General features: G+C 67.4%; 81 protein-coding genes and 4 tRNA genes. 40 read left to right on the top strand and 45 right to left on the bottom strand.

The window, feature by feature from the left end:
- Window positions 1–167 precede the first annotated feature (167 nt).
- From EPN29_01940 to EPN29_01895, 10 genes are all read left to right on the top strand, one after another.
- Window positions 168–500, top strand: coding sequence for a hypothetical protein (locus EPN29_01940; protein ID TAN34821.1), 333 nt, complete (start codon window positions 168–170; stop codon window positions 498–500).
- Window positions 501–688: 188 nt separating this feature from the next.
- Window positions 689–940, top strand: a complete 252-nt coding sequence (locus EPN29_01935) for a hypothetical protein (GenBank protein TAN34820.1) — start codon at window positions 689–691, stop codon at window positions 938–940.
- 555 nt (window positions 941–1,495) lie between these two features.
- Window positions 1,496–2,365: a hypothetical protein gene (locus tag EPN29_01930; GenBank protein TAN34819.1), complete on the top strand. Its 870-nt coding sequence runs from the start codon at window positions 1,496–1,498 to the stop codon at window positions 2,363–2,365.
- Between the two features lie 180 nt (window positions 2,366–2,545).
- Window positions 2,546–3,217 (top strand): recombinase family protein, encoded by a 672-nt coding sequence (locus EPN29_01925; GenBank protein ID TAN34818.1) that lies wholly within the window; start codon window positions 2,546–2,548, stop codon window positions 3,215–3,217.
- 338 nt (window positions 3,218–3,555) lie between these two features.
- Window positions 3,556–3,984, top strand: coding sequence for a hypothetical protein (locus EPN29_01920; GenBank protein ID TAN34817.1), 429 nt, complete (start codon window positions 3,556–3,558; stop codon window positions 3,982–3,984).
- Window positions 3,984–5,387 (top strand): hypothetical protein, encoded by a 1,404-nt coding sequence (locus tag EPN29_01915; GenBank protein TAN34816.1) that lies wholly within the window; start codon window positions 3,984–3,986, stop codon window positions 5,385–5,387. Before EPN29_01920 ends, EPN29_01915 begins: the two co-directional genes overlap by 1 nt.
- 531 nt (window positions 5,388–5,918) lie before the next feature.
- Window positions 5,919–6,560, top strand: a complete 642-nt coding sequence (locus EPN29_01910; protein TAN34815.1) for a hypothetical protein — start codon at window positions 5,919–5,921, stop codon at window positions 6,558–6,560.
- 7 nt (window positions 6,561–6,567) lie between these two features.
- The gene (locus tag EPN29_01905; protein TAN34814.1) at window positions 6,568–6,807 is read left to right on the top strand and encodes a hypothetical protein; all 240 of its coding nucleotides are present in this window, start codon (window positions 6,568–6,570) and stop codon (window positions 6,805–6,807) included.
- On the top strand, window positions 6,804–7,028 hold the full coding sequence (locus EPN29_01900; GenBank protein ID TAN34813.1) for a hypothetical protein: 225 nt from the start codon (window positions 6,804–6,806) through the stop codon (window positions 7,026–7,028). Before EPN29_01905 ends, EPN29_01900 begins: the two co-directional genes overlap by 4 nt.
- Before the next feature lie 2 nt (window positions 7,029–7,030).
- Window positions 7,031–9,787, top strand: coding sequence for a phage tail tape measure protein (locus tag EPN29_01895; GenBank protein ID TAN34812.1), 2,757 nt, complete (start codon window positions 7,031–7,033; stop codon window positions 9,785–9,787).
- A gap of 446 nt (window positions 9,788–10,233) precedes the next feature.
- On the opposite strand, the gene EPN29_01890 is transcribed toward EPN29_01895, so the two are convergent.
- Window positions 10,234–10,425, bottom strand: coding sequence for a DNA-binding protein (locus EPN29_01890; GenBank protein TAN34811.1), 192 nt, complete (start codon window positions 10,423–10,425; stop codon window positions 10,234–10,236).
- 220 nt (window positions 10,426–10,645) lie between these two features.
- Between EPN29_01890 and EPN29_01885 the strand changes: the two genes are divergently transcribed.
- On the top strand, window positions 10,646–10,870 hold the full coding sequence (locus tag EPN29_01885) for a DNA-binding protein (GenBank protein TAN34810.1): 225 nt from the start codon (window positions 10,646–10,648) through the stop codon (window positions 10,868–10,870).
- Complete coding sequence (locus EPN29_01880; GenBank protein ID TAN34809.1) at window positions 10,867–12,354, top strand: recombinase family protein; 1,488 nt, start codon at window positions 10,867–10,869, stop codon at window positions 12,352–12,354. Before EPN29_01885 ends, EPN29_01880 begins: the two co-directional genes overlap by 4 nt.
- Here the strand turns inward: EPN29_01880 and EPN29_01875 are convergent.
- From EPN29_01875 to EPN29_01790, 18 genes are all read right to left on the bottom strand, one after another.
- Window positions 12,336–12,424: transfer RNA gene (locus EPN29_01875), tRNA-Ser, on the bottom strand. The genes EPN29_01880 and EPN29_01875 overlap by 19 nt on opposite strands.
- Window positions 12,410–13,108 carry a ribose-5-phosphate isomerase RpiA gene (gene rpiA / locus EPN29_01870; protein TAN34808.1) on the bottom strand — a complete coding sequence of 233 codons (699 nt, stop codon included), beginning with the start codon at window positions 13,106–13,108 and terminating at the stop codon, window positions 12,410–12,412. The genes EPN29_01875 and rpiA overlap by 15 nt, the downstream gene beginning before the upstream one ends.
- Entirely contained in the window at window positions 13,101–13,751 is a 651-nt protein-coding gene (rpe, locus tag EPN29_01865; GenBank protein ID TAN34807.1) for a ribulose-phosphate 3-epimerase, read from the bottom strand. Before rpe ends, rpiA begins: the two co-directional genes overlap by 8 nt.
- A gap of 88 nt (window positions 13,752–13,839) precedes the next feature.
- Window positions 13,840–14,484: a 6-phosphogluconolactonase gene (gene pgl, locus EPN29_01860; protein TAN34806.1), complete on the bottom strand. Its 645-nt coding sequence runs from the start codon at window positions 14,482–14,484 to the stop codon at window positions 13,840–13,842.
- Window positions 14,485–15,873 (bottom strand): hypothetical protein, encoded by a 1,389-nt coding sequence (locus tag EPN29_01855; protein TAN34805.1) that lies wholly within the window; start codon window positions 15,871–15,873, stop codon window positions 14,485–14,487.
- A complete protein-coding gene (gene zwf / locus EPN29_01850; GenBank protein ID TAN34804.1) occupies window positions 15,870–17,396 on the bottom strand; it encodes a glucose-6-phosphate dehydrogenase in 1,527 nt (508 codons plus the stop codon). The genes EPN29_01855 and zwf overlap by 4 nt, the downstream gene beginning before the upstream one ends.
- 90 nt (window positions 17,397–17,486) lie before the next feature.
- A complete protein-coding gene (gene gnd, locus EPN29_01845) occupies window positions 17,487–18,410 on the bottom strand; it encodes a decarboxylating 6-phosphogluconate dehydrogenase (protein TAN34803.1) in 924 nt (307 codons plus the stop codon).
- Between the two features lie 71 nt (window positions 18,411–18,481).
- Window positions 18,482–21,283: a bifunctional transaldolase/phosoglucose isomerase gene (locus tag EPN29_01840; GenBank protein ID TAN34802.1), complete on the bottom strand. Its 2,802-nt coding sequence runs from the start codon at window positions 21,281–21,283 to the stop codon at window positions 18,482–18,484.
- Window positions 21,284–21,287: 4 nt separating this feature from the next.
- Window positions 21,288–23,156: a transketolase gene (locus EPN29_01835; GenBank protein TAN34801.1), complete on the bottom strand. Its 1,869-nt coding sequence runs from the start codon at window positions 23,154–23,156 to the stop codon at window positions 21,288–21,290.
- Between the two features lie 305 nt (window positions 23,157–23,461).
- Window positions 23,462–25,258 carry an oligoendopeptidase F gene (locus EPN29_01830; protein TAN34800.1) on the bottom strand — a complete coding sequence of 599 codons (1,797 nt, stop codon included), beginning with the start codon at window positions 25,256–25,258 and terminating at the stop codon, window positions 23,462–23,464.
- Between the two features lie 93 nt (window positions 25,259–25,351).
- The gene (locus tag EPN29_01825; protein TAN34799.1) at window positions 25,352–26,383 is read right to left on the bottom strand and encodes a magnesium chelatase ATPase subunit I; all 1,032 of its coding nucleotides are present in this window, start codon (window positions 26,381–26,383) and stop codon (window positions 25,352–25,354) included.
- Window positions 26,384–26,395: 12 nt separating this feature from the next.
- Entirely contained in the window at window positions 26,396–28,423 is a 2,028-nt protein-coding gene (locus EPN29_01820; GenBank protein ID TAN34825.1) for a VWA domain-containing protein, read from the bottom strand.
- Between the two features lie 109 nt (window positions 28,424–28,532).
- A complete protein-coding gene (locus tag EPN29_01815; GenBank protein TAN34798.1) occupies window positions 28,533–28,937 on the bottom strand; it encodes an endonuclease domain-containing protein in 405 nt (134 codons plus the stop codon).
- A 79-nt stretch (window positions 28,938–29,016) separates the two neighbouring features.
- Window positions 29,017–30,039 (bottom strand): malate dehydrogenase, encoded by a 1,023-nt coding sequence (locus tag EPN29_01810; GenBank protein TAN34797.1) that lies wholly within the window; start codon window positions 30,037–30,039, stop codon window positions 29,017–29,019.
- 151 nt (window positions 30,040–30,190) lie between these two features.
- The gene (locus EPN29_01805) at window positions 30,191–31,063 is read right to left on the bottom strand and encodes a tRNA (adenine-N1)-methyltransferase (GenBank protein ID TAN34796.1); all 873 of its coding nucleotides are present in this window, start codon (window positions 31,061–31,063) and stop codon (window positions 30,191–30,193) included.
- Entirely contained in the window at window positions 31,056–31,784 is a 729-nt protein-coding gene (locus tag EPN29_01800) for a methyltransferase domain-containing protein (protein ID TAN34824.1), read from the bottom strand. The genes EPN29_01805 and EPN29_01800 overlap by 8 nt, the downstream gene beginning before the upstream one ends.
- A 42-nt stretch (window positions 31,785–31,826) precedes the next feature.
- Entirely contained in the window at window positions 31,827–32,588 is a 762-nt protein-coding gene (locus EPN29_01795; protein ID TAN34795.1) for a DedA family protein, read from the bottom strand.
- Window positions 32,585–32,863 (bottom strand): hypothetical protein, encoded by a 279-nt coding sequence (locus tag EPN29_01790; protein TAN34794.1) that lies wholly within the window; start codon window positions 32,861–32,863, stop codon window positions 32,585–32,587. The genes EPN29_01795 and EPN29_01790 overlap by 4 nt, the downstream gene beginning before the upstream one ends.
- 138 nt (window positions 32,864–33,001) lie before the next feature.
- Between EPN29_01790 and EPN29_01785 the strand changes: the two genes are divergently transcribed.
- From EPN29_01785 to EPN29_01715, 15 genes are all read left to right on the top strand, one after another.
- Window positions 33,002–33,484 carry an OsmC family peroxiredoxin gene (locus EPN29_01785; protein ID TAN34793.1) on the top strand — a complete coding sequence of 161 codons (483 nt, stop codon included), beginning with the start codon at window positions 33,002–33,004 and terminating at the stop codon, window positions 33,482–33,484.
- Window positions 33,485–33,563: 79 nt separating this feature from the next.
- Window positions 33,564–33,920 carry an NADH-quinone oxidoreductase subunit A gene (locus EPN29_01780; GenBank protein ID TAN34792.1) on the top strand — a complete coding sequence of 119 codons (357 nt, stop codon included), beginning with the start codon at window positions 33,564–33,566 and terminating at the stop codon, window positions 33,918–33,920.
- The gene (locus EPN29_01775; protein ID TAN34791.1) at window positions 33,827–34,399 is read left to right on the top strand and encodes an NADH-quinone oxidoreductase subunit B; all 573 of its coding nucleotides are present in this window, start codon (window positions 33,827–33,829) and stop codon (window positions 34,397–34,399) included. The genes EPN29_01780 and EPN29_01775 overlap by 94 nt, the downstream gene beginning before the upstream one ends.
- A gap of 29 nt (window positions 34,400–34,428) precedes the next feature.
- Window positions 34,429–34,914, top strand: a complete 486-nt coding sequence (locus tag EPN29_01770) for an NADH-quinone oxidoreductase subunit C (GenBank protein TAN34790.1) — start codon at window positions 34,429–34,431, stop codon at window positions 34,912–34,914.
- The gene (locus EPN29_01765) at window positions 34,911–36,131 is read left to right on the top strand and encodes an NADH-quinone oxidoreductase subunit D (protein TAN34789.1); all 1,221 of its coding nucleotides are present in this window, start codon (window positions 34,911–34,913) and stop codon (window positions 36,129–36,131) included. Before EPN29_01770 ends, EPN29_01765 begins: the two co-directional genes overlap by 4 nt.
- Window positions 36,128–36,685, top strand: coding sequence for an NAD(P)H-dependent oxidoreductase subunit E (locus EPN29_01760; protein ID TAN34788.1), 558 nt, complete (start codon window positions 36,128–36,130; stop codon window positions 36,683–36,685). Before EPN29_01765 ends, EPN29_01760 begins: the two co-directional genes overlap by 4 nt.
- The gene (gene nuoF, locus EPN29_01755; GenBank protein TAN34787.1) at window positions 36,678–37,985 is read left to right on the top strand and encodes an NADH-quinone oxidoreductase subunit NuoF; all 1,308 of its coding nucleotides are present in this window, start codon (window positions 36,678–36,680) and stop codon (window positions 37,983–37,985) included. The genes EPN29_01760 and nuoF overlap by 8 nt, the downstream gene beginning before the upstream one ends.
- Window positions 37,876–39,873: a 2Fe-2S iron-sulfur cluster binding domain-containing protein gene (locus tag EPN29_01750; protein ID TAN34786.1), complete on the top strand. Its 1,998-nt coding sequence runs from the start codon at window positions 37,876–37,878 to the stop codon at window positions 39,871–39,873. The genes nuoF and EPN29_01750 overlap by 110 nt, the downstream gene beginning before the upstream one ends.
- Window positions 39,870–40,883 (top strand): NADH-quinone oxidoreductase subunit NuoH, encoded by a 1,014-nt coding sequence (nuoH, locus tag EPN29_01745; GenBank protein ID TAN34785.1) that lies wholly within the window; start codon window positions 39,870–39,872, stop codon window positions 40,881–40,883. The genes EPN29_01750 and nuoH overlap by 4 nt, the downstream gene beginning before the upstream one ends.
- Before the next feature lie 2 nt (window positions 40,884–40,885).
- Window positions 40,886–41,506, top strand: a complete 621-nt coding sequence (gene nuoI / locus EPN29_01740; protein TAN34784.1) for an NADH-quinone oxidoreductase subunit NuoI — start codon at window positions 40,886–40,888, stop codon at window positions 41,504–41,506.
- Window positions 41,314–42,021 (top strand): NADH-quinone oxidoreductase subunit J, encoded by a 708-nt coding sequence (locus tag EPN29_01735; GenBank protein TAN34783.1) that lies wholly within the window; start codon window positions 41,314–41,316, stop codon window positions 42,019–42,021. The genes nuoI and EPN29_01735 overlap by 193 nt, the downstream gene beginning before the upstream one ends.
- A complete protein-coding gene (nuoK, locus tag EPN29_01730; protein TAN34782.1) occupies window positions 42,018–42,347 on the top strand; it encodes an NADH-quinone oxidoreductase subunit NuoK in 330 nt (109 codons plus the stop codon). Before EPN29_01735 ends, nuoK begins: the two co-directional genes overlap by 4 nt.
- The gene (locus tag EPN29_01725; protein ID TAN34781.1) at window positions 42,344–44,266 is read left to right on the top strand and encodes an NADH-quinone oxidoreductase subunit L; all 1,923 of its coding nucleotides are present in this window, start codon (window positions 42,344–42,346) and stop codon (window positions 44,264–44,266) included. Before nuoK ends, EPN29_01725 begins: the two co-directional genes overlap by 4 nt.
- Complete coding sequence (locus EPN29_01720; GenBank protein ID TAN34780.1) at window positions 44,263–45,705, top strand: NADH-quinone oxidoreductase subunit M; 1,443 nt, start codon at window positions 44,263–44,265, stop codon at window positions 45,703–45,705. The genes EPN29_01725 and EPN29_01720 overlap by 4 nt, the downstream gene beginning before the upstream one ends.
- Window positions 45,705–47,210, top strand: a complete 1,506-nt coding sequence (locus EPN29_01715; protein TAN34779.1) for an NADH-quinone oxidoreductase subunit N — start codon at window positions 45,705–45,707, stop codon at window positions 47,208–47,210. The genes EPN29_01720 and EPN29_01715 overlap by 1 nt, the downstream gene beginning before the upstream one ends.
- A 49-nt stretch (window positions 47,211–47,259) precedes the next feature.
- On the opposite strand, the gene EPN29_01710 is transcribed toward EPN29_01715, so the two are convergent.
- Window positions 47,260–48,015 (bottom strand): SDR family oxidoreductase, encoded by a 756-nt coding sequence (locus EPN29_01710; GenBank protein ID TAN34778.1) that lies wholly within the window; start codon window positions 48,013–48,015, stop codon window positions 47,260–47,262.
- A 51-nt stretch (window positions 48,016–48,066) separates the two neighbouring features.
- On the opposite strand from EPN29_01710, the gene EPN29_01705 reads away from it, so the two are divergent.
- On the top strand, window positions 48,067–48,753 hold the full coding sequence (locus tag EPN29_01705) for an NUDIX domain-containing protein (GenBank protein ID TAN34777.1): 687 nt from the start codon (window positions 48,067–48,069) through the stop codon (window positions 48,751–48,753).
- Window positions 48,754–48,757: 4 nt separating this feature from the next.
- Here EPN29_01705 and EPN29_01700 read toward each other — a convergent pair whose 3' ends face one another.
- Window positions 48,758–49,225 (bottom strand): CMP deaminase, encoded by a 468-nt coding sequence (locus tag EPN29_01700; GenBank protein ID TAN34776.1) that lies wholly within the window; start codon window positions 49,223–49,225, stop codon window positions 48,758–48,760.
- Between the two features lie 43 nt (window positions 49,226–49,268).
- On the opposite strand from EPN29_01700, the gene rmuC reads away from it, so the two are divergent.
- Both rmuC and EPN29_01690 read left to right on the top strand, forming a co-directional pair.
- Window positions 49,269–50,291: a DNA recombination protein RmuC gene (rmuC, locus tag EPN29_01695; GenBank protein TAN34775.1), complete on the top strand. Its 1,023-nt coding sequence runs from the start codon at window positions 49,269–49,271 to the stop codon at window positions 50,289–50,291.
- 320 nt (window positions 50,292–50,611) lie between these two features.
- Window positions 50,612–53,425 carry a vitamin B12-dependent ribonucleotide reductase gene (locus EPN29_01690; GenBank protein ID TAN34774.1) on the top strand — a complete coding sequence of 938 codons (2,814 nt, stop codon included), beginning with the start codon at window positions 50,612–50,614 and terminating at the stop codon, window positions 53,423–53,425.
- A 1-nt stretch (window position 53,426) separates the two neighbouring features.
- Here the strand turns inward: EPN29_01690 and EPN29_01685 are convergent, their stop codons facing one another.
- Window positions 53,427–54,125, bottom strand: coding sequence for an N-acetyltransferase (locus tag EPN29_01685; GenBank protein TAN34773.1), 699 nt, complete (start codon window positions 54,123–54,125; stop codon window positions 53,427–53,429).
- A gap of 66 nt (window positions 54,126–54,191) precedes the next feature.
- Here EPN29_01685 and EPN29_01680 point away from each other — a divergent pair, with 66 nt between their 5' ends.
- Window positions 54,192–55,352, top strand: coding sequence for a potassium transporter Kef (locus EPN29_01680; GenBank protein ID TAN34772.1), 1,161 nt, complete (start codon window positions 54,192–54,194; stop codon window positions 55,350–55,352).
- A gap of 36 nt (window positions 55,353–55,388) precedes the next feature.
- On the opposite strand, the gene EPN29_01675 is transcribed toward EPN29_01680, so the two are convergent.
- From EPN29_01675 to EPN29_01650, 6 genes are all read right to left on the bottom strand, one after another.
- Window positions 55,389–56,465: a HoxN/HupN/NixA family nickel/cobalt transporter gene (locus tag EPN29_01675; GenBank protein TAN34771.1), complete on the bottom strand. Its 1,077-nt coding sequence runs from the start codon at window positions 56,463–56,465 to the stop codon at window positions 55,389–55,391.
- A 150-nt stretch (window positions 56,466–56,615) separates the two neighbouring features.
- A complete protein-coding gene (locus tag EPN29_01670; protein TAN34770.1) occupies window positions 56,616–57,668 on the bottom strand; it encodes an ATP-dependent DNA ligase in 1,053 nt (350 codons plus the stop codon).
- A 143-nt stretch (window positions 57,669–57,811) separates the two neighbouring features.
- Window positions 57,812–59,743, bottom strand: a complete 1,932-nt coding sequence (locus tag EPN29_01665; GenBank protein ID TAN34769.1) for a flotillin family protein — start codon at window positions 59,741–59,743, stop codon at window positions 57,812–57,814.
- Entirely contained in the window at window positions 59,631–60,182 is a 552-nt protein-coding gene (locus EPN29_01660) for a hypothetical protein (protein ID TAN34768.1), read from the bottom strand. The genes EPN29_01665 and EPN29_01660 overlap by 113 nt, the downstream gene beginning before the upstream one ends.
- Window positions 60,183–60,290: 108 nt before the next feature.
- Window positions 60,291–60,743 carry a hypothetical protein gene (locus tag EPN29_01655; protein ID TAN34767.1) on the bottom strand — a complete coding sequence of 151 codons (453 nt, stop codon included), beginning with the start codon at window positions 60,741–60,743 and terminating at the stop codon, window positions 60,291–60,293.
- The gene (locus EPN29_01650; GenBank protein ID TAN34766.1) at window positions 60,719–62,902 is read right to left on the bottom strand and encodes a hypothetical protein; all 2,184 of its coding nucleotides are present in this window, start codon (window positions 62,900–62,902) and stop codon (window positions 60,719–60,721) included. The genes EPN29_01655 and EPN29_01650 overlap by 25 nt, the downstream gene beginning before the upstream one ends.
- 37 nt (window positions 62,903–62,939) lie before the next feature.
- Here EPN29_01650 and EPN29_01645 point away from each other — a divergent pair, with 37 nt between their 5' ends.
- Window positions 62,940–64,136, top strand: coding sequence for a hypothetical protein (locus tag EPN29_01645; GenBank protein ID TAN34765.1), 1,197 nt, complete (start codon window positions 62,940–62,942; stop codon window positions 64,134–64,136).
- A gap of 573 nt (window positions 64,137–64,709) precedes the next feature.
- Here the strand turns inward: EPN29_01645 and EPN29_01640 are convergent.
- From EPN29_01640 to EPN29_01565, 16 genes are all read right to left on the bottom strand, one after another.
- A complete protein-coding gene (locus tag EPN29_01640; protein TAN34764.1) occupies window positions 64,710–65,495 on the bottom strand; it encodes a hypothetical protein in 786 nt (261 codons plus the stop codon).
- Between the two features lie 378 nt (window positions 65,496–65,873).
- Window positions 65,874–66,101 carry an XRE family transcriptional regulator gene (locus EPN29_01635; protein TAN34763.1) on the bottom strand — a complete coding sequence of 76 codons (228 nt, stop codon included), beginning with the start codon at window positions 66,099–66,101 and terminating at the stop codon, window positions 65,874–65,876.
- A 1,535-nt stretch (window positions 66,102–67,636) separates the two neighbouring features.
- Window positions 67,637–68,659 (bottom strand): hypothetical protein, encoded by a 1,023-nt coding sequence (locus tag EPN29_01630; GenBank protein TAN34762.1) that lies wholly within the window; start codon window positions 68,657–68,659, stop codon window positions 67,637–67,639.
- A 155-nt stretch (window positions 68,660–68,814) separates the two neighbouring features.
- Window positions 68,815–68,891 (bottom strand) — tRNA-Pro (locus EPN29_01625).
- The gene (gene rdgB, locus EPN29_01620; GenBank protein TAN34761.1) at window positions 68,882–69,484 is read right to left on the bottom strand and encodes an RdgB/HAM1 family non-canonical purine NTP pyrophosphatase; all 603 of its coding nucleotides are present in this window, start codon (window positions 69,482–69,484) and stop codon (window positions 68,882–68,884) included. The genes EPN29_01625 and rdgB overlap by 10 nt, the downstream gene beginning before the upstream one ends.
- A 33-nt stretch (window positions 69,485–69,517) precedes the next feature.
- Window positions 69,518–70,249, bottom strand: coding sequence for a ribonuclease PH (locus tag EPN29_01615; GenBank protein ID TAN34760.1), 732 nt, complete (start codon window positions 70,247–70,249; stop codon window positions 69,518–69,520).
- The gene (tatC, locus tag EPN29_01610; GenBank protein ID TAN34759.1) at window positions 70,246–70,995 is read right to left on the bottom strand and encodes a twin-arginine translocase subunit TatC; all 750 of its coding nucleotides are present in this window, start codon (window positions 70,993–70,995) and stop codon (window positions 70,246–70,248) included. The genes EPN29_01615 and tatC overlap by 4 nt, the downstream gene beginning before the upstream one ends.
- 10 nt (window positions 70,996–71,005) lie before the next feature.
- Window positions 71,006–71,263, bottom strand: coding sequence for a twin-arginine translocase TatA/TatE family subunit (locus EPN29_01605; GenBank protein TAN34758.1), 258 nt, complete (start codon window positions 71,261–71,263; stop codon window positions 71,006–71,008).
- 44 nt (window positions 71,264–71,307) lie between these two features.
- On the bottom strand, window positions 71,308–72,147 hold the full coding sequence (locus EPN29_01600; protein TAN34757.1) for a peptidylprolyl isomerase: 840 nt from the start codon (window positions 72,145–72,147) through the stop codon (window positions 71,308–71,310).
- Entirely contained in the window at window positions 72,011–73,441 is a 1,431-nt protein-coding gene (locus EPN29_01595; GenBank protein TAN34756.1) for a hypothetical protein, read from the bottom strand. Before EPN29_01595 ends, EPN29_01600 begins: the two co-directional genes overlap by 137 nt.
- A 32-nt stretch (window positions 73,442–73,473) precedes the next feature.
- Window positions 73,474–74,340, bottom strand: coding sequence for a polyprenyl synthetase family protein (locus EPN29_01590; GenBank protein ID TAN34755.1), 867 nt, complete (start codon window positions 74,338–74,340; stop codon window positions 73,474–73,476).
- A 92-nt stretch (window positions 74,341–74,432) separates the two neighbouring features.
- Window positions 74,433–75,260, bottom strand: a complete 828-nt coding sequence (locus EPN29_01585; protein ID TAN34754.1) for a glutamate racemase — start codon at window positions 75,258–75,260, stop codon at window positions 74,433–74,435.
- Window positions 75,257–75,913 carry a response regulator transcription factor gene (locus EPN29_01580; protein ID TAN34753.1) on the bottom strand — a complete coding sequence of 219 codons (657 nt, stop codon included), beginning with the start codon at window positions 75,911–75,913 and terminating at the stop codon, window positions 75,257–75,259. The genes EPN29_01585 and EPN29_01580 overlap by 4 nt, the downstream gene beginning before the upstream one ends.
- 62 nt (window positions 75,914–75,975) lie before the next feature.
- Window positions 75,976–76,164, bottom strand: a complete 189-nt coding sequence (locus EPN29_01575; GenBank protein TAN34823.1) for a hypothetical protein — start codon at window positions 76,162–76,164, stop codon at window positions 75,976–75,978.
- A 182-nt stretch (window positions 76,165–76,346) separates the two neighbouring features.
- Window positions 76,347–76,419: transfer RNA gene (locus EPN29_01570), tRNA-Leu, on the bottom strand.
- Window positions 76,420–76,445: 26 nt separating this feature from the next.
- Window positions 76,446–77,318 (bottom strand): 3-hydroxyacyl-CoA dehydrogenase family protein, encoded by an 873-nt coding sequence (locus tag EPN29_01565; GenBank protein ID TAN34752.1) that lies wholly within the window; start codon window positions 77,316–77,318, stop codon window positions 76,446–76,448.
- Between EPN29_01565 and EPN29_01560 the strand changes: the two genes are divergently transcribed.
- On the top strand, window positions 77,263–77,619 hold the full coding sequence (locus tag EPN29_01560; GenBank protein TAN34751.1) for a metallopeptidase family protein: 357 nt from the start codon (window positions 77,263–77,265) through the stop codon (window positions 77,617–77,619). The genes EPN29_01565 and EPN29_01560 overlap by 56 nt on opposite strands.
- On the opposite strand, the gene EPN29_01555 is transcribed toward EPN29_01560, so the two are convergent.
- On the bottom strand, window positions 77,616–78,197 hold the full coding sequence (locus EPN29_01555; protein TAN34822.1) for a flavin reductase: 582 nt from the start codon (window positions 78,195–78,197) through the stop codon (window positions 77,616–77,618). The genes EPN29_01560 and EPN29_01555 overlap by 4 nt on opposite strands.
- On the opposite strand from EPN29_01555, the gene EPN29_01550 reads away from it, so the two are divergent.
- The 7 genes from EPN29_01550 (at window position 78,153) to EPN29_01520 (ending at window position 82,545) form a co-directional block, all read left to right on the top strand.
- Window positions 78,153–78,226, top strand: a tRNA-Cys gene (locus EPN29_01550). The genes EPN29_01555 and EPN29_01550 overlap by 45 nt on opposite strands.
- A 27-nt stretch (window positions 78,227–78,253) precedes the next feature.
- Window positions 78,254–79,534: a 2-oxo acid dehydrogenase subunit E2 gene (locus EPN29_01545; GenBank protein ID TAN34750.1), complete on the top strand. Its 1,281-nt coding sequence runs from the start codon at window positions 78,254–78,256 to the stop codon at window positions 79,532–79,534.
- Complete coding sequence (gene lipA, locus EPN29_01540) at window positions 79,531–80,424, top strand: lipoyl synthase (protein ID TAN34749.1); 894 nt, start codon at window positions 79,531–79,533, stop codon at window positions 80,422–80,424. The genes EPN29_01545 and lipA overlap by 4 nt, the downstream gene beginning before the upstream one ends.
- Complete coding sequence (lipB, locus tag EPN29_01535; GenBank protein ID TAN34748.1) at window positions 80,378–81,076, top strand: lipoyl(octanoyl) transferase LipB; 699 nt, start codon at window positions 80,378–80,380, stop codon at window positions 81,074–81,076. Before lipA ends, lipB begins: the two co-directional genes overlap by 47 nt.
- 64 nt (window positions 81,077–81,140) lie before the next feature.
- Window positions 81,141–81,845 (top strand): DedA family protein, encoded by a 705-nt coding sequence (locus EPN29_01530; GenBank protein ID TAN34747.1) that lies wholly within the window; start codon window positions 81,141–81,143, stop codon window positions 81,843–81,845.
- Window positions 81,796–82,128 (top strand): hypothetical protein, encoded by a 333-nt coding sequence (locus EPN29_01525; protein ID TAN34746.1) that lies wholly within the window; start codon window positions 81,796–81,798, stop codon window positions 82,126–82,128. The genes EPN29_01530 and EPN29_01525 overlap by 50 nt, the downstream gene beginning before the upstream one ends.
- Window positions 82,129–82,242: 114 nt before the next feature.
- The gene (locus EPN29_01520; protein ID TAN34745.1) at window positions 82,243–82,545 is read left to right on the top strand and encodes a hypothetical protein; all 303 of its coding nucleotides are present in this window, start codon (window positions 82,243–82,245) and stop codon (window positions 82,543–82,545) included.
- The last annotated feature ends 243 nt before the right edge of the window (window positions 82,546–82,788 follow it).

Here is an 82,788-nt window from a genome sequence, read left to right as displayed (position 1 = left end):
CCTCACCCTCGAGCCAAACCGAAGCTACTACGGTCTTGCAGGCCGCTGGCCTGTGCACAATGTCCTGCAACAGGTGTCCTCGATGTCTTGAGACAGGACAATGGCGGAGCGGGAGGGATCTTAGTCCGCACTCGGCAGCGATATGTCGCGACTAAAGGCTGACCGCCATGACGCCAGAACAAGCCCGACGCCGCGACCGCCAACAGGTTCTCGACTTCGAGCGCCAGCGCAAAGTCGAAGGGCTCTTAGCCTGGCTCCGACAGCTCGGGATCATGCGCTACGGGCCGGCCACGCCGTCGCCCGACGAAGATCTCGTCTCCATCAAGAGGCTGGCCGCCTTTCGCAAGTACAAGGTGCTGAGCTGGGACGCAATCCAGCACCGCAAGGACCGCGAAGAACCGCTCGAGGGCAGCGGCGACCAAGATGAGGACGGCCAGTTTCACACCCCAGCTATTGACCGCTACGTTCACAGTCAGTGGCTGACGAGGACCTTTGAGTGATCCAGTCGGTGCGGTGAATCGGGTGCGGGGCGGTCGCTAGGACGCTGAGCGCGAAAAACCTGCTGCTGCCACCATCTGAGATTGGCGCCGCGCTACGAGTTCCTGGATTAGGTAGGTGCAAATGCGCTGCGGGGTGCGCAGTTGGCCCCCTCGCCTCCCAACCACCCCTTTTTAGGAGGTAACTACCAATGACTGGCGCCGCGTTGAAAGACCTCGTCGCTGCCTCTGGCATCACCTTGGCCGAGTTGAGCCGGGAACTGACCATCACTCCCAAGGCCGTCGCCGACACGCTACAAGCCAAGCGCCTGCGCGTGGCTACGGAAGAGCGTTATTTGACTGTGGTCGCCCGCCTGATCCGAGAAAAAGCCGCCCTGCGCGAGCGGCTACGGGTCGAAGCGGCACTGGGCGAAATCCCTTCACTCGAAGCGCTCTGCGCATGACACCGCAGCAGCCCAGCGCGTTGTGGCTGGAAGTCGCGGAACTTGTGCAGGAAATCGAAGCAAGGCTCAACGCTGAGGCCAACCGTGCCGACGCTGCGGAAACGACCGCCATGCCTGAGCGCGCCTCCGACGAGGCCGCGTAACCCGGGCAGCATCCCGCCGTCCTTCCGGCTGAAGTCGGACGGATGGCGGGTCGTGTGTCTCCTGGCGAGCGCTGGGCCGATCCCCCAGCGCCACCGCCAAAACTCCGAGCACACGCAGAGGAGACCCGATGCCTTCCACCGCCCCGTCCAGTCATTGCCGCTGGTCCGATTCCGAAGTCGAGGAACGAGCGCGTCTCATCGCCCGCCAATGGGCCAAGATCACAGGCCGACAGGTCAGCGTCGATCATGCCCGAAGGGTCGCCCACCTTTCGATGCCCACAGAACAACTGTTGGCTGTTCTGGCCAAAGCCGCACGACCGCCCATTGGCACGGCCTGGCGAGCACTGCGCTCTGCGGAGGCAAGCTTCCTACAAGGCGAGGCCGCGAAACAGCCGACCGCCGTGGAGGCCGCGTGAGCATCTCCACATCGACCAGTCCATCCAAGCAATCGGCGGGCCGGAAGCCTAAGAGGCGCAAAGCGCACAGCAACGGTCCCGCGAGCTTCTGCAAGATTCCGCAGGACCACCTTCAAGAACTGGCCCGCTGTGAGGCGCTGCCGGCCCGCACGCGGGTGCTGATGGCGTTCGAGCTGCTGCTATACCAGTTCGGCGAGCAGCAAGGCGCTCGGCGCGTCAGCCTGGCCGACCTGCAACAGGTGACGGGGCTGTGGGCCGACCGTGGCGCGGTGGCTGAGGCTCGCGCCCGCCTCCTGAAAGACGGTCTCATCGCCCTCGACCAAGCTAGCGGCCGGTGGATGTTCACGCCTTCAAGTGGTCCGAGAAAAGTGGACCAGAATCCGCCCGTTACCTTTGCTCCTGTTATAGCGTCAAGTGGTCGGGAAATCTCCGACCCCCAAGTAGTCGGGAAACTCCCGACCAGTTCATCGCCGCAAGTGGTCGGGAAAATTCCGACCACCAATGGTCGGGAAATCTCCGACCACTTGCGAGCCTGTATAAGAACCTCTCAAGAAAAGAACGAATCAAGAACTAGGCAAGAAGTGGCCGTCGCCGCCCTCCCAGAAAACACTCCCAACATGGCAGTAAGCCAAAATGGCGATATCGACTCCAAGCAACTCCAAGGCCCAAAACGCGAACTTCAGGAGCCTGGCTGGCTGCTCGCTGACGAACCTGCGCCGTTCGTCGTGGCTGATCCGGTTCTGCTGGCCTCATGGCGGCAACGTCACCCTGCGGAGTCAACGGAAAGGTTCCAGCGTGGAACCTGGCCGGAGCCCATCCCCGCAGCCCAAAGTTCAGTTTCCGTCAAACGGCTGGACGCGCCATGATGTGCCCGCTGAGCGCCTGCTGGTTGGTACCGGGATGCCACCAGCGGTTTGTTCCTACTCACTCGACAGCGGCGACTATGGAGCTGTTGTGCGCTGAGCGCGGCATGAACGTCGGCTGCGCTCATACCAGCCTCGCCTAAGTTTTAATGCAAAAGGACCCTTTTGTATTAGCATGAGGATGTGACTAGAGACCAAATGAAGCGCGTTCTTGGCTACGTTCGGGTGTCCACGACCGAGCAGGGCGACAGTGGCGCAGGCCTGGAGGCCCAGCGCCGAGCGATCCAGCAGCGCGCCGCTGAGCGTGGCTGGCAGATCGTCGCGATCCGTCAGGACATAGGATCGGGCCGAACCCTCAACGGCCGCCACGCGCTGAAGCAAGCACTGTCGGAGCTTAAGGCCCACGGGGCCGATGGGCTGGTGGTGGCCAAGCTGGACCGCCTTTCACGGTCAATCCACGACTTCAGCGGGTTGCTGGAGATGTCTCGGAAGCAAGGCTGGGCGCTGGTCGCGCTTGACTTTGACCTAGACACATCGACTCCAGCCGGTGAGCTGGTCGCCAACGTGATGGCGTCGGTGGCTCAGTGGGAGCGCCGGATCATCGGCCAGCGCACGAAAGAGGGTCTGGCCGTCAAGCGCGCTCAGGGTGTCCGTCTAGGACGACCGCGTACGGTGCCGCCGGAGCTTGAGCACCGGATCATTCAACGGCGCCGCGCCGGGAGTAGTTTCGCGGCCATCGCCGCCGAGCTGACAACAGACGGGATCCCCACGCCAATGGGTGGTTCGGCGTGGTCGTGGGCGACGGTTCAGCGGGTTGTTCGTCGCCACCTCAGCGAAACCGTACGGCGCCGATAAACACCTCCAGGCCACAACTAGGACGCTGAGCGCGAAAAACTCATACGTCCCTTCGTCTGCCCCCGTCCCAATTCGCGCAGGTCGTTCGAGATCCCGAATGACATAGGAAACGTCTGCGCTCGGCATAGTTGGCTCTCTCGCCTACCAACCACCCCCCACGCGCCTCAAAGGCAGAGGCCCGATGCAGATGAACACCCCACTGCGACCGGCACTGGCGGGTTCTCGACGAGCAAGGGCAATGCCCGCGCTGCGAGGCAAGGCCCAATGGCGCATACGTCGAACTGGACGCACTCCAATGCCGGCTATCTCGCCGGATTCGGTTGATTTAGAGGCCGGAAATGACCAGTAAGCGACTCTCGGCAGCCGAGCAACGGCAACGCGAGCAAGCGGCTCTCAAGCACGGTCTCCGCGCCAAGTCGAGTAACGCGCTGCGGGTCCGCAACTACCGCACGACACGCCTGCTTACCCGCCTCCAGGAGATCATGGCCGACCTTGGCCGTCCGATCCAGGAGGCTGAACTACCCGCGTCACGCGCCTGGGCACAGCAGGAGGTGCTCGCCACCGATCTATTCGCCGCGTTGCAGGCAGGCAGGGGCGGAGAGAAGGCGCTGGAGCAATACCTGGCCGTCCGTCGCCTCCAGCTCACCTACGCCAACGCATTGGGCCTCACCCCAGCCGCCAGAGCAGCTCTCGCCGCCACTGTCACGGGTGCCGTTGGCCTGGCCGCTCAGCTCGCCCAACGTCGCGCCGCTCTGGAGGCGAAGTAGTGGACCTAGACCGCTATCTCTCTGACCCGACCGCACTCATCGCGGATCATTTCGTGCTGGAGACCGGCGAGACCTACGGCGCCTGCATCCAGAAATGGCAGCGGGAGTTTTTCGAGGCGATCTTCGCCATCGAGACTGACGGCCGGCCGGTCTATCGCTTGCTCTACGACGAGCGCCGACGCGGAGAGAGTAAGACTGAGGATATGGCGGCCGCTGCGGTCGCTGACTTGCTGACCGGGCCGCCGCGCCACCGCTCCTACGCGGTCGCCGGTGACGCCGAGCAGGCCGCGTTGATCCTCGACTCAATCCAAGGCTTCAAGGCGCGCTCTGCCGTGCTGAGCGGGCTACAAGTCGGCAGGTCTCTCGTCCTCAACCCCGCGACGGACAGTCAGCTCATCGTGATGAGCAGTGACGACCGCACAGCCTTCGGAGTTCGTCCGCGCAAGGTCTATTTCGATGAGCTGTCCCTCCAGGTCGATGATCGGCTGTGGGTCGCGTTCTGGTCAGCGATCGGCAAGCGACCGGCTGCGCAAATGATCGCCGTGAGCATGGCCGGTTTCGACTTCAGCTCCATCGGCTGGCAAGTGCGCGAGCAGGCGGCCAAGTCCGACCGCTTTTACTTTCACTCTCGCGAAGGTTCGGAACTGGCGCCGTGGCTGCGCGCTGAGGATATGGAAGAGCAGCGCGCCACGCTGCACCCCGCGGACTACGCTCGGTTCTGGGAGTGCCGCTGGACGCAGGCGGCCGGCACCTGGATCAGCAAGGAGATGTACGACGCGGCTGAAGTGGGCGCTGAGCCAAGAGGCGGAGAGCAGCAATTCACCTACTACGGGGCCGTCGACGTTGGACTCGTCCACGACGCGACTGCGGTTGCGGTCTGCCACCTCGACGGTGATCGGGTGGTCCTGGATCACCTGGCCACACTCCAGGGTTCGCGGTCGAATCCGGTGGAACTCGGCGTCGTCGAGGAGCTGGTCCTCGAGCTGAGTCAGCGGTTTCAGGTGTCCAAGTGGATTTTCGAGAGCCCGCAGGCTGTCGGATCGGTCCAGCGCCTCCAGCAGCGCCTCGGGGTTCAGCAGGTCGTGTCGCGGTGGCCGACTTCCGGGACACAGGCCGCACTTTTTGGCAACCTCTATCGTCTCTTCGCGAATCACCGCCTCGTTCTCTTTCCTCATGAGCAGCTCCGCCGCGAGGTATTGAACTTGGTCACCCGCGTCGTGGGCGGCCGGATGAAGGTTGTGGACTCCAGCGCGGTCCATCAAGATCACGTCGTTGCGCTGGGCATCGCGGCCGAGCAGTGCGTGAACCGAAAGTCGGCAACCGTCGTCCCGCCAGTGCTGATGTTCAGACCGTCCGTCGCCTCTCTGACGAGTGACGACGGGACGCGCTCGGCGAGCTGGTAGTCCCGCGGCGGCGGTCTCGCCAATGCGCCGTCTGTGTCTCGGCGACGTAGGTCTCGAACTTCTCTTCAGGGATGGAGGCTATGGCTTGCCAGCGAGAGGACTGGTAGCGCTGAATGCCGTAAGAATCAAGTGACAGCGTGTCACTTGATTTCCGGTCTCCCCCGCGTCCCAGTTGCGGTTCGGCAGCCGGCAGCTCCCCAGCTCGTCGCCTTGCGCGGAGTGCGACTTCAGCCGCCTGGTTTTGAACCTCCTGTGAGGCACCAGCCTTTTCTGCGAGGTACTTGATGGCGTCGGCGCGCTTGGTGAGCTGCGCCGCCTCGCGTGGAAGTCCGCGGCGCTGCTCCGATCCTCCGAAAGACTCTGCTTGAGGCGGCTTCTCCTCCGCCTCGCAGAGTCCTTCGGGGTAGGCGGTTTCTCCCTTCCCGCCGAGTGTCGGGGTCGTGGGCAGGCATTCCCGCGGTCCCGGCATCCCGACCCCTGTCATCCCAGGCCCAGTTCCCCAGAATCATCGTCCCTTGGAGGACAACACCAATGACCACTACCCATGTAGACCTCGACGACGCCGCAATCGACGAAGCAGCGTTCGTCGCCGCCATCACCGACCCCAAGCACCTTGCGGCCGATCACGGAACAAGCATCGGCGGTGTGGCTGCCCCGCCGGACCCGCTGGCGGCGATCCCCGCGCAGCACCGCGGCAAGTACCGCGAGCTGGCCTATCGCGTCAGCCAGGGCGACTCGAAGGCAGAGGCCGAGCTTTCGAAGCTTGAAGGCCAGATCGCCGACGCGGAGCGCCTGGAGCGCCGCCAGCTGGCGGCGCAGGCCGAAGAGCATCGGCGCGCCGAAGAAGCAGCAGAGAAGCGCGCCGCGGCCGTGCGCAAGGCCAAGGAGCGCCACCACGCGCAGCTCGTCGCGAAGCGCGAGGAGTCGTTCGCCGAGATCGAGGCTGCGACCGAGACACTGGCAGGCGCGGTGCGCTCAGCCCTGGCGGTCGATCAGGAAATCTGGAGCCTCGCACTGCGGCTCGGCTGGAGCCCAGAGCGCCGGACGTCGAACCGCATCACGAACTACGTGGGCACCCAGCTCGGGCGCCTGGGCGGCGGTCTTGGTGACATGCCGACGCCTACGCACTCGTCCCTGCGCGGACCGCTGACAACCAAGACGAGCAAGGAGTAACCCCCAATTGAAGCGTTCGAACGCACCCATAGTTCCGACCCTGCGCGCCCTCGCGCTTGACCACGTCGCCGGCATCGCGAAGGCACTGCGCAAGAATGATCCCACCCTGACCGAACCGCAGTCCATCGCCCGAGCGTGGCTGACGCCTGAGGGTCGCGAGGCGCACCGGATTTACAACGATCCCAGATCCCGCCTCGCATGGCCACAGGCACTCGCGGACATCGCGAAGGCGGCGAAGCCCAAGTGAAAATCAGCATCGACCATCTCCGCTTTGCGACCAAGCGCGCCTACCGACGCGAAATCGTCAAACGCCTTGCCGCGGAGCGCGGCAGTGAGCTAGTCCTCGACCTCACGCACGACGCCGACCGCCGTTGCTGTTCCATCCAGTCCGAGCGCCGCGTGGGTGCGTGGTTGTATGTCGCGCTACTGGGCCGCGGGGTCCGCGTGGTCGCAGAGGTGACTCGGTAAAAATGTCAACGCTCGCCACGCTGAAGATGCTCCTCGTCGCCGACGTCAGCGGCGTAACCGCGGGCCTAGGCAAGGCGGAGGGGGCTATCAAAGCCTTTGTCGCGAACCCTGGTTTCGGCGCGGCTCGAATGGGCATCGTCGGCCTGGGACTGGCCGCGGTCGCAGCAGGCGGCTTGGCGGTCAAGATGGCGGGCGACTACCAACAGGCTGCCATCCAACTGGTCACCGGTGCGGGCGAGTCCAGGTCGAACCTGAAGATGGTCACGGACGGCATCCTTCAGATGTCGACCCAGGTCGGATTCTCGGCTCAAGACCTCATCCGTTCGATGTACGTGGTCGAGTCCTCTGGCCATCACGGCGCCGACGGGCTGCTCGTGCAGAAGGCGGCGGCGGAGGCAGCCAAGGCAGGTAACGCCGACCTCGGTTCGGTGACCAACGCCCTGACTTCGATCATGGCCTCGTACCACCTCGAAGGCCAGGACGGCATCAGGATCGCCAATGAGCTGATCGCCACTGAGCAATCAGGCAAGCTCCGCATGGACGACTTGGCCAACTCACTGTCGGCGGTCGTCCCGCTGGCCTCGTCCGTACACATCGGCTTTGATCAGGTCGGCGGTGCCATCGCCACCATGACCAACCACGGCGAGAGCGCGCAGAACGCCTCCCAGAACCTGGCCAACGGCATCCGCTCCTTGATTAACCCCAATTCCGTCGCGGTCAAGAGCATGGCTCAAATGGGCGTCAGCGCGGTCGACGTCAGCCAGAACATCGGCAAGCGCGGACTGACCGGCACCATCGGGATGCTTGAGCAGGCCGTGATGCAGCACATGGGTCCGGCTGGTCTCGTGATCCAGAGCTCCTTCAACCAGTCCAAAGCGGCTGCACAGGACGCCCAGATCATGCTCTCTAAGCTGCCACCGAGCCTGCAAACACTCGGTCGCGAGTACCTGAACAACCAGATCACCCAAAAGGAGTGGATGAAGGCCCTCAAGGGCTCGGACTCCATGACCTACAACCTCGGCCGACAGTTCTCGGTGACGGCCAAAAATGCCAATGGCTTCAACAGCTTCTTGAAGTCCGGGTCGCCAGACGCGATGACCTACACGGCGATCCTCGCCAAGATGATGGGCGGCGCCACCGGCCTCAATGTGGCCCTGATGCTGGGCGGCGGGTCGATGCCGCAGTTCCAGCAGAACGTCCGCAACATCGGCGACGCCGCCAAGCGCACCGGCAAGGACGTTCACGAATGGGACCTAGTTCAGTCCGGACTCAACTTCAAGATGGCGAACGCCAAAGACGCTCTGGGGGTGGCGGCCATCCAGATCGGTACGAAGCTCTTGCCTGCGGTCTCGGCGTTCCTGGACAAGGCGACGCCGTTGGTCCCGGTTGTCGTCGGCCTCGGGCTTGCCTTCGCTGACAAGATCGTGCCGGCGGTTACCACTCTGGCGCCGTTCATAGGCGCGGTGGCCGGAGCGTGGGCGCTGTGGAACGCCGGCCTGCTGATTACTAAGGGCATCGGCATCGTGTCGATGATCCTGGAATTCGTGAGCGGAATGAGCCTGGCCGGAATCGCCTCCAACGCCATGGCTGTCGCGCAGTGGGCTCTGAACGTCGCTATGTACGAAAACCCAATTGGCGTGGTCCTCATCGGGCTCGCCGCGCTCGCCATTGGGTTCATCTGGGCCTACAAGCACATCGCCGTGTTCCGCGACGGAGTGAACTACGTGTGGGACGCCCTCAAGCGCTTCGGCGGATTCGTCAGCGGCACCATCTGGCCGCTTTTGCAGCACATCCCTCTGATCGGGATCTACGTTGGCCTGTTCAAGCTCGTCACGCACTGGAAAGTGGTTTGGATCTGGATTCAGGGCGAGCTGCTCATGCTCCAGCTCAAGTTCCACCAGTTCGTGGCCAAGATCGTCGGTTTCTTCAAGTGGCTGTACGACCACAACTACTACTTCAAGGATCTCGTTGACGGCATTCGCAACCTATGGCAGACCGCGCAGAAAGACGCTCAGACGGTCTGGAACGCGATCACCGGATTTCTTGGTGGCGTCTGGAATGCCATCTCAGGCACAACTCAGACGGTCTGGAACGCCATCACCGGCTTCCTGAGCGGCGTCTGGCAGGCTGCCCTCGCGTTGGCAAGCCGCGTCTGGGGCGCGATCAGCGGCGCCATCGGCGGCAAGCTCCACGAGGCCTGGGATGCCGTGACCAAGATCGCCGGTCAGATCGGCGATGTGCTTGGCGGCCTGGGCGACGCAGCCCTGAAATGGGGTGAGAACCTCATTACACAGCTCATCCAGGGCATCACGAACAAGGTCGGTGACGTTGGAAATGCGGCCGGAAAGATCGCAGGTCAAATCTCCAAGTTCCTCGGCTTCCACTCACCGACTGAGGCGGGGCCGGGTGCGGACGCCGACAAGTGGATGCCGAACCTGGTCACCATGATGGCCGGCGGCCTGAGCGCCCACCGTGGTCGCCTCGGGCTGGCCGCCAGCGGCCTGGCCGGTGAGTTGTCTGGGGCATTCGCCGGTCCCCGGAGCTTGGCTCTCGGAGCCACGATGACACCTGGCGGAAGCGGTGACATGCGCGACGTCCAGGCCACCCTGGACAGAATCCTGCAGGCCCACCTGGAGCTCCTCCAGGCAATCAAGCACGGTGCCGACATCACAGGCATCGAGGCCAAGTTGGTCTCACTCATCGACAAGGCCCAGCGCGGCAACCGAAAGGGTGTCCGCCTCGGCTACGGAGCTGCCTAATGCCTGGAAGTGCATTCCCCAAAGCTGAAGTGGCCGCGTGGCGCTATGGGGGGAGCTATCTGAGTTGCAGCTTCCAGTGCCATGACCCGGCGGGAACGGTGATTACCGCAGTGCCAGATCCGACCGACGAAATAGACAATCTTGGAGTCGGCGTCACATGGAGCGTTGTCTCAACCGGAGGGCTTGTTCATTTCGACTTCATCTGCTACACCAACGGTCACTGGACGTCGCGGCGCGCCTCCGACGACACATCACAATAACCCGGGAAGGCCGGGGGTTCTCCCCCCGGCCTTCTTTTTGTACGGGGCGACCCTACGCGGCCCGCAGCACCGCTTTGGGGTCGAGATCGAGCGCGGTCAGGATGCGCCGCAGGGTCGCCAGATTGACCCGCTGACCGTCCACGACAAAGCTGCCGCCGTGATAGGTGACAGCCACTGTTGCCGCGCTCACCGGCTCACCTGCGCCAAGATCTCGCTGACCCGGAAGTAGGTGGGCGGCGGGCAGGCTGGGATGTCGAGGAAGGCGTCGAAGTCCAGCACGCTGGACCAAGCCTCGGCATTGAGGGTGTGGCCGTGAATCTGACCCTTGTGCGCCCAGCGCCTCAGGGTGCTCGGTGCGATCTGAAGCATCTGCGCCACCGAGTTAAGGGATCGTAGGCGGTCGAGGTTCGCCTGGTGGGTCTCCGAGTTGTGGGCGATCTGTAGTCGGTCGAGGTTTGACATTGTCGAAACTCCCTTCGTGAAAACGTGGACGTGGAAGGGGGTCCTCCTCCTACGCGAAACGTGCCGGCAGTCCTCGGGCCAAGGACTTGTGTGAGACGCCGACCTGCTGGAAACCGTAGCACAGGTGTAGAGTGACGTGGGATACGATGAGGAGACGTTGATGCCTTCGAAGTGGATGACCGTAAAAGAGGCAAGCCAGTACCTCCGTATTGACAGGACCACCCTGTATCTCTACTGCCGCCGCGGTCTGCTGCGCTGGTACGACCTGAGATCTGGCCGTGGCCGCCGCTTCAAACAGGAGGATCTCGACGCATTGCTGATCCCGTCACAACCCACAGACGAGGGCGCCTCGACCGAATGACCACTGCGCTCATCTACGTCAGGCAGAGCCGCCACAAAGACACGGAGCGCACCGTCAGCCCGGAAGTCCAAGAGAACGCCTGCCGCAGCCTCCCTGCGGTGGCCGTGTGTGACTCCATCGAGGTCTACAGCGACCTGGATGTCAGCGGCGGCAAACTGAAGGGTCGGGCTCGGTTCCTTGCCCTCCTGGAGCGCATCCAGGGCAGCAGCGTGGCTGTAGTCGCCTGCTATGACCAGTCCCGGGCCTTCCGCAACACACAGGATGCGCTCACGTTCTACGCGCTGATGGAGAAGCGCCCCGACATCAAAGTCGCCTTCGTCCATGGACGTTTCGATCGCACGCCGGCCGGAGAGTTCACATACACCGCAATGGCCGCAGCACACTCGATGGAGCGGCGGATGACCGGCGAGAAAATCAGGGCCGCCTACGCCTACCGCAACGCACAAGGCGCGGCCACTGGTCCAGCACCGTACGGCTACCGGCGGACGACTCGTGGCACTTTGGAAGTCGTGGAGCCGGCGGCATCGGTCGTGCGGCGTGTCTTTCAGGACTACGCAACAGGCATGTGGAGTGCTCGCTCATTGGCGGCCCGGTTGAATGACGAGGGCATCGTCAAGGGCTCGCGCCACGGTCTGGGCTGGCTCCCTGACACCCTGGTCGACATCCTCAGGAACCCCGCCTACGTTGGCAAGACGTACAGCGTCAGCCGCCGGCGACGCGAAGGCGAGCTGATCCGCGCCGAGTGGCCGGCCATCGTGGACGAGGGCTTGTTTGTCCGGGTGCAAGCCACTTTGAAGACCAACGCGCCTGGACCTGGTGGTGCTCCGCGCCACGACTATGTGTTCTCCCGCCTTCTTGTCTGCGCTAGCTGTGGCCGGCTGATGCGAGCCATGACCGACCACAACCGCGTGTACTACCTCTGCCGGCGTGACCTGGTGACGAGGTGCGGGCGCCAAGCTGTGCGCGAGGAAGCGCTGTTGCCGTGGGCCTCCTTCCTGTTTGAGCGGCTGGACTCACGTGAGGGCTACGAGGCAGCTAGGGCCGCGACAGGTCGAGTGCGAACCCTGCCGGGTACCCTGGAGCGCATCGAGGACAGCCTGAAGCGTCTCAAGAGCCTCTACGTGCGCGGGTTGATGCCACAGGATGAGTTTGAGCGCGAACTGGCTCACTTCGAGAGATTGCGCGCCGAGCTGGCGGCACGGGCCACCCCTCCCGCCCCGACCATCAAACTGGAAGGTCTCTCAGCCGCCTGGAAGCGCGGCAACTCGGTGGAGCGCCGAAAGCTGCTGCTGAAGTTCTTCGCCCGCTTCTACGTCCGCGACGGCAGGATCGACCATTACGTCCCCAGAGCTGACCGGGTTGATGAGGTCGAAGGTCTAGTCAGCCTTGCGACTGGCGGCCAGCCAGAGGTTGAAGTGTTGGCACCCATTCCCCAGACTGGCCGATCCGATTTTATTGCCAAGAGCGGAGCGGGAGGGATTTGAACCCTCGAGGCCCTTGCGGGCCTACGGCATTTCCAGTGCCGCGCCCTCGACCGAGCTAGGCGACCGCTCCGCCCGAAAGTCTACCTACGACCTTGGCGCCACCTGGGCCGCCGACGATGCATGTGTCGGTCATGCCCACGAACAAACCGTGCTCGACGACGCCGGCGGTCCTCTTCAACACCTCGGCGAAACCCGCCGGATCCTTGATCCCGCCCTCCACCATCAGGTCCAGGATCAGGTTCCCGTTGTCGGTGACGTAGGGCGCCTCCTCCCCACCTCTCAGAGTCAGGCTCGCCCCCAATGACGTCAGGCGTTCCGCGGTGGTGCGCCACAGGAATGGCAGCACCTCGACCGGCAGCACGCCGGCACCGAGCTCTTTGACCACCTTCGACGCGTCGACGACGACGATGAAGCGCTTGGAGGCGGCGGCGACCAGCTTCTCGCGGAACAGCGCCCCTCCCCGGCCCTTGATCAGGTTCAGGGCGCTATCGACCTCGTCCGCTCCGTCGACCGCAATGTCGATCTGGCCGACCAGCTCCTGGACGATCGGGATTCCATTCTCGGCCGCGAGCTCGGCGGTGGCTCGCGAGGTCGGCACACCCCGAATCTTCATCCCGCCCTCGACCAGGCGCCCCACGCCCTCGGTGAAGTACCGCACCGTGGAACCGCTGCCCAGGCCCAGCAGCATGCCGTCCTGGACCAGCTCCAGCGCCCTCTCGGCCGCGGCCCTCTTGAACTCCTCCTGCTCAGTCAAGGGCGGCACGGATGGCCCGCAGGCCCGCGGCGACGCCCTGCTTGTGCCCGAACACCGCGCTGCCCGCCACCAGCACCGTGGCGCCGGCTTGGACCACCAGGGGGGCGGTTCGCGCGTCGATGCCCCCGTCGACTTCGATCTCCACCTCCGCGGACAGAGCGCGCAGGCGGCGGATCTTCTCCGGGCTATGGGTGATGAACCTCTGGCCGCCGAATCCCGGCTCGACGGTCATCACGTTGACCAGGTCGATGTAGGGCAGGATCTCTCGCAGGGCCTCGACCGGGGTGGCGGGATTGATAGCCACGCCGGCCTTGGCGCCGAGGTCTTTGATCGCCTCGACCGTCCGGTACAGCGACGTCGTCGCCTCGACCTGCACCTCGATGAGGCTCGCGCCAGCCCTGGCGAACATCTCGACGAACAGCTCCGGCCGCTCGACCATCAGGTGCGCCTCGATCGGCAGCTCGGTGACGCGGCGCACCGCCTCGACCACCAGCGGGCCGAACGTCAGGTTGGGGACGAAGTGGCCGTCCATGACGTCGACCTGGATCCGGTCGGCGCCAGCCGCCTCCGCCTCTTTCACCTGCTCGGCCAGCCGGCCGGCGTCCGCGGACAGGATCGACGCGACGATCTCGATTCGGCGCATACCGCCCCTCACCCCAACCCTCTCCCCAAAGGGGAGAGGGAGAACCGACCCCGCGCCGATGGGGGGAGGGAGAAGACGAGCAGCCTTCTCACTGACCCGCTGCGGCTCGGTCCAGTAGCCATCGTGCGCTCGCAATCATCCCGGATGGCACCTCCTGGCGTTTGGCTCGCGCGACCGCGTCCGCCTTCCCCGAGCCCGTGGCCAGGATGATCACCCGGCGCGCCGCCTGCAGCGCCGTCAGCGTCAGCGTGACCCGCTGCGGCGGCGGCTTGGGCGCGTCGTGGATCCCGACGGCCAGCCCTGGCGCCCTCAGCGCCACATGGCCCGGGAACAGCGACGCGGTGTGCCCATCCTCCCCCACTCCCAGCAGCACCACGTCCAAAGGCGCAACCGCCTCGATCACGCGGGCGTACGCCCTCGCCGCTGCGTCCGGCCCCAGCTCTCCCGGCATGCGGTACACCGTCGCAGGCGCGACGCGGTCGAGCAGCGACTCGCGCGCCATGCGGTAGTTGCTGTCCGGGTGGTCCGGGGGCACGCACCTCTCGTCGCCGAACAGGACCGCGACCCGGCCCCACGCGACCTCCAGGCGCGAGAGCAGCTCGTAGCATTGCCGCGGCGTCGTCCCGCCCGCCAGGACGAGCGTGCGCGCGCCCTCGCGCAGCGCCGCCGCGATGTCCGCCGCGGCTGCCGCCGCCACGTCCTCAGGCGTCTCGAGGACTCTGAACTCGGCCATCTATAGGGCGCGCATCAGCTCCGCCGCCGCCGACAGAGAGCGCGCCTGCACGCGGTCGTGGGCACCCGCGGACAGAAGGCCGAGCAGCAGCGCCGCGTCGTCCTCCGGCTCGACCCGCTGGACGTGGCGCAGCGTCTTGGTCCCGCCGATGTCGATCAGCGTCAGCAGCACCTGCGCTGTGTCCTGGCGCCGCCGCTCACGCACGAGGACGGTGGGGCGCGCCGGAAGGCTCTCGCCCGGCGGCTCCCCCGTGGCCGTGTGATGCAGCGCCTGGCGGTTCTCGTCCAGGACCCCCCGGTGCCGGGCCGCGTTGCGCTGCGCGATCTCGAGCCCGGCATCGTCCTCGCCGCCGGCGGGGTGGAGTGATCGGAACCCGGCCGGCCCGGCGTCCGGCGCCATGCGGCGCGGCCGGTCCGGGTCGCGCTGCACCGACAGCTGGAACGTCCTTCCCCCCGACGAACCACCGATGCGGACCGCGCTCACCTCCCCGGGCGCGAGGTGGGCCTTGGTCACCGACCTGAACGCCACCTCCAGCCGCCGCCCGGCCCCGGTGGCGAAGTGGGCCACGACCACGCCTCCGGCGCCACCAGCGGCTCGCTGCAGCTTCCAGCCGAGCGCCGACGCGAACCAGCCGATGAGCAGCGCCGCCGCCACCCGGTTGCCCCGACCCTCGCCCGCGTAATCGATCCCCAACCCGGAGAGGCCGCTCAAGAACGCCCGCCGGTCCGCCGGCCCGAAGAACTGGGCGATGCTCTCGCGCCAGGGCGTCAGCCGCGCCCACTGGAAGTCGGCGACGCCCAGGCCCCGGTGCGAGCTCGCCGCCAGCCGCGACAGGCCGAGAAACGAGTGGTACGGAGCGTCGAACCGCGACGAGTCGACGACCAGCGCGTCGCAGATCCGCAGCGCGTCCTCGAGCTCCCTGGCGCCGAACGGCGGCGTGCCGAGCCACCACAGGTAGGTGGGGATGCCGCTCAGCAGCATCGGGTCGACCAGCGCGGCCAGGTGCTCGCCCGCGGCTCCGCGAACGCGCAGCGTGACCAGCTCGAACTGCACCGCGCCCGCGGACGCGGGCTGGTGGGTGCCGGTGGTGATCGCCGCTTCGATCCTGCCCATCGGCATGTCCGGCTGATCGCGGATGACGATCGCCAGAGACGGATGGTGGATCGCGATCGCCCGGCTCGCGCGCTGAGCGCGTCGCTCGTCCGACTCGGTCGCGGTGACGCCGACCAGGGTCATCACGCAGCTCCGCGGGTGGGGCTGCTCCTCGTCGCCCAGCGCCGCCGCCGCGAACTTTTTGCGAATGCCGTTCAGCGCATTCAGAACGTCGCCGATCGTCACAGCTTCGCCCTGCCAATCGAGGCCGGGCGCCGGCCTGACGGTCGCACTCACGGCCGGTGCCACTCGCGCCCGTCCGCCTGCAGCAGCTTGGCCGCCGGCGCCGGTCCCCACGTGCCCGCGGCATACATCGACAGCGATGGGCGGTCGTCACGCCACGCGGCCTCGATGGGGTCGATGAGCTTCCAGGCCGCCTCCACCTCGTCCGCTCGGGTGAACAGCGTGGGATCGCCGATCATGCAGTCGAGCAGGAGGCGCTCGTACGCCTCCGGCGTCTCGGCCAGAAAGGAGGTCACGTACTCGAAGTCCATGGCCACGTTGCGCAGGCGCAGGCCCGCGCTCGGCACCTTGGCGCCGAATCGGAGCGAGATCCCCTCCTCCGGCTGGATGCGCAGCGTGATCGCGTTCGGATCCAGCTCCCGCATCGCCTCGCTGCCGAACGTCATGTGCGGCGGCCGCTTGAACCGGATCCATATCTCCGTGACGCGCTTGGGCAGCCGTTTGCCCGCCCGGATGTAGAACGGGACGTTCGCCCACCGCCAGTTGTCGACGAAGAGCCGCAGGGCGGTGAAGGTCTCGGTCAGCGAGTCCGGGGCGACCGCGTGCTCCTCCCGATAGCCCTCGACGTGCTCGCCGAGCACCCAGCCCTTCGTGTACTGCCCGCGCACCGTGGAGTGAGCGACGTCCCCGTCGAGGACCGGCCGGATGGCGCGCAGCACCTTCACCTTCTCGTCCCGCACCGCGCCGGCCTCGAACGCCAGCGGCGGTTCCATCGCCACCAGCGCCAGCAGCTGCAGCGCGTGGTTCTGGACGATGTCGCGCAGCGTGCCCGCCTTGTCGTAGTACCCACCGCGCATCTCGACCCCGATCTCCTCTGCCGCCGTGATCTGCACCGAGTCGATGAGGTTGGAGTTCCACACCGGCTCGAAGATCGAGTTGGCGAAGCGGAACGCGAGGATGTTCTGGACGGTCTCCTTGCCCAGGTAGTGGTCGATGCGGAAGACCGAGTCCTCGTGAAAGACGCGTTGCACGATCCGGTTGAGCTCGCGCGCCGACTTGAGGTCGGAGCCGAAAGGCTTCTCGACCACGATGCGGTGAAAGCCCGCGCCCGCCGTCATTCCCGCCGCCTTCAGCTGCTCGGTGATGGCCTCGTACGTCGGCGGCGGCGTCGCGCAGTAGAACACCCGGTTGCCCGCCACATGCCTTGAGTGGTCGAGCTCGTCGAGCCTTCGCTGCAGGGCTTTGAAGTCATCGAGCTTGCCGAAGTCCACCTTGACGTAGGAGACGCAGGCGAGGAAGGACTCGAGCACGCCGGCATCGACGGGCTGCGTGCGGGAGTGCTGTGTGATCGTCGCCGCCGCACGCTTGCGGAACGCCTCGTCGGTCAGGTCGTCGATGGCGGCGCCGACGACGGCGAAACCCGCCGGCAGCAATCGCTGCTTGGCCAGGTTGTACATCGCCGGCAGGAGCTTCTTGCCGCTGAGGTCGCCCGTGGCGCCGAAGATGACCATGAGAGAGGGCTCGGCGACGCGATAGTCGTGTAGGCCCTCCGCCAGCGGGCTGGGTGCGATCGTCATCGGCGGACGCGATTCACTTTGAGCCGGACTTGACGTTCCCGCCACTCACCCTGATTCTCTCCTCGAGGGCGAGAGGGGATGCCGTATTTCTCACCGCTCGGAGCCGGCGTCCTTGACCACGGCGTGTCCACCGAATTGCTGACGCATCATAGCCAGCATCCGGTCGCCGAAGGTGTTCTCCATCCGGCTTCGGAAGCGGGCGAAGAGCGACTGCGTGATGACCGCCGCCGGCACCGACTCCTCGATCGCCGCCTCGACCGTCCACCGCCCCTCGCCCGTGTCCTCCACATAACCCTTGATGGTGGCGAGCTCGGGATCGGCTTGGAGGCCGTTGGCGATCAGGTCCAGGAGCCACGACCGCACCACGCTGCCCGTGCGCCAGGCCTCGGCGATCGAGAGCATGTCCATGCCGGGGAACGCCTTGGACAGCTTCATGATCTCGAAGCCCTCCGAATAAGCCTCCATCAGCCCGTACTCGACGCCGTTGTGGACCATCTTGACGAAGTGGCCCGACCCCACCGGTCCCGTGCGCACCAGGCCGCCGTCGTCAGGCGCGAGGTCCTTCAACAGCGGCAGGCAGTGGTCGTAGATCCCCTGCTCCGCACCGACCATCAGGCAGTAGCCGTTCGCCAGGCCCCAGATGCCGCCGGACGTGCCGGCGTCCATGTAGTGCATGCCCTTTGCCTGCACCCGCCCGGCATCCTCGAGCGCGGTCTTCCAGTTGGTGTTGCCGCCGTCGATGACGATGTCGCCCGGATCGCCCAGCGCCACCAGCTGGGCGATGGTCTGCGACGTCGGTTCGCCCGCGGGCACCATCACCCACATGATCCGGGGCCGGGTCTTGAACTTCTGGACGAACTCCTCCAGCGAATGGGCGCCCACCGCACCCTGCGCCTCGTGCGCCTTGACGGCGTCCGCGGAGTGATCGAACGCGATCATGTGATGGCCCCGCTTGAGCAGGCGCAGCACCATGTTGCCGCCCATCCGGCCGAGGCCGACCATTCCCATTTCCATATCTATATCTCTCCCGGGATGGGAGCTTAGGCCCCCACCCTGACCCTGCCCTCGAAGGGGAAGGGAACTCTCTACTTGATCGCTGATTTGACCGCGGTCGCCAGCGCCCGCCAGCCTGCCGCCGGCTGGCGCCCGAGCGTCACGCGCAGCACGGGCAGGCGGCGCGAGCTTAGCGACTGCAGGTCGCCCAGCGACTGCGACTGCTTGAGCACGGAGAAGCTGAACGGCTGGCCTGGGATGGCCACGTCGCGCGTGTCGTCCTGGACGATCTGCAGGAACAGGCCGGTCTTCGGACCGCCTTTGTGCAGCTGGCCGGTCGAGTGCAGGAATCGCGGCCCGTATCCCGCCGTGGTCGCGATGCGCATGCGGTCACGCACCGCCGAGCGGATGGCGGCGATCGCCGACTCGGATCCCGGCGTGCGCGCCGTGTAGGCCATGATCGCGAAGTAGGCGCCCGGCTTGGCGCGCGCCAGCAGCGCTTGGAGCCCGGCGAGCGACTCGGCCGCGGGCACCGACTCCGCCGCCGGCAGCTTGCCGCTGCTCTTGAACTTCGCCAGGACCTTCTTCGTGTTGTCCTTGGACTCCTGCACGTTGGGCTGGTCGAACGGGTCGATGCCGAGAATCGAGCCCGCGATGGCGGTCGCCACCTCCCAGCGGAGGAACTCGCCACCCAGGTCGAGCTTGTCCCGCAACGTCAGCGTCACCACCGGCTGGCCCGCCTTCTCCAGCGCCTGCACGGCGCGGTTGACCGGGTCGGAATCCATCCGGATGTGGACGAACACGCGGTCGTCGCCGTAGACCGCGGGCTTGCCCAGGGGCTCGCCCTCGACGGGCACGATCCCCTTGCCCTGCTTGCCCGTGCTCTCGGCGATGAGCTGCTCGACCCAGTAGCCGAACGTCGCGACCTTCGGCGAGGCGATGAGCGTGAGCTTGTTGCGGCCGCCGGCAGCGAGCCGGCCCAGGACCGCACCCAGCCACACGCCGGGATTGATGTTGACCGGCACCGAGTCGGCGCACGAGCTCGCCATCTCCATCGCCCGCTCGAGCATCTGCGTGACATCGACGCCCATGAGCGACCCGGGCACGAGGCCGAAGTAGCTCAGCGCCGAGTAGCGGCCGCCGATGTCCGGGGGGTTGGGAAAGATCCAGCGGAACCCGTGGTCCTTGGCGAGCTTCTCGAGCGACGTGCCGGGGTCGGTGATGGCGGCGAAGTGCCGCCCGGCCATGCCCGCGCGCCCGTTGATGTTGACCTGGTCCCAGAAGTAGGCGAAGTGCGAGAGCGTCTCGGTCGTCTCGCCGGATTTCGACGCGACGACGAAGAGCGTGTCCTGGATTCTGATCTTCGATCGGACGCCCAGGATCGTCGCCGGGTCGGTGGTGTCCAGCACGTGCAGCTGGGGATGGCCCTTGACGGCGCCGAACGTGTGCCGCAGCACGTCCGGGCACAGGCTCGAGCCGCCCATGCCCAGCAGCACGACGTCGGAGTACGTGCGGCCGTGCTTCGCCAGGTCGCGGAACTCCGCTCCGTGCTCGAGCATCTTCTCGGCGACGTTCAGCCAGCCGAGGCGGTCGCGGATCTCCTCGCGCTTCTTAGGGTCGGCGCTCCAAAGCGTCGAGTCCTTGGCCCACAGACGGCGCGCCGCCTCTTCCTTCTGCAGCTTGCCGAGCTGCGCATCGACGGCCGGCTGCAGCTCGCCCAGGCTGTGCCACTGCCGCGGCCCTTTCCCCGCCCTGATGTCCTTCGAAGCCTTGGCGAGCGTCGCGAGCAGGGTCTCGAACGACTTCGTGAACGCCTCGACGCCCTCGACCTCGAGCTCGCGCGTGACCTGGTCGAGGTCCACCCCGGCGTCCGCCAGCTGCTTCAGCTGGCGCTTGGCGAGCTCCACGTTCTCGTCCAGGCTGCGCCGGACCTCGCCGTGCTCCCGGAACGCGGCCAGCGTGGCCGGGGGAATGGTGTCGACGGTGTGCGAGCCGATCAGCTCCTCGACGTAGTAGGTGTCGGGGTAGCGCGGGTCCTTGGTCGAAGTGCTGGCCCACAGGCACCGCTGCGTCTGGGCCCCGGCCTTGCGCAGCCTGTCCCAGCGCGGGCCGCTGAACAGCTGCTGGTAGCGCTCGTACGCCCTTTTCGAGTTGGCGATGGCCGCCTTGCCGTACAGCCGCTCGAGAGCGCGCTTCTGGGCCGGGTCCGTGCTCAGCTGGACCTTCTCCGCCAGGAGCTTGTCGACCTTGGTGTCGACGCGGCTGACGAAGAAGCTCGCGACGCTGGCGACCTTGCGCAGGTCCCCGCCCCGCTCGTGCCATTTCTCCAGGCCCGACAGGTACGCCTCGACGACCTCGGCGTAGCGCTCGACGGCGAAGATCAGCGTGATGTTGATGTTGTGGCCCTTGGAGACCTGGTCGTAGATGGCCAGCAGCCCCTCTTTGGTGGCGGGGATCTTGACCATCACGTTCGGCCGGCGGCAGCGCTCGCGGAGGTCCTCGGCGAACGCGATCGTCCGCCTGGTGCTCGCGGCGACGGTCGGCGACACCTCGATGCTGACGAATCCATCCTGGCCCTTGGTCCTGTCGTAGACCGGCCGGAACACGTCGGCCGCGGCCTGGATGTCCTCGACCATCAACTCCCAGAGCATCTCGGCCGGTGTTCGTTTGGCGTTCACCAGCCGGACCATCGCCTCGTCGTAGTCGCTCGAGCCGCTGACCGCCTTCTCGAAGATGGTCGGGTTGGACGTGACGCCGGTCAGGCCCTCGTCGCGCAGCCGGGCCAGCTCGCCGGAGGTGATGAGCTGACGGCGGATGTTGTCGAGCCATAGGGACTGGCCGATCTGCTTAAGCTCCTTGAGCGGAGCCGGTCGGCGTGTGCTTTTGGTCGCCATCGCTCTACTTCGCCTGCAGCAGCTTGGTCGCCGCCGCCACGATGTGCCGGCTCGAGATGCCGGCCGCGTTGATCAGCTCATCGGGCTTGCCCGAGGTCGGGAGCCCCCTCACCGCCAGGTGCGCGACGCGCGGCGGGGCGTCGGCCGCCATCGCCTCCATCACCGCCGCCCCCAGCCCGCCCTCCGGGTAGTGGTCCTCGACGATCACGAACCTGCCCTTGGTCACGCGCGCCGCCTCGCGCAGCGTCTTGAGGTCGACCGGCTTCACCGAGTACAGGTCGATGACGCGGGCCGGGATCTTCTTCGCCGCCAGAGCCTCGGCGGCGGCGAGGCAGGCGTGCAGGGTGACGCCGGCGCCGATGAGCGCGACCTTGTCCTTGGCGCTCTGGCGCAGCACCTTCGCACCCCCCACGCGGAAGCTGTCGGCCGGTCCGTACAGGGTCGGATAGGCGCCGCGGGTCGTGCGCATGTACACGACGCCCGGCGTGTCCGCCATCAGCCGCGTGAGCTTCGCCGCCTGGTTGGGATCGCACGGGTAGAGCACCGTCGAGCCGTGGACCGCGCGCATCGCGGCCAGGTCTTCGAGCGCCATCTGCGACGGCCCGTCCTGTCCGATCTCGACCCCGGCGTGCGAGCCGACCAGCCGGAGGTTGGCCTGCGAGATGCCCGCCATGCGGATGAAGTCGTAGGCGCGGCTGAAAAACGCGGCGAAGGTGGAGGCGAACGGACGGTAGCCCCGCACGCTCATGCCCACCGCCGTGGCGACGAGCTGCTGCTCCGAGATCCACATCTCGAAGAACCGTTCCGGGTGGGCCTTGCCAAACTCGTCCGCGTGCGTCGAGTTGGACACCTCGGCGTCCATCGCGACGACGTCCGGAATGGCGGCCAGCGCCAGCAGCGCGTCTCCGTATGCCTTGCGCGTGGCGACCTTGGCCTCCTTCCCGTAGACGGGCAGGGTGACGGGCGGGGGATCGGCGTTCTTGGAGGCGCGCGCTGTCCGCTCCGGCCGGCTGGTCTTGACCTTGAGGTGCCGCAGGCCGCCGAGTGCCTTGATCGCCCGCTCCGCCATCTCGGGCGGCAGGGCCTTGCCGTGCCATCCGTCCTTGTTCTCGATCTCCGGGAAGCCCTTGCCCTTGACCGTCTTGGCGATGATCACGGTCGGTTTACCGGTGGCCGAGAGCACCTGGCCGAAGGCGCGGTCGATGGCGGTCACGTCGTGGCCGTCGATCACGATCGGGAAGCAGCCGAACGCCTCCACCCGGCGCCGGTAGGCGTCGAGGTTCCAGCCGAACTCGGTCTCGCCGCGCTGGCCGAGCCGGTTGATGTCGAAGATCGCGGTCAGGTTGGACAGCTGGTAGTGGCCGGCCTTGTCCAGCGCCTCCCAGATCGAGCCCTCGGCGAGCTCCGAGTCCCCGCACAGGGTCCAGACGTGGAACGGGAGCTTGTCGAGGTACATGCCGGCCAGCGCGACCCCGACCGCGATCGGCAGTCCCTGGCCGAGGGAGCCCGTCGCCACGTCCACCCACGGGATGGCCGGCGTCGGGTGGCCCTGCAGGCGAGAGCCGAACTCTCGATACGTCATCAGCTCGGCGTCGCTGACGGCGCCGACAGCCTTGAACATCGCGTAGCAGAGCGGCGAGGCGTGGCCCTTGGAGTAGATGAGGTGGTCGTTGTTGGGGTCCTTCGGCTTGGACCAGTCGTACTGCAGGTAGCGGGCGATCAGGACGGCGATCAGGTCCGCCGCCGACATGGAGGACGTCGGATGCCCCGATCCCGCCGCCGTGCTGCATCGGATGGAGTCGACCCGCAGCTGCTGACCCAACTGGCGAGCGAACTCGAGATCGGTGGTCGTTAAGGATTCGGTTACCGTCATCTCACTCCCTACCACTGCAGAGTGGCGACTGCCCACGGCGCGGCCGCGGGACCTGGCTGTGTGTTAGACCCAAGTCTACCGAGCCGTCGAATACGACCCTCCCGGCATCCACCACTCCAGCCCTAGGCTGTCAGATCCCCGTGCAGGCGGCTGAAGGACTGAGAAGGGGGTGTGCGCGTGGCGTTCGGAGGCCTCAAGCGATGTCGGTGGCGCCCCCTCTCCCCGCCGGGGAGAGGGCAAGGGTGAGGGGCGCGGGCTTGCTACCGCTGCGCGGCGAAAGATTTGTTGGTGATTTACCGGCCACCCTAGGCGCGACCGGTCGCCGCGGCGAGCTGTTCCACCTCCGTGACCATCCCGTCCAGGATCTTTAGGCCCGCGTCCCAGACGCCCGGGTCGGTGATGTCCATGCCGAGACGGCGGACCAGCTCGTTCGGCCGCGTCGACCCGCCGGCGGCCAGGAAGTCCAGGTAATCCTCGACGAAGGCGGGGCCGCGCTCCAGGAAGCGGTGGTACACCGACAGAGCGAGCAGGTTGCCGAACGCGTAGGCGTACACGTACCCCGGCGTGTGGACGAAGTGCCCGACGTAGCTCCACCAATCCTTGTGCTCGCCGGTCAGGATCAGGGCATCGCCGAACATCGGCTGGACCTTGGCCTGGTAGAGCTCGCCCAGCTGATCCACCGCGAGCTCGCCCTCGACGCGCCGCGCCGTGTGACACGCCTCCTCGTAGCGGTTGAAGGCCACCTGCCGGAAGACGGTCGAGAAGGCGTCCTCGCACTGGTTGCACAGCATCGCCAGGCGGATTTGGGGGTCCTTCTCCTCGGCCATGATGCGGTCGAAGGTCAGCGCCTCTCCAAAGACCGACGCCGTCTCGGCCAGCGTCAGCGGCGGGTGGAAATCGAAGATGTGCTGCTTCGACGCGAGGCGGTCGTGCAGGCCGTGGCCCAGCTCGTGCGCCAGCGTGAGCGCGTCCCGCAGCTTGCCGGTGAAGTTCAGCATGACGTACGGGTGGTGGTGCGGCGTCACCGGCATGCAGTACGCCCCGCCCGACTTGCCGGGCAGCACGGCGGCGTCGACCCAGTGGCGCGTGAAGAAGTCCTCGACCAGCGCGCCCGCGCGGGTGGAGAAGCGCCGGTACGCGCCGAGCACCAGCTCCTTCGCCTCCTCCCACGAGAGGTCGCGGGTCACCTCCTGGATCGGCGCGTATCGGTCCCACTCGTGGAGCGCGTCCACGCCGAGAAGGTGCTTTTTAACCCGGTAGTAGCGCACGCAGACGTCGTAGCGGCCGGTGACGGCCTCCACCAGCGCCGACACCGCCTCGTCGGAGGTCTCGTTGGCCAGGTTCCTCGACGAGATCCAGGTCGGGAAATGACGGAGGCGGTCGTCGATCGCCTTCTCCTGCAGGATGACGTTGAAGACGTAAGCGCGGGTCCGGATGTCGCGGCCCAGCGCGGTCGTGATCGCCCCGCTGGCGCGCCGGCGCACCTCGCGATCGGGCTCGCGCAGCAGGGTCAGCGCCTCCTCCAGGACCAGCTGCCGGCCGTCGAAATCGACGCGGATGCCGGCGCACAGCTCTTCGAACAGCCGCGTCCAGGCGGAGTTGCCGACCGGGCTGTAGTCGGTGAGGACGCGCTCTTCGGGCTCGGACAGCTGGTGCGGCCGGAACTTGCGCGCCTCCTCCACGGTGTGGCGGTAGGGCGCCGACCCGGGGTCCGCGTACAGCTTGGCTGCGTGCTCGTCGGAGACCTGCGCCAGTTCGAGGGGGAAGAACACGCCGTGCCGGCCGCGCTCCGCGTTCGCCTCGCGCACCCGAGCCAGCAGCCGCCCTGCAGCCGGGTCCTGCGTGTTCTGGCTGTGGAGCAGGTACGCGTACACCTCGGGCGTGGCCGCCGCCTCCTCATCCTCCGCGAGCTCGCGCATCATGGCGGCGAACTCCCGCGGCTCCAGCGTGGCGACCTTGCCCCTGTACTTCGCCTCAAACGCCTTCGCGCGCTCGAGCGCATGCGTCAGCCGCGCCTCGATCGCCGGGTCGGCCGGCGACGCGAAGAGGTCGTTGAGGTCCCAGCGGACCGCCTCGGCGCCTGTGGGAACTGCTCGGAACACGGGCCGTCAGGATAAGCGGTCCGCCAGCTCTCGCACTCGTCTCGGCTCCGGCCACCTACCCGCCACGGGCGAATCTAAGAGTGCGTGCCGGTTTTAAGCCTGTCCGACCATGCGGGCGATGACCTCGCCCAGGTTCGGCCCGCCCTTGCCGAAAGGCACCGAATGGACGCGGTGGGCGAACACCATCTCCGCCACCTCGCCGACGTGGCCGACGCCGACCTCGCTCGCGCTGTCATAGGCCGCCTTCGCCTGCGCGGCGCGCGCGCACACCAGGTCGGAGCGGTGACCGTCGACCTCCAAGGCGATCGAGATCTGAGCGATGAGCCGCAGCATCTCGCGCGGCAGCTCGACCTCGGGAAAGGTCGCGATCGCCTCGGCGATCTGTGAGCGCACGCTCTGCTCCGACTCGGCGTGCTGCTCGTAGAAGAGGTTGGGGTCGTCTTCCCACACGGCTCTTTTCTCGACGATCGCGACCCGCTGGTCGAGGTCGCGGATGCCCTCCACGTCGACGCACAGGCCGAAGCGGTCGAGCAGCTGCGGCCGCAGCTCGCCCTCCTCGGGGTTCATGGTCCCGACCAGGATGAAGCGCGATGGATGCGAGACCGACACGCCCTCGCGCTCCACGGTGTTGATGCCCATGGCGGCCGCGTCCAGCAGCACATCGACGATGTGGTCGTCGAGCAGGTTGACCTCGTCCACGTAGAGGATGTTCCGGTTCGCCTCCGCGAGCACTCCGGGCTCGAAGCGTCGCGAGCCTTCCTTCAACGCCGCCTCGAGGTCGATGGTGCCGACGACGCGGTCTTCCGAGGCGTTGATCGGCAGCTCGACGACGCGCATGCGCCGCGTGGTCACCGGCAGCTCACCCGATCGCGCCCGCTCGCGGCAGTCGAGGCACCAGTCCTCGGGGTCGTCGGGGTGGCAGCCGAAGTGGCAGCCTTCGACGACCTGCTGCTCCGGCAGCAGCTTGGCGAGCGCGCGGACCGCGGTCGACTTGCCGGTGCCCTTCTCGCCGCGGATCAGGACGCCGCCGATGGACGGGTTGATCGCGTTGAGCACCAATGCCAGCTTCATCTCGTCCTGGCCGACGATCGCGGTGAACGGATAGGAGTATCGGTCTATGGCCATAGGCTTGGAATGTTACCGGCCGCCCCTGCCGAGCTCGCGCTCCACCGCCGAGGCGATCTCGTCGCGCGAGAGGTCGTACAGGCCGTAGTAGCGCGCGCCCATCCTCTCGGCCAGGTCCGCGCAGGCGTTGATCGCGTAGGTCTGATACATCGGCGCCACCCTCGCGAGGTGCTGCACCGACGGCAGGTGGCTGTAGTCGCGAGCGGAGTCGATGACCAGCGAATCGATCTGCTCGGCCTCGATCATCGCCGCCACCTTCTGGGCTTCGATCAGCGGCTCTTCCTTGAACATCGAGATGTTGCCGCGACCGTCGCTGATGAGGACCAGGAGCGGGCGGATCGAAGGGTCGCGGAGCAGCTCGGTCTTGACCACCTTGTAGCCGGCCATCAGGCCGTGCGTCAGCGGCGTCGTGCCGCCGACCGAAAGCCTCTCGAGGCGGCGGCGCGCGAGCGACACGCTGGAGGTCGGGCGCAGCACCACCTCGGCGGTCCGGTTCTTGAAGATCACGACCGCGACGCGATCGCGCCGCACATACGCGTCCTGCAGGAGCGACAGGATGGCGCCCTTGGTCGCGGCCATGCGCTGCTCCGCGTCCATCGACGCCGACGCGTCGACCACGAACACGATCAGGTTGCCCACCTTGCGCTCGCGGACCTTCTGCCGCAGGTCTTCGCGCTCGAGCTTGAGGCGTTCGCCCTCCCTGCGCCCCCGGTCCTTCTGCATCGGCGCCGCCGCACGCACCGTGGCGTCGATGGCGAGGTCGTTGACCTTGGCCTTCGGCTCCGCTCGCACGTAGCGGCCGCGGCGATCCGGAGTCTGGCTCGCCGCGCGCTTGCCGCCCTGCTTGCGCACGCGTCTCTGCCGCGGCAGGTCGATGCGCCGCAGGTTGAAGGTCTCCACGGCGTCGGTCGCGGACTCGTGACCGCTGGAGCCCCCGGTCGTCGTGCCCTGGTCGCTGCCGGCGGACTGCTCGCCGCTGTCGGACGCGCTGGCGCTCGACTCGGCCGAGGCTTCCGCCGCCGACTCGCTGTCCGACGCCTGCGGGTCGCCCGCTTCCGGCTCGGCCGGCTTCGAACCCTCCTGCTCCTCCCCATGCTCGGCCGAGGTGGTCTCGTCCTGGTCTCGCTTCAACGGCTGCCGGGCGCGGTGCGCCAGCGCCAGGGCCGCGGCGTCGTAGATGTCGTCGCGGCCGGGCGCGGCGTGACGCCGGTATGCCGCCAGGGCTCGCGCCGCGTGGTCGATGACGACGTCGGCCCGGTGTCCCAGGACCTCGGCCTCGACGCAGAGCGAAGAGATCAGGCGCGCGTGACCCGGTGTGGCGCGCACGTTTTTCACCGCCGCGATCGCCTCTCCCAGCGCGCGCGCCAGGTTGTTGTCGGCGGCCGCGAATTCGTTCGCGAACTCGTGCTCGCCCCGCTTGAACGCCGCGTCGCGCTCGGCGATCAGGACGCGCTGGTCGGGATCGCGGATGCCCTCGACGTCGACGCACAGGCCGAAGCGGTCGAGCAGCTGCGGGCGCAGCTCCCCCTCCTCGGGGTTCATCGTCCCGACCAGGATGAACCGCGCTGGATGGGCGAACGACACGCCCTCGCGCTCGACCACGTTGACGCCCATGGCCGCGGCGTCGAGGAGCACGTCGACCAGGTGGTCGTCCAGCAGGTTGACCTCGTCGACGTAGAGGATGTTGCGGTTGGCCTCCGCCAGCACGCCCGGCTCGAAGCGCCGGGCGCCCGTCCGCAGGGCCGCCTCGATGTCGATCGTGCCGACCACACGGTCCTCGGACGAGTTGATCGGCAGCTCGACCACGCGCATCCGGCGCTTGTGGTGGGGCAGGACCCCGGCCCGCCCGCGGCAGTCGGCGCAGAGGGCTTCGCGGTCGGTCGGGTCGCAGCCGAAATGACAGCCCTCGACGACGTCGTGCTCGGGGAGCAGCCGGGCCAGGGCGCGAACGGCCGTGGACTTGCCCGTGCCCTTCTCGCCGCGGATCAGAACGCCGCCGATGGTGGGCACGATGGCGTTAAGGATCAAAGCCAGCTTCATCGACTCCTGGCCGACGATCGCGGTGAACGGAAAGCTGTGGCGGTCGAGGGTGACGCTCACCCCCAAAGATTAGATGGACGCTAACCGCCGGAAGGCCGGCACCCGCCCCTCACCCAACCCTCTCCCCGGAGGGGAGAGGGCCACTCGTTGATGCAGCGTTCAGCGCGTTCCAGATCGCCTCGGTGACGTCATCGGTTTCGGACAGGACCTCGTGGTTCCAAAAGCGCAAAACCCGGTAACCCGCTCGTTGCAGGTACCGGGTGCGCATGGCATCTCGCCTCTGGTTGATGAGCTCGTTGTGCTCGCCGCCATCGACCTCGACGACCAGGCGCCCGGTGATGCTCGCGAAGTCCGCGATGTACGGGCCGATCGCGTGCTGCCGGCGGAACTTGTAACTGGCCAGTCGCCGCGCCCGCAGCCTCGACCACAAGCGCCGCTCGGCGTCGCCCATGTCCTTGCGGAGTTGTCGGGCACGTTCGATGTGGATCGGATCTCGTCGCACGCCGCGAATCATCCGGACGACCGCCCTGGTTGGATAGCGCCTTTACAGCGATCTCCCTCTCCCCCTGGGGAGAGGGTTGGGGTGAGGGGCCCTAGGCGTGCATCCCGGCGGAGGGGACCAGCGCTTTGACGAGTTCCCGCTCCTGGACCAGCTCTTCGGTCGTGACCCGGAGACGCTCCTTGGCCTCATCGTCGTGCTCCAGCCCCTGGACGACCTCCCAGTTGGTGCCGTCGGTGCGCACCGGGAAGCCGAACTGCAGGCCCTCCGGGGCCCCGTACTCTCCCTTGCTGACCACCGCCAGCGAGTGCCATTCGCCCCTGGGGGTCGGGTTGCGGATGCTGTTGATCGAGTCGATCACCGCGTTGGCGGCGGAGGCGGCCGACGACATCCCACGCGCCTCGATCACCGCGGCGCCCCGCTTCTGGACGGTGCCGATGAACTCCTTGTTGAGCCAGTCGTGGTCCTCGATCACCTCGTAGACGCCCCGGCCGGCGATCCGCGCGTTCCGGGCGTCGGGGTACTGCGTCGCCGAGTGGTTGCCCCAGATCGTCAGGTTCGACACCGCCGAGACCGGCACTCCCGCCTTCTTGGCGAGCTGGGTCCTGGCGCGGTTCTCGTCCAGGCGGGTCATCGCGAACCACCGCTCGGGCGCGATTTCGGGCGCGTTGGCGCGGGCGATGAGGCAATTGGTGTTGCAGGGGTTGCCGACGACGAGGATGCGCACGTCGCTCGCCGCCCTGGCGGCGATCGCTCTGCCCTGCGGCCCAAAGATCCCGCCGTTGATGGATAGCAGGTCGCCCCGTTCCATGCCGGCCTTGCGCGGCACCGAGCCCACGAGCAGCGCCCAGGACGTGCCGTCGAACGCCTCCTCGGCCCGGCTCGTGAGGACCATGTCGTGGAGCAGCGGGAAGGCGCAGTCGTCCAGCTCCATGGCCACGCCTTCGAGCGCCTTCAACGCCGGCTCGATCTCCAGCAGGCGGAGGACGACCGGCTGGTCCGGACCCAGCAGCTGACCCGAGGCGATGCGAAACAGCAGCGCGTATCCGATCTGGCCCGCGGCCCCGGTGACGGTGACGTGGACTGGCCTTCGCGATCCGTCGGTGGAGGTGCTCATGTGTGAGCCAAATGCTAGCCCGTCGAGGCAATTGGGGCGCCGGCGACGATCGCAAGACGGGCGGATTCAGCGACGGTGAGGATGGCGATTGGTGGACCGCGGCGCCCCCATGCCGATAACAACGGCGGCCGGCGCAAGAAGGTTCCGGGCGTTACCGGAAGCCTTCGCCCTCGGGCTCGAACAGGTCGTCGCCGGCCAGGCGCCGGGCGAAGCACAGAAAACCCGTGTGGGCGACCATGCGATGCGACGGGCGGAGGCTGCGGCCGCGCACCGTCCACCCCCTCTGCAGGACCTCGAACACCTCGAGCATGCCGAAGCCGCGCACCTCGCGAAGGCAGTCGAAGAAGCGCTGGACCTGGCTGACGTTGGGGCAGTGGGCGAAGACGATCCCGCCCGCCCGCAGCGCGCCCTTGACCGCCGGCACGGCCTGCCAGGGCTCGGGCAGGTCGAGGAGCACGCGGTCCAGGTCGCTCTCGTCGACTCCGGTGTAAACGTCCCCCTGCTTGAGGGTGAGGTTGGGCGGCAGGCCGCCCAGCGTCTCGGAGATCGCCCGCCGGGCCGCTTCCAGGAACTCTTCGCGCTGCTCGTAGCTCACGACCTCGCCGTCCCGGCCCACCGCCCGCAGCGCGGCCAGGGTGAGCGCCCCGGTGCCCGTGCCGGCCTCCAGGACTCGGGCGCCGGGGTGGATGTCCGCCGCGATCAGGATGGCGCCGAGGTCCTTGGGATAGATCGGCTGGGCCTGGCGCTGCCGGCCGGTGACCTGCTCCGCGAACGTCGGGCGGACGGCCAGCAGGCGGGCGCCCAGCTGGGTGGTCACGATCACGCCCTCGGATCGCCCGATCAGCTCGTCATGGGCGATCACGCCCGAGTGGAGGGAGTGACGCTCGCCGGCCTTGAGGCGCACGCGGTGCCGGCGCCCGACCTTGTCGACGAGGAGGATCAGCTCGCCCGGGACCAGAGGCCGTTGCACCAGCTCACCCGCCTCACCCTCCCCGGCCGGCGGGGAGGACACATCCTCATTCACCTGGTTTGCGCACGCGGATCAGGCAGTGCCAGTATCCGTGCCAGAGCTTGCCGTCGCGGCGCTGCGGGTGCAGCAGGGCGCGAGCCTCGCCGGTCGCGCTTTCGATCACTTGCGCCAGCTCTTCTCTCAGCGCGGGCGCGACCGCCATGTTCCCCATCCACGCCTCGTAGTCCCAATCGAGCTCGCGCGCGTGGGCGGTCTCGACCTCGAACCCCGCGGCCTCGAGCCGCTCGCTCCACTCGCCCAAGGTCAGGGAGCGCACGTGCGACGGGTCGCGGCGCACCTCCACCTCGTGGAGCAGGTCGCGGGCGGCGGCCGATGCGGCGCAGTCGACGAACGCCGCATGGCGGCCGGGCTTCAGGACGCGAAACGCCTCGTGAAGGCAGGCATCGAAGTCCCCGAAATGATGCGGCGCCGCCCTCACCGTGTAGAGGTCGAACGTCTCGTCCTCGAAGGGCAGGCGAGCGGCGTCGCCCAGCACCCACTCGGCGTTGCTGACGCCTCGCTCGGTGCTGACGCGGCGCGCCACGTCGAGCATCTCCTTGGTGAGGTCGAGGCCGACGACCCTGCGGACGTGCGGCGCCAGCGCAAAAGCGGTGTTGCCGGTACCGGTCGCGACGTCCAGCGCCAGGTCGCCCGGCAGCGGGCCCGCCAGCTCGAGCACCTCGCGCAGCCGCTCGGGCGCGGTGTGGAAGCTGGAGCGCGAGTAGTTGGCCGCCACCGGGGCGAAGCGGGCGCGAACGTCGTCGGGCACAGCGTGAGTCTAGTTTCGCCGCGGGCCGGGCGCGGGCCGCCGGGCGCGAAGGGCGGCGACCGCCCCCACCGCCAGCACGACCAGGACGAGCAGCATGCCGTACAGCACCGGGGTGGAGCGTATCCACCGTTCGAGGCTGGCGCCGAACACCGCGCCGAGGGCCAGGAAGGCGGCTGTCCAGGCGGCGCTCGAGACGGCGACGCTGATCGCGAAGACGCGGTACCGGAGCTGAAGCACGCCGGCCGCCACCGTGAGCGGGACGCGCAGTCCTGGCACGTGGCGGCCGAGGATCAAGGCCCATGGCCCCCAGCGCCTGAACCAGAGCTCGGCGCGGTCCATGCGTCCGGGGGTCAGGTGGAGAAGGGTCGCCAGCCGGTGGTCCAACAGGCGCCTGCCGAACCGCCGCGAGATGAGGTAGAGGTTCGTGGCTCCCAACGTGACCGCCAGGACCATGCCGAGCCAGGCCACGGCCAAAGCCGGCACGTGGTGTGGCACATGGTGGCCGACATAGAGGAGGAACGCGTCTCCGGGAATGAACAGGGGGATGCCGGACTCCTCGATGTAGATGAGGGCGAACCCGGCCAGGTAGCCGTGACGCTTGAGCAGCGCGGCGATCGAAACATCCGTTTCGAGGGCCTGGCCTGCCGCGTCGTGCTCGACCAGCAGGGCCATGGCCACGACGACGCCGGCCAGCAAGGCCGCGCCGGCGAGAATCCGCCAGCGCACCGACGGGCGGCGCTCCGATTTCCCTGGCTCCACCACCGGGCTCACGCGCGATAGAAGTCGATCGCGAGCTTGGCTCCGATCAGGATCAACGCCACCCCGGCCACCGGTTTCAACCAGCCGATGCGCTCGATGAGCGCCGAGCCGATCAGCGTGAACACCAGCAGGCAGCACGCGGCCAGGAGCACTCCGCCAGCCAGAACCGGGAGCCGGTGCGGCGCCGGCACGTTGCTGGCCACCGACGAGATGGCTAAAGCGTTGTCCAGCTGCAGGGCCACATCGGTGAACGCGATCAGCAGAACCGAGACCAGGATGCTCTTCATCACGGCGACCTCCAACTCTTAATTCGAGTAGAGGTCTTGCCGCGGACATGCTGTCCGCTGCGGCCCCGGGCATTGCTGCCGTCCTGACGGGGCCAGCGGGAGTGGCTACTCCCCCCTACGTTCCCTCCAGCATACCCGGTGTCACGCGGATTCATCCGCGAATCCGGGCAGGTGACGTCGGTTTCGGATTATGGTTCCAACGTGGCGAAGGCGATCGCGAAATGGAGCGGGCACAAGGTCAAGTTCGACATCGACTCGGAGTCCGGGCACACGGCAGGCATCGATGAGCCGCCGGTGTTCGGCGACGACGCGGCGATGCGGCCCACCGAGATGCTGCTCGGCGCGCTCGGCGGCTGCACCGGCCTCAACGCGGTCCTGCTGCTGAAGAAGTTCAAGCAGCCGTTCCGCTCGCTGGAGGTCGAGGTCGAAGGCGAGCAGGACAAGGAATGGCCCCGCGCCTTCAACAAGATCGAGCTCACGTTTCACATCGGCTGGGATGGCCAGTACGACAAGGAGCTGGTGGAGCAGGCGCTGGACATGGCGTGCAATCGCTACTGTCCGATCCACGCGACCCTGTCACACGGGACCAGCATCGAACACCGCCGCAAGGACGCCCGCTAACGACCTTTCTCAAGACATCCCTAGAATTAATGGCGTTCCCCAAAAGCCCCCTGTTTACGTGTGAGGCCGCTACGGAAACTTGCTCGAAAGCTACGTCCCACTGCTGATCTTCGTCCTCATCGTCCTCGGGCTCATCGGAGCGCTGGTGGGCCTGAGCTTCGTCCTCGGACCGAGCAAGCCTCACCGCACCAAGCTGGCCCCGTACGAGTCCGGGATCATCCCCGAAAGTCCGGCCCACCGCCGCCTGTCGGTCCGCTTCTATTTGACCGCCATGCTCTTCATCATCTTCGACGTCGAGGCGGTGTTCTTCTACCCGTGGGCGGTCCTCCTCCGCCAGCTCAAATGGTTCGGTCTGATCGAGATGCTGGTCTTCATGGGCATCCTGCTCATCGCCCTCGCGCACATCTGGCGCAAGGGAGGCCTGGAGTGGGAATAGAGGAGCTCGCCGAGTCCCTCGGCCAGAACGTTCTGACGACCACGCTCGGCAAGCTGGTCGGCTGGGGCCGCGGCAACTCGGTATGGCCGGCGCAGTTCGGCCTCGCCTGCTGCGCCATCGAGATGATCGCGACGGCGACCGCCGGCGTCGACATCGCCCGCTTCGGTTCGGAGGCGATGCGCGCCTCGCCGCGGCAGTCGGACCTGATGATCGTGTCCGGCCGCGTGTCGCAGAAGATGGCGCCGGTGCTGCGCACCGTCTACGACCAGATGCCCGAGCCGAAGTGGGTCATCTCGATGGGCGCGTGCGCCTCGACCGGAGGCGTCTTCAACAACTACGCACTGCTCCAGGGCGTGGACAAGATCGTCCCGGTCGACGTCTACGTCCCGGGCTGCCCGCCGCGGCCCGAAGACCTGCTGAACGCGCTGATGATCCTGCAGGAGCGGATCAAGGCTCAGGGAATCTCGCCGCGCCAGTGATACGGGCGGCCGGGGGACTACCCCCGCACATGACTGAAGAGCTGGTCGTCGACCGGGGCGAAAGCGCGGGCGACACGTGGGTGACGGTGCCCTCCGCCAGGATCAGAGAGGCGCTCGCCGGGCTCAAGGCGGACGGTTATCGCCTGCTGGTGTTCCTCACCTGCGTCGACCACCTGGTCGACCGGTCGCGTGAGGCATGGCCGGGCCGCTACGAGCTCGTCTACCAGCTCCGCGACCTCCAGACCCGCGACCAGATCAGGGTTCGGACCTTCGTCGATGGCGACCGGCCCCAGATCGACTCCGTCCACGACCTCTTCCCACCCGCCAACTGGGACGAGCGGGAGACCTACGACCTGTTCGGCATCGTCTTCAGCGACCACCCCGACCTGACGCGCATCCTCATGCCCGACGACTGGGTCGGCCATCCGCTGCGCCGCGACTACCCGGTGGGCGGCGAGGTCGTGGAGTTCTCCGCGGAGCACGAAGCCTGGCAGACCGCACCGGAGGACGCATGAGCACCCCCGAGGGCGTGACCATCACTCACACGGGCGAGAAGGGCGCGTTCGGCGGCGAGCTGCTGACCGTCAACTTCGGACCCCACCATCCTTCGACCCACGGCGTGCTGCGGCTCATCGTCGACCTGGACGGTGAGCAGATCCGGCGCGTCAAGCCGGTGATCGGCTACCTGCACACCGGCATCGAGAAGCAGATGGAGGCGCTGCGCTGGCAGCAGGGCGTGGTCGTCACCGATCGCCACGACTACTTGTCCCCGCCCATCAACAACCTGGCCTACGCCCTCGCGGTCGAGCGGTTGATGGGCGTCGAGGTGCCGCCTCGGGCGCAGGCGCTGCGGGTGATCATGTCCGAGCTGACCCGCCTCTCCTCGCACCTGGTTTGGATGGGCACGAGCGGGCTCGAGCTGGGCGCGATGTCGATGCTCATGTACTGCTTCCGGGAGCGCGACACCATCCTCGACATGAATGAGGAGATCTCGGGCTTCCGCATGCACACGTCGTACATCCGGCCGGGGGGCGTCATGGCGGACGCGACGCCGCGATTCCTGGAGATGCTCGACGCGTTCCTCCGCATCATGCCGGGTCGCGTCGACGAGTACGAGGACCTGCTGACCATGAACCCGATCTGGCGCTCGCGCACCATCGGCATCGGGCGGCTGTCGCCCGAAGACGCGAAGGTGCTGGGCGCGAGCGGGCCGATGATCCGCGGCTCGGGCATCCCCTGGGACATTCGCAAGGCGATGCCGTACTCGGGTTACGAGAACTACGACTTCGAGGTCGCGACCTCGAACGACTGCGACTGCTACGGGCGATACCTCGTGCGCATCAAGGAGATGCGGGAGGCGGTCAAGATCCTGCGCCAGGCGCTCGACAGGCTGCCGGACGGGCCGGTCAACGTCGACGACCGCAAGATGCTGCCGCCCCCGCGCGAGGAGCTCGAAACCTCGATGGAGGCCGTCATCCACCACTTCAAGCTGTTCACCGAGGGCTACTCCGTCCCGCCGGGCGACGTTTACGTCGCGGTCGAGTCGGGCCGCGGCGAGAACGGGTGCTACGTCGTCAGCGACGGCACCCACAAGCCGCGGCGCGTGAAGTTCCGCTCCGCGTCCTTCGTCAACCTCCAGGCGCTCGAGCGCATGGCGCTCAACCACATGGTCGCGGACATGATCGCGATCATCGGCACCGCCGACACGGTGCTGGGCGACGTGGACCGATGAGCGCGCTTTCCGCTCACGTCCTGGACGAGATCAAGGCCCTGCCCGCCCGCTACCCGCAGCCGCGATCGGCGGTGATGCCGGCGCTCGACCTCGCCCAGGAGGAGCTCGGACACCTGACGTCTGAGGCGATGACCGAGGTCGCGGGCGCGCTGCAGCTCGACCCCGGCTACGTCCAGGGCGTGGCGACGTTCTACACGCTGTTCCACCTCGAGCCGGTCGGCCAGCACCGGTTCTACATGTGCACCAACCTCAGCTGCACGCTGCGCGGCGCTGAGGACATCGTCGAGCACCTGCGCGGGGCGATCGGGGTGAAGGCGCCGGGCGAGGTGTCGGGCGACGGGCTCTTCTCGTACGAGGAGGTCGAGTGCATGGGGGCGTGCGAGTACGCGCCGATGCTGCGGCTCGACCACCGCTACCACTACGACCTGACGCGGGAGAAGATCGATCACCTGGTGGCCGAGCGCCGGTCTCCTCGAGCCGACGCCGTCTCCGAGAGCGGGCCGGAAAAGCCCAAGCGCGCGCCACGAAGGAGGGCTCCCAAGCAAGATGGCTGAGCAGCGCGGGACGGTCGGCGGGCCGGTCTTGACCGCGTGGTTCGCCACGCCCAACCTCCACACGCTCGACGTCTACGAGTCCCTGGGCGGCTACGCCGCCCTGCGCAAGGTCGTCACCGAGATGACCGCGCAGCAGGTGATCGACGAGGTCAAGATCTCCGGGCTTCGCGGCCGTGGCGGCGCCGACTTCTCGACCGCCACCAAGTGGTCGTTCGTGCCCAAGGCCCATCCCGGCCCGAAATACATCGTCGTCAACGCCGACGAGTCGGAGCCGGGCAGCGCCAAGGACCGCTACCTGATGGAGAACTCACCGCACGCGCTGATCGAGGGCGCCGCCATCGCCGCGTTCGCGATCGGCGGTCATCAGGCCTGGATCTACATCCGCGGCGAGTACGACCTGCCGTACGAGCTGCTGCGTGACGCGATCGCGCAGGCGCACGAGAAGGGCTACCTGGGCGAGCATCCATTCGGTTCGGACCATCCGCTCGACGTGCGCCTGTACCGTGGACACGGCGCCTACATCTGCGGCGAGGAGACCGCGCTGCTCGAATCGCTCGAGGGCAAGCGCGCCCAGCCGCGCTCACGCCCCCCGTTCCCGGCCGTCAAGGGCGCCTGGGGGATGCCCACCGCGGTCAACAACGTGGAGACGCTGTCGACGGTGCCGTGGATCATTCGCCACGGCGGCGCCGAGTACGCCAAGCGCGGCACCGAGAAGGCGAAGGGCACGCGCATGGTCACCGTGAGCGGCGACGTGCGGCGGCCGGGCAATTACGAGATCGAGATCGGGGTCACGTACCGCCACATCATCGAAGAGCTCGCGGGTGGCGCCCTACCCGGACGCACGCTGAAGGTCTTCTGGCCGGGAGGCTCATCGGCCAAGGTCCTCCCCGCCTCGATGCTCGACACGTCGACCGACCTGGACGGCCTGAAGGCGCTGGGGACCATGGGCGGCTCCGGCGGGATCATCGTCATGGACGACTCGCACTGCATGGTCAAGGCTGCGGCCCGCCTGCTGCGCTTCTACGCGCACGAGTCGTGCGGCAAGTGCACGCCCTGCCGCGTCGGCACCAACTGGTCGGTGCGAACCTACGAACGCATCCTCGCCAACGAGGGCTCGGAGATCGAGCTCGCGCTCCTCGATCGCGTCTCCCAAGGGCTTCAGAACGGCCGCTGCCTCTGCGGTCTCGGCGATGCCGCGGGCTGGGTCATCGAGTCGACGATGCGGCATTTCCGCGACGAGTACGAGGAGCACTGCCTGCATCACGCGTGCTCGGTCCAAGGAGCGCTGGCTCATGCCTGATACGCCTTTGATCAACCTGACCATCGACGGCCACAAGATCACCGTGCCCCCCGGCACGCTCATCGTCGAGGCGGCGAAGACCGTCGGGATCGAGATCCCCGTCTTCTGCTACCACCACAAGCTCGACCCGGTCGGAGCCTGCCGCCTGTGCCTGGTCGACTTCTCGCCCGGACCGCCGCGCCCGCAGACCGCCTGCACGACGCCGGTCGCGGAGGGCATGGTCGTGCGGACGCAGAGCGCCATGGCCGTGCAGGCCCGCGCCGACATCCTCGAGTTCGAGCTGGTCAACCACCCTCTCGACTGCCCGGTCTGCGACAAGGGCGGCGAGTGCCCGCTGCAGGACTTCACGTTCCGCCACGGCTACCCGACCAGCCGCATCGACGGCCCACGCCTGCATTTCAAGAAGCCCATCCCTCTGTCGGCGAACATCGCGCTCGACCGCGAGCGCTGCGTGCTGTGCTACCGCTGCACGCGCTACTACGACGAGGTCGCCTGGGAGCAGGAGCTGACCGTCGGCCAGCGCGGCGTGGAATCGTTCATCACGAGCCAGTTCGACCAGCCACTGCAGTCGGTCTTCAGCGGCAACATCATCGACCTGTGCCCGGTCGGCGCATTGACCTCCCGCGTCTGGCGCTTCGAGTCGCGTCCCTGGGACCTGACGAGCACCGAGAGCGTCTGCTCGAAATGCGCCGTCGGCTGCAACGTGACGCTGTGGCAGCGCCGCGGGCAGCTGGTGCGCGTCACCTCGCGAGAGAACGACGACATCGACGAGGGCTGGATCTGCGACCGCGGCCGGTTCGACTACACGGATGTCAACGACCCGGCCCGCCTGCGCGTGCCGACCGTGCGCGGGGCCAAGGCGACCTGGGCCGACGCCCTGACGGAGCTCGCCGCCGGGATCAAGGGCAAGGGCCCGAAGCTGGGCATCTCCTTGCCCCAGGACCTGACCAACGAGGAGGCCTTCCTCTTCCGCCGGCTCCTCGACGGCCCGCTGCGCGGCGCCAAGGTGAAGATGCACGGCCGCACCGCGCTGCCGGCTCCGGCGCAGGGCGACGGCGCCCTCCGCATCAAGGACATCGATGACGCGCGCGTGATCGTCATCGTCGCCTCCGACACCGAGACCGACGTCCCGATCATCAACCTGCGGGTCAAGAAGGCGGTCGGCAAGCGCGGCGCCAAGCTCATCGTCATCCATCCCGACGGCGTCGATCTCGACCGCAACCAGCACACCGTGCACATCCGCAACGCGGCGGGTTCGGCGGCGGCTGAGGTGCGCCGGCTGGCCGAGCACGAAATCCTGAAGCACCCCGACGGCCCGGTGGCGATCCTCTACGGCGACGGCCGCGGGACCGAGGATGCGACCGACCTGGCGGCGGCGTGCGGCGAGCTGGCGGCCGCGGTCGGAGGCAAGGCCATGCCGCTGTATCGCGGCACCAACGAGCGCGGCGGCCTGGCGCTCGGCGTCGCCGGCTGGGACTCGCTCGACGGCGTGGAGGCGCTCTTGATCTGGGGCCCGCCTCCGACCGCCGGCGTTCCCGCGTCGGCTCGTTTCGTCGCCGCCTGGGACCACCTGCCGCGGCCCGAGCACCAGGGCGCCGCCGTCCTCCTCCCCGCCACCACGTTCGCCGAGCGGCAGGGCAGCTACACCAACGTCGAAGGGCAGGTTCAGTTCCTGCGCCCGCCGATCGCGGTCCAGCCGCCGCTGAAGGAGTCGTGGGAGGTGCTGTGCGAGCTGGGAGCGGCGCTCGGGTTGGACCTCGAGTACCCTGGCGTCTTCCCCATTCAGCGCGAGATCGCAAGCCGGGTCCCCGCCCTCGCGGCCCTGGCCCAGCCGCCGTCGCCCGAGCCGCTGCCGCCGCCGGTCCTGCTCGGACCCTCCCGCCCGTGAACGACCTCTACAACAACGCGGTCGGCCACTGGGTGATCGTCACCATCGCGATCGCGCTGCTGCTCTTCACCGTCCTGACGGCGACCGCTTACACCGTGTGGTTCGAGCGGGTCGCGCTCGGCCGCATCCAGCGGCGGCCCGGGCCCAACCGTGTCGGGCCGTTCGGCCTGATGCAGCTGGCGGCGGACGGCGTCAAGCTCGCCTTCAAAGAGAGCTTCATCCCGGCCAAGACCGACAAGGTCGTCTACGTCGTCGCCCCCGCGATCGCGGTCGCGGCCGCCTTCTTGTCCTGGGCGGTGATCCCGATCGGCCTCTGGTACGACGTCCAGTACTGGATCGCCGACCTCAACATCGGGATCCTGCTGATCTTCGCCTTCAGCTCCCTGAACGTCTACGCGATCGTCCTCGGCGGCTACTCGTCCAACAACAAGTACTCGCTGCTGGGCGGGCTGCGTTCGGCGGCGCAGCTCATCAGCTATGAGATGGCGCTCGGCCTCGCCCTCGTCCCGACCTTCATGATCGTCGGCTCGCTGCGCCTGCAGGACATCGTCGAGTACACGGTGACGTGGGGTCCCTATCACGGCCCCCTGCCGCTGATCATCCTGACCCCGGTGGGGTTCGTCATCTACCTGATGGCCGCCGTGGCCGAGACCAACCGCGCTCCATTCGACCTCCCGGAGGCCGAGCAGGAGCTGATCGGCGGATTCCTCACCGAGTACTCGGGGCTGAAGTTCGTCATGTACTACCTGGCCGAGTACGTGAACATGATCACGGTCTCCGCGCTCGCCGCCCTGCTGTTCTTCGGCGGCTGGTACCTGTGGATCGTGCCGCCGGTGCTGGCCTTCCTGGGCAAGGTGGTGCTCTTCCTGTTCCTTTACATTTGGCTCCGCGGCACTTTCCCGCGCCTCCGCTACGACATGCTCATGAGGCTCGGCTGGAAGGTGCTGCTGCCACTGGCAATCGCAAACGTGGTCGTCACCGGGATCGTCCTGGTGGCGCTGCAGGGGTAGGGATGGCGGACGAAGAAACCAAGCAGGATCAGCCGGACAACCCGACGCCGCTGCGGCGTCCGGGCGAAGGTGTGCCGCCGCCGCCGCAGGGCGAGCGGCCGGGTGTCGTCAGCGACGTGGTGGCACTCGGGGCCGGCCTGAAGACCACGCTGCAGGAGTTCTTCAGGCCCGTGGTCACGACCATGTACCCGGAGGACAAGACGCCTCGATCGGAACGCTACCGCGGCCGCCACTACCTGCGCCGCTACGACAACGGGCTCGAGCGCTGCATCGGCTGCGAGCTGTGCGCGGCGGCCTGCCCGGTGGGCTGCATCCTGGTGGTCGCGGCCGAGAACACCGACGAAAAGCGCGTGTCGCCCGGCGAACGCTACGCCAAGACCTATGAGATCAACATGCTGCGCTGCATCTTCTGCGGCTACTGCGAAGACGCCTGCCCGGTGCAGGCGATCGTGCTCGGCCCCGAGTACGAGCTCTCGGATACGAGCCGGGAGAAGTTCATCTACACCAAGGAGAGGCTGCTCGAGCCGCTGCCCCCGGACGTGCAGGCGCGGTTGAACGACAAGGCAAGCGGTACGGGGACGACTCCTCCCCACGCCGACCCTCCCCACCGAGCGGGGAGGTAGCCAGAAAACCTTTGGCGCTGGCCATCTTCTTCATCGCCGCCGCCCTGGCCGTGGCGGGAGGCATCGGCGTGATCACCTTCCGCGAGCCGATCCGCTGCGTCCTCAGCCTGGTCGTGGTCATGATCGCCCTGTCGATCCTGTTCCTGTTGCTCAGCGCGCAGTTCGTGTTCGTCGTCCAGATCATCGTGTACGCCGGCGCGGTCATGGTCCTGTTCCTCTTCGTCATCGCCCTGCTCGGCCCGGCTCGCGAGGCGGCGCGGGGTCGCCTGCGCTTCCAGGGCTGGCTGTCGGCGCTGTTCGTGGTGGCGCTCCTGGGCCTCATGTGGGCGATGCTGCAGGGCGTCCAGTACCGCCAGCCGGACCAGGCCGACCTCTCGGTGTTCGGCACCGTGCAGTCGATCGGCATCGCGCTCTTCACCAGCTACCTCTACCCGTTCGAGCTGACCTCGATCCTGCTCCTGGTGGCCGCGATCGGCGCCATCTACCTGAGCCGCAAGGAGTCGGATCGAGGATGAGCGGACTGGACATCGGCGGCTCGCAGCTCGACACCTCGTGGTTCCTCCTGCTCGGCGCCATCCTCTTCGCCATCGGCGCGGCCGGGGTGCTCGTGCGCCGCAACCCGCTGGTGATCCTCATCTGCATCGAGCTGATGCTGAACGCGGTCAACCTGACGCTGATCACCTTCGCGCGCCAGTTGCAGAACATCGAGGGCCAGCTCTTCGCGCTGATGGCGATGACCGTCGCCGCGGCTGAGGCCGTGGTCGGCCTGGCCATCCTGGTCGACATCTTCCGCGTGCGCGACGTCGAGGACGTCGACGACCTCAGCGAGCTGAAGGGATGAGCGCCAGCCAGCTCGCGCTGCTCATCCTGCTCCTGCCCGCGGCCGGCGCCGCCATCCTTGCCATTCGAGGCTGGCGCCTGCCGCGCATCGTCACCCAGATCGTCGGCCCCGGCGTCGTGTGGGCGGCGTTCGTGTGCACCCTGGTGCTGTTCATCAACAAGGCCTCGGGCGACTTCACGTACTGGACCTGGATCAAGAGCGGGTCCCTGGAGGTCCCTTTCAACCTGCTGGTCGACAACCTCTCAATCTTCATGTGCCTGGTCGTCACCGGGGTGGGCGGCCTGATCATCACCTACTCCGTCGGCTACATGGAGCACGAGGACGACCCGAGCTACGCCCGGTTCTTCACCTACATGGACGTCTTCATCTTCTCGATGCTCCTGCTCGTCCTGGCCGGGAACTTCGTCTTCCTCATCGTCGGCTGGGCGATGGTCGGTCTGAGCTCCTACTTCCTGATCGGATTCTGGTACCAGCGCCGGTCGGCGGTGCTCGCGGCGCGCAAGGCCTTCGTCATGAACGTGGTCGGCGACGGCGGCATGATCCTGGGCGCCTTCGTCCTGTTCGCCACCTACCACGCGATCACGTACGCCGGAGTGTTCGCGAGGGTGAATCCGTGCTCCGGCGGCCGCCTGTGCGCGGGAGGATTCGATTCAGGAACCCTGGAGCTGGCCGCCTTCCTTCTCCTGCTCGGGGCGATCGCCAAGTCCGCGCAGCTCCCACTCCACACCTGGCTGCCCGATGCGATGGAGGGGCCCACCCCCGTCAGCGCCCTCATCCACGCCGCGACCATGGTCACCGCCGGCGTCTACCTGGTCGGCCGGATGCACCCCATATTCGACATCGCGGTCTACGCCCACGGGGCGGTGGCGATCGTCGGCGCGGTGACCGCGATCTTCGCCGCCACGATCGCCATCGTCCAGGTCGACATCAAGCGCGTGCTGGCCTATTCGACCATGAGCCAGATCGGCTACATGTTCCTGGCGGTCGGCATCGGCGCCTACTCCGCCGGCTTCTTCCACCTCATGTCCCACGCCTTCTTCAAGGCGCTGCTGTTCATGGCCGCGGGCAACGTCATCCACGCCATGCACGACGAGCAGGACATGCGCAAGTACGGCGGGCTCTGGAAGCAGATGCGCCCCACCTCGATCTCCTTCCTGGTCGGCTCGCTGTCACTGGTGGGCGTCATCCCCTTCGTCGGCTTCTTCTCCAAGGAGCAGATCCTCGGCGCGGCCTTCTCCAAGCCCGACGACTCGCTCGCCCTGGCGGTGTGGGGCATCGGCTTCGTCACCGCCCTGATCACGGGCTTCTACACCGGCCGTATGTGGTGGATCGCGTTCTGGGGCAAGCCCTCACCCGAGCGCCCGGTCGAGCACCCGCATGAGGCCCGCCCGGTGATGATGGTCCCGGTCGTCATCCTGGCCGTCCTAGCCACGGTCGGCGGCCTCATCCAGACCCGCGCGCTCGGCACCGGCCCGTCGGCGGTATCGGACTACCTGGCCTCGGCCGTGGGCAGTCCGCGCTGGGAGGGCGGCACGTCGGAGGTCGTGGTGACGGCGGTGACCGTGGTCCTGGCCGCGCTGCTCTTCCTTCTCGCCTATCGCATCTACATCCAGCGCTCCTGGAAGGCCTGGAGCGCGGCCCTGCCATGGGCGCAGCGGCTGCTCGAGCGCAAGTACTACTTCGACGAGATCTACGACGCGGCCTTCGTCCGGCCGATGGACGCGGCCGCCGATGCGGCGCTGCGCGGCGTCGAGCTGCCGGTCATCGACGGCGCCGTCGTCGGCACCGGCCAGGCGACCGCGGCCGGCGCGTCCGGCCTCAGCCTCACCCAGAGCGGCTACTTCCGCAACTACGTGCTCGTCTTCGTCGGCGGGGCCGTCGTCGCCGCCGTCCTGATCCTCGTGAGGGCGGGCTCATGACGCTCACCGTCATCTGGCTGCTGCCCCTGGTCGGCGCCGCCCTCATCGCCTTCATGCCGCCGCGCTTGGCCAAATGGCTCGGCGTGGTGGTGGCGCTGGGCGCGCTCGCCGTCGCCGCCTTCGTCGCCTTCTCGTTCGCGCCTGGCTATCGCGGCTACCAGTTCACCGAGGTGGTGCCCTGGATTCCGCAGCTGCGCGTCTTCTACCGCCTCGGCGTCGACGGCATCAGCCTGTGGCTGGTCGTGCTGAACGCGTTCTTGACCGTGATCGGGATCCTGGCCACCCCGGCCTCGAGCCGCAACTCAGGCCGCTTCGTCGCCCTGATGCTCGCCATGTCGGCCGGGCTCGCGGGCGTGTTCATGGCCGTCGACCTCGTCCTCTTCTACGTCTTCTGGGAGGCGATGCTCATCCCCGCCTACTTCATGCTCTGGCTCTTCGGCGAGGGCGAGCGGCCGGGACGCGCGGCCCTGAAGTTCGTGCTCTTCACCCTGGCCGGCTCGCTCCTGATGCTGGTCGGCGTGATCGGCGAGTACATCGTCACCGGCAAGCAGACCTTCAACATCGCGACCCTGTCGACGCTCGCCCCCTCACCCGCGCTCCAGTTCGGCCTCTTCTTCGTCTTCGCGCTGGCGTTCGCGATCAAGACCCCGCTGTTCCCGTTCCACAGCTGGCTGCCCGACGCCTACGCCGCCGCGCCCACGCCGCTTCTGGTCACGTTCGCCGGCGTCATGGGCAAGGCGGGCGCGTACGGCTTCCTGCGGATCGCGGTGCCGCTGTTCCCCGAGCCCGTGGGCTGGTGGGACTGGCGATGGGTCGTGCCGGTGCTGGCGGTGGCGGCGATCATCTGGGGCGCGCTGATGGCGATCGCCCAGCGCGACATGAAGCTGCTGGTCAGCTACTCCAGCGTCAGCCACATGGGCTTCATCGTGCTCGGCATCTTCGCGCTCAACGTCCAGGGCCAGCAGGGCGCCATCCTGCAGATGGTCAACCACGGGATCATCATCTCGGCGCTCTTCCTCCTGGTGGCCTGGATCGCCGACCGCACGGGGACGCGCGACCGGGCCGCGTTCGCCGGCCTGGCGCGACGCATGCCGGTGATGGCGGGGGTGTTCATCGTCGTCACCCTGGCGGCGCTGGGCCTGCCAGGCCTCAACAGCTTCGTCGGCGAGTTCATGACCCTGCTCGGCGCCTGGCAGCTCGCGCCGGTCCTGGCGGTGGTCGGCGCCCTGGGCCTGGTGCTGGCGCCGGTCTACATGCTGCGGCTGTTCCAGGGCACCATGCAGGGCGTGCCGGAGGGCCCGGTGCCCAAATCGGACATCTTTGCCGGCCAGCTCGCCCTGCTCACGCCGCTCATCGTCCTGATGTTCGCCATCGGACTTGACCCCAACGTGCTGACCAACCTCATGACCTCGGTCGCCCAGGCCGGGCTGGCGCACTGATGGCCGGACTGTGGCTCCATGGCACGCCCGCGATCAACCTCGACTACTCGTGGTCGCAGGCGCTGGCCGACCTCGGCCAGATCGCCCCCATCGCCACCCTCGCGGGGTTCCTGCTGTTCGCGATCGTGACCGACCTCGTGCTGCCGCGGAGGCGGCGCGGGGGTGCGGTCGCCATCGTCGCCGCGACCGGCTTCACCTACTCCCTCGGCGTCGCCCTATATCGCTGGCTCTACGGCCAGGGCGGCTACGCGTACCACAAGATGGCCACCGGCGACAGCTTCGCCCTCTTCTTCGAGATGCTGTTCGCGATCCTCGGCATCCTCACCGTGGCGGTCTCCCACTCCTACCTGCGGCGGCGCAAGATGCTGGAGGCCGAGTTCCACATCCTCATCGTCGCCGCGGTCATCGGGATGATGGTGCTCGCGTCCGCCACCTCGCTCTTGAGCGTGTTCCTCGGCCTCGAGCTCGTCTCCATCGCGCTGTACATCGCCTGCGGGTTCGCGCGCGGCGAGCACCGCTCGCAGGAGGCGGCGGCCAAGTACCTGCTGGTCGGCGGCTTCGCCAGCGCCTTCGTGCTGTACGGCATGGCGCTGGTCTACGGCGGCGCGGGCACGACCCTGATCCCGGACATCGCGACGCGTCTCGGCTCCTCGGCCGCCGGCAACCCTCTGATCCTCCTCGGGATCATGCTGATGGGAGTGGGTTTCGCTTTCAAGGTCTCGGCGGCGCCCTTCCACATGTGGACCCCCGACGTCTACCAGGGCGCACCCATCCCGGTCACCGCCTTCATGTCGGTGGGGACCAAGGCGGCCGCGTTCGCGATGATCGTCCGCGTCTTCGCCGGCGGGCTCCCCCACCTCGCGCCCGAGTGGCAAGTGGTGCTCGCCTTCGTCGCCGCCACCAGCATGGTGGTCGGCAACCTGATGGCGATCGCGCAGTCCAGCTTGAAGCGGCTGCTCGCCTACTCCGGCGTGGCGCAGGCCGGCTACATCCTCATCGGCGTGATCGCGGGCGGCCAGAGCGGCCTGGCCGCGGTCCTCTACTACCTGTTCATCTACATGTTCATGAACTTCGGCGCCTTCGCGGTCATCACCCTGCTGGCCGGGAGCGACGGCGACCGGGACCGCTTCTCGGACCTCGACGGCCTCTACCGGAGAAATCCGCTGATGGCGATCCTCATGACCGTGTTCATGCTCTCGCTGGCCGGTTTTCCGCCCACGGTCGGGTTCTTCGGCAAGCTGTTCCTATTCACCGCCGGGATCGGCGCCGGCTACACCTGGCTCGTCGTGCTCGCGGTGCTGATGAGCGTCGTCTCCGTCTTCTACTACGTGCGCGTGCTGATCCCGGTGTGGTCGGCGTCGACCCGGACCGACCGGCTCGACGCCTCGATCAGCAGCACCACGGCGATCGCGCTCAGCGGCGTCCTGTCGCTGGTGCTCGGCCTGTTCCCGGCCACGCTTTTGATCGCGGGCCAGCTGGGCGCGATCCCGATCACCGGCCCGTAGCCCCCGAAGGGTCGCGGATGCGGCCCGGGATGCGGGGTGACGAATAGGGTCAGATGTTGGAGCGCGACTGCCCGCCGTCGACCGATATGCACGCGCCGTTGACCAGGCTCGCCTGCCGCGAGCAGACGAAGGCGACCACGTTCGCGACCTCATCGACCGAGCCGAACCGGCCCAGCGGCATCTCGCGGCGCACGTAGTCCGCCATCCCCTCGGGGTCTGCCTCCTGGCGGCGGTGCCAGCCGCCACCCGTCCACAGGATCGAGCCCGGCGCCACCGCGTTGACGGTGACGCCCCTGGCGGCAACCTCCCGCGCCAGCGAGGTGACGTAGCTGATCTCGGCGGCCTTGGCCGCGTTGTAGGCCGGCGCGCCGCCCGCCTCGCGTCCCCACACCGAGGTGATGACGACGATGCGACCCCACCCGCGGAGCAGCATCCCCGGCAGGACGAGCTGGCTCATCCGCACGCTGACGCCGACGTTGCCGGCGAAGGCGGCTTCGAACTCCGCCGGCCCGGTGTCGCTCCACGAGCTGCCCGAGCGCAGGCCCAGGTTGTTGACCAGGATCTCGATCGGTCCCAGGGCGCGCTCGGTCTCGGTGACGGCGCGCCGGCAGCCGTCTTCGGTCAGCAGGTCGGCGGCGACGCCACCGCCGCCGAGCGACGCCGCGGTGCGCTCGACGTCGGCCGCGGTGCGCGCCGCGACGGCGACGCGCGCGCCCTCGGCGCTGAGCGCCCGGGCGATGCCCAGCCCGATGCCGCGCGTGCCGGCGGTGACCAGGGCGACCTTGCCCCCGATGCCCAAGTCCACCTGCCGAATACTAGTGTCACTAGACTTGAGCGCATCGCCACGCTGCCCGACATGACGGGCCTCTTGAACCTTTCAGAGCCTCCGACCACGCCGCGCCCTTCCGCCACGGTGCTCTTGATCCGGGGGCGCGAGCCGTGGGAGCTGCTGCTCATGCGACGGCCGCGCGGCGCGGACTTCGCGCCCGGCGCCTACGTGTTTCCGGGCGGCTCGGTGCATGCCGACGATGGCGGCGGGAACGACGCCATCCGCGCGGCGGCGGTGCGCGAGCTCTTCGAAGAGGTCGGGATCCTGCTGGCGCGGCGAGGCCGCCGGTTGGCACGCGGCGCCGACTGCGAGCAGGTCCGCGCTCTCGTCGGCGGCGGCAGGACCTTCGGCCAGGCGCTGCGCGAGCTCGGCCTGGTGGCGGCGCTGGACCGCCTGGTCTTCCTCGCCCGCTGGGTCACCCCGGCGCAGCTGCGCCGGCGGTTCGACGCGCGCTTTTACCTGGCCCGGCTGCCGGCCGCTCAGGAGGTCCGGCCGCAGGAGGGTGAGGTCACGGACTGGCTCTGGATCACGCCCGAGCGGGCCTTGACCAGCCCGGACCTCACGCTGGTCTACGCGACGCGGGCGGTGCTCGAGTCGGTCGCCGGCGGCGGTGCCGCGACCGCCCTGTTGGCTCGCACGCGACGCCTCAAAGACGTGCCGACCATCGAGCCGCGCATCGTCCAGACCGCGGGCGGCTGGGAGATCGTCCGCTAGGACCTCAGCGCCAGCGGTCGCGCCAGCGGTTGTAGTGGATCACCTCGACCCCGCCCTGCCTGAGCACGTCGAGGCCGGCGGGGTCGCGGTAGGCCTCGCGGTAGTGGACGCGTGCCACGTTGGTGTTGATGATCATCTTGGCGCACATCACGCAAGGTGACGCGCTGACGAACATGATCTTCCCCGGCGTCTGGGCGCCCGCCTTGATGAGGCAGTTCTGCTCCGAATGGAGGCAGCCGCAATTTCCTGGCTGGGCCGAGTCGCAGCGATTGGGCAGGCCCCTGGCGTTGCCGTTGTAGCCGATGCCGAGGACCTGCGTCAGGTCCGCCGTCGTGATCACGCTGCCGACCTGGAGCCGGGCGCAGGTGGAGCGCTTCGCCAGCTCCTCCGCCATGCGCATGTAGACCTCTTCGAGCGGGATGCGCTCGGGCGCCTGCTCGCGCTCGGAAACAGGTTCGGGACGGGCCATCATGGTCAGGTTAACAGGCTTGTGACGCTCGCTTTTCGGGACTACAATGCACCATATGTCGCTGCTCGAACTCTTGTTCGCCCTTCTCCTTGTATGTCTCCTGGCCGGCGTCGCGGGCGTGGCCGCCCTGGTCTGGAACCTGGTCCGGCGCGCCGACGGGCAGGCCCGTGACGTCGCCGAGCTCAGGAGCAGCCTGGAGGCGGGGGGTCACACCCAGGAGTCCCAGGCGGCGGAGCTGCGCGAGCGGCTCACCCAGACCCAGTCGGTGGTCGAGGGCCTGCGCTCGGCCCTGTCCGCGCGTCAACCGGTGGAGGACGAGGCTCGGGCGAGCCTCAGGCGGCTGGAGAGCGTCATCGCCGGCAGCTCGACCCGTGGCGCGGCGGGCGAGAACATCCTGGAAGAGGCGCTCCGGCACCTGCCGCCCGAGATGCTGCAGCGCAACGTCTGGGTCGGCGGCAAGGTGGTGGAGCTGGCGATGCGGCTGCCCGGCGGCAAGCTGCTGCCGATGGACTCCAAGTGGGTCTCCAGCGGCGCGCTCGAACAGCTCGCCGAGCCTGGGCTCGACGCGACCCGCCGCTCCCAGCTCACGGCGCAGGTGGAGCGCGAGGTGGAGAGGCGGGTCCGCGAGGTCGGCCAGTACATCGACCCGGCCACCACCTCGCCCTTCGCGCTCGCCGTCATCCCCGACGCTGCCTACGACGTGTGTCGCGGCGCCATCGTGGGCGCCCACCAGCGGCACGTGATGGTGGTCGGCTACGCGATGGCGCTGCCCTACCTGCTGACCCTCTACCAGCTGCACCTGCAGTTCGCCCGCTCGGTCGACATGGAAAAGCTCCAATCCGCCCTCATCGACGTGGAGCGGCATCTCGACACCCTGGAGACCGTCCTGGAGAACAAGCTGCAAAGGGCGGTGACGATGCTCCAGAACGCCTACGGCGAGGGCAAGCAGGTGTCGGCTCGGATCCGCGCCTCGGCGCAGAGCGTCCAGTCCGCCTCCCCGCCTCCGAGGGAGGCCAAGCAGATTTCCACAGAGCCCCTGAGCCTGGCTCTCGTCGATCCCAACCAGTAGGCGCTTTTGAACAGTTTTGCCCAGTCAATACCCAGCCTGTGCCCAACTCGTCACCAGGGATTTGCACAGGCAATCCACCCATATGTGGTACTTTGGAGGCAGCTGAGGCCGAATATCTTGTGTTTCAGGCTTGACAAGTCGAAAGTCGGGTCGTATATTCGGAGCCGTTACATCGAGGCCCTGGGGCATTAGTGGCGGGCATGCTCTGGGGCCTCTTGCATCCCCAAACGAATAAGTTCAACGACCCACCTGACGACGCACCTACAGCTGGTTCAGAAGCACCCTCACCGGGGATGATTAAAGGAGGCGTTCTCTAGAAAATGGCCAAAAATGTCGCCGACCTCGCCGGAGCCGGTAAGAACGGCCACCGTGCCAAGAACGGAACCAAAACAGGGCTTCGCTTCGGGCGTTACTTCACGCCAGCGGGCAGTCACGCCTATGACCTGGTGGAGTGGGAGCGGCGCACCGCGGCCATCATCGGCGAGAAAGGCCAGGTCATCTTCGAGCAGAAGGACGTCGAGGTCCCCCGCGCCTGGTCGCAGCTGGCGATCAACGTCGTCGCCCAGAAGTACTTCCGGGGCAGCCCGGGCAGCCCGGAGCGTGAGACCAGCGTCCGCCAGATCATCGACCGCGTCGTCGAGACGCTCGCCGGCTGGGGCCGCGCGGACGGTTACTTCGCGAGCGAGGAGGACGCCGAGAACTGGGCGCAGGAGCTGCGCTACCTCCTGGTCACCCAGCACGCGTCGTTCAACAGCCCCGTCTGGTTCAACATCGGCGTCCCCGGCCGCGCGCAGCAGGGATCGGCCTGCTTCATCAACTCGATCCAGGACTCGATGGAGTCGATCCTCGACCTGGTCAAGACCGAGGGCATGCTCTTCAAGTTCGGCAGCGGCACCGGCACCAACCTGTCGGTCCTGCGCTCGTCGAAGGAGCAGCTGTCCGGCGGCGGCACCGCCTCCGGCCCGGTCTCCTTCATGAAGGGCTACGACTCGTTCGCGGGCTCGATCAAGTCGGGCGGCACCACCCGCCGGGCGGCGAAGATGGTCATCCTCAACGCCGACCACCCGGACATCCTCGACTTCATCCGCTGCAAGGCGGAGGAGGAGAAGAAGGCCTGGGCCCTGATCGAAGCCGGCTACAACGTCGGCTTCAACGTCCCGGGCGGCGCCTACGACTCGGTCCAGTTCCAGAACGCCAACCACTCCGTGCGCGCCAGCGACGAGTTCATGCGGGCCGTCGTCGACGACAAGCCCTGGACGACCAAGGCGATCGTCGGCGGCCGCGTGATCGACAAGCACAAGGCACGCGACCTGTGGCGTGAGATCGCCGAGGCGGCCTGGATCTGCGGCGACCCCGGGCTTCAGTTCGACACCACCATCCAGGATTGGAACGTCGTCCCCAACACCGGACGCATCAACGCCACCAACCCCTGTTCGGAGTTCGTGTTCCTCGACGACACCGCCTGCAACCTGCTCTCGCTCAACCTGATGAAGTTCCAGTCCGAGGACGGCAAGTTCGACGTCGAGCGCTACCGGCGCGCGATCGACGTGTGCTTCACCGGGCAGGAGATCCTCGTCTCCAACGCCTCCTACCCCACTCCGGCGATCGCCAGGAACTCCGAGGCGCTTCGTCCCCTGGGTCTTGGATACGCCAACCTGGGCGCGCTTTTGATGTCGATGGGACTCGCCTACGATTCCGAGGAGGGCGGACGCTTTGCCGGCGCGCTGACCGCGATCATGACCGGTCGCGCATTCGCCCAGTCGGCGAGCATGGCTCAGGTCAAGGGCCCGTTCAGCGAGTACGCCAGGAACCGCGAGCCGATGCTGCGCGTGATGGAGAAGCACCGCCAGGCAGCGCACCAACTGAGCACGTCACCCGATTCGGCCGAGGTGGTCGACGCGGCGAGGGAAACCTGGGACGAAGCGGTCAAGCTCGGCCGGACTCACGGCTACCGCAATGCCCAGGCCACCGTCCTGGCGCCAACCGGCACCATCGGGCTGATGATGGATTGCGACACCACGGGCATCGAGCCCGACCTGGCGCTGGTGAAATACAAGAAGCTCGTCGGCGGCGGACTGCTGAAGATCGTCAACACCACCGTGCCCGCCGCGCTGCGCAAGCTCGGCTATGACGAGCTGAAGGTGAAGGAGATCGTCGAGTACATCGACGAGAACGACACCATCGAGGGCGCTCCCCACCTGATGGACGAGCACCTGAAGGTCTTCGATTGCGCATTCAAGCCGGTCAACGGCTCTCGCTCGATCGCGCCGATGGGTCACGTGCGGATGATGGCTGCGGTCCAGCCGTTCATCTCCGGCTCGATGTCCAAGACCGTGAACCTGCCGACGGATGCGACGGTCGAGGACATCGAGCAGACGTACCTCGAGTCCTGGAAGCTGGGTCTCAAATGCATCGCCATCTACCGCGACGGCTGCAAGCGTTCGCAGCCTCTGTCCACCTCGCTCGACAAGGACAAGAAGGCCCCGCGCGCGCAGGGCGCCGAGGAAACGGTCGAGTACCGCGTGGTCCGGCGCAAGCTGCCCGACGAGCGCAAGGCGGTCACGCACAAGTTCGACATCGGGGGCCACGAGGGCTACCTGACGGTCGGCCTGTTCGACGACGGCACACCGGGGGAGCTGTTCGTGACGATGGCCAAGGAAGGCTCGACCATCTCGGGCCTGATGGACGCGTTCGCGACCCAGACCTCGTACGCGTTGCAGTTCGGGGTCCCGCTGAAATTCATGGTCGACAAGTTCAGCCACATGCGATTCGAGCCCTCCGGGTTCACCAAGAACAAGGAGATCCCGATCGCGAAGTCGATCGTCGACTACATCTTCCGGTGGATGGCGAGCCACTTCCTGCCGGTCGAGGACCAGGACGAGGCGGGCATCATCCGGCGTGACGCGCCCGCCGACCCCGCACCCGCGCCGGCGACCGTGGCCAAGGCCGCGCACTCCGCCTCGGAGCTGAAGGTGATCGCCATGCCGGCCGCCAACGGCAACGGCGGTTCAGTGCAGAAGATCACCTTCATCAACACCGACGCGCCGGCATGCCCGGACTGCGGCGCGATCACCGTGCGCTCAGGCTCGTGCTACAAGTGCCTGAACTGCGGGGCGACAACCGGCTGCAGCTGAACTAAACCTTTGGTCCCTCGATCCCGGCACGCACGGCCGCCAGTGACTCTCGCTGGCGGCCGTCGCCGTCAAAATTCGAAGGCGCGAGCCAGGCTTCGAAGGCCGCTCGCCTGAGCGGCCACTCCCCGTCGGTGATCGAGAACCAGGCGGTGTCGCGGTTCCGGCCCTTGACGACCATGTGCTGGCGGAACACGCCTTCGTAGGTGAAGCCGAACCGCTGCGCCGCCCGGCGCGACGGCGCGTTGGCCGAGTCGCACTTCCATTCGAGGCGGCGGTAGCCCAGATCGTCGAAGGCGTGGCGCGCCATCAGGAAGATCGCCTCGGTGGCCTGGCGAGTGCGCTGGAGCACGGGCGCGAACCAGATGTGCCCGATCTCGATCACCCCATGCTCGGCCACGATCCGCATGTAGCTCGCCATCCCCCGCGGTTGCATCGCCTCACGGTCCACGATGGCGTAGAAGAGCGGATCGTCCGAGGCGGCGCACCGCTCGAGCCAGGCTGTGAACTCACCCTGGTGAGCGAATGGGCCGTACGACAGGTAGTCCCAGATGCGCGGATCACCAGCCGCGCCGTGCGAGGCGGTGAAAAGCGGCTCGGCGTGGCGTCCAGGGTCGATCGCCTCCAAACGGACGAGCTCGCCGTCCAGGGTGCCGCGCCCGGGCGGACCCGGCGTCTTCCACTCCAACTCCAATTTGCTCATCGTGTGCGCAGTATTGTGTGCCGCCGAGCCCAGGCCCCGCGCCGGTCGCCGCTAGACTCCCGCTGAGTGGAGCACACCGCGCCCGCCGTCCTCGATCTCGGATTGCTCCTCTTGCTCGCCGCGCTCGCCGGCAAAGCCGCCCGGCGCCTGGGCCTCCCGGCGGTCATCGGTTACCTGCTCGTGGGGGTCGTGGTCTCACCCTTCACCCCTGGCTACGTGGCCAATCGCGAGCAGCTTTCCGTCCTGGCCGATGTCGGCGTGGTGCTGCTCCTCTTCGAGGTCGGCATCGAGATCAACCCCGTACGCCTGGCGCGTGAGCGCCGCCGCCTTCTGCTGCTGTCGCCGCTGCAGGTGTTCGTGACCTGGGGGCTGGCCACCGCCGCCTGCCTGCTGTTCGCGATGAGCCCAGCCGGAGCGGCGATGGTCGGCCTGTCGATCGCCATGTCTTCGAGCGTCGTGGTCGTCAACATCACTCGCAGCCGCAGGCGCACCACCGATCCCGACACCGACGAGGTGCTGCTCGGTTGGAGTGTGATCCAGGACCTGGTCGGTGTCGCCTCGGCGCTGGTGCTCGTGATCGTCATCGGGCTGGGCGGCCGGTCGGGACCCACCGCGCTGGTCGAGCTGGTGGCCTTCATCGCCATCGCGGTGGCGGCGGCCGTCATCCTCCCGTGGCTCCTGCGACGCCTGCAGGCGGAGCACGACCTGTTCCTCCTGGTCTCGGTGGCCAGCGGGCTGCTGCTGGCGGGCTTGGGCTCCCGGTTCTTCGGCATCCCGCTGGCGCTCGCCGCGTTCGTGGCCGGGTTGGCGATCACCGAGAGCGAGGTGGCCGCCGAGGCGCGCCAGCGCCTGCTCCCGTTTCGCGACCTGTTCGCCGTCATGTTCTTCGTCGCGCTGGGTACCGTCATCGACCCCCGCGCCCTCATCCCGGCGCTGCCCTGGCTTGGCTTGTTTCTGGCTCTGGTCGTCGTCACCAAGGTGCTTCTCGTCTGGGTGCTGGCCAAGTTTGGCGGCCTGCACGCTCGATCGCTACAACTGGCCGTCGGGCTCGGCCAGGTGGGCGAGTTCAGCTACGTCCTCGGAGCGCTCGCGCTCGGCGCCGGCCTGATCACCAGACAGGCCAGCGTCGGTCTCATCGGCGCCGTCGTGATCAGCATCGCGACGTCCTCGGTGCTGGTCCGGCTCGCCCACCAGCCCGAGGTCAGGCAAACGGCGCCGATCGAATAGACCGGCCGCCTGCGACCTGCGGCTACTCGGCGCCGCTCACGCGACGTCGTCGATCAGGGCCGCCCAGCGCTCGTCGATACCTCGCACCTTGTAGATCGCGAGCGCTCCGGCCCAGGCGATCACGAACGCGGCCACGATCACGTAGCCGGCCTTGCCGATGAAGTCGAAATTCGCGATGGCGTCGAAGAGGCCGCCGTGCAGCTTCAGGATCTGGATCAGGATCTGCACCAGCTCCACGACGCCGACGAAGAGCGCGACGAACACCGACAGCGACGTCACGGTCAGGTTGTAGAAGACCTTGCGGATCGGGCTGGCGAAAGCCCACGAGTATGCCTTCGACATGAACGCGCCATCGGTCGTGTCCATCAGCGACATGCCCGCGGCGAATATCAGCGGCAGCGCGATCACGACCGTGAACGGAATGCCCTGGGCCGCGGCCCCGGCCGAGATCGCCAGCAGAGCCACCTCCGAGGCGGTGTCGAAGCCGAGCCCAAACAGAAAGCCGATCGGGTACATCTGCCAGCTGTGGTCGATGAGGCGGAAGATCCGGCCGAAGATCCGGGTCATGATCCCGCCCGCCACCAGCTCGTTTTCCAGGCTCTCGCGGTCGTACTCGCCGCGGTGCATGTTGCGGTAGACGCGGATGATGTCGAGCAGGATCACCAGGTTCAAGATCCCGATCAGCACCAGGAAGCCGCCGGACACCAGCGTGCCGACCGCTCCGCCGATGCTCCTCAGCTGTCCGTTGTCGCCGACCACGCCCTGCACGATCGACTTGGCCGCGAGCCCCAATGCGACCGCGATCAGGAACACGACCGTCGAGTGGCCCAGCGAGAAGAAAAAGCCCACGCCCACCGGCTTACGTCCGCTCTGCAGGAGCTTGCGCGTGGTGTTGTCGATGGCCGAGATGTGATCGGCGTCGAACGCGTGGCGGAGGCCGAACGTGTAGGCCAGGCCGCCCAACGCCAGAAGGGATGGATGCTGGGCGCCATACACCAGAAGCAGGCCCCAACCGGCGACGTGCAGAGCGCCGACGCCGCCGAAGAAAGCCCCCAGCCGCGTTCGCTCGCCCCGGTCGAAAGACCGCCCGAGCAGAGTCCAGGGCGAAGCCATGCTCAAAGCCTAATCGCTATCGCGACAAAGTCGCAACTTCGTATTCAGCCGGCGCCCCTGGCACCTGCGACTGCATCTCGGTAACCAAGCGCTCAGCCTCCCGGGGCACCGAGGCCCACCCGCCGGCCGGGGCCACGATCAGAAGCCGGGTTACCGACTCCCGAAGATCCCGCGGACGTCGAACGCGGCCGCGGACGCGATCTGGTCGAAGCCGCACTCGCGCGGCGGCTTGTCGGCCCGCCAGCGCAGGAACCGCGTGGCGTGACGAAAGCGCTCGCCCGCCTCGAGCTTGTCGTAGGCGACCTCGCACACCAGCTCGGGCCGCACCGTGGCCCACTCGGTGTCCTTACCGCGCGACCACCGGCTCGGCCCGCCCGGCATGCGGCCGGCGTGGCCCGCCCCCCACTCCGACTCGGGCACGTCGACGGCCAGGGGTTGCAATTTGGCGATCAACGCCTTGCGCTCGGCGACGCTGAACGATGACGTGTGCCCGACGTAATGCAGGGTGCCTTTGCGGTCGTACAGGCCGAGGAGCAGCGAGCCGAGCGACAGGCCGTCGTTGGACCTGCGCCAGCCGATGACGACGCAATCACAGGTGCGCCGGTGCTTGATCTTCACCCACATGCGCTTGCCGGGGACGTACTCCCCGTCCCACGACTTGGCGATGACACCGTCGAGGCCCGCGCCTTCGAAGCGCTCGAACCAATCCTCGGCCGTCCTGCGGTCGCGGGTGTATGGCGTGAGGAAGATCGGGGGCTTGATGCCTTGCAGCAGCTGCTCGAGGCGCTGGCGCCGCTCGCCGAGCGGTTGGCCGCGCAAATCGGCACCGCCTTCGCACAGCAGATCGAACGCGATGTACCAGGCCGGCGTCGCCTCGCTGAGCATGCGGACGCGCGAGTCGGCCGGGTGGATGCGCTGCTGGAGGGCGCCGAAATCCAGGCCGTTGTCGCCGACGACGACGAGCTCTCCGTCGAGCACCACCTGCTCATCGCGCAGCGTGCGAAACGCGGGCAGGACCTCGGGGAAGTAGCGCGTCATCGGGCGCGCCCCCCGGCTGATCAGCGCGACCTCGTCCCCGTCCCGGAAGACCAGCGTCCGGAAGCCGTCCCACTTGGGCTCGTACTCCCAGCGGTCGCCGGCCGGCATGCCGTCGGCCGGCGCCGCGAGCATCGGTTCCAGGTCCAGGGAGAGCGGAAGTTTCACCAGATTTTTCCCCAGTTGTCTATATCTTGTGGATAGCGAAGCCCCGTGCTACCATATCGTCGGCCGGTGAGCCGGCCCCCTGAAATTCGACACCACGGCCCCACCCCAGCCTTGGGAAGCTCGCGCAAGCGGGCTTCCCGCTTTTATGGGGCGAAACGCTTGAGCAGGTCCCCGACGGTCACGGCGCCGTAGTCCTTCCCCAGCACCGCCTGCGCGGTCGCCCACACCCCGCGGGCCGAGGCCGGGCCGCGGTCTGCCAGGTCGGCGAGGCGAAGGGCGTCGTAGACCTGGATCTCCGGCACCCGGCGCAGCTGGTCGGCCAGCCACTTCGCCCACTGCGTGACGTTGCCGTCGCTGGGCGCGACCTTGGCCGCCGCGGCGGCCACCTTGGATTCGGCGGCGGCCACCGCTTTCCTCGCTCCCGCCGCGACCTTCTCTGCCTCGGCGGCTGCCTGCCCGGCCTCCGCCGCCGCCTTCTCCGCGGCTTCCTTGGCGGCCGCCTCGGCGTGCAGCGCCGACTCCGCGGCCTGCGCCTTCAGCGCCGTCAAGCCCTCGCCGGCGATCTCGCTTATGCGATCCGTGCCTTTCTCCGTGCCGCCGCCGCCGGCGCCCTCTCCGGTGCGTAGCCTCTCACCGAAGCCCCGACCGAGAGCCCCGCCGATCAGGTTCGGCACGTCGAGCCCGGTCAGGCCCTTGATGGCGGTCGTGGATTCGACCATCGCCCGCGTCGCGTTGCGGACGATGTCCGATGCGCCGTCCGCGCTCATCACGGTCAGAGAATCGATGTGGCTCATCGGCTCCGCCGCGGCGCGCACGATGTCGGGCAGCGCGGCCAGCACCGTCTGGATGATGGCCGCCTCGTTGAACTGCTTGTAGGCGTCGGCACGCATCGCCAGCGCCTTGGCCTCCGCCTCACCCTTGGTGAGCACGATCTGCGCCTCCGCGCCGCCTTCGAGGCGCGTCGTCTCGGCGTCCGCTTCGGCCGAAGCGATCCTGGCGCGCTTGTCGCCTTCGGCTCGCGCGATCACCGCCTGCGCCTCCGCCGCCGCCGGCTTGACGGTGGACGACAGCAGCTCCTTCTCCTTGCGCTGGGCCTCGAGCTCGGCCAGCTCGGTCTGCTTGCGCACGACCTCCTGCTGCGCCTGGGCCTGGGCGAGCGGGCCGGCCTGGTCGGCGCGCGCCTGGGCGGCGGCGACCTGGGTCTTGGTCTCGGCTTCCCGCAGCGCGACGTCACGCCCCGCGTTGATCTTGATCTGCTGCGCCTCGGCTTCTCGCACCGCCGCCTCCTGGTCGGTGGAGGCCTTGGCCATGCGCGCGTCTCGCGTGACGGTGGAGACGCTCTGCTGGCCCAGCAGCTCGATGTAGTTCGACTCGTCCGAGAAGCTCTGAATAGTGAAGGCGTCGATCTGCAGCCCGCTCGTGGCAAGGTCGCCCTTGGCGGCGTCCTGCACCTGCTGCAGGAGCTTCTGGCGGTCGCGGATCAGCTCTTCGATGGTCAGCGTGCCGACGATGGACCGCAGCGAACCCTCGAGCACGTTCTTGACGATGGAATCGACCTGCTCCGGCTTGGCGTCGAGAAAGCGCTCAGCGGCGTTGCGCAGGGACTCGACGTCGCGCCCGATCTTGAACGTGGCCACGCCCTGGACCTGGACCTTGATGCCCTGGCTGGTCACCGCGTCGCTGAGCTGCACGTTGATCTGGCGGGCGGTGAGCTTCAGCTTGCCGACCCGGTCGAGCAGCGGGCGGATGAAGGTCCCGCCGCCGACCACGACCTTGACCCCCTTGTCGCCAGGGGAGGCCACGACCTGGCCGCGCTCGTCGCGCACCTTGGCGCCGCGCGAGCCGGCGACGATGAGCGCTTCGTTCGCCCCGGCCACGTGATACCGGCTGGCGACGAAGGCGATGAGGAGGATGAGGATGACCACGCCGGTCACCGCGAGGAATGGTGTTGACGTCAAGAAATCAGGCATCCGACCGTGCTCCTTCATTGCTGGCTGCCGGGGTGGGAGAAACCACGAGATTGCCGCCGGCGACGGAAACGACCCTGACCGCCCGGCCGGCCGGGATCTCGGCATCGGCGGTGGCGGTCAGGTTGTGCGTCGCGCCGGCGAAGCTGATCAGAACGGTGCCAAAGTGGTTGGCGGGGATCGCCACGGACACCCGGCCGGTCGATCCGACCATGTCCTGCAGGCTGAAGGTTTCGGTCGACTCCGACTGGCGCAGCACCTTGAACGCGGCGAACACCACACCCGACCCGAGCGCTCCCGCGACCACGCCGGTCAGCGTCGCGACGCCAGGACCGGCGTCGATGCTGTGCAGGCCGAAAAGGCCGCCGACGCCGAACATGGCGACGAAGCCGAGCAGCATCGGGGTCGGCGACACGCCCGCGACGTCAAAGCCCAGGTGGATGGCGCCGAGCAGGCCGCCGAAGATGTCGTCGACGATGAGGGTCAGCAGCAGGAGGCCGCCGCCGAGCAGCAGGCACACGCCGAAGACGAGGTCGGCCGCGCTCAATTCCTCACCACCAGCGTCTGCAGTTTAGGACTCACGCCCGCGCGCCGCTCCAAAGCGACCGTGATCACCGCAAGGGTGCCCGCCTGGGGGCTTGCTGCCGGGCCGACCCTAGCGCCCGGCGGCCTTGCGTCGCGGAGCCGCCGGGCGCTCGGGGAGCTCGTGGACGGCCGCCGAGGAGGTGGGAGTGACGCCCACCTCCAGGCGTACGAATCCCCGGTTGACCAGCGCCGCCCAGAGGCCGCCGGCCAGGGCGCCGACCAGGGCCCCGAGGAGCCCGAGGAGGAGCGCGGAGGCCGGCACGGCGACGTACCAGAGGTCGGCGACGGTCTCCAGCGAGCTGGCCTGGTCCCCGAATGGAAGGAGCTGCTGGGTGACCCCAAGGCTGAATCCCAGCTGCCGCTGCCAGTCGACCACGGCGCCCGCAAACCAGCTGATCAGCGCGCCGAGTAAGCCGCCCAGGAACATGCCGGCGACCAGCCCGGCCACGCCACCGGCAGAGATCGCTCCCCGCAAGGAGAGCCGCGCCACACGGCCCGTCAACATGCCGAGCGCGGCCGCCACGAGAGCACGACGATGACGGCGAGCAGAAAAAGCGCGGGCAGCGCGACGCCGGCGGCGATATAACCCAGCAGCCTGCCGTGCCGCTCGCTGGGCTGGATGGCGACGGCGATCCCGCTCGACTGCCCGCCGACCACGGGTGCGGGCGGCCCGGTGATCGCGTAGGCGCGCGCCGCGGCGGCTCCGGCCGGCCGCAGCGAGCCGTCCGGCCGGAAGAGGCCGAAGGTTTCGACTTCGATCCCGGGCCGCTGCGTCCAATAGTCGTCAAGCGACCACCAGGTGGCCGCGGCGATGAATCCGCGCGGATGCACGTCGAATTGCGCCGACAGCTGCGAGTACGTGACGTTGAAGACCCTCAGCTGTCGCGTCTCGTCAGCCGGGTCGTCTGCCCAGTGCCCGAATTCCAGGATCATGAGCGGCTTGTCCGGATAGGCATTGTGCGCCCGCATCAGAGCCGTCTGGATGTCAGGCGCTGACAGGCGGCCGCCGTAGAGCACGCCGTAGTAGAAGGTGTAGCCGGCGACGTCGAGACCCGCGCTGGTCGGATCCGCCGGATCCGTGCCGTAGGCCGCCTGGCCGGTCAGGCGGGTGCCGTCGATGCGGCGATCGAGCGCGTTCAACGTGTCCAGCGCCGCCTTCCGCTCCGCGCCACCGGTCGACTCGTTGGCGAATCCATGGAAGAGCACCGAGGGGCGATTGAAGTCGCGCAGGTCCATCTCCACGAGCATTTGCTGAGCCAGGCCGCGATCCATCGCGATCGAGAAGGTCTCGGGCGTGTAGTGGTAGAGCGGGATCTCCTCCCAGAGCGCGACGCCGAGGCGATCGGCGAGCACCGGGAACAGCTGGTTGGGCGGATGGTGGTCGATCCTGGCGAAGTCCGCGTGGACCCGCAGCACGCGCTTGAGCATGGCCTCGATCTCCGCCGCGGCGTCGAGCTGGCCGCCCGCGGGCCGGCCGGCATGGGCGGGCTGCTCGCGTTCCTCGTGCAACGCCACCCCATTGAACGCGATCGGGTCGCCGTTGAGGAGCACGCGCGGCGCGTGCGAATCGACTTTGACCTGGCGAAGGCCAAAGCTCGTGTACAGGTGGTCGACGGGCGTGCCACCGTCATCGACCGCCACGCCGAGCACATAAAGAGAGGGCGTGCTGGGACTCCACAGGTCGCGGCCCCGAATCGCGAATGGCGCCTCGATTCGAACCACCGCGTCCTCGCCCAGGTTTCCGATGTCGATGTGCCGCTCGAGCAGCGGCGTCGCGTCGCGTGGGATGAGGCTCAACGGATCGGGATCGGCCAGGTTGGAGGCGGTGACCTGGGCGGGAAAGAGCGCCACGTCGATGGCGGCATTCGCGGCGACACTCCCCCGATGCTCCACGACGACCGAGACATCGGCGCCATCGAGGTGCGGCACGACATCGGCGCGGACGGCACTCAGGGCCGGGGTCGCCTCGAGCCACACGTCGCCCACGATGCCGCCATAGTTCCACCAGTCGGCAAGGCCCCAGGGGACGATGTCGTTGCGTGTTCCCCACGCCGGGTTGTCGACACGCACCAGCAGCGTGTTTAGAGTCCCGGGCAAAAGCGCCTTGGTGGCATCGAGCGCGAACGGCGTATCGCCACCTTCGTGGTAGCCGAGGTACGTGCCGTTCAACCAGACGTCTGCGACGTAGCGGACAGCTCCAAACTTCAGCGTCGCGTACGAGCCCGCCCAGCCGGCGACGGCCAGGAAAACGCGCCGGTAATAGCCGCCTGTGACGCTGCGCACCGGTGGCGGGTCGAAGGTGCCGGGCACGGCCAGAGAAGACCAGCTCGCGTCGTTGAAAGTGAGGCCGGCCCGCATGCCCAGCTCCCGGGTGATGGGTTTGAGCGTGCGGTCGCGATCGTCGAGGCTGAGGTCCGAGTCAAGCGCCTGTGGCTCGAACTTCCAGGCGCCGTCGAGGTTCTGGCGAAAGCGTGGCTGCGGGTCGAACGTCGGCACCGGCAAGCCGGACTGGAAGGCGACGACTCCGCCAGATACGTCCCGCAGGGACAGCGTCGCCGGCAGGTCGGCCCGGCCGGGCGCGGTGGCAAAACCGCAGGCGCCGATCGAAGAGGCAACCAACAGGCTGCCGAGGACCAGCCATCCGGCTCGGGTGGGCATCGCGGTCCAGGCGCAGCCCAGCACGAATCGATCGTACCGGTCATCTCCGATCGGGGCCGTGGTGAGGGAATCCGCAGGGAACCACGCGCTCCCGGTGATGTACTACGTGCGAATGAACCAGCTGCCGCTTGACTCCACGCCGACCGAACGACTATCTCGACGCGGCCGCCGCGCGGTTGGCGTAGGGGCACTGGTGCTCCTCGTGATCGGTGCGGCCAGCTTCGCTTACCTTCGCTCGAGCAACACCCTGACGACGGTGGGAGTGCCCAACACCAATCCCCTGGCGGCCGGCCTCAACCCGGTCAGATACGAGTTCGTGACCCCGTCGGTGGGATGGGCAGTCATGAACCCTTTCACTCCGCCAAGTTCGGTGGGCCGGTTTCTCGTTTTCAGGACCCTTGACGGCGCAAAGCATTGGCAGCTACAGCTCGCCGGCCAAAGCAGCAGCCCTGGGTTCATCCCGATCACTGTCCAGTTCCTCGATAGGAAGCACGGCTACATGGCGCTGGACCTGGCGTTCACAGGCGAGCAGGTCTACACGACGAATGATGGTGGCGAGGAGTGGCAGGCTGTTGTGCTGCCGGCGCCTCAGAGCGTTGTGGTCGTGTTCGACGATGCCGGCTACGGCTGGGCGCTTGCCCAGGCCAACGCCCCAGGTCAGCTTTTCAAGTTGTACGCATCCGGCGATGGCGGCGCTGCCTGGCAACGACTCCCCGACCCGCCGGGCGACGCTTACTACCTGGCGTTCCGCGGCCCGACTGAAGCCTGGATGGGCAGCCTGGGTCCAGGCCCTCCCCACGTTTACGTGTCCGCGGATGCGGGTCATACCTGGCAGCGACGTGATCTGCCGCCACCGCCAGGAAGAACCTGGGACACCGGCGGTGGCGGGACCACGGTCCAATTACTTCCCCAGATGGGCGCGGTCGCAGCGACCAAGGGCGACCTCTTCACGTCATTTGATACCGGCAACACGTGGAGGTACGTGCCGGCCCCGCCGGGCGAGGTCGGGCATCAGGATGCGTCTCACTGGTGGGCCATCAAGGGCTCCGTCCTTTCCAAATCGTCGGATGCCGGCCAAACATGGAGCCAGGTCACGAAAGCCTTGCCGGATTGGCAGTTCGTCCCTCACGTTCTCGACTCGAGGCATGCATGGGCGGAGTTGACCGTTGTGGGCGGCTACGGATTGGCCTTGACCAGCGACGGCGGCCTTCATTGGACCCGAGCCAACGTCCCGCAGCCCGCAGTGACTCCCTCATGACCAGTCGGTGGCAGCCTTCGAGCGTTCAGAAACGCAGTGGTCGGGGAGCCAACTGGAGGTCCAGCATTGGGTACCCAGAAGCGCGAATCTAACGACCAGCGCTCGCCAGAAAAGTAGTGTCGCGACGCTGTACCCGGACCGATTGGTGGTCCGACGTCCGAGCGCGAAGGAGCTGCAAATTCCCCTCAAGACTTGTCGACGGTTCACCTCGAGTCAGTTAGTGGCTTCGGAATGCGGGACCCGATCTACGTGTTTCTCGACGCGGACAGCAATGTGTTGTTCTGGTCGGTGGCCAGCAGGTGGTCAGACGTGGATCTAAGGCACTTGTAGAAGCGCCTCGACCTTGAGCCGGTTAATGCTCTGAACAAGGTCAACGAATTTCAAGCCACGCCATACGACCGACGTTATTGACCACCGTCATGTCCACTCCATCGCGGGATGCCCTCAGAAACGTGTTGGTCGGGCGGGCGAGATTCGAACTCGCGGTCTCCTGGTCCCAAACCGAAGGCAAAGGCCTACCGTATTCGACCCGATCTTAGCGCCGGTCTGCCAATCGAGCGCAAGTCTCTTAACTCAATTGCATCCGCCGGCGACTGTGCCACCGGTGACGTCCGACACCTTGACGAGCGTGTCGTTGGTGTCGAGGAGGTAGATGCCATCTTCACCCGCCAGCCATGTGCCGTGACTGTCGGAGATGGTCAGCTGTTTGAACGAGCCGTTAGAGATCGGAGTCCCGGATGTCGCCGTCGTGTAGACGTACAGAACCGGCGATGCCGAAGTCAGCGGAATCGGAAACTCCGTGACCAGTGGATAGCCGTGTGAATCGAGCCCCATGAACCAGATCCACGCGTTGTCGCCGACCGTCGCCCACGCATCTTGGGTCCCCGATGTGAGATCCATCCGTAACAGCCGGCGAGGCATGATCGTTCCACCGTCCGTCCACGCGATCCCGTTCCTGAACGCTTCGATCCATCCGGCTTGCACGTTCGGAATCTCGGTGCTGGCACCGGTCACTGGATCAAGTCGCCACAGGCCTCTGCCACCCTCGCCGCTGTAGTACCTGACCGCGGTGATGTAAATACCGTCGGGCTGATAAGCCAACACTGCCCGCGGTGGACCCGAATAGATAACCCGGTCACTCGCATCCTGTAGTGATACAACGTGGATCCGCGTCGCGCTATTTAACGTGTCAGACGAACTCGCTTTGTATGGTTCGGCATAGGCGTATGCCAGTCCGTCGTTACGGACCTGCTCCCTCCGCACCGGCAACCATCGCTTTGCGGCAAGGTCGTAACTTCCTGAATCAGAGCTGCCAAAGGCCGAGCCCTTCAGCGTCGGCGCCTGGTCAGTAACCAGCAAGTCACCGGCCGTGCTGAGACCTCCAGCTGCATCTGCAGTCCACGAGCCTAACTGCCCGCTGATAAAACCGCCCGAGAACGGAGGGCCCCCAAACCCCATGGAGGCAGGCTTGATGTAGGACAGCCGACAGTCAGGAAAAGGAGCTCGGGCGACCGCCGGCAAGCTAGGCCACGTGGATACGGATGGAGCGGCACTCGGACTCGGGCTGTCGAGCCTTGCCGACGAGGCGGTGACGGTTCCCGACGCAAACGGCGAGTTCGCTCCGCCTGATGAACCGCGAGGTGAGCCACAGGAGCTGAGTACGAGGAGTGCCGCCAGGAAACCTAACGCCTTCATCTCGGGTAAACGGCGGCTTGACCAGCTTGGTTATGGCTGAAGCTATGCATGTGCCGGGAAGCTAATCACATCCTCCATCGCCAGCCCAAGAGCCAGACAGACTGCGCGAAGAGTGCCGAACGTCGGACGGCGGCGGCCAGCGACAAGGTCGCACAAGGTGCCTTCGTCAACCCGGGCCCGCCGACCGAGGTCGCGGCGGGTCCACCCGCGCAGAATGCGCGCCCGGTCGAGAACCGCGACGTCAACCGACCAGGCGGCGAGCGACGTCATGTACACCCCACTGGGAGTGGAGGGCTTGGTTCCTCAAAACGCCCTGGAATGCACGGTGTTACGCATTCCGTGCATTCCGTGGATACGTACGAGGTCCAACGCGATGTCCGCCCGATGCTCGCCGCGTGCTGGATGCGCAAAAACTCGACCCCGATCACGCTGCGCGCCGCGCGCGTAAGTGCGCGCCCGCGCTCCCCATGGTGCAGTCAACGACGCCTGCCTCGCCGCAGCACGAGCCGCGCGGCTCCACCGTATGGAACGCGCCGGCCCGCGGCTCCCGATGCCAACCATGCCTATCAGCCTCATCGGCGACGATGAGACCAGCGCGACAAGGACGTTTCAACCGCATCTTGGGACGCCTGCAAACGTCCCAAACGTCCCCTAAACGTCCGACGGTCCGCAGCCTTGCGCGAAAACAAGGTTGCGGTGTGGGGCTATCTTGGCCTCAATGGTCCGCTCCATTCGATTGGTGACCGACGGAGACCGATTAGAACGGCGGTGCTGGCCGCTCTTCATCGAGCACGACTTTCCGAGCTACGAACGGTTCTGGGTTTGGTTCGTAGTCCCGCTCACAAACCGGGACGCCATTCCGCCCGATGTCCACTTCAAAATGGACACCGAACTCGGTGGGCTGACGCCACCACGCGACTTCTTCGACATCTATCTCGCTCAGTTGAACTATTCGGTGATCTGGCACCTCTCTGCCGCGTATGCCATGCGCGCTACTGCAGCGACTCGTGGCTGGGAGTCCCAGCTCTTTGTGCACACGATCATTCGACTGTGCTCGGCGCTCGATGTGGCCGACGAGTTGCTTCAGCTAGACAATGCTGGCCGGCCCATCGTGGCGGATCCATGGAATAAGGCTCAGGTGAATCGGAGCAGGTGGCGTAAGGCTCATTCGCATCCCTACTTGGCAGAACTGCAGAAGTACAGGAACCAACTCATACACAGCGGACCGTTCATGCATTGGGAGGAGGGTCCTATCTTTCCGAGGGTCGGCCGGCACTCCAATTATTGGGACTGGCGGAAGGCCTCTGGTCCGCTGCCACGACGCGCTGGTCGCGACTTTGCCCATGCTGCCGCAATCACCGAAGATGCGTGGAAGCGAACAACCCGCTATCTGAATCGATCATGGAGTGAGTTGCTGCGCGGGCGCAAGGTCAGCCGCAAGCGTCTTCGGCCAATTGAGATGGAAACCCCGAGCGCAGATATGCCGCTTTCCCGAGAGGGAATTGTTTCAACAACCACGCCAACATTCGCTGTGGGCCACGTGACCCCATTCGATTTGACCGTGCTTGATGCCCCGGTTGAATCGCACCCCCGGTCGTCAACTTCGATTCCGTGGTTAGAAGGAGGTTCAGGAGTGTTCTGGGATCCACGAGTCCTCGATGCACCACTCGGTGACGTCACGGGGTCGTCAACGACGCCTTTCAATGTTGCGATCTCAGCTTCGAGTGGAAAGAGCCGTCAGACGCCGCCTCCGCGTCCTCCGAGGGGTCGCCGGTCTAAGGGTGTTCAGCGGGACGAGTGATCCCCTACGACCAGTCGGTCGCGGGGTTGCTCGCAATTAGCTCGACCCAGTCCGCCCGCGAGCCCAGGTCGCGCTCCGTGGCCAGGCGTACATAGCGCTGCAGCACTCCATAGTCCGAGTGGCCCATCGCCGCTCGCAGATGCTCGAAGTTCCACCCCATCTTCGCCGCGACGGTAGCAAAGGTATGGCGAAACGCGTGGGCATGCACGCGAAAGCCAACGCGCCGAGTGATGCGGTCCATCATCGACTTGATCCCTGGCCCCTGGTACGGCCTCGAGTACTCGTTGATAAGTAGCTGCGGCAGGTCTGTATCGCCGCGATGGCGGGCTTCGTAGCGCTTGATCGCCGCCGCCAGCTTGGGTGTGATCGGCACCCGGCGTGACTTGCGGCCCTTGGCGCCGGCGTTCCAGCGAACGCGGAGCTCCACACGTCCGCTACTCAGCGAGTCAGTCATGACGTCAGACAGGCCGTCCGGACCCACCACTGCCAGGCCGCAGAGCTCCTGGCGCCGGAGACCTGAGCCGACGAGGATCCGGACCACCAGGTCCTCCGTATGTAAGGCGGGGTTGCAAGCGGCAAGGATCTTCCTTAGCTGGGCGATGTGGTAGACGGTCGGCTCCTTGTCCGGCACGCGAGGCGCGGTGAGCTCGAGGATTCGTGAATCGACCGCGTAGCCCTCCCGGCGAGCCCAGCGGAGAAAGCAGAGGATGGCTCGGTGATACTCCAGGATCGTCTTTGGCGCCAGCGGCCGGCCGTACTTGCCGACCCTTGCGGCTAGGTGTGCTCGAAACGTGCGCACCCGCCCCACGTCGACCTCGTCGAAGCTTCGCACTCCCTCAGCCTCCAGCCAGCACAGAAACGGGAGGACCGTATCGTCGTAGTAGATCAGCGTCTTCGGCGAGAGCAGCTGGCCCTGGCGGTCCAGTCGGAAGTGCTCGTAGCCAACGACCAGCGGCGGCTGCCGGCGAACCGGAACAGCAAAGCCACCGCCCCTGACGACCCGAACCGAATGTTTCACGGCGCCCATCTTGGCCTCCCTTGTAACGGGTAGGCCAGCGTCCAGGTCTCTTAACTCGGCATGTTCCAGGAGTTTTCCACAGCCGTTCCAACCCCGCGCCCAAGGCCTTCCAAAACGGTCGAAACGAGATCGAAATCGGCCGTTTTCTGGGTCTCAAAACGTGTTGGTCGGGCGGGCGAGATTTGAACTCGCGGTCTCCTGGTCCCAAACCAGGCGCTTTACCGAGCTAAGCTACCGCCCGCCGGACGCCCCATCCGAGAGCCGTTCGAGCGCACCCGACTGTAGCAGCGCACGCACCGCCGCGGCCCGATGGCTGTACTGACGCTTCTCTTCCGGCGGCATCTCCCCGAACGTCTTCCCGGCCTGCGGCACAAGGAACACGGGGTCGTAGCCGAACCCGGCCTGGCCGCGCCAGTCGGGCACGATCTCGCCGTGACACTCGCCCCGGAAGAGTTGCGTGGCCTGGCCTGGGCCCGCCAGCGCCAGCGTGCAGGTGAACTGAGCCCGCCAGGGCCGCGCGTGGCCGTCCAGCCGCCGCAGCAGCTCGGCGGTACGCTCCTTCTGGTTGGGCCCCAGGCGGGCCGACCGTATGCCCGGGAAGCCGTCCAGCGCGTCCACCTCGACCCCCGAGTCATCACCCAGCGCCGGCAGCCCGGAGCGGGCCGCCGCCGCCTCCGCCTTCAGCCGCGCGTTGTCGGCGTAGGTCTCCCCCACCTCCTCCACCTCGCTGTCGAAGGCGATGAGCTCCAACCCCGAGCCGGCGAGCAGTTCGCGGTACTCGGTCAGCTTGCCGGCGTTGCCGGACGCGATGACAAGGCGACCGCGGTCAGCCAAGCGTGGTCCCAGCCCAGGGCAGCGCCGAGCGCTTCACAGGGTCGCGATCGCGCGTTTCTGCTGGACGATCAACTCCTTGATGCCCTTGTGCGCGAGCGCGAGCATCGAGTCCAGCTCGGCGCGCGCGTACGGCGCTCCCTCGGCCGTCGCCTGCAGTTCGACCAGGCGGCCGTCTTCGGTCATCACGCAGTTGAGGTCCGTCGATGCCTGGAAGTCCTCGGTGTAATCGAGATCCAGCACCGGGCTGCCGTCGACGATGCCGCAGCTGACGGCGGCGAGGTACTGCCGCACAGGGACCTGGTCGACCATGCGCGCATCCTTCATGCGCTTGACCGCCATGTACAGGGCGGCGAAAGCGCCGGTGATCGAAGCCGTGCGCGTGCCGCCGTCGGCCTGCAGCACGTCGCAGTCAAGCGTGATCGTCCGCTCGCCGATCTTGCTCATGTCGACGGCCGCTCGAAGCGACCGTCCGATCAGGCGCTGGATCTCGTGCGTGCGGCCGCCCAGCCGGCCCTGGATCGACTCTCGCGTGCCGCGGTCGTGCGTGGATCGAGGCAGCATCGAGTACTCGGCGGTGATCCAGCCCTGCCCGCTGCCGCGGCGGTGGGAGGGCACGCGGTCTTCGACGCTGGCGGTGATCCAGACACGCGTGCGGCCCATCTCGATCAGGCACGAACCCTCGGCGTGCACGTTGACGCCGAGTTCGATCTTCAACGGTCGGAGCTGGTCGGGCTGGCGCCCGTCCGGGCGTGAGTCCTGCGTCATCGGCGGCTGAGTTTGAGAATCAAGGCGGTTCCTTCGTAAAAGATGTACAGCGGCACGAACATGATGAGCGGGGTCAGCGGGTCGGCGCCGGGGGTCAGGAAGTTCGACAGCAACCCAAGGCCCAGCATCCACCACGGCCGGTTCTTGTAGAGCCAGCGCGAGCTGATGATGCCCAGCATACCCAGCACGAAGAGCACGACCGGCAGCTCGAACACCAGGCCGAACCCGATGACCATGGTGAGGATGAAGCCGATCAGCTCGCTGATGTCCGCGAAATACGAGACGCTCGGCGGCGACAGCGCGTTGAGGACGTGCAGGTAGAGCGGCAGGGCGAAAATCGCCGCCGCCACGCCCAGCGCGAAAAAGAAAATGGTGGCGACGATCAGCGGGAGCATCAGCCGGCGCTCGTGCCGGTGAAGGCCCGGGCTGACAAACCACCAGACCTGCTGGATCACGACCGGCGCCGCGAGGATCAGGCCGAGGTAGAGGGCGACCTTGAGCTCGAGCAGGAATCCACCCGCCGGCTGCAGGTAGTACGCATGCCCGACGCCGGCTCGGCGCACCAGCTGACCGATGACCTGGCCTGAGATGAAGAACGCGGCGACGGTGGCGATCGCCCAAGCGGCGATGGCGACGATGAGCGCGCGCCGCAGCGCCTCGAGGTGCTCGATCACCGACATGCGCTGTTCCTCGACCGGAAGGTCGGCGCGTGGGGCGCGCCGAAGGACCCGATCTAGGAGGGCCAAGAAGGCGGCCTCAGCTGTTGGTCGAGGAGGTTGAGTCCGAGCCCTTCGCGGGGGTGGTGTCGGCGGCGGGAGCGGGCGGCGGCGGCGGGGCCGGCGCGGGCGTGGCGTGCACCGAAGACGTCACCTCGTTGGTCAGCTCCGAAGTCGCCTTGCGGAATTCGCGCATGGCCTTGCCCACCGCGCCTCCCAGCTCGGGCAGGCGGCCCGGACCAAAGATGATCAGCACGATGACGAGGATGGCGACGATCCACAGGGGATGAATAGGCATTTGCGCCGATTATAGGCCCCAGCCGGTGAGGCGCCGAGGCCCGGTCAGGAGACTTTGATGGCGATCGAGGTGATGTGGTCCGTCGCGCTCAGCTGCTGGGCTTTGTCCAGGCCCGAGATCACAGTGCCAAACCGGTTGTAGACGGCCGTCGGGCCGGTGTCCGGCCACGGCGCCTTCTCGATGAAGAACTGGCTGCCGTTGATCGCGCCCCCAGGCACCCGCGCCATGCCGACCGCGCCCAGGTCCCAGTCCGGGGTCGTGTTGGGCTCCTCGGGCAGGGTGTAGCCGGGACCTCCGGTCCCATCGCCGTTGGGGTCGCCGCCCTGCACGACCCAGTCCTCGCTCTTCCAGAAGTCGAGGCCGTCGTAGTAGCCGTGGATCGCGAGCACGATGAAGTTGTTGACCGTCACCGGCGCGATCTCCGGGTGCAGCTGGATCACGATCGTGCCCAGCGTGGTGTTGACCACGGCGTGGTATTTGCGGGTCGCCGAGATGCACATCGGTTGGGGGCCGATGAACTGGTGGGGTGCGATTTGAGTCGATGTCGCGCATGCCGCCAGCTCGGCCGGCACCTGCGGTTCAAGGGCCCGATTGATCAGCAGGCCCGAGCCGAGGACCGCCGCCACCAGCGCGCCCATGATCAAAAGCGGCACCCAGGGCCGGCGCTGCCACGCCTCGGGCACGGCGGCCTCCTCATCGGCCGCCGGCGCGACGCGCCGTGCCGCCGCCTTGGCATTGCTCACCGGCTCACTTCCTCGCCGCGGATTCCGCGATCGCCTGGACGAGGCCGTGCGTCGTGTACTCGCGCGCCACGATGGCAACCCGCAGTCCGAGCTTGCGCGCCGTGTCGGCGGTGACGGGGCCCATGCAGGCGATCTCCGCATCACCGAGCACAGCCGGCAGGCGATCCTCCGGGAAAGCGCGGACGAAGTTCGCGACCGTCGAAGAGCTCGTGAAGGTGATCACGTCGACGCCCTCGGCATTGAACAGGCGCAGCAGCGAGGCGCCCGCCGCCGGCGGGCACATCGCGCGATAGACGGGAAGGATCTCGACTTCGGCGCCACGGTTGGCAAGCAGCGCGGGTAGGGCGTCGCGCGCGATCTCCGCTCGCGGCACGAGCACCCGCATGCCTTCCATCTCCCAGCCTTCCAGCGCCTTGGCCAGCCCTTCGGCCGTGTACTCCGAGGTCACGAGCTCCGGCCGCAGCCCATGTGTCTCGAGCGATTCGGCCGTCTCCTGGCCGATGGCGCAGAGCTTCGAGGCATGCAGCGCGCGCGCGTCCGCGCCCGTCGTCAGCAGCATCTGGAAGAAGATGTGGACGGCGTTCGCGGAGGCGAAGATGACCAGCGCCGTGCCGTCAAGGCGCGCGATCGCCTTGCGCACCCGATCGTCCGTCGGCATGGGCATGATCTCGATGGTTGGGATCTCGACCACGTAGGCGCCGAGATCGACCAGCTCGCGACGGAACGGGTCGACCTGGTGCCGCGCGCGCGTGATCAGCAGGCGCCGGCCGTGCAGCGGCCGCTTCGACATGGTGTCCAGCCGCTCGGCCATGTCCACTCCCGGTCCCAGCACCAGGAGGGCATCGCCGCGCAGCCCATACGTGGTCGCCTTTCTGGCCAGCTCACCCAGCGGTGCGCTGACGCGGTGCTGTCCGGGCTGGCCCGGATTGAGGATGAGCGCGGAAGGCGTCTGGGGACTCCGGCCATTGGTGAGGAGCGCGGTGATCCCGGACTCCCACCAACCCGAGGCGAGCCGGAGCACCACGGTGTCGCCGCCCTTGACGATCCCGAAGCCGATCGAGGCCGACAAACCTTCGACGGTGAGGGGAATCCCGCTCATCACCGGCGCCGCGAGCTCGACGATGAGACCGGGCACGGCCTCGAAGTCCACGCCCGCCCGCTCCAGCCGCTCGGCGAACTCGCTGCCGTTGGAGAAGGCATAGGGGTTGCCGGGGAACAGGACGGTCACGCTCCTTCCGGCGCGCGCTAGCTTCACCACCTCATCGATCGACTCGAACGGCGCGATGTCCGCGTTCGCCGGCGCCAGGTGCAGCAGGCCCGCGCCACAGCCGTCGCAGTTGCGGATGACGTCGGCTTCCTTGATCGCCTCGACCGCCTGCACAGTGGTCAGGCCTGGGTGTCCCGGTCCGACACCGACGAGCCTGACTCTGCTCACGCCTCCACCCTGGTCATCGCCCGCTAGACAGGTTAGAGCTTTCGCGAGACAACGTAATCGGCCACCGCCGCCAGCGCTTCGCGCGCTGCTCCGGCCGGCAGCGCGCCCAGCTGGTCGCGCGCCTCGGCGGCATGAGCGCGGGCGCGTTCGATGGCCCGTCGCGGACCGTGACTGCCACGCACCAGCTCAACCAGCTCACGCGCCTGCTCGCTGCTCAGCTGCCGTCCGTCCTCGAGTGTCTGCCGAGGCCAGCCGGCGGCGGACGGCTCCTCGATCGCCAGCATCAGCGGCAGCGTGGCAAAGCCCTCCGCGATGTCGTGGCCGATCGGCTTGCCGATCTCATCCTCGCTGCCGGTGTAATCGAGGACGTCATCGGCGATCTGAAACGCCATGCCGAGGAGACGGCCGTACGCGCGTAGCGCCGAGCGTTCGACGCCGCCCAGCCCGCCGAGCAGAGCGCCGATCTCACAGCACGCCGAGAGCAGGGTCGCGGTCTTGGCCTCGATGCGCCGCATGTATTCGTCCACGCCGGTGCTGTAGCGGTAGCGGATCGCCTGCTGGCGCACCTCACCCGCGCAGATGTCCATCACCGTCCGCGCCAGGATCGCGACGACCTCAGGCGAGTCGGTGTGGGCCGCCTGCTCGTACGCCTTGGCGAAGTAGTAGTCGCCGACCACGATGGCCGCCTCGTCGCCCAACCGAGCCGCCACCGTGGGACGGCCCCGGCGCACGGCGGCCCGGTCGATGACGTCGTCGTGGACGAGAGTCGCGGCGTGCGTCAGCTCAACCGCCATCGCCGCCGGGGTCAGCCTCTCCAGGTCGTACCTCCCGACCCCGGCCGACAGCAGCACCAGCGCCGGCCGGATCCGCTTGCCCCCGGCATCGAACAGGTCGGCCATGGGGGTGGCGACGACGTCTGGATCGGCGAGGATGGCGCGGCGGAGGGTCGCGTCGACCTTCGCGAGGTCGGTCGCAACCGGGCCGAACAGGCCTACGTCGTCGACTCCTGCCAGATTCTCACCTCCTCCGCCTCGATCGCTTCACCGAAGAGGTTGGCCGCGATCTCGTCGAACCGCTGAGGCACGGCGGTGACCAGAACCTCATGGCGCGGCACATCGCCGTCAGCGCGCAGGCGCGAGTGCTCGAGGTGTCGCTCGACCTTGGCCGCCGTCGTCGTCGCCGAGTCGACCATCTCGAAGCAGCCGGGGTAGAGCCGGCCGATGGCGGGTTTCAAAAGCGGGTAATGGGTACAGCCGAGGACCAGGGTGTCGGCGCCGAGCTGGACGATGTCGGCCAGGTCCCGGCGCAGCACCGTCTCGGCCCGCGGCGAGTCGGCTTGACCCGCCTCCACGATCTCCACCAGCTCCGGGCAGGCCTTCTGGTACACGCCCACCATCGGATCCAGCTCCTTGATGGCATGCAGGTATTCCTGGCTGCGCATGGTGCCCTCGGTGGAGATGACTCCGATGCGGTTGTTCTTCGTCGCCTCGACCGCGGCCTGGGCGCCCGGGCTGATGACTCCGATGATCGGCAGCTCGAAGAGCTCACGCGCGTGGTTGAGCGCGGCGGCTGTGGCCGTGTTGCACGCGATGACGACCAGCTTGACGTCACGCGATTCGAGGTAACGGATGATGTCGACGGCGAAGCCGCGCACCTCCTCCTGGTAGCGCGGGCCGTACGGGAAGTGCAGCAGATCGGCGATGTAGATCGTCGGCTCGAGCGGCAGCCGCTCGCGGATTTCCTTGAGCACCGTGAGACCGCCCACGCCGGAGTCGAAGATCCCGATCGGACGCTGGTCGCCCATGTATCCGAGGTTCAAACGGATTTGACCGAGAGACGGTAACCCAGGCCCGGAACGGCCTCCAGGCTCACGCCCGCATGCGCACGCTCCGTCAGCTTGCGGCGCAGACGCTGCACATGGGGGTCGACCGAGTGGTCGTCCAGGTCGTATGGATAACCCCAGACCTTGTCGCGCAGCTGTGCACGGGTGAGGACGCGCTCCGGATTGGCGGCGAGCACGGCGAGCAGGTTGAACTCGGTCATCGTCAGCGATATCTCCTCCTCGCCGATCTTCACACGCCGCGCCGCGTTGTCGATGTGGAGAGGGCCGATCGTGAGCACACCCTCCCTGGTGCCTCCCGTCTCCGTGAGCGCCGACCGCCTCAGGTGCGCGTTGATCCGCGCCGCAAGGATGCGTGAGTCGAACGGCTTGGTGATGTAGTCGTCGGCGCCGACCTCCAGACCGACCACCTCGTCCATCTTGGCGGAGCGGCCGGTGAGCATGACCATCGGACTGAGGAGGTCCTGGCGGCGCAGCTCGCGGATCACCTCCGTGCCGCTGATGTCGGGGAGCACCCAGTCGATGAGCACCAGGTCGGGCCGGGCGCTCGTCGCCAGCTCGATGCCCTGGGCACCGGTGGCGGCCTCCAACACGTCGTGGCCCTGCAGCCGGCACACCTCGGCGACCAGCATCCTGATCGGCGCGTCGTCCTCGATCAGCAGGATCCGCCGCCTTCGACGGGCGGGCCCAGCGGTCAGTTGTGTGTCGGAGGCGCGAACCCTACCCGCCGCGACTCACGTGCTGAGCGCTTCGGTCTCCTCATCAGGAGAACGCGCTTATCCCCCCCGTCGAGCACGTCGGCGAGCTCCCAGCCATCGGCGCCGGATTCCCTCAGGAGCTTGACCAGCGTGACGCCATCGACAACCTGGGCCACGGTCAGAATCTGGGTCGAGTACTCCCACTCGCGGGCCGGCAGGCCCACGGAGGGCACCAGGCCGGGCGCGGTCGCGGCGCCATCGCCAGGATGACCGGGCTGCTCGGGCTCGTCGGGCTCGTCCGGGTCGTCGGGTTCTTCTTCGGAGTGGATGCCCATTGCCGTCGATTGTAGGCCGAAGGTCCACGGCGTACCCCCGGCGGGGGTCGAACCCGCGCTGGACCGGGTTTAAGCCGGCTGCCTCTGCCATTGGGCTACGGGGGCAACACCAATTCTGCCCCGGCGGGCGGTTACTTCGGGTACTCGAAAAAGCCTTTGCCGGTCTTGCGGCCGAGGTGGCCGGCTTCGACCAGCTTGGTCAGTAGCGCCGGCGCGTCGGCGCCCTCGCCCTGGCGGTGCCGGTCCTTCATCGCCCCATAGAAGATGTCGAGGCCGCTGAAGTCGAGAAGGTGGAAGGGACCCATAGGCCAGTTCAAGCCCTTCTGCACGGCGACGTCGATGTCCTCGGCGCTGGCGTAGCCACCTTCCAGAAGACGAAGGGCCTCCTCGGAGGCGGCGAACAGGATGCGGTTGACGATGAAGCCCCAGATCTCCTTCTGCAGCAGCACCGGGGTGCGATCGATGCTGCGGACGAATTCCATCGCCGCCTCGATGGCGGAGTCCGCGGTCTTGGGCCCGCGAACGACCTCGCAGAGCTGCATGACGGTGACCGGGTGGAAGAAGTGCATGTTGCAGCACAGCTCGGGCCGGCCGGTGAAGCCGGCGAGCCGGCTGATGGCGATGGTGCTCGAGTTGCTGGCGAGGATCGCGTCCTTCTTGGCGTGCGCTCCCAGCGCTTCGAACACGCCTTTCTTCGCGTCGAAGTCCTCGATCACGGCTTCGATGACCAGATCCGCGGCAGCGGCGGCGGAGCTGAGGTCGCTCGAGTCTCGGATACTCGCGAGAGCATCGGCCGCCTTGGCCTCATTGATCCGTCCCTTCTCGACCGATCGGCTGAGCAGGCGGCGGTTCTGCGCGCGCGCGCGCTCCAGCTGACCAGGCACCGCGTCGACGAGCGTGACTTCGTAACGACCCGCGAGCGCGGTTTGCAGTGCGATCTGGGATCCCATGGTCCCGGCGCCGACGACCAGCACACGCTTCAATTCATGCATGCGGGTGAGCATGAAGCAATTCGAGGCCGCCGCGCAGGCGGCCGTGGACTCGATCCCCGAAACCTTCGGGCCCTACCTCGAGAACACCGTCTTCATCCTCGAGGAGAGCTCGCCCGACGGCCTCATGGGTCTGTACGAGGGGGCGACAGCGCTCGCGGCCGGTGAGGGGATGCCGGAGCGGATCACCCTGTACAAGCGCTCGCACGAGGAGGCGGCCCGATCGATGGAGGACCTGGTCGCGGAGGTGCGGCGGACGATCCTTCACGAGGTCGGCCATCACTTCGGGATGGAGGAGGACGACCTCCCCTACTAGCGGAGGGTCCAGAACGAGCGGTCCCACAGGATGAGCGGATCGCCCGAGCCCCTGATGGCGGCTTCGATCTCGCCGACGCAGATCTCGTGGTCGCCGGCGGCATGGACCTGTACGAGCCTGCATTCGAGCCACGCGGCGCAGCCCTCGATGAGCGGTATGCCGTTGGCGCCCAAGCGGTGTGGCACGCCCTGCCACCGGGTGTCGATCGCCGGCGCCCGCCCGGCGAAGCGGTCGGCGATGAACTCCTGTGATCGCGTCAGGACGCTCACGTTGAACGCCTTCCCCTCGACCACGGCCGCTCGCGTCGCCGCCTCGCGCTCGAGGCCGACCAGCACCATCGGCGGCTCGGTCGAGATTGAGACCAGGCTGCTGGCCGTGAGCCCCCGGTAGCCGTTCCCGACGCGGGCGCTCACGACCACGACCCCGGAGGCGAGGCGCGCCATGACGTCGCGGAATTCCTGCGCTGGCACGTGCTTCCACAGCCTAACCGCGAAGCTGAGCAGGGGCGACGGTAGAATCGTCGTCGAAATAGCGGCGACGTAGCCAAGTGGCAAGGCAGAGGTCTGCAAAACCTCCATCCCCAGTTCGATTCTGGGCGTCGCCTCCATACTCGACCATCTAAGGAGGAGCCAGCATGGGCTTGGCCCAGATCAAGATGCCCCAGCTCGGTGAATCGGTCACCGAGGGCACGGTCGACAAATGGCTCAAGCACGAGGGCGACTTCGTCAGGCGCGACGAGCCCCTGGTCGAGGTCGTGACGGACAAGGTGAACGCTGAGATCCCCTCCCCGTTTGAAGGCAAGCTGGTGAAGATCGCCGTCACTGAAGGCGAGACGGTGCGGGTCGGCGCGGTCATCGCCCAGATCGAGGTGCCGGGCACGGCTCCGAAGACGACCGAGCCCGGGGTCGCTTCCCCAGAGGTTCCGGCCGTCGCCGCGAGCGGGCCGGCGCCCGGCTCGGTTGGCGTCGAGGCGCCGGCGGCGGCAGCGGATGGCGGCCATGACCGCCCTCGCCTCTCGCCGGCCGTGCGCAAGCTTGCGGCCGAGCACGGCATCGACGCCGCCGCCCTGCGCGGCACCGGGATGGGCGGCCGCATCACTCGCGACGACGTCCTGGCGGCAACGGCCGGGAGCCAGGCAACCGCCGCGCCTCCCACCGCCGCCGCTCCGGCGCAGCCTGCTCCGGGCCCGGTCGCACACCCCGCGCGTGTCGACGGCACTCGAGAGGAGCTCGTCAAGCTCAGCGTCATGCGCCGCTCGATCGCAGAGCACATGGTGAGAAGCCTCGCCACGTCACCTCACGCCTGGACCCTCCAGGAGGTCGATGTGAGCACGCTGGTCCGTTACCGAGAGGTCGAGAAGGAGAGCTTCAAGGCCCGGCACGGCGTGTCGCTCACCTACCTGCCCTTTGTGGTCCAGATCGTTGGTGACGCCATCCAACAGTTCCCCTGGCTCAACTCGACCTGGAGCGATGAGGGCGTGATCCTGAAGCGCTACATCAACATGGGTATCGCGGTCTCGATCCCCGACGGTCTCATCGTGCCGGTGCTGAGAGATGCCGACCAGCGGGGCTTCACCGACCTGGTCAGGTCGCTGAGCGATCTCATCGAGCGGGCGCGCGGCAAGCAGCTCAAGCCGGAGGACGTGCAAGGTGGCACCTTCACGCTGAACAACACCGGCGCGACCGGCTCGATTGCCAGCCAGCCGATCATCAACCAGCCGCAGGCGGCGATCCTGACCACGGAGTCGATCGTCAAGCGCCCGGTGGTCGTCGGCGACGGAATCGCGGTTCGTCACATGATGAACATGTGCCTCAGCTTCGACCATCGAATAATCGACGGCATGATGGCGGGTCAGTTCCTCGGCGCGATCAAAAAGCGACTCGAGGAATGGACTCCCGGTAGCATCCGCTTGTGAGCACAACGGAGCCACTGCGACCGGCATCGATCCCCTCGTGGATCCGCGTGCGGGTCACCGAGGGCGAGAACTTCAAGGACCTCAAGAAGATCGTCCGCGGCAGCCGGCTGCACACGGTGTGCGAGGAGGCGCGCTGTCCCAACATCTTCGATTGCTGGAGCCGCCGCACGGCGACTTTCATGATCCTTGGAGACGTGTGCACTCGCGCGTGCCGATTCTGCGCCGTGACCTCAGGCAGGCCGACCGAGCTCGACCTGGGTGAACCGCTGAGGGTGGCCGAGTCGGTGGCCGAGCTCGGCCTCAAGCACGCCGTCATCACCTCGGTCGACAGAGATGACCTGAAGGACGGGGGCGCGGGCATCTTCGCGCGCACCATTCGGGCCATCCACCGCCGCAGCCCCGGCACGACGATCGAGGTTCTGACGCCGGACTTTCAGGGCGACTTCGAGGCCGTGCGCACCGTGGTCGAGGCCGGGCCGGACATCTTCAATCACAACACCGAGACCGTCCCGCGACTCTATTCACGGATCCGACCCAAGGCGGTTTACGCCAACAGCCTCGCGCTCCTGCGCCACGTCAAGACGCTGGCGCCGCACATGGTGAGCAAATCGGGCCTGATGGTCGGGCTGGGCGAAACCGAAGACGAGCTGCTCGAAGTGTTCCGCAACATGCGGGCCCACGACATCGACGTGCTCACGGTCGGTCAGTACCTGCGACCGTCGAGCAAACATGCCGAGGTCGTCCGCTACTACCGGCCGGAAGAATTCGTGCGCCTGAAAGAGCAGGCGCTCGAAATGGGTTTCGGCCACGTCGAGGCCGGCCCGCTGGTCCGCTCCTCCTACCATGCCGATGAACAAGTCCCAGCGCGTAAGAACCTGCTGGCTGGGTAGAACCCCGTACCGGGAGGCGTGGGACGTCCAGGCGGAGCTCGTTGCCGCCCGGCGCGACGGCCGCGCTCCCGACACCCTGCTGCTGCTGGAGCACCCGCACGTCTTCACCATGGGCAAGGCCGCCAGCGCTGATCACCTGCTGTGGGATGAGGGCGAGCGGACCAAGCGACAGGTGGACGTCATCTGGTCGGACCGCGGTGGCGAGGCCACCTATCACGGTCCCGGCCAGCTGGTGGGATATCCCATCCTCGACCTGACCCATTTCGGCATGACCATCCCGATGTATCTCGAAAAGCTCGAACGCTCGCTCATCGACTACCTGGACGAGCTGGGCATCGAATCGCAACCCGGCGAACCGGGCCTGACCGGCGTGTGGTCAAAAGGCGAGAAGGTGGCGGCCATCGGCGTCAAGCTGAACCGTTCCATCGTCAGCCACGGCTTCGCACTCAACCTCACGACCGACCTGACGTACTTCGACGGGATCATTCCCTGCGGACACGTCGAGAAACGCCCGACGTCGGTGGAAGCGATCAGCGGGCGGCGCATCGACCCCGAGACCGCGGCGCGGGACTACACCAGGCACTTTGAACGTGTCTTCGGGGCAGAGGCGGAGTGGAGCGCCGGCCAGGAGGTTCTGGCAGCCCTCGCGTAGTCCCCCAGGGAGCCGAAGGACTCAACACCTATAATCCCCTCGGGCCGACGAAGGCGCACTACCCATGCTGGCGCTAGCTGCCTTTCTTTCCGACAACCTGCCCGGCTGGCTGCAAGAGCCTGAATGGTTGGAGCCCCTGACCCATGCGTTGCGGGTCTTCGTCATGCAGCACCAGATGGGCGGCCTCTTCTTCGTCATCTTCAGTGAGGAGATCGGCGTGCCGCTCCCCGCGCCCGGCGACGCCGCCATCGCGTACGGGGGCTACCTGACGACCACCGGCGCCATCTCCTATCCGATGGCCTATCTGGCGGTCATCTGCGCCGCGGTCCTGGGCAGCACATGCAACCTGACCATCAGCCGCCGGTACGGCCGCCCGTTCATTCAGCGATTCGGCCGGTACATCGGGGTGACGGACGAAAAACTCGCGCTGGCGGAGCGCACGTTCAGGCGTTGGGGCCCCTGGACGATCATCATCGGGCGCCACATCCCAGGCATGCGGATCGTTTTGTCGGCCCTGTCTGGAATACTCGGGGTCCCGTACAAGGTTTTCGTACCGTGCGTACTCATATCCGCGTCGATCTGGGCCGCGATCTTCCTCGAGCTGGGACGGCGGCTGGGGCCCCGCGTCCGGGAGCTTTTTCACCTTTTCCCGGCTCATCTGATCCCCTGGCTGGCGCTGGGTTTGATTCTTCTCACCATCGGGTATCTGGCATATGAACATGGATTCAAACCGCAAAGACCTCGACAGCCCGTCGAACAGCAGCACTGAACTCGTCTGCCTGGACAGCGTCTCGCTGGACGAAGACGACGAGATCCTCCCCGACTTCGAGGCTGAGGTTGACGGACGGCGCGTCTGGGTGACCGCGGTACTCGAGCGAACCGCCGTGGTCGAACCCGCTCCGGGCGAGCCCAAGGTCTTGGTCAACCGCCGGCGCCTGATGGTCGACCCAAGCCAACTTCGCGTCCGCCACCTGGCGAGCAAGGAAGCGGCGCGCCGAGGGCGTGAGGCCGCTCGCCAGCTGCGGATGCAGGAACACAGCTCGGCGGCCTAGAGCGTGAGCTTCAGGTCTGCTGAGAGCCTTCTGGTAAAATCTGCTGCTGTCGAATAGAATCGGCGCTTTAATTCTGCGGCGGACGACCGCCGCCTAGCCCGAGGAAGCCACCACATGAGCAAGATCGTTGATCTCGTTTCGCTGGCCAGCATCGTCCCTCCACCCAACCAAGAGATCAGCGGTGGCTTTAATGCGATCGTCGATGGCAAGGAGGTGCGCGTGCGCGCCGTGCTGGAGAGGACGGTTGTGATCGAGCACCACGAGGGCGGCGAGCGAAGCGTCGTGCGGAAGGACAACTGCATGGTCAAGCCCACGGCGGTGGAGTTCGTACCCGGGAACCCGAACAACGGCGTCGGGCCGCGGCAGTGGCGCCGGCTGCCGGGCAAGCCCCCCGCGACCCCCAGGGTCGGCCCCTAACCCCGACCGAGCCGGGCCGCCCACACCTGGGGAGGGCCCTCCCTCCTCCAGGCCGGCCCTCCCCCACCGGCACACCGCCGCTCACCTTAGAGTTCAAAAAACCGGCGCACAACCCTGCCTGTAAACGACACGCCACCCGCGGGGTGAACCGACAGCAATGAAAATGGGGCTTGGTGGGAACGGCCCGACTTTCTTTGGTGCGAGGGAGCTCGTTGTTAACGTGGGCTGGCCGGTCGTCAGGCA

The organism is bacterium, from assembly GCA_004299235.1.
In the GTDB taxonomy this organism is placed as follows: Bacteria; Chloroflexota; Dormibacteria; order Dormibacterales; family Dormibacteraceae; genus SCQL01.
This window is presented reverse-complemented; position numbering and strand designations above follow the sequence as displayed.

Excerpts from the sequence above, each read along its gene's own strand:
- EPN29_01940 (TAN34821.1), top strand. The coding sequence starts at position 168 with ATGACGCCAGAACAAGCCCGACGCCGCGACCGCCAACAGGTTCTCGAC.
- EPN29_01935 (TAN34820.1), top strand. The coding sequence starts at position 689 with ATGACTGGCGCCGCGTTGAAAGACCTCGTCGCTGCCTCTGGCATCACC.
- EPN29_01920 (TAN34817.1), top strand. The coding sequence starts at position 3,556 with ATGACCAGTAAGCGACTCTCGGCAGCCGAGCAACGGCAACGCGAGCAA.
- EPN29_01910 (TAN34815.1), top strand. The coding sequence starts at position 5,919 with ATGACCACTACCCATGTAGACCTCGACGACGCCGCAATCGACGAAGCA.
- EPN29_01895 (TAN34812.1), top strand. The coding sequence starts at position 7,031 with ATGTCAACGCTCGCCACGCTGAAGATGCTCCTCGTCGCCGACGTCAGC.
- EPN29_01880 (TAN34809.1), top strand. The coding sequence starts at position 10,867 with ATGACCACTGCGCTCATCTACGTCAGGCAGAGCCGCCACAAAGACACG.
- rpe (TAN34807.1), bottom strand. The coding sequence starts at position 13,751 with ATGCGCCGAATCGAGATCGTCGCGTCGATCCTGTCCGCGGACGCCGGC.
- pgl (TAN34806.1), bottom strand. The coding sequence starts at position 14,484 with ATGGCCGAGTTCAGAGTCCTCGAGACGCCTGAGGACGTGGCGGCGGCA.
- zwf (TAN34804.1), bottom strand. The coding sequence starts at position 17,396 with ATGACGATCGCACCCAGCCCGCTGGCGGAGGGCCTACACGACTATCGC.
- gnd (TAN34803.1), bottom strand. The coding sequence starts at position 18,410 with ATGGAAATGGGAATGGTCGGCCTCGGCCGGATGGGCGGCAACATGGTG.
- EPN29_01840 (TAN34802.1), bottom strand. The coding sequence starts at position 21,283 with ATGGCGACCAAAAGCACACGCCGACCGGCTCCGCTCAAGGAGCTTAAG.
- EPN29_01835 (TAN34801.1), bottom strand. The coding sequence starts at position 23,156 with ATGACGGTAACCGAATCCTTAACGACCACCGATCTCGAGTTCGCTCGC.
- EPN29_01825 (TAN34799.1), bottom strand. The coding sequence starts at position 26,383 with ATGGCCATAGACCGATACTCCTATCCGTTCACCGCGATCGTCGGCCAG.
- EPN29_01820 (TAN34825.1), bottom strand. The coding sequence starts at position 28,423 with ATGAAGCTGGCTTTGATCCTTAACGCCATCGTGCCCACCATCGGCGGC.
- EPN29_01815 (TAN34798.1), bottom strand. The coding sequence starts at position 28,937 with ATGATTCGCGGCGTGCGACGAGATCCGATCCACATCGAACGTGCCCGA.
- EPN29_01810 (TAN34797.1), bottom strand. The coding sequence starts at position 30,039 with ATGAGCACCTCCACCGACGGATCGCGAAGGCCAGTCCACGTCACCGTC.
- EPN29_01790 (TAN34794.1), bottom strand. The coding sequence starts at position 32,863 with ATGAAGAGCATCCTGGTCTCGGTTCTGCTGATCGCGTTCACCGATGTG.
- EPN29_01775 (TAN34791.1), top strand. The coding sequence starts at position 33,827 with ATGGTTCGGTCTGATCGAGATGCTGGTCTTCATGGGCATCCTGCTCAT.
- EPN29_01770 (TAN34790.1), top strand. The coding sequence starts at position 34,429 with ATGACTGAAGAGCTGGTCGTCGACCGGGGCGAAAGCGCGGGCGACACG.
- EPN29_01765 (TAN34789.1), top strand. The coding sequence starts at position 34,911 with ATGAGCACCCCCGAGGGCGTGACCATCACTCACACGGGCGAGAAGGGC.
- EPN29_01760 (TAN34788.1), top strand. The coding sequence starts at position 36,128 with ATGAGCGCGCTTTCCGCTCACGTCCTGGACGAGATCAAGGCCCTGCCC.
- nuoF (TAN34787.1), top strand. The coding sequence starts at position 36,678 with ATGGCTGAGCAGCGCGGGACGGTCGGCGGGCCGGTCTTGACCGCGTGG.
- EPN29_01750 (TAN34786.1), top strand. The coding sequence starts at position 37,876 with ATGCCGCGGGCTGGGTCATCGAGTCGACGATGCGGCATTTCCGCGACG.
- nuoI (TAN34784.1), top strand. The coding sequence starts at position 40,886 with ATGGCGGACGAAGAAACCAAGCAGGATCAGCCGGACAACCCGACGCCG.
- nuoK (TAN34782.1), top strand. The coding sequence starts at position 42,018 with ATGAGCGGACTGGACATCGGCGGCTCGCAGCTCGACACCTCGTGGTTC.
- EPN29_01725 (TAN34781.1), top strand. The coding sequence starts at position 42,344 with ATGAGCGCCAGCCAGCTCGCGCTGCTCATCCTGCTCCTGCCCGCGGCC.
- EPN29_01720 (TAN34780.1), top strand. The coding sequence starts at position 44,263 with ATGACGCTCACCGTCATCTGGCTGCTGCCCCTGGTCGGCGCCGCCCTC.
- EPN29_01715 (TAN34779.1), top strand. The coding sequence starts at position 45,705 with ATGGCCGGACTGTGGCTCCATGGCACGCCCGCGATCAACCTCGACTAC.
- EPN29_01705 (TAN34777.1), top strand. The coding sequence starts at position 48,067 with ATGACGGGCCTCTTGAACCTTTCAGAGCCTCCGACCACGCCGCGCCCT.
- EPN29_01700 (TAN34776.1), bottom strand. The coding sequence starts at position 49,225 with ATGATGGCCCGTCCCGAACCTGTTTCCGAGCGCGAGCAGGCGCCCGAG.
- rmuC (TAN34775.1), top strand. The coding sequence starts at position 49,269 with ATGCACCATATGTCGCTGCTCGAACTCTTGTTCGCCCTTCTCCTTGTA.
- EPN29_01690 (TAN34774.1), top strand. The coding sequence starts at position 50,612 with ATGGCCAAAAATGTCGCCGACCTCGCCGGAGCCGGTAAGAACGGCCAC.
- EPN29_01685 (TAN34773.1), bottom strand. The coding sequence starts at position 54,125 with ATGAGCAAATTGGAGTTGGAGTGGAAGACGCCGGGTCCGCCCGGGCGC.
- EPN29_01675 (TAN34771.1), bottom strand. The coding sequence starts at position 56,465 with ATGGCTTCGCCCTGGACTCTGCTCGGGCGGTCTTTCGACCGGGGCGAG.
- EPN29_01665 (TAN34769.1), bottom strand. The coding sequence starts at position 59,743 with ATGCCGAGATCCCGGCCGGCCGGGCGGTCAGGGTCGTTTCCGTCGCCG.
- EPN29_01635 (TAN34763.1), bottom strand. The coding sequence starts at position 66,101 with ATGACGTCGCTCGCCGCCTGGTCGGTTGACGTCGCGGTTCTCGACCGG.
- EPN29_01630 (TAN34762.1), bottom strand. The coding sequence starts at position 68,659 with ATGGGCGCCGTGAAACATTCGGTTCGGGTCGTCAGGGGCGGTGGCTTT.
- EPN29_01615 (TAN34760.1), bottom strand. The coding sequence starts at position 70,249 with ATGACGCAGGACTCACGCCCGGACGGGCGCCAGCCCGACCAGCTCCGA.
- EPN29_01605 (TAN34758.1), bottom strand. The coding sequence starts at position 71,263 with ATGCCTATTCATCCCCTGTGGATCGTCGCCATCCTCGTCATCGTGCTG.
- EPN29_01600 (TAN34757.1), bottom strand. The coding sequence starts at position 72,147 with ATGCGGAGATCGCCTGCATGGGCCCCGTCACCGCCGACACGGCGCGCA.
- EPN29_01590 (TAN34755.1), bottom strand. The coding sequence starts at position 74,340 with ATGGCCGACCTGTTCGATGCCGGGGGCAAGCGGATCCGGCCGGCGCTG.
- EPN29_01580 (TAN34753.1), bottom strand. The coding sequence starts at position 75,913 with ATGCTGGTCGCCGAGGTGTGCCGGCTGCAGGGCCACGACGTGTTGGAG.
- EPN29_01560 (TAN34751.1), top strand. The coding sequence starts at position 77,263 with ATGGTCCCGGCGCCGACGACCAGCACACGCTTCAATTCATGCATGCGG.
- EPN29_01565 (TAN34752.1), bottom strand. The coding sequence starts at position 77,318 with ATGCTCACCCGCATGCATGAATTGAAGCGTGTGCTGGTCGTCGGCGCC.
- EPN29_01555 (TAN34822.1), bottom strand. The coding sequence starts at position 78,197 with ATGGAGGTTTTGCAGACCTCTGCCTTGCCACTTGGCTACGTCGCCGCT.
- EPN29_01545 (TAN34750.1), top strand. The coding sequence starts at position 78,254 with ATGGGCTTGGCCCAGATCAAGATGCCCCAGCTCGGTGAATCGGTCACC.
- lipB (TAN34748.1), top strand. The coding sequence starts at position 80,378 with ATGCCGATGAACAAGTCCCAGCGCGTAAGAACCTGCTGGCTGGGTAGA.
- EPN29_01530 (TAN34747.1), top strand. The coding sequence starts at position 81,141 with ATGCTGGCGCTAGCTGCCTTTCTTTCCGACAACCTGCCCGGCTGGCTG.
- EPN29_01525 (TAN34746.1), top strand. The coding sequence starts at position 81,796 with ATGGATTCAAACCGCAAAGACCTCGACAGCCCGTCGAACAGCAGCACT.
- EPN29_01520 (TAN34745.1), top strand. The coding sequence starts at position 82,243 with ATGAGCAAGATCGTTGATCTCGTTTCGCTGGCCAGCATCGTCCCTCCA.